We start from the raw sequence: 115343 nt of genomic DNA on the forward strand, positions 1-115343 counted from the left end.
AAAAAGCTGCCCGCATTGCAGATCAAGGTGTCGAGGCCGGGTTCCAGGGCGAACGCGGCCTCCACGAGCTTCTGCGGCCCCTCGATCTCCATCAAATCGGCCTTCACATAGGCGGAGAGTCCTTCCACGGCATCGGGAAGACCGTGAAACACGACCTTGGCTCCAGCCTCCTGCAGAGCTTTGCCCATCGCCAGGCCGATGCCTTGGGAGGAGCCGGTGACGAGGGCGGCATGGCCTTCAAGAGAGAATGCTTTCATCGGGCAGTTGGAGGTATTTCAGGGTGTTGGTGCAGGCGATGCGGCGGACGACTTCGTCCCCGGCGGCCTTCAACGCGGTGACTTCGCGCTCGTAGGTGCTGATGAGCTTCACCACCTTGCCGCTGATCTCTGCCGCATAGCTGTAAAAGGGCGAGTCGCTGCCCCACATGAACTTGTTTGGATACGCGGCGGCCAGATCGGCGATGACGCGGCCTGGATCGCTGTAGTCGGAGTCAAAGCGGCGGCTTTTGGGAGCGATGTAAGGCAGGTCGTCCACCGCGCCGACGCAGTGGATGCAGTGGGCGGAATTGTCGAACCAGGCGTTTGGCAGCGCGTTCACGCGGTCGAGGCATTCCTTGTCATAGCGGCAGGAATGGGCCGCGCAGAAGCGCACATCGGGGTTGGCCTCGGCAATGTCGAGGATGTCATGCGCCTGCGCCCACAGGTCGTCCTTGGCGACGCTGCTGTGGATCAGGAAGGGCACGTTCCACTCGCGGGCGAGGTCGATGAAAACTTTGCCTTCATGCGCGAGGCGTTTGATGTCACTCTGGATGATGGTGCTTTGAATTTTGATGCCGTGAAAGCGGTATTGCGAGCGCAGATTTACCAGTTCAGCGGCCTGCGCGTCGGTGTGGCGCATGGGATCGACGATGACGAAGGGCAGAATGCGTTTTCCCTCCTCCGGGAAGAGTTTCTGGCATTCTTCGAGCAAGCGGCGGTTTTCAAAGGCGTAGGGCACCGTTTCCAGGCCGCCTGAATCAAATGCGATACCACCGGTGCGGAACTTCGTCACATCCATGGCCGCGTAGCTGACGAATGGGAAGGCGACCCAGTGCGTGATGCCAAGAGCGCCTCCCTCCTGCTTCATGCCGACAAGCTGCTGCGCGTAGGGGAAATCGCCGTGAAGATAAAACAACAAGTCGGCGCCGAGGTGGTTGTGGCAGTCAATGAGCATGGTCGGTGGACGTTTGGGTGAAACTGTGTCGAGGAGGCATGGATTGAAACGCGTTTTTTCCACATTCCTCCCTTGGGTTTTGCATCAGGTTGGAAATTGGTTTGCGATCGCGGTGCTGACGAGTGTTTACTCTTGGTCACGTCGCGGCACCAAATGAAGTCCTCATCATCCACCAGTCCACGTTTGCCAAGACGGCTCTCACTCGTGGCTGAGACGGTGGACAGCCTGCGCGAGGGCATTCAAAACGGCCATTGGCATGACCGTCTGCCCGGTGAGCGCGAGCTGTGTGAAAGTTTGCAGGTCAGCCGCCGCACGCTGCGCTCGGCGCTGGCTGAACTGGGCCGCGATGGTTGGCTGGAGGTGGAAGGCCGGCAGGGCCGGCGCATCAAAAAGCACGGCAGCGTCACCCCGAACGCCGAATCAGGACGCAAGACCATCGCCATCCTCACGCCGGGCTCGTTCCTCTCCCTCCCACCGAGGATTTCCTTCGTGATGGACACGCTGCGGGACAAACTGACCGCCGCCGGCTGCGAGGTGCAGTTTCACATCAATCCCGCGTGCTACACCGCGAATCCAGGCCGCGTGCTGGCGAAATTTGTCGAGTCGCATCCGGCCACGGTTTGGATCATCCTCAGCGCCCATGAGCCGCTGCAACGCTGGTTCAATCGCCAGAAGCTGGCGTGTCTCATTCTCGGATCATGTGCGCCAGGCATCAGTCTGCCTTCGGTGGATGTGGATTTCCACGCCACCGGGCATCACGCGGGCGGCCTGCTCTGGCGCAAGGGGCATCGCCGCATCGCCCTGGTGTTGTTCAAGGGCATCTACGGAGGCGACATTGCCTGCGAGGAAGGATTGCGTGAGGCCCTGAAAGGCATGCCGGGAGCACAGATCCAGGTGCTGCGGCATGATGCCAGCACCGCGCATCTTTGCGCCTTGATCGACGAATGCCTGCGCCTGCCGAATCCGCCCACGGCCTATCTGGTCGGTGGTGCCACGCATGTGCTCACGGTCATGATGCACCTCATGCGCCGTGGCAGGCGTGTCCCGGCGGATGTGGCGGTCATCTCGCGTGACAACGATCCCATTCTCGAAACCAGCAGCCCCAGCATCACTCGCTACGCCGTCAAACCCGCCCAGCTCGCCGGACGCATCGCCATCGCGGTGCGGCAGCTTGTCGAAACAGGCACGGTCTCCAACAAGACCATCCGCCTGATGCCCGCGTTTGTGCCGGGAGAGTCGGTTTAAGTTTGGGGGGCGGCAGTCTGCTCCTCCCACCGCGCCAGCAGCCAGAGCACGTCGGACAAGCGATTGAGAAAACGCACGACCTCGGCGTTCGGCACTTCATCCGGCGTGTCCAGCAGGTCGATCACGCCGCGCTCCGCGCGGCGGCAGGCCACGCGGGCGAGATCGGCATACGCGCCGGACATCACGCCTGCCTCACCAGGCAGCGCCCAGCCTTGAAACTTCAAGGCGCCGCCGGCTTCGAGCTTCGCCACCCATTCATCGAGCCATTCCACGTTTTTCGTCGAGATGCGCTGCGGATGCGTTTCGGCGTAGCGGGTTTCTTGTCCGGGCGGCGTGGCCAGCTCTCCCATGAGATCGATCAGCCAGCGCTGCGTCTGTGCCACGATGGCTTTTGTCTCTTCTCGCAAGGCGGCGATGCGCAGCGGGCCGAGCGCGGCGTTCAGTTCATCCACCGCGCCGAGCGCATGGACACGAGGGTGGGATTTGGCGAGACGGCAGCCGAACAGCAGGTCGGTCTGGCCTTGGTCTCCTTTACGGGTGGCGATGGACATGAGGGAATGAGGAATGAGGAGCGATAGCGGCTTGATACGCCTGTGATCACTCGTCGGGGAAGGAGTTTTTCGCTGGTTCTTCCGGCAGAGCTGCTGGAGTTGGTATCGAGACAGGCGCGGTGAGGGTCGCGCTTTGTTTCCTCTGTGCCCGGACCACCCAGCCGAGCAGCAAGGCCAGCAGCAGGCAGGCGGCGAGTCGTGCGGAACGTGAGGACAGCATGGTCAACCCTGCCGGTGGCGGTGTACTTCGCGGCTGGCGCGTTCCAGCGCCTGTTTTTCGTCCTCGGTCAGGCTGTCCTTGCCGTGCAGGTTTATCTTGTCGAGCAGCGGATTGATCACTTCTTCCATCAGGGATTCGATGGGATCGGCCGACCTTTTGTTAGCTGGTTGCATGGGTTCGTTTTCTTCCAGATCAATTGCAGTTCGCGCACGTTTGCGCGCCATCTCCGGCATGCGTTGGAGCGGCGCTGGCTGCCACTGGCTGGCGTAGGTCAGGGGACGTCCGCCGTAGCCAAGGCTGCGGGCATAAAACCACCCTGCCGCCGCGCCGCCAAGATGCGCGAAGTAGGCGATGCGCAGCCCCTCCGGCATGAAATCAAACACCGCGCAGGCCACGCCCAGGATCAGCTGCATGAGGCAGAGCGCCTTGGCCAGCGTCCACAGCCGCAGATGCACCGGGATGATGAAGTAAATGAAGGCGGTGATCTGCTCCTCCGGCATCACCACCGCCAGCGCCATCAGTAGTCCAAACACAGAGGCTGACGCGCCGATGAGCGGCGTGATCGTGTCGCCATGCGCGTAGCTGTTCACCACCATCTCCGCCGCCGCGCCAAGGATGCCCGCGCCGAGGTAGATCAGCGTGAAATGCAGGCTGCCGAAGAACTGCTGCACACCGCGTCCGGCGAACCACAGCATCATCATGTTCAGCATAAAGTGCCCCACGTTGCCATGCACAAACATGTAGGTGAAGAGGGTCCAAACTTGTCCGCGGATTAGGGTGTCGAAGCTTGTTCCACCATAAGGGAAAAAATCCTGGCCCCACATCTGTCCGAACCGTCCGAATAGATGCTGCATCACAAACACCGCGACATTGATCCCAAAAAGGATCTGAAACGCGGTGAACCCCCGCCGCTGCGGGTCGGAGGTCGTTTCGCGCATGTAGTCACGATCATGCAGGGCCATGGGCCAATTGTGTGTGCGTCGGCTGCCCGGCGCGAGGTTTTTTTCGCCTGGACGATGACAATCGCACCGCTGTCGGTTACGCTCTCGCCACTGCATGAATTCTTCCGCCGACTCCCTGCTTGCCGCCGTTTCAAAAAGCGGGGCTCATGATGCCGCCGACCTTCTTGAAAAAGCATCGGGCGAGGACGCCGCCAAGGTGCTCCAGCAACTGAACCCCATGGTCGCCCAGCAGGTGCTGGAGGAGATGGCGGAGGAGACACGCACCATCACGCTCGCCTTTGCGCCGAAGGAAAAGGCGCTTCAGTGGACCAGCAACCGCGACCATCCCGAGGACAGCGTCGGCTGGCTGATGGAGCCTCCGGTGGCCGTGTTTCGACCGGATGCCACCGTGCGTGACACGATCGAGGAAGTCCGCAAGCTCGCCAAAAAAGCCTTCATCACCTACGGCTACGTCACGGACGATAAAGACAAGCTCCTCGGCCTGCTCGTCATGCGTGATCTCATGCTGGCCGAGCCGGGAACGAAACTCGCCGACGTGATGCTGCGTGATCCGTTCACGCTCGATCCTGATCTGGAACTCACCGACGCGATGAAGATCGTCGTGAACAAGCACTACCCTGTTTATCCGGTCTGTGACAAAAAAGGGCGGCTGCTCGGCCTTGTGCGCGGGCAGAGCCTGTTTGAGGCCCGTGCCATTGAAATCAGCGCCCAGGCCGGAACGATGGTCGGGGTGGAGAAAGAAGAGCGTCTTTCCACACCGCTGCTGCGCAGCCTGCGCTTCCGCCATCCATGGCTTCAGATCAACCTTGCCACCTGTTTCCTTGCGGCTGCGGTGGTCGGTGTGTTTCAGGGCACGCTCGACCGTCTCGTGATTCTGGCCATCTTTCTGCCTGTTTTGGCCGGTCAATCAGGCAACACCGGCTGCCAGGCGCTCGCCGTGGCCCTGCGTGGCATGACGCTGGGAGATTTGAAGTCAGGAGACGAGCGCAGACTCGTCATCAAGGAAGGTTTGCTCGGTTTGTTCAACGGCATGCTCGTCGGCGTCTCCGCCGGCCTCGGCATGTTTATTTATGCCCGCATGAACGGCAACCCCAATGCCCTCATGCTTGCCGGTGTGGTGTGGATCGCCATGTCGGTCAGTTGCGTCGTCAGCGGCCTGAGCGGTGCCTTGATCCCGCTGACGCTGCGCAAGTTCGGCGCTGATCCGGCCACCGCCTCCAGCATCTTTCTCACCACCGCCACGGACGTGATCAGCATGGGCACCTTCCTCGGCCTGGCGACGCTGCTGGTGCCATGAGCGAGGTCGTTTGGAGCCGTGCGGAGTGGCAGTCGCTTGCTGAGGCGCATCATGAACGCGTCTCCGCGCATGCAGACGCCTTCGTGGACCGCCGCAGTCGGGGCACCAAGCATCCGGTGCATGATTTCCTCTTCACCTACTACAGCTTCCCGCCCGCCAAGCTCAAACAGTGGGTGCCACCGTTTGGCGTGAGTCTCGAAATCACCGCCGCTGATCTGGAAAGCCGCCCCTGGTGGCAAACCGACCGCTTCATCCATGAACACGACCTGCTACGCCTCAACGAGCACCGCTTCACGAATCGCGAGCGCGAATTCGCCGCGTGGGCCGCGATGCTGTGCACGCGCATTCTCGGCAGGGCAGGGCGGTTCACCTGCTTCGGTCTGCACGAATGGGCCATGGTCTATCGACAGTCCGCTCAGCAGGTGCGGCATCAGGGTTACGAGCTGCGACTGTCTACTGAGGAGCTGGTCGTCTTCGTCGAATCCCAGCCCGTCTGCTGCTCCCACTACGACGCCTTCCGCTTCTTCACGCCCGAGGCGCGTCCGCTGAATTCCTTGCAGCCCACGCTCGACTCCCGCCCCGATCTCGAACAGTCCGCCTGCCTGCATGCGAACATGGATTTATACAAATGGTCCTCCAAGCTCTGGCCGTGGACCGGTTCCGATCTCACCGGCGAATGTTTCCTTCTCGCCCTCGAAGGCCGCGATCTCGACATGCGCGCCAGTCCGTATGATTTGAGCACCATCGGTTACGAGCCCGTAAAAATCGAAACGGCTGATGGCCGCGCTCAATACGAGCGCGAGCAACGTGACCTGGCCGCAAAGGCGGCAGGCTTGCGCCAGAAGCTGCTAGATCGTTGCGAATCGCTAGCCGCCATCAGGGCCTGACATCAATCATCCGCCGTCCCACTTCCTCGCACAGGCCGATGAAGGTGCGCTCGGGCAGGTTCAGCGGTCGATCCTTCAGGGTGGAGACCACCCAGCGGCGTTTCAATTTCGCCTTCGGCAATGGCAGCGCGATCAACTGGCCCGCTTCGATTTCTGTTCGCGCGATCCAGCGTGCGGCGATGGCGACGCCGATACCCAGCTTCGCGAGTTCCTTGGTGGCCTCGGAGCTGCCCAGCTCGATGAATGAATTCAAGCGCACGCCCTGCTTCATGAAAAAGTCCTGCACCAGGGCGAAGTTCAGGCTGTTGCGGCTGGCGACGATGAAGGTCTCGCTCGCGGCGTCTTTGATCTTCGGCGCTTTTTGCGCCCACGGATGCAGCGGTGAGACAAGAAACTCCAGTTCGTCATCAAAGATCGCGTGGCAGTTGAGTTTGGTGACCTCCTGCGGTCTCAAGCTCACGGTGATATCGACCTGGTTCTTCACCAGCCGCTCGATGGTGTCCGGTGTCTCGCCGCAGACGACTTTGATCTCATAAAGTGGGAAGGATTCTTTAAACTCTCGAAACACAGTCGGCAGGATGAACTGCGCTGCCGCCGTGGTGCAGCCGATGCGCAGCTTGCCGCGCGGCGTTTGATCCAGGGTGCCGAGGATCGCTCTCGCATGGCCCATGGATTGAAGAATGGTTTCCGCGTTCGGCAGCAGCTCGCGGCCTGCGTGTGTGAGGTGTACGCTCTTGCCCTGGCGGTGGAAAAGCTGCGAGCCGAGGTCGGTTTCGAGTGACTTGATGGCGTGGCTGATGGCGCTCTGGGTCAGGTGCAGCTCGCGGCCGGCCTGCGTGAAGCTGCCGCTGCGCGCGAGGCAGACAAAGGCCCGAAGCTGGCGGGTGTCGATGGCGTGGTCCATGAATGCCATTCATACATCATGTGAAAAACATTGCGCCTGGTTTCTGCATCAGTTTGGCACGGTGGCACCACTGCTGCTTGATGGATGGGCGTCATGTCGAAAGCCGCTCACTCACCCAAAACCACTCTCAGCGGGGTTGTGCAACCCGTGCGCATCGGTTTCATCCCGCTCGCCGACTGCGCCCCGCTGCTCGTCGCCCGGGGGCGTGAGCTGTTTCGCAAACATGGTGTCCGAGTCGAGTTAAGTTGTGAGGTCGGATGGGCCACCATTCGGGAGAAGCTTCTTTACGGCCAGCTTGATGCGGCCCACGCCATTGCCGGGCTTGCCCTGGCCATGCGCATGGGCCTCAGCACGCCGCCGTGCCGGGTGGTGGCTCCGTTCGTCTTTAACCTCCACGGCAACGCGATCACCCTGAGCCGGGATCTCTGGAACCGCGGCGTGCGTGATGCCGTGAGCCTCAAAAAGCTCATTCGCAGCAGCACCAGCCGCCGCTTCACCTTCGGCATGGTCTCTCGCTACTCCTCGCATTACTTCCTGCTCCGCCAGTGGCTGGCCGCTGGTGGCATTGATGTCGAAAAGGACGTGCGCATCGTCGCCCTGCCGCCCACGCAGATGGCCGCCAATCTCGCCGCCGGCCTCATCGATGGCTACTGCGTCGGCGAACCATGGAACTCCTTCGCTGTGGAGCGCGGCACGGGCTGGATCGTTGCCACCAGTGAACAACTGGCGCCCGGTCATCCGGAAAAAGTCCTGCTGACCACGGAGACTTTCATCGAGCGCCATCCTGATGAGATGCGCGCCATCATCGAGGCTCTGCGCGAGGCCTGCGTCTTTTGTGATGCGAAGGGAAATCGTGCGGAAGTCGCCCGCCTGCTCGCTGAGAGCGGCTACTTCACCGGCAATGAGCAGATTTTGCAGCGCTCGCTCGCCGGGCCGCTTGATCTTGGCACCGAGAAGACCGCCGATGTCTCGAACTTTCATATCTTCCAACGTCGCGAGGCCAACGAGCCCACCAGCGAGCGCGGTCGCTGGCTGCTCGATGAATTCATCGCCCATGGCCTGCTTCAGCCTTCGCAACGAGCCGAAGCCGCCGCCGCTCTGCGCGACTGCTGGACCTCCAGCGCACTCCCTCTTCCCAAAGCACCCGCCGCCGCACCCCGAACCGCCAAATCCAAGAAACGCACTCCACTCGCCCTCGCATGAAATCCACAGCACCCATCACCCGTCGTTCCATCCTCCGCCAAGCCGGCCTTGGCGCTCTCTTCAGCGGCCTGCCCACCGGCTGGGTCGGCTCCGCCTATGCCGATGACTCTCCAGAGATGCCAGATGTGAAGCTCGGCATCATCGCCCTCACCGACTGCTCCAGCATCGTTGTGGCACATGAAAAAGGCCTCTTCAAAAAATACGGCGTCAATTCGACTGTGAGCAAAGGCGCGAGCTGGGCCGCGATCCGCGACTCTCTCACCAATGGTGACATCCAGGCCACGCACATGCTGCTTGGAATGCCGATTGCCTCCACCATGGGCCTCGGCGGTGCTCCGAAGAAACCGATGATCGCGCCCTTCATTCTGAATCGAAACGGCCAGGCCATCACTCTCGCCAATTCACTCAAAGGCAAGGTCGCCGATGATCCGAAAGCACTGAAGCCCTTCGTGGATGATGCGAAGGCCAAGGGCACGCCGATGACCTTCGCGATGACTTTCCCGCCTGGAACGCACGCGATGTGGATTCGTTACTACCTCGCCGCAGGCGGCATCAATCCTGGCGACGCCGCAGGTGCGGGGGCGGACGTTTCTCTCATCACCGTGCCACCTCCGCAGATGGTCGCGAACATGAAGGTCGGCAAGATGGATGGCTTCTGCGTCGGCGAGCCTTGGAACGCCAAAACCATCGCCGAGGACATTGGCTATACCTCCATCACCACGCAGGCCATCTGGAAGGATCATCCTGAGAAGGTTTGCGCCTTCACCGAGGAATTCGCCGCGCAGAATCCCAAAACCGTCAAAGCCGTGATGAAGGCTCTGCACGAGGCTGGCGTGTGGCTCGACAAGATGGAGAATCGCGAGGAGCAGGCGAACATCGTCAGCGCCGCCACCTACATCAACTGTCCGCCCGAAACGATCCTCGGCCGCCTGCAAGGCAAGTACAACATGGGAGACGGTCGCAAGTTCAAAGACCCGAACTACATGATCTTCAGTGATCGCAACTGCAACTACCCGCAGGCCAAATACGCCAAGTGGTGGCTCACGCAGCTCCGCCGCTGGGGCTTCACGGAAGGCGCGCCAGACTATGAAGGCGTCGCCAAGCAGGTCATGCGAAGTGACCTCTATGAAGAGGCCATGAAGGAGATCGGCTACGTCCACGGCGGGGCCGACACCAAGGCCGAAACGCTCTTCGACGGCGTCACCTTCGACCCGACAGCCGATCTCGAGGCCTACGCCGCGTCCTTCGCGGTGAAGACGCTCAAAGCTTAACCCCCGAAACCGCATAGCCGCATTATGCACCTGATCCAACGCTACAAACTCGATTCGTTCTTCCTCCCGCTGGGGGCGATCCTGGTTACATGCCTTTTTTGGTATGTGATCGCCGGAAAGTCCGTCATCACCGAAAAAGTCGATGACTTCGGGGACAAGATTAAAGTCACCAAGCGCGAAGGCCTCTCCGCTGATCTGCCCACACCGGCGGAAACGTGGACGGCGAGCAGGCTCTACATCACAGAGCCTTTTGCGAAACGTGGCGAGCTGGATCAGGGCATCTTGCGGTTCACATGGATGTCTCTAGTGCTCGTGGCGCAGGGCTACTTCATCGCCCTCGTCATCGGCACTCCCATCGGTTTCTTCCTGGGCCTCTCGAAGAAATTCACCACGGCCTTTGATCCAATCATCCAGGTGCTGCGGCCGGTCTCACCGCTCGCTTGGCTTCCGCTCGGCATGATTCTCTTCAGCGGCGTCAAAATCGTCAACGGTGATGGTCGCACGACCTTCGGTGCCTCGGATGCCGCAGCGCTTTTCACCATCGCCATCTGCGCCATGTGGCCCACGGTGATGAACACCGCCGTCGGCGTGCGTGCGGTGCCGCAAGACTACCTGAATGTGGCCAAAGTGCTCAAGCTCTCGAAGAACAAGACGCTCTGGAAGGTGCTCGTGCCCGCCACGCTACCCTACATGTTCACCGGTTTTCGTTTGAGCCTCGGCATCGCCTGGCTCGTCATTGTCGCGGTCGAAATGCTCACCGGTCGGCCGGGCGTGGGTGGCTTCCTCTGGCAGCAATACAACGCCAACAGCTACGCCCACATCATCCTCTGCATCCTCACCATCGGTGTCGTCGGCTACGTCCTCGACCGTCTGATGAGCGTCGTCGAATCGCGGTTCAAGACTGCTTAACCCCCGCCTGATCAAGATATGCCGCTTATCGAAATCAAAGGTGCCTCCAAAGGCTTCGGACCTCCGGGCAACCGCACGGAAGTGCTCAAGAACATCAACCTCTCCGTCGAGGAAGGCGAGTTCGTCGTCATCGTCGGTTACTCCGGCTCAGGAAAGTCCACGCTGATCAACCTGATCTCTGGCTTGGTGAAGCCAGACACCGGTGAAGCCCTCATCGAAGGCAAAAAGATCACGGAACCAGGTCCAGATCGCGGTTTGGTCTTCCAGAACTATTCGCTGCTGCCATGGCTTACCGTGGAGGAAAACATCGCGCTCGCTGTCGATGAGGTCTTCAAGGACTGGACGCCGGAGCAGCGCAAAGCGCACGTCGCCAAATACATCGCGATGGTCAAACTCACGCCTGCGGCACACAAACTTCCCAAGGAGCTTTCCGGCGGCATGCGCCAGCGTGTTTCCGTGGCCCGCACACTAGCCATGCAGCCGAAAGTACTGCTCATGGACGAACCGCTGAGCGCTCTCGATGCTCTCACTCGAGCCCAGCTTCAAGATGAGATTGCCGACATCTGGCTGACGAACAAAACGACCGTCATCTGGATCACCAACGACCCCGACGAGGCCATCCTGGTGGCCGACAAGGTCATTCCGCTGCTTCCAACTTCCCCAGCGACGCTCGGCGAGCCGATGATCGTGAACATCGAGCGACCGCGCGACCGCAAGGCCATCAATCACGATGACCGTTTCAAAAAGCTGCGCACCCAGCTCATCACGACGCTCCTGGATGCCAAAGGTCGCACCAAAGTGAAAGCCTCCGTAAAAATCGCCTTGCCCGACATTCTTCCTGAGGACCTGAGTTATGTGAACTCTCTGCAGTTCCTTAACCGCACCGGCCCGAAACGTCGCAGCGACAAACTTCGTGAAGAAGTGGAGGTGGTCGCATGAGTGCTCATCTCCCCATGCTTGAACTGGATCGTCTGTGGAAGACCTACGACACGCCGAAAGGTCCGGCGACGATCGTCAAAAACTTCAATCTCAAGTTGAAGGAAGGCGAGTTCGCCACGCTCATCGGCCACAGCGGCTGTGGCAAAAGCACCGTGCTCATGATGGTCGCAGGCCTCAGTGATCTCAGCCAGGGCAACATGATCCTCGGCGGTCGTGAAGCCAGCGGCCCTGGGCCGGATCGTGGCATCGTGTTTCAATCGCCGTGCCTCTTACCGTGGATGACCGCTTATGAAAATGTCATGCTCGGCGTGAACCAGGTGTACTTCACCGCCAGCAAGGCTGAGCGCCGCCAGATGGCTGAGTACTACCTCACGATCGTCGGTTTGGGCGATGCGATGCACAAATATCCCGGTGAACTCTCCCAAGGCATGCGTCAGCGCGTTGGCATCGCCCGTGCGTTTGCCCTCCAACCGAAGATGCTGCTCTTAGACGAGCCGTTCGGCATGCTGGACTCGCTCACACGTTACGAATTGCAGGAGGTGCTGCTCGAACTCTGGCGGCGCAATCGCATCACCACACTCATGGTCACGCATGATGTCGATGAGGCCATCTTCCTCTCCGACCGTGTGGTGATGATGACCGACGGCCCCGAGGCCGAGGTCGGCGACATCTTGAAGATCCCCTTCGAGCGCCCGCGCAACCGCAAGCAGATCATGGAAGACCCGCGCTACTACGAGCTGCGCGAGCATCTCATCACTTTCCTCAACGACCGCTCGCACATCCGCCCCAGCCGCGAGCCTCAATTCAAACCCTCTCCCGACATGGCCGCCGAACTGGCAGCGCATGCATTCCCATTCCCTACAGCCGCCGCGTAGCCGAAAAACAACACACCCACATAACCCACATGAAAAGGCTCATCCCGATACTGCTGGCGACCACCTCGCTCTCCATGGCGCAAACACCCGTGCCCAAACCCGCCGCCGCACCACCCGGCGCCCCGGCCTATGCTCCGATCAAGTTCGGCGCTCTCACTGCCGATTTGCAGGAAAAAATGCGTTTTGAAATTCGTGAGAACAACTTCGACTTCAACAGCGCTCTCAACGGCCCGCAGGACGCCTCCTGGCTGCTTCAGCGCTTTCGTCTCGGCCTTGGTTATGATGTGAACCCGTGGCTCAAGTTATACGTTCAGGGCCAGGACGTGCGTGAGATCGGCGGCAGCCGTCCGAACGACATCGGCGTGTCAGCGGCTGAAGGTGATGACGTCTTCGACATCCTCAAGGCATACATTCAGATCGGGAACATCAAAAAGGGCCTCAGTTCCACGCTTGGGCGTCAGTTTCTCAGCTACGGCGATCAACGCCTTGTCGGTCCGCTCGAGTGGCTGAACCAGGCCCGCACGTTCGACGCCGTGAAGTTCCGCTACGCTGCGGAGAAATACTCGCTCGACTTCTTCATCTCCTCGCCCGTCGCCTTCACCAACAACATGTGGAACCAGTCGGGCTTTCTCGACAACGACGAGTCGCTCAACCAGATGTTCAGCGGTCTGTACCTCGCCACGGGCTTCGTTCCCTTCAATCTCACCACCGACTTCTACGTCTTCAACAAGCGTGACGACGGTGACGGCAGCTTCGGCGCCGCCCGTGGCGACACTGACTTCTACACCTTCGGCACCCTGTGGAAAGGCGACCCAAAAAAGCTCAGCGGCTTTGATTACACGACGGAAATGGCCTTCCAGACAGGTGAGGTTTCCGGGCGCGATCTCACCGCCTTCGCCGGTCACTGGGCCGTGGGTTACAACTGGCTTAAACACTCATGGAAGCCACGTTTCGGCATCCAATACAACTATGGCAGCGGTGACAGCAATGCGGCGGACGGAGACATCGGCACCTTTCAAAATCTGTATCCCACGAACCACCTGTTCTACGGCTACATGGACACCACGGGCTGGATGAACATGCACAACCCGCAGCTCAATTTCAGCTTTACGCCCACGGCGAAGCTCAAAGTCATGCTCGACTATCATCTCTACTGGAATGCCACAAACAACGACGCCTGGCGCCGCGTGAACGGCGTCACCGCCGTGCGCACGGTCAATGCCGCCGCCACCTCCGCCGGCAGCTTCCGCGGTCAGGAGATCGATCTCACCGCCATCTACAAGCTCAATCCGCACGTCGGATTGCAGGCTGGCTACTCCTACTTCATGGCGGGTGACTATCTCGCCAACACCGGCGCTGCAGACGACGCCCATTTCGGCTACGTCCAGGTGCAGTTCGATTTCTGATCCGCTCCCCCATCTCTCAAGCCGCTCTGATAGATGAAAATCGTTCCCCTCATTCCTGACAACGCGCCCTTCAGCGCCGAGCAACGTGCTTGGTTGAACGGCTTCCTTGCCGGAGTCCTGAATCGCGGTGCGCCTGCTCCTGGAGCAGCGCTCACGGAATCAAAACGATCACTGCTCATCGCCTTCGGCAGTCAGAGCGGCAACGCGGAAAGTTTGGCCAAGCGGCTGGCCAGGGAAGCATCGGGTCGGGGCTTTGCGGCGCGAGCCGCGGGCCTCGACTCGCTGCAACCCGCCGACTTCATCAAAGATCAAAACGTTCTCCTCATCACCAGCACCTGGGGGGAGGGCGACATGCCGGACAACGCCGTCTCCTTTTGGGACACCATCAATCAAAACGGCAGCAGCCCCAAGCTCGACGGCGTCAAATACAGCGTCCTCGCTCTCGGCGATAAAAACTATGGCGAGACTTTCTGCCTCGCTGGCAAAAAACTCGACGAACGCCTCGCAGAACTCGGTGCCACGCGAATCACCGAGCGTGTCGATTGTGATGTGGACTTCGACGATCTCGCGAAGAAGTGGTCCAGCGCGGCCTTCACCGCATTGACCGGCACTTCCAGCGAGACAACTGCCACCGCAGAGCCGGAAGAGACCGGCTACACCAAGAAAAACCCTTTTCAGGCCAAGCTCGTCGCCAACGTCAATCTCAACGCACGAGGCAGCGCCAAAGACACGCATCACATCGCCCTTTCACTTGCGGGTTCCGGCCTCACTTACGAAGTGGGTGACGCTCTTGGCGTTTATGTTCAGAACTGCCCCGAAGTCGTCGATGCCGTCATCGCGGCTCACGCCTTCGATCCTAACGCTGAGGTCGCACTGCCTGATGGCGGCACCGCACCCCTGCGCGACGCGCTCCTGAAGTGCTACGAAGTTCGCAACCTGTTAGGCAAAACACCTGAGGCAGGCATCACGCTCACCACCTTCATCGAAAATCTGCGCAAGCTTCAACCACGCCTCTATTCCATCGCCTCCAGCCTCAAAGCACATCCCGAAGAAGTGCATCTCTGTATCGCCGCCGTGCGTTACAGCGCCGATGGTGTGCCGCACAAAGGCGTCGCCTCCACCTTCCTCTCTGATCGTCTCGCGCTCGGCGACACCACCGGCATCTACTTTCACGCCGCAAATCACTTCCGCCTCCCTAACGACACCTCGAAACCCGTCATCATGGTCGGCCCCGGCACCGGCATCGCCCCTTTCCGTGCCTTCCTCGAAGAGCGTGAGGCCACCGCCGCCCCCGGCAAAAACTGGTTCTTCTTCGGCGATCAAAAACGCGCCACCGACTTTCTCTACCACGACCAGATCATCGAATGGGTCCAGAAAGGCCATCTCACCCGCCTGGACACCGCCTTCAGCCGTGATCAAGAAGAGAAGATCTACGTCCAGACCCGCATGATGCAGGCTGCCAGCGAACTTTGGCAATGGCTTGAGGAAGGCGCTCACTTCTATGTCTGCGGTGATGCCAAGCGCATGGCCAAGGACGTTGATGAAGCCCTTCACAGCATCATTCAGACCGCCGGTGGAAAATCCGCCGACGAGGCCGCCGCCTATGTCGCCCAAATGAAGAAGGAGAAACGCTATGCCCGCGATGTCTATTGAGACTTCACAGCTTCATCTCTGCCAAAAGCGCCTCTACGCTCAGGTCGCGCTGGAGACCGATTTCGTGAAGAATCGCGGACAGGGTGCCTATTTTCAGCGGCTTGTGATTCGGCACGGTCACAGAATGAGGCCGTGGAAAGGCGCACTTCGCGATCATGTGACTGCCAGCCTGCCTGTCGAGCACATACCCGATTCGGCGCAGGCCGCGCAGCAGATCCTCCCCAGTGAGGTCACGCGGCAGCTTCATGCCGCTTCGAGAATGCGATCTTCCGTCATGTGCAGCCGAATTCTTCCGGGCTTCACCTTAGCGTCGGCGAAGTGGCAGCTCACCGCGTCCTTCACCATCGCCTCAAGCTCCTCCCACGAATCCCCCTGTGTCGCGATCAGTCCTTCGGGAAGCCGACAGTCAGCCGTGAAGCCGCCTTCTTCCGCAGGACGTACTCTGAAAACCAGTTCGAGATCATTCATGCCATGAGTATCGCCACCGCATCTCCCAAATCAAGCCCTGCGATGGCTTCATCGTCGGCCGATGGCTTCTCCCCCGAGCAACAATGCTACCTCGAAGGCTTCTTCGCCGGCATCGCCGCCGGTGGTGTTTCGTTCGGAGATCTTGCCCCAGCTCCTGCTGCCGCACCAGCGGGCCCATCACTTGACGACCTCACCAAAGAAGAGCGCATCAAGCGCGAGCTGCATCCCTTTGATGCCATCGAGCAGCTCGTCATGGATGCGCGCTGGAACTCGAAGCCTGAGCCCGAATCTGTTTTTCGCTATAAGTGGAACGGCCTGTTCTGGCTGAATCCGGTCAAAGATGGCTACATGTGCCGTCTGCGCATTCCCGGCGGCGTGGTGAAGAGCTGCCAGCTACGCGAGATCGCCGCCATCGCTCGTGAACTCACCACCGGCTACATCCAGATCACCACGCGGAACAATTTCCAAATCCGCCTCATCGAGCCGAAAAACTGCCCCGAAGTGCTCCGCCGCATTCAAGGCTGCGGTCTTCACTCCAAGGGCGCGGGCGCTGACAACATCCGCAACATCACGATGAACCCCTGCGCGGGTTACGATCCCTATGAGATCATCGATGTGCGTCCGCTGGTGAACGAACTCGCGACGCTGATCATTGGCTCGAAGGAGTTCTACGACCTCCCCCGCAAGTTCAACATCGCATACGATGGCGGTGGCCTCATCTCGGCAGTCGAAGACACCAATGACATCGGTGCCAGTGCCGTGAAAATCGGCGAGAACAGTGAAGGAATCGAGCCCGGTGTCTATTTCCGCATCGCGCTAGGCGGCGTCACCGGCCATCAGACCTTCGCCAGCGATTGGGGCGTGATTGTGAAGCCGGAGCAGCTTAATGACGTCATGATCGCCCTGCTGCGCGTCTTCATCCAATTCGGCGATCGCACGAATCGCAAGAAGGCGCGTTTCAAGTATGTCATTGAAGACAAAGGCCTCGAAGGCGTGCTCGTGGAGGCGGAAAAGCACCTCAAGTTCAAGCTCACACGTCTCGCACCCGAATCACCGATTCAGGAGAAGCGTACGTTTTCGCAGCAGGGTCACTCGCACGTCGGCACCTACCCCCAGAAGCAGGAAGGGCTGGTTTATGTCGGTGCCACCGTCCCCGTCGGACAGATGACCGCCAAGCAGCTCGACCGGCTGGCTGATCTCGCCGACAGCTACGGCAGCGGCGAGGTGCGGCTCACCGTCTGGCAGAACTTCATCATTCCGAATGTCAAAACGGCCTATGCCGCCACGGTGGCGAAATCTTTGAAAAAGCTCGGCTTTCCCTGCGAAACCTCGCATTTACGCAACGGCTTCATCGCCTGCACCGGCAACAAATACTGCAAGTTCGCCGCCAGCGACACGAAGGGCCACGCCATCGCCATGATGGACTACCTCGACAAGCGCGTGAAGCTCGACCAGCCGGTCAATGTTCACTTCACCGGCTGCGCCCACAGTTGCGCCCAGCACTTCATGGGCGACATCGGTCTGCTCGGCACCAAGGTGAGATCCGAAAGCGGCGAAGGTTACCATGTCACCGTCGGCGGCGGTTTCGGCGAGAACCGCAAGATTGGCCGGCAAATCTTCAGCGGCGTGGCCTTTGAATCTCTCGGCACCACGCTTGAAGCCATGCTCAAAGGCTATCTCGACAAACGTAGCGCTGAAGAATCCTTCCACGCATTCTGCAATCGCCACACCGTGGGCCAGCTTCAGGAGGTTTTCAGCATCTGAGCCATGATGTGCGACCTGGAGCGCTCGGTTTCGTCTGGTGGCTCCGCCGTTGGTATTCTTGAGGCAACTCTTCGCGAGCAGCAGACGCTCCGCACGCCCGTCGCCCTTTTCTCCGACGAATACGATTCCAAGTCCGTTCGTGAGCGCTTCACGCATCTTATTCCGCTCTCGAAGCCGAATCCTGGGGAGCAATATGCCTTCGAGGTCAATCTCGACGCCTGCACCGGCTGCAAGGCCTGCGTGGCGGCGTGTCATTCTCTGAATGGTCTCGATGACGATGAATCCTGGCGCGACATGGGCCTGCTCGTCGGCACTCGTAAACAGCCGTATCTGCAAACCGTCACCACGGCCTGCCATCATTGCGAAGACCCCGCGTGCTCGAATGGCTGCCCGGTGCTCGCATATGATAAAGATCCCGTCACCGGCATCGTGAGGCATCTCGATGATCAATGCATCGGGTGCAGTTACTGCATTTTGAAGTGCCCGTATGATGTGCCGAAATTCAACCTGAAGCGCGGCATCGTGCGCAAGTGCGACATGTGCCAGGGGCGTCTCGCAGAAGGAGAAGCGCCCGCCTGCGTGCAGGCCTGTCCGAATGAGGCCATCAAGATCAAGGTCGTGAAGCTAGATGCCGTGCCTGATCGCGGCCAGATCATCGCCGGAGCGTTTGATTCCAGCTACACACGTCCCACCACGACCTACGTCTCGTCAAAGCCAATTCCCAATGCCGCGAGGCCAGCCGATTCAGGCCGACTCGAACTTGATCACGGTCATCCACCTCTCTCCTGGATGCTCGTGCTCACGCAAATGAGCGCCGGGGGCTTCTTGGGAGCCGCTTTGGCGCCGCTCACGCTGAATGAGGCCGCGGTCACGAGCGCCGCCGCGCTTTTCTTCGGCCTCATCGGCATCGCGCTCAGTGTTTTGCATCTGGGGCAGCCTTTGAAAGCCTGGCGCGCGTTTCTTGGCTGGAAGAAGTCGTGGCTGTCACGCGAGATCATCGCGTTTGGTGCCTTGCCTGGAGGCGGGGCGGCCATCGCGGCGGCTTGGTGGTTTGAAAGCCTGCCCCTGATGAAACTCGCCATCAGCGGCACGGCTTTGGCCGCGCTCAGCGCTGTGGCGTGCTCGGTGATGGTGTATGCGGACACACGCAGGCCGTTTTGGTCGCTGGCGCAAACGGCGGGCAAGTTCTTCGGCACGACCTTCTTGCTCGGCGCGTGCCTCTGCGCGGTCGTTTGGAGCTGGATCGGTGTTTCAGCTCTCCCTTGGGCCATGGTGCTCGCGGTGACGTTTCGCTGGATGCTCTCGATCTGGGAGCTTTCGCGCTATCGAGAGGCCTTGGAGGATGAAACCTGCGCGTGGCACAAGTCGGCGCGGATTTTGCAGAAGCAGCGCGCTCATCACATCGAGCTGCGCGGGCTGTTCCTCATCCTGACGGGCCTTTTGATCCCTGTCATGATCGCCGCAGGCGCTCCGACGCCGTGGATGCTCGCCACCTCGCTTTTGCTGACGTTTGCTAGCCAGCTCATCGAGCGACATTACTTCTTCACCGCCGCCGCAGGCTCAAAAATGCCCGGAAACTGATCATGAACACGCGCTTATGGAGTGGCAACGATTCGTCGCCTAAAAATAATCTCAAAGGCGACGACTCGTCGCCACTCCACACATGATCACCGCACCCGCCATGACCTTCCGCGAGTGGAACGGACCTCTCACCTCCGATCTCGTTCGTGAGCCGGCGAAGTTTGGACTCGGGCAGGTTCCATCGCGATTGGTGCCGGATGCGACAACGAAAGCCGTGTGCGGCTTTTGCTCCACCGGTTGTGGTTTGAAAATCCATCTCCAAAACGGCGAGGCGATCAATCTCACGCCTGATCCCGATTATCCCGTGAATCTAGGCACCGCCTGTCCGAAGGGATGGGAAGCACTCAGCGTGCTCGATGCGCCAGACCGGGCGAAGATGCCGATCCTGCATGGCAAAGAGGTCGATTGGGACACCGCGCTCAAATACTTCTGTGGTAAGATGCGCGAGATCCTCGACAAGCATGGTCCGGAGGCCGCCGCGTATCTCAGCACCGGCCAGATCATGTTTGAGGAGATGGCCTTTCTCGGTGCGCTGGCGAAATTCGGCATGGGCATGATTCATGGCGACGGCAACACACGCCAGTGCATGGCCACCGCTGTCACCGCTTACAAGGAGAGCTTCGGCTTTGACGCGCCGCCCTTCACCTATGCGGACTTCGAGGAAAGTGATGTGCTCGTCTTCATCGGTGCCAACCCATGCATCGCCCATCCGATCATGTGGCAGCGGGTTTTGCGGAACCCAAGGAACCCCGAGATCATCGTCGTCGATCCACGCACGACGGAAACGGCGATGGTCGCCACGCAGCACTACGCCATCAAGCCCAAGAGTGATCTCACGCTTCTTTACGGACTCGCGCATTTGATCATTCGCGAGGTTGGACTCGACAAAACATTCATCAGCGAACACACGAGCGGCTTCGATGAGTTCGCAAATTTTGTCACTGACTTCACGCCGGATCGAGTCGCCGCAGAAACAGGCATCAGCACCGAACGCCTCACTCACTTCGCAAAAACCATCATCACGGGCACGCCCCGCGTTTCCTTCTGGTGGACGATGGGCGTCAATCAAGGTCATCAGGCCACGCGCACGGCCCAGGCCATCATCAATCTCGCGCTGATGACTGGGAACATCGGCAAACCTGGCACGGGAGCCAATTCCATCACCGGTCAGTGCAATGCGATGGGTTCGCGGCTGTTCTCGAACACGACGAACTTGCTCGGCGGTCACGACTTCAAGAATCCGAGGCATCGAGAGAAGATTGCCGCCGCCACGGGCATTCCCGTCGCACGCATTCCTGACCGGCCAAGTCTCGCGTATGATCAGATCATCAAGGCGGCGGAGGAGGGTACGGTGAAAGCCATTTGGTTCGTCGCCACGAACCCGAGCCATTCGTGGATTGATCAGAACGAGATGAACCGCGTTCTCGACAAGCTCGACTTCCTCGTCGTGCAAGACATGTACTGCACCACCGAGACCGCCAAACGTGCTCATCTTGTGCTGCCTGCCGCTGGTTGGGGGGAGAAGGAAGGCTGCTTCATCAACAGTGAGCGCCGCATCGGCTACAGTCCGAAGGTGCGCCGCGCTCCAGGCCAGGCGCTGGCGGATTTCCACATTTTCCGCCTCATCGCCCACTACTGGGGCTGCGAGGAGATGTTTCGCGGCTGGCAGACGCCTGAGGCGGTCTTCCGTGTGCTTCAGCGCTGCACCGAGGACCAGCCGTGTGACATCACGGGCATCGAAGGACATGCGCAGGTGCGGAAGCTGGGCGGGATTCAGTGGCCGGCGAAAAGAATGACGAATGACGAATGGCGAATGACGAATGAACGGCGGTTGTTTGAGGATGGGAAATTCTTCACGCCGGACAAGCGGGCGAAATTTGTGTTTGATGCGCCTGAAGCGCCGCCAGAGCAGCGCAGCGAAAAATTTCCACTCATCCTGATGACAGGCCGCGGCACGAGCGCACAATGGCACACGGAGACGCGGACCGGAAAGTCGGCGGTGCTGGCGAAAATGATGCCGGAAGAGCTGATGCTCGATGTGAATGTCGATGACGCGAAGAGACTCGGCATTCGTGAGGGTGCCGAGGTCCGGGTGATCTCGAAACGAGCTGAGCTGACGGTCAAGGCTCGTCTCACGTCCTGCGTGAAGTCTGGCGAGGTTTATCTGCCCATGCACGATGCGCGTGTGAATCAGCTCACGCACGCGTCCTTCGATCCACACAGCCGCCAGCCGAGCTACAAGCACTCGGCGGTGCGGGTAGAGGTTGCTTGATCAAAACGGCGGTGGTGGTGGAAAACCGGGAGGCGGCGGTCGCATGCCGGGGCCGCCGCGTCGGCCACGACCACCGGGAGGAGGTCCAAAGCCGCCGCCGGGAGGGCCACGGCGCTCAAAGCTGGCATCCGGCGTGCCGGCAAACTGACGCGGGATGAAGGGATACTGCTCGGTGAGCACATAATGATAGGTGCCCTGCGGAAACTCAGGCGTGATGCCGAAGCGTCCGTTGCTGGCATCGAGGTCGCCGGTGCCTGCCGCCCATTCGTAATCCTGCACAAAGGAGCCGTCGTATTTGCCGCCGGGTGAGTCTGACGGGCGCTTGCCGGATTTGATGACATGGCCGGAGGCGAGTTTTTTCAGCGGGCTGCTGGCATCATTCGGGTCGCTGTAACCCCAGGGGCCATAGATGGGGAAACCATCGGCCGCCCAGCCGACGAGTGTGACCTGCGGCTTGCCACCGCTGAGCGCGTCGATCAAACCGGTCGGGATGCCGTGATAGTGATAAGCCCCGGTGGGCTGCACATGCGCGTTGCTGCTGTCCAGGCCGAGATTGATCGCGCCGCCGTGCGGTTCGTACTGCCAGCCGCTGTTGGGATCGCCTTTCCACCACTCGGCGGCGAAGGGATCGAATACGACGCCGTTCACCGCGATGCCAAAGGGCTGCATGCGGTAGGGAACGGGCTGGGGCGCGAGCTTGGGGTTCAGCGGCACCTTGTAGTCGTAGCGCTGCGCAGAGATGGAGTTGGGGTTGTTGCGGTTGGGGAACTGGCCTGGCTCATGATCGGGAATGCCATTGGCTTGAATGCGGCGGTACTGGCCGTCCTCGGTGATTTTGACCTCGCTGGGCGGCAGTTTCGATGAGGCGGCGAGCGAGACCGAAACCACGGTGAGGAACCCGAGGCGAAGCATCAGGGCAGGGGAGTAGGCAGGGGAGTGGCGGAGCATGACGACATGAACAAACCCTGGGAGGGCCATTTGTTACAGAATAAAAAGAAACGAATGATGGCCTATGCGGTGATCGCATAAAAAAACGCCCGGCAGTGCGAACTGCCGGGCGTTGAAGGACAGGCTGGCAGCCTGTTTCACGTCGATTTAGACCTTCTCGGAGCTGTAATCCCAGCCATCGCGGACGGCGGCGCGTTTCATGAGCTTGTTGGCGTCGGCGTTGTCGGATTCCTGCTTGCTGCTGTCCCAGTTGATGACCTTGCCAGGGTTGGAGATGGCCAGATTGCCGAGGAGGCAAAGCTTGGTGAGCGGCACGGAGTAGTCGAAGTTGCTGCCGCAGATCTTGTTCTGCTCAATGGCGCGGACGAGTTCAAGCTGAGGCTCGCCTTCGGCAATGGATTGCTCGATTTTCAGCTCAGGCGACTTGCCGCCGAGGAAGTCGGTCATCTTCGTGCTCGGGATGAGGCGCGGGCTGCCGCAGTAGTCGTCGGTGTTGAGGATCACACCGGCATCACCACGCAGGAGGAAGCCGCCTTTGATCTTGTCCCAGTCGCGGTCGGCTTCGAGTTCGGCCGGACGCTCGGGTTTGCGGCTGCCTTCATACCAGTGGAGTTTGATCTCGCCGTATTTCTCGGTCTTGAAGTAGCAGACGACGTGGGAGGACTTCGGCCAGCTCACGTCAGTGAGTTCTTCGACCTCGGCTTCCATTTTGTAGGGTTCGCCGAGACCGCAGGCCCAGAAGGGACCGTCGAGCAAGTGGCAGCCCATGTCGCCCATGGCACCGGCGCCGTACTCGGCATGGCCGCGCCAGGCAAAGGGATGCAGGCCGTTGGTGAAGGGGATGGACGGGCATTGCGCCAGCCAGGACTCCCAGTTGAGGCTCGCTGGCAGTTCACCGGGGGTGTATTTGGCCTTGGCCTCGTTGCCCTGCGGCCAGATGGGGCGGTTGGTCCAGACGTGGATTTCTTTGACGTTGCCGACGATGCCCTCGCTGACCCACTGCTTGAGGAAGCGGATGCCTTTGCCGGTGTGGCCCTGGTTGCCCATGTTCGTCTTCACGCCCATTTTGCCAGCGGCCTTGTGGAGTTCGTTGGCCTCCCAGATGCGGTTCACGAGGGGCTTCTGCACGCAGACGTGCTTGCCGCGCTTGATGGCTTCCATCGCGGCAGGGTAATGGGCATGGTCTGGGGTGGAAACGGTGCAGAGGTCGATCTTGTCGCCCATGGTTTCAAACATCTCGCGGAAGCTCTCGAACATCTTCGCGTCAGGATACAGCGTCTGCGCCTTCTTCAGGCGGTCGCGGTCCACATCGCAGATGGCGACGACGTTCGCGCCCTTGGCCGCGATGCCGATGTCAGAAGCGCCCTTGCCGCCCGCGCCGCCGATGCCGGCGACGTTGAGTTTTTTGACGCCACCTTCCTGGCCGAGGATGAGGTTGGGAAAGAAAATGCCGCCAGCGGTGGCAGCGGTGTTACGGAGGAACGTACGACGGTTGGGGAAGAGCGAGGGCTTCATGGTTGGATTAATGGGCCGCGAGGATAGCGGCGAGGGCGGAATCAACGCAATGAGAATGTCATCGTGAGAAAAAAACACCTGGAGGCAGGAGAAATGCGGCCAGGGCATTCTTTTTGCTTGGCTAAGCACCGCCCCAACCGCTAGAAAGTTGTATGGACTTCGCCAAATTCGCCTCTGAACTCTCCGGTCTTGTCTGGGGACTGCCTCTCATCGTGCTGCTGTTTGGCACGCATGTGTTTCTGACCATCCGCACGGGTTTCATCCAGCGTTTCCTGCCGCAGGCGATCAAACTGTCCTTCTCACGCGAAAAAGAGGGGGAAGGGGATGTGTCGCAGTTCGGGGCGCTCATGACCGCGCTCGCGGCGACGATTGGTGCCGGCAATATCATCGGCGTGGCTGGTGCGGTGGCCACGGGCGGCCCCGGCGCGGTGTTTTGGATGTGGCTGACCGGCGTGTTTGGCATCGCCACCAAGTATTCGGAGGCCGTGCTGGCGGTGAAGTATCGCGTGCAGATGCCGGATGGCAGCTATGCCGGTGGTCCCATGTATGCGCTGGAGCGTGGCATGGGCCAGAAGTGGCTGGGCATTGTCTTTGCGGCCTTCACCTGCATTGCCGCGTTTGGAATTGGAAATATGTTCCAAGCCAATGCCGTCGTCGAAACACTCAAGGAGTGGGTGAAGCCTGGTGTGGAGGCTGAAAGCGTCCTGCGCTGGGTGGCCGGTCTGGTGATGGCCGCGATCACGGGCGCGGTGATCCTCGGCGGTGTGAAGAGCATCGCCAAAGTCTGCGAGGTGCTCGTTCCTGTCATGGCGGTGGGCTACCTCATCGGCTGCATCCTGATTTTGATCAAAAACGCCAGCCTGCTGCCCCAGGCATTCAGCGACATTTGGAACGGTGCCTTTGCTGGTCAGGCGGCGGTGGGTGGTTTCCTCGGTGCCACGATCAAACAGGCGGTGCAGTCAGGCATCGCGCGCGGGTTGTTCTCCAACGAATCGGGTCTGGGCAGCGCCCCCATCGTGGCGGCTGCGGCGCAGACGCGGAATCCGGTGCGGCAGGCGATGGTGTCCTCCACCGCCACTTTCTGGGACACGGTGGTGGTGTGCGCGATCACCGGGTTGGTGATCGTCAGCAGCGGTCACTGGAAGGAAGGAATGGCGAAGGGGGCGCTGACCAATGCCGCGTTTGAAGAACTGCACACCATCGGTCCGATCTTCCTGCTCTTTGGCCTGATGACCTTCGTCTTCTCATCCATCCTTGGCTGGTGTTACTACGGCGAAAAAGCCGCCGAATACCTCATGGGAACCAGGGCGGTGAAGCCCTATCGTATCCTTTGGGTCATCATGGTGCTCGTTGGCTCCGTGCAGCCTGCTGCGGCGGTCATGGACTTCTCAGACGCCGCCAACGGACTGATGGCCATCCCGAATTTGATCGCCCTGATCTGCCTGAGCGGCGTCATTGCGGCCGAAACAAAGGCTCACCGGGATGATTTGACCGGGAAGAGCTGAAAAAGTCCACCCTCACACTTGCAACCACGGCAGGCACCTCTATTCTTCGCGCCCGCCACCCACTGCCTCATGGTGTAATGGTAACACAGCAGATTCTGAATCTGTTATTCAAGGTTCGAATCCTTGTGAGGCAACCACTCCCCATGTTGAGAGTGGTTCAAACCAAAAACCACCTCAGGAGGCAACTGCGCAGAGAGCTTTGTTCTGAGCGGCGAGCACCACGGCGTCCAGACGGGCCAGACGATGGGCGCTGGAGGCGGTTTCGATGCCTTCGAGCGCACGGTACGTTTTGCCGATCTTCTCGACCAGGCCGCAGCTCGTGAGCTTGATGATCTTTTCATACGAGCGGAGTCGCAGCATCTCCTCGCCACCGCTGACGGCATTCTTGAGCTTCAAGGCTTCAAAAACCTTCGCAAACAGGGGTTTGAACTCATAGGTTTCTCCGTTTGAGAGAGCGTTGACGAGTTCGTCGGTGACGTGATCAACGACCCGGCGGGAGAAAGGAGCTTTTTTTGCGACTGCTTTTGTGGTGACCATCGCTCCCTTTAACACATGGATCGCGCCCTGTCTCAGAAAGCATCATCAAATGTGACAATTCATTTTTCAAGCTTGCCGCGTCAGGCCGCAAGAAACGCGTCCTTTGCGCGTCTGCTTAAGCGTTTGAAGGCGAACTCCGCCTTGAGCGCCGCCGATTTGTTTCTCTGCGGCCAAGTGCGCAGCACTTTGACCGGGCCCCGCCCCCGCGTGTAGCGCGCGCCCTTGCCCGCATTGTGCTGGGCGATGCGACGGGGAAGATCATTGGTGATGCCACAATAGAGCGTGCCGTCCTTGCACAGCAGCACATAGAGACGCCACCTTTTTGGGACGGGTTTGGCCTTGGCGGCGGGCTTTTTCTTTTTCGGCACGGCGCATCATAGCCTGTGACAGGCGAAATTAAAACGGCTTGCCTAATCGTCAGGTATTCCGCTAGCGCCAGATCATGGCAAGGCGAGTCATTTGGTGGTCATGACGAGCACGCCCTTCCAATCTGCGGGTGGATTCTCGATGAGTTGCGCACAGCGCAAGAGGAACACCTGGGTCAGCTTGTCGTTCAGGCCGAGATCACTGCCCTGCTGGAACGCGGCGGCGGCTTCTTGAAAACGTCCGGCCCGGTAGTGGACCATGCCGACCTCAAAGGGCGCTAGTCCGGCTGGCGCTGGAGTGCCGACGGGGCCGAGGATGGTATGAATCTCGACCGGCTTCGCTTTTCCCTTCACAGCGATCAAATCAACGCTGCGGCAGAGAAAAAGATCCTTCACATGTGGATGGACGGTCTCGCTGATGATGAGGTCGATCTCGTATTGCTTGGTCACGCCTTCGAGACGGGAGGCGAGGTTCACGGAGTCGCCGATGACGGTGAGGTCCATCTTTTCATAGGGATCAGCGGAGCCGATGTTGCCGACAACGACATTGCCCTGGTGAATGCCCATGCCAAAACGCAGCTCGGCCATGCCTCGCTGCTTCCATCCGGCGTTAAGAGCCACGATGGCTTTTCGCATGTCGAGCGCGGCACTGACCGCGGCGATGGCGTCCTGCTTGAAGCCCTCCTCGCTCGGCTGGGCGCGGGTGCTGCCCCAGAGGGCCATGACGGCGTCGCCGATGAATTTGTCCACTAGGCCGCGATGCTGGAAGACGCAGGCCACCATGCCGCTGAGGTATTCGTTGAGCTGTCTGACGATCTCCGTGGGCGTCATCTTTTCCGAGAGGCTGGTGAAGCCGCGAATATCGGAGAAGAACATGGTCACTCGCCGCTCGACACCACCGAGGGTCGTGTAGAGGCCCTCGTGGTCGGCCATCATCTCGCGGACGAGCTCCGGGGAGGTGTAACGGGCAAGGAAGTGCCGCAGTTTGCGCTTTTCACGCAGTTGCAGCACCCACACCCCGGTGAGGCCGCTGCCACCGCAAAGTCCGATGCCGAACACGAAGGGCTGCGCGGGCCATTCGATGTTGCATGCATCAAATAGCAGCGAGGACAGCCATTGCGCCGCCACACTGGCGAGCACGAGCGTCCCAACGCAATACGCCGGCACGCGCACCCAGCGCAAAACCAGCCATGCGGCAAGCGCGGCAGTCATGATGGACATCCAGCGCACCCATTCCGGCGCGGTGCGGATGAAGGATTTGGCGAGCAGCGCAGTCAACGCATGCGCATGCACTTGCACGCCGGGCAGATGGCCCAGCGGCGTGTCCTGGAGGTCCTGCAGATCACTGGCGACAGCGCCGATGAGGATGGTCTTGTCCCGAAAGACCTTTCCGCCCGCGAGATTTGCCTGCCACATCTCCGGCACGAAAAGTTGGAACAACGAAATCGGGGCATAGGCGGAGGCATCACAAAAACGGATGCGTGTGCTGCGAGGCAGGCGGTGCATGATGTCCGGTTGCAGATTGCGCCCCAACACCAAGGCCGCCGCAGGATGCGAGACGTCGTCTGGATTGACCACCACCTCGCGGCGGCTTTGCAAGGCCTCAGCCTCGGAGGAGGTGATGTTCCATTGAACCGAGCGGATGCGTTCGTCGGCATCCGGCCAGAGCGTGAGGATGCCGATGTTGGCGGTGTCGGGAGCGGTGCCTGTGATGGCTGGAGTAGGATTCACGAGCTGAGTCACCGTGGCATGGCCGATGATCGAGTCCTCGAACTTGGTGCCAAGCACGACCTTGCCGCGATGCCGTTCGAGCGCCTCGCGCAGCAGACGGTCGTTTTCGGGATCCTCGGAAGGACTTTTGAAGGTGATGTCGAGAAAGACCTGCCGCGCGCCAGCGTCAAAAAGACGGTCCAACACATGTGCCCATGTCCGGCGCGGCCACGGCCACTGTTTTTGCATCGCTTGGAGGGCAGGGGAGGCGGCGATGTCCTCCGGCCACGCGGCTTCCAGTGTGAGACTGGCATCGTCGATACCAAGCACCATCACATCCGGCCGTGCGGGCGTTTTTTTGCCCGTCTGATGGAATCCATCGAGTGTGAGACGTTCGCGATGCGTCAGTAGGCTGCTGGTGACGGGCCATGCGTAAAGCAGGGCAAGCAGACATGCCGCCACGAGTATGAGGAGGGGCACAAGTTGCGCCTCAAAAGCCTCGGCACGCGCCTGTTTCAAGGCTTCTCGGGAACTGGAGGCGGTGGCCATCGAGAAAAGGAATGTCAGGGCTGCCGCAGGAGATTTTGAGCCTGCTGCTGTCTCGCTGCGTCGCCAGCGCGTTTGGCGGCATCAAGGGCGAGCCGGGCGAAATGATGTTTCTGGTCGCGATTTCCTGCCACCTGTGCCGCGCGGGCAGCGCCAAGCCAGTCATCAGCCACGAGATGAGTGCGCGAGGCGTTTTGATCGAGCGGTACGGCTGTCTCATACCACCGGGCGGCTTCCGCGTGCCTGCTGAGTTGCTCAAGCGCTCGCGCCTGATATCGGGCGGCGTCGCCCTGCTCCATGATGTCGCCTTCGCGCTTCGCGGCCGACCAGGCACCGCGTGCGGAAGATTCGGCGGCGGCAAACTGCTTTTGCGCCAGCAGCAGCCGCGCACGCAGGTTGAGCAGGCGTGAACTTCCCTCGCGCGGACTCATGCGATCAAGCTCCTGCCGCGCCTCGTTCAAGCGCCCCTCATCAATCAAGATGTGGGTCTTCAACCAGGAGGCTTCGGCGAGAAGCTGGTGAGTTTCGGAATCGAGGCGTTCTTTTCCACGCAGCGAGAGATGACGGTCGAGCGCGGCGAGGGTCTGTCGTGCTGCCGCATTCTGCCCGGCGGTGTGCTGCACCACGGCGAGGTTGACGAGATTGCGGATGATGCCGGGCGTGTTGTTCGCGGCGATGTGGAGGTCGAGCGCTGCTTTGTAGCCTTGCTGCGCGGCGGAGTAGCGTCCGGCGCGGAACTCAGTCTCGGCTTGCTCAGTCCAGGCCATCGCCTCACCGAGCGCGGGCGGCAGCGGCTTGCCGGGCGAGTAGCATGCTGTGACGCCTGGCAGCGTGAGCATGAGGCAGGAAATGCGCAGATAGACATGGAAGTCAGCGCTCATTCGGCAGGCGGAGGAGGTTTTCTTTCTTCTTGGGCACGCCCTGGCTTACCGGCCACAAGCCTTTGATTGAAGTGATCACCTCGTCCGCGTTGCGCAGCGTGTCCGTGCCCTTGCGTAGGAGCCGGGGAATCTCAGGGGCCGCCTCCTTGACGGCCACGTCGATTTTGGTGACGGCGGCGTTCGCGTTGAGCAGCATTTGGTTCGCGCTCTCAGCCGCGAGTTGGATTGTTGAGATGCCCTCGTTGAGCCTGGCAAGCAGAGGAGGAAAGTCCCCGGCCAGGGTGCGGGTGAACTGGTCGAGATTTTCAAGGGACTGCCACAGGTCGGCGTCGCGCTTGTTGAGCTGGGTGAAGAGCTCGGTTCCCTGCTGCGCGGCCTTCTGCGTGTCTTGCATGATTTTGGGCACATCACTCTTCAGTGACTCAGAGACAATGCGCAGACTGGCCAGGGTGAGCTTGAAGTCACCCTTTGGGTCGTTGAGAAAGGAGATGATCTCGCGAGTTTCCACAACGGCGGGCCGGATCTCGTCCTTGAGGCTTTCGACCAGCGTGCCGATGGATTTTTCCGGGGAGAGCGGAAGCGTGTCGCCATCCTTCAACTCCGGCGCGTTTGCACTGCCTGCGGTAATGTCGATAAAACGATCTCCAATAAGGCTCTCGCTTGCGATGGTGGCCACAGAATTGCCTCTCAGGAAGTGCGCATACTCGCTGAACACCTCGAGATTCACACGCACACGATTCTCACCTTCTAACTCCACCTCCCCAACCTTGCCGATGCGGAAGCCGCTGAGTCTTGCCGCCATGCCCCTCTGGATTCCCTGGCTGCTGGTCGCCATGAGGTCAATTCGGCGCGAGGAACGGAATATTTCCTGTTTCCAGATCACAAACGCCGCCAGGCCCACAAGGCCGACGACCGCGATGAAGATGAAAAAGCGGGCACGCGTCTCGACCAGATGAAATCGAGGGTCAGTGTTTTTCAGAAACTGCATGGTGATGTTCCTCCAGTTCGATAATCCAGGTTGCTTCCAGGTTCTGCAATGCCAAATGGCCTGCGTCAATTGGCCCCAGGTGAACCATCAAGAGGGCCATGTCAGGAGCCTGGGATTTCAGCCAGACAAGCATCTTGACTAGCTTATCGACCGGCCCCTCCTCCAGATCATCCAAAAGGAATTCGGCCACGATCAATTGAGGGCGCTGAATGGCGCAGCGCAGCAGACCCACCATGCGACGGGAGTAAGTGCTAAGCGTGTCAGGCAACGCCTTCAGACGGTTTTGAAGCCATTCGTCTTTGTTTTGAATTTGTTCTATTGCCGTGACGAGACGCCGCTCCACTTCTTCAGCGGAGATGAGATCGTGGAAAAGGGCCGGAAGCGCGAGGTTTTCCCACACCTTCAGATTGCTGACAAGTCCGCCTCCGACATGACAAGTCCTGGCGAGAAGCGACAGCCGCGCGCTTTCAGGCAGTTCGTACAAGGGCGTCCCGAGGAGTTCAACGCGCCCTTCCATGGGAGCCTTCAGCCCCATCATCGCGTCAACGAATGCCATTCCCTGCTCCAGGCTTTTCACGCAAACAACACCCACTTCGCCGCCATGAAGCCGCAGCTTTGCGCATTGAAACTGTTCGCTCCGCACATTTTGCATTTGTGTGACGAGGGCATTCATCCGGTTCAGATCATGAGAAGGGCGAAACAGGCGTCCCCTGTCAGCAGCAGGATGAAACCGCGCATCACAGCGAGTTCGGCTGCCTGGGGTATCCAGATGCGGGAAGTGGGGACATAGATGCCGCTGGAACAGGCCGTGGCAGCGATGATGAGACCAAAGCAGACGTTCTTTGACGTGGACATAATGAGTTCTGTCAATGTGATGGAATTGAAGATGGCCTGATAATAGGGGCCGAGCTCAATCTCCACCAGCATCGAGGCCAGCGCCGGGCCGAATCCCGCCACGATGACCTGGAAATAGAAGGTCAGCACCGGCACGGCGACGCTACAGGCGACAACCCGTGGCACGATCAGGTACTCACCGGGATCGATCCCCATGAGGTAAAGGCTGCGAATCTCGCCCTGAACCTTCATGGCCGCCAGTTCGCTGGCGATCGCCGCGCCGCTCCTGCCAAGAACGATGAACGCGGTGAAAAGCGGCGCGAACTCTCGCAGCACCACCAGCTTGAGCATCTTCACGTTGATCTCGATTCCGCTGCCCAAAAGACCGCGCATCTGAGTCTCCATGGTGAAGCCGACCAGCATGGCCGCGAATGACACCGGAAGAAGCGCCTGAATTCCGGTGAAATATATCTGCTTGTGGGTGATGCTCATCACGCTCCTGCGCTTCAACGCGTCGAGATGCGTGACCGCATGGACGACGATGCCTGCCGTGAGTTGGAAGAACGAGAGGATCGAACTTAAGACATGGGTCTGGGTTGGGCGCATCTCCGGTTGATCTATACACTCAAAGGGGTTGTCACGATGTGTGGATCATGCGGTTCGTTGTTCGCATTTTGGCAGATTGCCGTGTCATGCGCAAAAGCGTTTGAGCGGCGCAGTATCAAGAGTGTGTTGAGCGTGCCGCCTCCGTCCGGCGCAAGACAGACACTTCAAATTATAACCATCTTCTCTTATGCGTTCGATTAGTCGTTCTTCACTATTGTGGATGTTCGTGGTGTTGTCTTTCGCTGCACCAGCCGTGCAGGCGCAGACACGGGTTGATCCCGCACGGGCTGCAGACGCTGCTTCACAAGCCGGCATTGGCCAGTCGCTTTTTTTGAGCGCGCTCTCCGATTCACGCGGAGAGGGCACTTTGGTTCCTAAATCTCCTGGGGATTCCGACCTTGGTGATCAGGTGCTTCTGAAGCGTTCGGAGAAGGCCGAGCCCTTTACCGCATGGATCGACAGCAGTCTCTTCTGGACGGACAATGCGGCGAACGTGGGTGCCACAAAAGCGGAGGACTATTTCTATGTGGGTGGTGTGAATCTAAGCTGGCAGCAGCGGCTCGCCGGGCGTTTTTATGGTGATGCCTACCTCGGTCAGCATTGGTATCAGTATGATGCGGACAACCGGCTCAATTACGACATTGGCGAGGTCCGGCTGGGAATGCTGGCGGCGCTGCCTGAGCTTAGAGACGCCATTCTAAGTCTTCACTATGGCTATCAGCGGATCACGGATGGCATCGACAACAACTCCCTCTATGAGGCGCATGTGATCCGCCTTGGCTTGCAGAAGACGTTTTTGATCGACCGGGTGAACAGTGTGAATGTCGGCCTTCTCAGTTCATTTGCCGCGGGCACCTCGCCGGATCTCCTGCAGCGTCATGAGCATGCGCTGCAGTTGGGCTACAACCTGAAGTTTTCTCCCAGGACGAACCTCTCCCTGAGTTACCGGCTGTCATACTTCGATTACTTCAACTTTCAGGGACGCGAGGATTGGTATCAAAACTTGGGCGCGTCACTCAATTTCGTTCCTTGCCGCAACTTTGAGGTGAGCCTGGGCTACTACTTCGCCGTGAACAGCAGCAGCAACGCGTTCTTTGATTATCAAACACAACTGGGCGGGCTCAGTCTCGCCGCGAAGATCAGGTTCTAACCACACCTTTGAACGACAAGCATTTCCCGGCCATGAAAACGAATTCCATTAGAATATTGCCACTGATCGCCAGCCTGCTCTTCGCCTCGCAGATGGTCGCCCGTTCAGCCAGCTACAGCAGCGCTGAAATCACCCGGGTCCACAAGGAGGTGAAGGTGTTGAAGGCCAATGCGGTCCCGCGAACGGCCACCGAGGGGTTGCAGATCAAGCCTGTCACCTCCGTGGCGACTGGTTCGGACGCCCGCGCGGAGCTTCGTTTTCCTGACCAAACACTCACCCGGCTGGGGGCCAATTCACGGCTCACGTTGCGCGGCGAATCACGCACGCTGGATCTCGATCACGGGGTAATGATGCTGCAGGTGCCCAAAAATCAGGGCGGGGCCAAAGTGCGGACGGCGGGGGTGACCGCTGCCGTGACGGGGACGTCGGTGTTGATCGAGTACCATCCTGGCGGGGTGGTCAAACTCATCGTCATCGAAGGCGAGTGCGTGCTCTCTTTGAACCGTGATCGCGGCGAGTTTCAAGTGCTGCGCGCCGGGCAGATGGTCTCCATGAGCGACGGTGCAGCCTCCATTCCTTCTCCGGTGGACATCGACTTGGGCAAGCTTCTCCAAACCTCAAAGCTCATCAGTGCCGACGATCCGAGCCAGCCGAACCAGCAGCAGATCATGCAGGCTGTTCAAGTTCAGCAACGACTGATCACCACCGGAGATTTGGTTGATCGTAACTTGGTGCTTTCAAATCCAGGCATCACCATCGGCCTCAATAACAACACGAATTCGAATGTGATCACCCCGCAGCCACCGGCACCGGTGACGATCACCCCGCTGCCGCATCATCCCGAGCCGCCGTGAGGAACGGAGCACGTTATCTCTGTCTGCGTGGGCGCATCCCATCCGTGGCTTGACCCACTCCTGGCGGGGGCTTTGGTCAAACGACGGGTTAGCCAAATAACTCGCTGATCGTCGAACCATCTGTTAGCGGGACAGGCCGCCCGTCCGACGAGCGATACGAGATTTCACGGTAGTCATGACCCAGCGCCGCATAGATGCTTGCGTGGATGTCCGCTGGCGAGACAGGACGGTCTTTCGGATACGCACCCGTCGCGTCACTGCTGCCGATGACCTGGCCGCCACGCACGCCGCCGCCGGCGAGCAAGACGCTGTAGCAGCCGGGCCAGTGGTCGCGGCCGGCGTCATTGTTGATCTTCGGCGTGCGGCCAAATTCGCCCATCCACACGACGAGCGTGCTTTCCAGCAGGCCGCGTTCCTCCAGATCGTCGAGGAGCGCGGCATAAGCCTGCTCCATTGGTGGCACGAGGCGGTTCTTGAGGCCGTTGAAGTTGTCCTTGTGAGTGTCCCAGGTGATGGACGGGCCGTTCACGGTGGTAACAAAACGCGTGCCGGATTCGATCAAGCGCCGCGCCAGCAGGTGCGACTGGCCCCAACTGTGCCTGCCGTAGCGTTCGCGCACTTTGTCGGGCTCTTTGGATAAATCAAAAGCCTCCGCCGCCTTGCCGGTTTGCAGCATGGAGGCGGCCTGCTCATTGAAAATGTCCATCTGCGCCACCTGTGATGAAGCGATGGGCAAGGAGGCCGCGCTCATATGATTCAGCAAGGCGAGCCGCTCTTGGAAACGGGTCGGCGTGAGGCTGGAGTCGAGCGCCATGTTGCGCACACGGAAACTCGCCGCGTTCGGGTCGTCATCGAGCACGAAAGGATCGTAGCGCGTGCCCAGGCAGCCACCGAACTGCCCCGGCGTGAGATACACCTTGCTGTCGCAATGCGGAAACGGCGTGATGACATACGGCGGCACACCTTGGCTGAAGCCATCCCGTTGAGCGAGCCAGCCACAGAGCGTGCCGACGCCGGGAATGTCTGTGGGGCTCGGCGTGATGAGCGTGCTGTCCAAGCGATAGGGCCTGCCCACCGTGGCCCAGTGCATGCCGCCATTGTGGCTGCTGTGACCGTGATGCACGGAGCGGATCAGCGCCAGCTTGTCCATGCGCTTCGCCATCTGCGGCAGCAACTCCGTGATGTGAATGCCCGGCACATTCGTTTTGATGGTCTTGAACTCGCCCCGGATCTCCGAAGGCGCGTCCGGCTTCGGATCCCACAGGTCGATGTGGCTCGGTGCTCCGCCGTTGAAGATCAAAATGACCGACTTCGCCTTTCCAAGGCCGATGCCGGGTTTGGCCGCCGGTGCTCCATGCGCCGCCAGATGATTCAATCCAAAGCCCAGCATGCCCATGCCTCCGGCATGGAGAACACTGCGTCGAGAAACGCGAATCTGTGGAATGAATGAACTCACAACGGGGCCAAACTACGGGCGCAAGTGCTCGATCTTGCTCAACTCCGCCACTTCAAGTCCACCTTCACGCCATTCCAAGCGTGGTCCGCCTGATGCGTGTGCGTTGTGGCCTCCGCGCTGTTTGGAGTGAGGCGCAGCATCGTCCAGCCGGTGGTCGAGGTCTTCTTATCCGCCACATACGATGTCGCAGGTGTGTTCAGGATGTGGATGCCCTCGTGCATGAAGAAGTCGCGATGATGGATATGGCCGTGGATGTAGGCTTTGACGTGTTTTCTCTCGGTGATGGCCTTCCAGAGTGGTTCAGAGTCTTCGAGGCCGCCGGGGAAGTGTATCGGATCGCCCCCGAGACGTGGATTGTGATGGGCGAAGAGAAGCGCGGGCTTGTCCGCATGCTGATCGAGCAATTTCGTCAGCCAATCCATCTGCGCATCGCCAATGAGTCCCTGCGTGATCATGGTGGCTTTCAGTGAATCGAGCAGGAACAAGTTCGCGCCCGCCAGTTTCACCACACCAACGTGTTTTGACTCCACAGCGGGCGATTCGGGTTTTTCATTTCTCAGCACCTCGTAGAAGATCGCGCGGTCGTCGTGATTGCCCATGGTGAGATGCAGCGAGACGCCCGCGTCGCGCAGTGGGGCGATCAATGTGGCGAAGTACTCGTAGTCGCCACGTTTCCCGTCTCTCAAGGCCAGATCACCATTGATGATCACCGCAGCAGGCCGTTTCGGCAGTGCCAGCAGCCACGCGATGGTGTTGCGCAGATTCGTCGGGATCGAAGCGCTCGCCGGATGCTGCGCTCCGATGTGGGTGTCGTTTAGAATAGCGATCAAGTTCTCATCCAACTCGGCTGCGAACGTTTCCACGCTCGAAAATGCCACTGCGGCTCCGAGTTGGGCGATGAACTGACGGCGTGAGGTGAGATGAATCGGCATCGCTTGCTATACGCGCTGCTTCTGTCCCGTATTGCTTCATCATGGACCGCCGAGACTTCCTCAAAACTAGCACTGCCGCCGCGATTGCTTCCAGCGTGCGAACCACCGCCAGCGCAGCTTCCCGTCAGCCCGATCTCATCAAAACGGAGAACGCCAAGGCCGGTGCCAGCTTCCAGCTTACGCGCATAATGCCCGATAGCGCGAAGTCTTACAGAACCTCGCTCATTGAGGGCTACTGCTCACGCCAGTCAATCAAAGCGGGTGAGAAGCTCGACATTTTTGTCAGCACGAAGCCTGTCTCCAAGTTCACCATCGACATCTTTCGCATGGGCTACTACGACGGCGCTGGCTCGCGCCTGATGACCACGCTCGGTCCTTTTGAAGGCAAAGTGCAGCCCATGCCTGAGATGGGCGAGAATCGACTGCGAGAATGTCAGTGGGAAGCCTCCACTTCGCTCACCATTCCCACCGATTGGCCCAGTGGGGTGTATCTCGGACGGCTCTCCACCTTGCCCGAGGCCGCCGACAAGCCCTACTGGCAGAGCTACGTCATCTTCATCGTCAAAGACGACCGCCCCGCCGATATTCTCTTCCAATGCAGCGACAACACCTGGCAGGCCTACAACCGCTGGCCGGTGAATGAATCGCTCTACACCGATCCGCGTGCCGCGCATGCACCGGGCGTCAGTTGCAGCTTTGACCGGCCTTACGGCAAATACGTGCAGATCTTCGACAACCCGCAGAGCATGGGCAGCGGCGAGTTCCTGTTGTGGGAATACCCGCTGTGCTACTGGCTCGAAAAGGAAGGCTACGACGTCACCTACTGCTCGAACGTGGACAATCTCGATCCCGCCAACCTCGCCCGCGTCAAAACGATGATCAGCATCGGCCACGACGAGTATTGGGACGTGCGACAGTTTCATAACGTCAAGCAGGCTATCAACGACGGCCTTAGCGTACTGTGGCTCTCGGCCAACGACGTTTACATGGTCACGCCCTTCACTCCGAATGCCAAAGGCGAGCCCAACCGCCGTCTCACCCGCGAGACCTGCTATGGCGAGTTCCGCGAGGATGAAAAGGCAGCGTATTCCAAGATACTCGGTCCCTTCGAGAATCCCGGCCCCGATGAGCGCGATATCATCGGCGCGCGCACCATCGTCCCCTTCAACGGCGGCGGCGACTGGACCTGCGCGAAGCCGGATCACTGGCTCTTTGAAGGCACTGGCATGAAAAAGGGCGACAGCATCCCAGGCCTCGTCGGCTGGGAATTCCACGGCGATCCCGATACCGCACGCCCCGGTCTCGAAGTCATCGCCGAAGGCAATGTCTGGGCGAGTGGCGTGCGCCTCGGCAAATACGCCGCCACGGTTTTTGAAGGCCCCAAGAAGAACATCGTCTTCAACGCCACCACCATCTTCTGGAGCCAGGGTCTCAGCGATCCTCCCGGCCATATGATTCCCTGGAGCCACTTCTCACGGCCGCATGGCCCGGATGAGAGAGTGCAGCGGATCACAAAGAATGCGCTCAAGCGGGCGATTGGGTGAATTCTGTAGCGACAAAATAAGCCAAGAGTTTGTCTGGAAACGGCAAGTGGTGGATAGAAGGTTTGGTGACGCTTCCGCGTAAGCCTTTCAAACCGACTTTCCTTATGACCCGTTTCGCCCCAATTTTGCTCCCGCTGGCGCTGACCGCCGCTGCGGAGGAGCCGCTCAGCTTCAACCGCGACATCCGCCCGATCCTCTCGGAGAACTGCTTCGCGTGCCACGGCTTCGATTCGAAGAAGCGCGAGGCCGAGCTGCGGCTCGACACGCCGGAAGGTGCTTACACGGCGAAGGACGGCGCGTTTCCGATCAAGCCGGGCGATCTGGCGAAGAGCGAGGTCTGGCAGCGCATCATCACGACGGACGAGGATGACCTCATGCCGCCGCCGAAGTCGCACAAGAAGCTCACGCAGAAGCAGAAGGACACGCTCAAGCTCTGGATCGAGCAAGGCGCGCCGTATCAGAAGCACTGGGCGTTTGAGAAGCCCGTTTCGAGTTCCAAGTTTCAAGTTTCAGGTTCCAAGTCAGGCATCTTGAAACATGAAACTTTGGAACTTGAAACGACTTCTACCATCGACGCCTTCCTGCTAGATCGTCTCACCAAGGACAAGCTCGCCTTCGCGGACGAAGCGGACAAAGAGACGCTCATCCGCCGCGTGTCGTTCACGCTCACCGGTCTGCCACCGACGCTGGCGGAGGTGGATGCCTATTTAAAAAACGGTAACTACGAGGCGATGGTGGACCGCTACATGAAGTCGCCGCGCTTTGGCGAGGAGATGGCGCGGCATTGGCTGGATGTGGCGCGCTACGCGGACACGCACGGCCTGCATCTCGACAACGAGCGCAACATGTGGGCCTACCGCGACTGGGTGGTACGGGCCTTCAATGAGAACCTGCCTTTCGATCAATTCACCGTGTGGCAGATCGCGGGCGACCAACTCCCGAATGCCACGCGCGATCAACTCATCGCCACTGGCTTCTCGCGCTGCAATGTGACCACCAGTGAAGGCGGTGCGATCGATGAGGAATACCGCCATCTCTACGCCGTGGACCGCGCGGCCACGCTCACCACGGCCTGGCTGGGCCTGACGGGCGGCTGTGCGCAGTGTCACGATCACAAATACGATCCGCTGACCACGGCGGAGTTTTACTCGCTCTACGCCTTCTTCTACAGCAGCGCCGATCCGCCGATGGACAAAAACATCAACACCACGGAGCCCTACCTGCGCCTGCCGACGCCGGATCAGCAAAAAGCGCTCGATGCAGCCACTGCGGCCGAAAGCACCACAGTGAAGGCTCTCGATGCCGCGGCGCAAAAAGCCGTCTTCGCGGAAAAAGCGGCTGCAGAGGCTCAAAGCATCACGCAGGTCATCTTTGACGATGTTTTCGCCTACGGCGCGGAAACGCGAAACACCACCCGCAATGCCAGCGCCTGGCTGAATGAGCCCGCGTTCGGCGCAAAAGCCGGCCAACGCGTGCTGCAGCTCAGCAACGGCCAGTTCAGCGAGGAAAACATCACGCCCACGCTCACGCCCGTCGTGCTCGGCGACTCGCCACGCTTCAGCGTCTGGGTGCGGCTCGATCCGCTGAACACGCCGCGCACGGTGAGCGTCGAGCTGAACAACAAACGCGTCGTCTGGGGCGATGGCAGCGTCTTCGATGGCACCGCGTATGCGCAGGAAGGCGATGTGGTCGTCGGGCCGCTGCCCAAACGCGGCGAGTGGACGCAGCTTAGCTTTGATCCAGTCGCCGTGCTCGGCTTCAAACCGGGCACGCGCATCAATGTCGTCAGCATGCAGCAATTTGGCGGCACCGCGGTGTTTGATCGCTGCGAGGTCAGCGGCCAGTCACGTCCCGACAAGCATGCGCTGACTTCCTTTGCCACTTGGTGGAAGCTCATGAGCGGCGCGAAGAAAAATCCGCCCGAGCTGCCTGCCGCGCTCGCCAAAACGCTCGCCACCGCGCCGGAGAAGGTCACGGACGCGAAGCAGCGCGAGGCCTTGCTGCGCTTCTACCTCGCCCGCATCGCACAGCCGGTGAATGACGACCTCGCGAAGCATCGCGCGGCCTGGCAAAACGCGCTCGCGGCCCGTTCTGCGGCCGATCTGGCCATTCCGGGCACCTTCATCTTCCGTGATGAAGAAAAGCCGCGGGACACCTTCATCGCCATGCGTGGTGCCTACAACAAACTCGGCGACAAGGTCGAGCCCACCACGCCCGCTGCCTTTCATCCGCTGAAAAAATCCGGTGCTCGCGCCACGCGACTCGATCTCGCGCAGTGGCTCGTGGCCGCTGAAAACCCGATGACGGCCCGCGTGACGGTGAATCGCTTCTGGCAGCAAGTTTTAGGCATCGGTTTGGTGAAGACGAGCCACGATTTCGGCTCCCAGGGCGAGCCTCCGAGCCATCCGGAGTTGCTCGATCATCTCGCAGTCACGTTTCAAAAGAGCGGCTGGAATGTGAAACAGCTCCTCAAGCAGTTTTTGATGACGAAAGCCTTCAAACAGGCCTCAGGGATTCCTGATTCAAGATTCCTGAATCCTGATTCGGCTTCCTATTCAGAGGGATTCAGGAATCAGGAATCTAAAATCAGGAATGACCCGGAAAATCGTCTGCTCGCCCGCGGGCCGCGTGTGCGGCTCGATGCCGAGCAGATCCGCGACAACGCGCTTTTCGTCAGCGGCCTCATCAATCTCGAAATGGGAGGTCGCGGCGTGCGCACCTACCAGCCGCCGAACATCTGGGAACCCGTCGGCTACGGCGACAGCAACACGCGCTACTACCTGCCAGACCACGGTCCTGCGCTCTACCGCCGCAGCCTTTACAGCTTCCTCAAGCGCACCGCCCCACCGCCCTTCATGAGCAACTTCGACGCGCCGAACCGCGAGCAAAGCTGCACCCGCCGCGAACGCAGCAACACGCCGATGCAAGCCCTCCAGCTCATGAACGACGTCCAGCACTTCGAAGCCGCGAGAGCCCTCGCTGAACGCGTGATCGCCGAAGGTGGCCAAGACGACGAAAAACGCCTCCACTGGCTCTTCCGCACCGTTTTGAGCCGTAAACCGGACTCGAAGGAGTTTTCGATGCTCACCGCCGCTTTGACGAAACAACGCGAACTCTACCAAAAAGACCCCAAAGCCGCCGAGAAGGCCATTTCAGTCGGCGAATCGACTCCAAAGAAGATCGCCGCACCTGCTGAGACTGCTGCGTGGACCTTGATCGCGAATTTGGTGCTCAACCTCGATGAAACTGTCACCCGCAACTGAGCGCATGAATTCTAAGCCCCTCTTTCTAGCGCTCAGCTTGGCTTTGATGGTCAGTTGTTCATATCGCCGTGATGTCACCGACCATGCTTGCTTTAGAAATATAGCCCAAATGCGGCTGGAGACGGCTAAGCCTCTTCGACTCTATGGCGCTGGTTATGATTTGGTTAAGGCTGGTGATTGTTATGACCTGACGTCCGTTGATAAGGGGAAGAAATACTTGATTGGAATTGTACCTCCGGGTTCATCTGTCTCGAACCAACGAATTATCGAGTATCATGACATCGGCATCACTTGGAAGGAGCTGTCGGGAGACCTGAAATTCAAAGAAAAGATATACCCATTCAGCCATCATCTTGGAACCCATGTTTATCCTGACAAATGGAAGTCCATGTTTGAGCTGTTTAGACCAGCGGACGGGCAAACTTGGAACTCGAAACCTGAAACTTGAAACACTTTTCCCCCATGAACCCTCTTTTCGAATCCAATCTCCTCCAAACCCGCCGTCAGTTCTTCGGGCACAGCGGACTGCGCCTTGGAGGTCTCGGTTTGACGTATGCGATGGGCCGGGAGGCTTTTGCGGCTTCCAAAACGCAGGTGCATGAGCCGTTGCCGGGGCTGCCGCACTTTGCGGCGAAGGCGAAGGCGGTCATTTATCTGCACATGAATGGCGGGCCGTCGCAGCTCGATACTTGGGATTACAAGCCGGGCCTGCAGCAGTGGTATGACAAGGATTTGCCGCCGAGCGTGCAGGGCGGTCAGCGACTGACGGGCATGACGAGCAAGCAGGCGCGTTTTCCGGTGGCACCGAGCCTTTTCAAGTTCGCGCAGCATGGGCAGTGCGGGCGCTGGGTGAGCGAGTTGCTGCCGCACACGGCGAAGCACGTTGATGACATCGCTTTGATCAAGACGGTGCACACGAACGCGATCAACCACGACCCCGCGTGCACGTTTGTGATGACCGGACGCGAGGTGCCGGGCTTTGCGAGCCTCGGCTCGTGGCTGGCCTACGGTCTCGGCAGCGAGAGCAATGATCTGCCGGCCTTTGTGGTGCTGACGCCGACGTGGAGCGCAAAGGCGATGGCGCAGGCGCTTTTCACCCGCATGTGGAGCAGCGGCTTTTTGCCGAGCCAGTTCAGCGGCGTGGCACTGCGTGCCGTGGGCGATCCGGTGCTCTACATTCAGAATCCAGATGGCGTCTCGCCGGCCAATCGTCGCGCGATGCTCGACACGCTGGCGCAGATGAATGCGCACAGCTTTGAGAAGTTCGGCGATCCGGAGATCCAGGCGCGCATCTCGCAGTATGAGATGGCCTTCCGCATGCAGACGAGCGTGCCGGAGCTCGTCGATCTGAAATCCGAGAGCCAGGCCACGCTCGACATGTATGGCCCCGAGGTGCAAAAGCCGGGCACTTTTGCCGCCAGCGCCCTCCTCGCGCGTCGTCTCGTCGAGCGCGGCACGCGCGTGGTGCAGGTGCTGCATCGCGGCTGGGACCAGCACGGCAATTTGCCGAGCGACATCCGCCTCCAATGCCGCGACACCGACCAGCCCATCGGCGCTCTTTTGACCGATCTGAAACAGCGCGGCCTGCTCGACAGCACGCTCGTCATCTGGGGCGGTGAGTTTGGCCGCACGGTCTATTCGCAGGGCGGTCTCTCAGAGACGAACTACGGTCGCGATCATCATCCGCGAAATTTCTGCATGTGGATGGCCGGCGGCGGCATCAAAGGCGGCACCAGCTACGGCGAGAGCGATGACTTCAGCTACAACATCGCCACCGACCCCGCGCACCTGAACGACATCAACGCCACGATCCTCAACCAGTGCGGCATCGACCACGAGCGCCTCAGCTACAAATTCCAAGGCCTCGACGCGCGCCTCACCGGCGTGCTGCCGCAGCATCCGATCAAGGAAATCATCGGGTAACCGGGGTGCCTGCCCATTTTGCCAAGGCAACTTGGTTCGTCTCTTGCTTCGGTGCCAAAACTACCGTTTGAGCGCCAGCCGCATCCGTGTATGAAGCCCGCCCCCGGAAATTTCTGGAAACCCCTCTTGAAAAATCCCAATTAATTAGCAAAACTTAAATAATCTATTCTCATGGACGAACTCAACATCGCACGCATCATCGGACGCGAAATCATCGACTCACGCGGCAACCCCACAGTTGAAGTGGATGTGTACATCGAAGGCGGTGCCATGGGCCGTGCGGCAGTCCCCAGCGGTGCCAGCACCGGCGAACACGAAGCCCTTGAACTGCGCGATGGCGACAAGAAGCGCTTCCTCGGCAAGGGCGTGCTCAAGGCCGTCGATGCCGTGAACAATGAACTCGCTGACGCCCTCATCGGCGCTGACGCCGCAGACCAGGTCGGCATCGACAAGGCCATGCTCGAAGTCGATGGCACGAAGACCAAGTCCAAGTGCGGTGCGAACGCCATCCTCGGCGTTTCCCTGGCCGTTGCCAAGGCTGCTGCGGCCACTCTTGGCGTGCCGTTCTACAAATACATCGGCGGCCCGAACGCCAAGGTGCTTCCCGTGCCGATGATGAACATCATCAATGGCGGCGCGCATTCCGATGCCCCGATCGACTTCCAGGAGTTCATGATCATGCCGAAGGGTGCTCCGACCTTCTCCGAAGCGTTGCGCTACGGTGCCGAGATCTTCCACTCGCTGAAGAAAATCCTGCACGATCTCGGTCTGAGCACCGCCGTCGGTGACGAAGGCGGCTTTGCCCCGACGCTGAAGAGCGCCGACCACGCCCTCGAAGTCATCGCCCAGGCCGTGGACAAGGCTGGCTACAAACTCGGTGAGGACATCTTCATCGCTCTCGACGTGGCCTCCTCCGAGTTCTTCGACAAGGCCAAGAACAAGTATGTCTTCAAGAAGTCCGACAAGTCCGAGCGCAGCGCCGCCGAACTCGTGGCCTACTACGCCGAGCTGAAGAAGAAGTTCCCGATCATCTCCATCGAAGACGGCTGTGCCGAAGGCGACTGGGCTGGCTGGGACATCATCACGAAGGAGATGGGTGCCACCACCCAACTCGTCGGCGACGATCTTTTCGTCACCAACGTTGAATTCCTCCAGAAGGGCATCGACCTGGGCGTGGCGAACTCCATTCTCGTGAAGGTGAACCAGATCGGTTCTCTCACCGAGACTCTGGACGCTGTCGATCTCGCCCACCGTCATGGTTACACCGCCGTCATGAGCCATCGCTCCGGTGAAACCGAAGATTACACCATCGCCGACCTCGCCGTCGCCACGAACTGCGGCCAGATCAAGACTGGCTCCATGAGCCGCAGCGACCGTATCGCGAAGTACAACCAGCTCCTGCGCATCGAGCAGGAACTCGGTGAAAACGCCATCTTCGGTGGCCGCATGAAAGTCTAAACGCCGATGAACTACCGTGAACTGCGCGCATCCGAACCCCAGGGCACCTGGGAGACCTGGATGCGCGCCGTTCTCAAGGTGGCGCGGTTCGTTCTGCTGCTGCTCACCATTCCCGTGGTTTATGTCCTGTGTGACAATCCCATGGACAAGCAGGCCGCCATGCGCGGCAAGCTCGAACAGCTCCAGGCCGAGCGCGACGTGCTGAAAAGCGACCGCGACAAGCTCCTGCGACGCATGGAGTGGATCAAAAACGACAACGCCTACCTCGAAATGGCCGCCCGTGACCGCCTGCACCTGCAAAAGGAAGGCGAGTATATCCTGCGGTTTGAGTGAGGGGTGTTTTTTTCGTCCGCCGGACTTGGCAGACGCGCGTGGCACCTCTTGAGTGCCACGCATCATGCCGGACGATGATTTGAAACAAGCCGCCCAACTGCACCGCCGCTGGCGTGGCATCGGCCCGGTGTTATTCGCTATTTTTTACAGCCTGTTCTTTGCCGCTCATTTGAAGCTGGAGAAGACGGCGTTGTATTTGAAGGATGATGTGGTGCTGTCCGCGAACACGGCGGCTTTTTTCACCGATCTGACCTCGGAACCGGCGCGGGCGGGTGTGCGTGGCTCAGGGCAGGGGAGCGCCTTCTTGCTGTTGCATCATCATCCGGCACGGGTGCTGGCTGTTTTATGGCTGCTGTTTTCTGACAGCCCCGGTGCCGCTGCCAAGCATGCGGTGGCGGCCATGACATCTGCCGCCGGAGCGCTTATCGTGGTGCTGCTTTACCTCACGCTCATGTGCTGTGGCGTGGCGCGTCTGCGGGCGGTGTTATTTGCCAGCGTGCTTGGGGTCTCCACGGCGGCTGGTTTGTTCGCGGCGCTGCCGCTGCCGCAGATTTTTAGCGCCCTGGGACTCATGGCGGCGCTGGCTGCTGTGGCGCGTGGGCGGGCGGCCTTCTGGTGGGAGTTTCCAGCAGCGGCGTTTTATGCGTGTTGTTGCTCGCTGTGGAATGTCATTCCCATGCTGCTGCTGGTGCTAGTGGGCGCGGTGCGGAATAGTCGTGCGGGTGGCAGCGTGCGGCCACTGTTCAGCGGCCTCATCAGCGCAGTGCTGCTCCTGCTGGTGACGCTGGGGGCCATGAAACTCCAAAGCTGGGCCTATCCGGGCAGTGGAGCCGTTTCACCTGCCGCAGTGCTGCGTGAGTCGGTGGGAACGCTGAATCAGGCCTCGCGACAAGTCGTTGATGTCCCTTGGGCGGCCCGGATGCAGGATGTCTTGTTCGCCAACGTGATCGCTCCGACAGTTTCGACGGTTGAGTCAGATCGCCGCACGGTCACGCTCGCCGAAGGGCGCTGGCTGGAAATGGACGTGCAGCATGGCATCGGCGCGGTCTGGCTCATGTTGTTGATCCTGGGCTTCATCGGCCTGCCTTGGGCGATGAGATCGAGCGCAACTGCCGTGGCGGCGCTCTTGCTTGGCGGCTGGCTGGTGCTGTTTTATGGTGCGCTTGAAGCGCCGGGTGAGCGCCTGCTTCACTCGGCCCTGTGGACGCCTGCGGTTATCGCACTCGTGGGTCTGGGCGTTGAGCAGCCGTTGCGACGCTGGTCCTGGCTGCAATGGCCGGTCATGGCGGCGCTTGGCGTGTTTCTCGTGCTGCAAGCCGGACACAACGGCCTTTTCATTGCCGAGATCGCCAAACGGATCGCGCTTTAGCCGAAGGCCGGCAGCAGCGCACCGACCACCAGTACAATCAGCAGCGCCAGGGCGACCCACCACCAGACATTTGAGGTGAGCGCTTGTTTGGAACTCTTGCCGCCAAATTCCCGCGCGACGAAGTCCTCGTAATCGAACTCGTCATCCGGCAGATCCAGGCCGTCGGCGTCGGTGTTGCCGCTCCAGCCGGATTTTTCACAGGCCCCGCAGTCATCGCAGGCGGCGGCTCCGCGTCTCACCCATTCGCCGCAGGCTGGGCACTGGCCGGGAGGCTTGAACCGACCGCTCATGGCGCGGTCGCGGGCAGGCGGACCAAGGGTGCCTCACTGGCATGATGTCGCGAATCCGAAACCTCCAGCCGATGAAACGCGCTCGTGTCCACCAGGCCGCCGAGATTGAGCAGCGGCATCCAGCCGGCCTGCCGCGAGGACATGGCGTCTGGTCCGCGGCGCAGCGGGGTGAGCATGATCAGCACCGTCGCGAGGGTGACTGCGGCGGCGAGAAACTGGCTCCTCGTGATGGGGCGCTGCCGTTTCATAAAGTGCGGCTATCATTTAACTTTTGTGAAATATTGTCAACAACGTCTCTGCATCCGCCTTTTTGCTTGTTTTGGGCCTTTTTCCCGCCAGCGGTGGGCCGTGTGATTTGGATTTTGACCGCCGGTTATGGCGATGGACACAACACTGCGGCGCGTTCCGTGGCAGAGGCGCTGACGCGTCTGTGTCCCGGCGAGGCCATCGAGATGACGGATCTGCTCGACGAGGCCATGCCCCGCACCGCCGCCGTGACGAAGGCTCTCTACCAGCAGGCCATCACGCATTTCCCCGCCGCCTGGCGCGTTACTTATGAGCTAATGGGCAAACGCAGCGTCACCGGGCCGGACTCCGTCTGGCAGACCGGGCTGTTGAACCATCTCAAAAAGCGCCTCAACGAAAAGCAGCCGCGCCTCATCGTCAGCACCTACCCGCTTTACGCCGTGCTGCTGGAGGCGTTGGCGCGAAAGCAGCCCGTGCCGCCGCTCTGCACCGTCATCACCGACTCCATCAGCGTGAACCGCATCTGGGTCATGTCCGGCAGCGATTTGTTTTGTGTGGCCGATGACGAGACGAAGAAGGTTGTCACCGATTTTGGCGTGCCGGAGTCGAAAATTCGCGTCACTGGCTTCCCTGTCAGCCTGGCCTTCACCGAGCCGTTGCCAGAGCAGCCGCCGCAGACAGCGGCGCGCATTCTTTACCTGCCCTCCACCACTGGGCGGCATGTGCGGGCAACGTTGGAGGCGCTGAGGCCGCAACTGCTGGCTGGAACCAAGCTCACGCTGCCCGTGGGCAAGCACGCCTCACGCCTGCATCACATCCTGCGCCGCTTCACCGATTCACTGCCTCCCGAGACCGTGGAAATCATCGGCTGGACGAAGCGCATCCCTGAATTCCTTCGCACGCACGATGTTGTCATCTGCAAGGCCGGCGGCGCCATCTTGCACGAGGTGCTCGCGGCCAAAATCCCCGCCGTCATCGACTATGTCGTGCCCGGCCAGGAGGAAGGGAATGCCGAGTTGCTCACGAAGATCGACGGCGGTGTCGTCACCCGCACACCGCAGGAGACCGCCGCCGCCGTGGAGAGCATCCTCACCAACAACGATGCCGTCGGCCGCCGCATGCGTTCCAGCATGGCCAAGCTCAGCGTGCCAGATGCCGCGCTGCGCACCGCCCGTGCGGCGCTCGCCGTCGCGAAATCCTGAGCCCATGCACGTTCAGCCGCCCGTCTCCGTTGTCTGCGCCATCATCGTGCGTGGGGATCGGGTGCTTCTCGCCCAACGTCCGCCGGACAAAAAACTCGGCGGGCTGTGGGAGTTTCCCGGCGGCAAGGTCGAGCGTGGCGAGAGCGCCGAGACCGCGCTGCATCGTGAATTGAGTGAGGAACTCGGCTGCGAGGTGCGCATTCTTCAAACCCTGTCTGCGGTGACGCATGAATATCCGTGGTGCATTGTCGAAATGGTCCCCTTTGTCTGCGAACTCACCGCCGACAGCCCAGAACCGCATCCACATGAGCACACCGGCCTCGTCTGGGTGGAGCGCCCGCAGTTGGCAGGTTATCCGCTCGCTCCGGCGGATGTGCCGCTGCTCACGTTTTTGGCTTAGCGGCTGCGCGCTTCGGCTTGCCCCACGCGCCACGTTGTGCCGCCCTGGCTTCTTTTTCCAAGCTACGCAACCGTGCTTCAAAATCGAACTCACGCTGCCCGTCTGGCATCAGCGTGCCTTTCGTGTGGATGCGGCACAGGCCCGCCTTCACCAGTTTTGCCGCCAAGTCCTCGCCATCCTCGAACAAGACCACCGCATACACACGCTCGCTGTCATACACACGCTCCCAGCGCGTCTGCACCGTGAAGCGTTGCTCGCGCAGCCGTGTTTCGGTGAAGGTCTTCGCCTCCTGGCCCACGTTCAGCGTCTGCGGGATGCTCAGGCCGCCGAAATAGCCCCCTTGATCCTTCAAACGGCCCTCCACCAGCTTGTACTGCCGCTTCTCCGGGCAATCGACAAAGTACAGCCGCAGCACCTGCTCTCCGCCGTCATGCGCCATCCTGAAACTGTCGCCATCGTTGTTGGCATCATCCACGAGACGGGCGTTGGTGAGCGTTACGAAGTGTCCGTCCGGCTCCGGTGTTGGCGCTGCCGGTTTGTCACGAAAGTGATCCCACAACTGCAACACCACCACGAGCGTCCACACCAGCGCCCAGAGGTTTCTCGAAAGGTTCGAGCGCGTCCGTTTCATGTCCCACGCTGATTGCCAAACAGGTCGATGTGCAGTCGCGGTGTGTAGCGCCAGCCGGTCTGCTTGCAGACTTCCACCAGCCACGCCTGCCGCAAGCGCAGCACCTCGGGCTTGATGCCCTCCGGCATCAGCAGAATCTTCTCCGGCGGCACAGGCACGCCCATCGACTCCACCACCCTGCGTACCTCCTCGACATCCGCCTCGGTGGCGACGACGAACTTGAGCTGAAAATCATACGTCGAGCACCACGCCCGCAAAACCTCAGGCTGAAGCCGCAGACGCTCATGTTTCTCCACCCACGCCTTGCCCGCCAAGGCCTCATCCGGTGTCGAATGCGCCAGCTTCGGGCTGATCGAGGCCAGATCACAGGCCACACCCTCCGGCGCGATGGTTCCCGCCGTTTCAATGGTGATGTGCTTGCCGCCCTCACGCAGCTTTGCCAGCAGGTGCGGCATTTCCTTCGCCACCATCGGCTCCCCGCCCGTCACTACGACAAACCGTGTCGGACACGCCTCCACAGCATCGAGAATGGCCTCCACGCTCATCTCCGTGCCTTCCGGCTTCCAGGATGCATACGGCGTGTCGCACCACCCGCAGCGCAGATTGCACCCCGAAGTCCGCACAAACACCGACGGCACGCCCACCAGCGTCCCTTCGCCCTGCACGGAGTAAAAAATCTCGGAGATCAGCATGGAGCTTTCCACTCTGCCGCGTGGCGGGCAAAAGCAAGCGCCGCACGCTTCAGCGCCTCGTCAATGTCGGCCTGGGTGTGGGCGAGGCTGATGAACCAGAGGCCGCGTTCGATGGCGCGGACGCCTTCTTCGAGGAGGAAACGGCGCAGATGCGCCCAACGCGGGGCGTCCTGGCGGCGCACATAGTCGCGGTAGCTCGTGATCGGGCCGTTTTCCGCACCCGGCTTGAGCATGGCGGCGTGGAAGACCAGGCCGGGGCCTTGCGGCTGGAGCGGGATGTTGTGTTGCGCGGCCAGTTTGGACAGGCCAGCCATCAACTGCTCGCCGAGGGCGATGACTCCGGCCGGATGCTTGTCGCCAAGCGCGATGACTTCATCCAGGCACCACTTCGCGGCGGCGAGGCAGAGCGGATTGGCGTTCAAGGTGCCGGCATGCACGACCTCGCCGCTGATGATCTTGGCAAAGAACTTTTCTTTGCCAACGAGCGCCGCGAAGGGTACGCCGCCGCCCACGGCCTTGCCGAGGATGGTCAGATCCGGTATGAAGCCGTAATGCGTTTGAGCGCAGCCAGCGCCGAAGCGGAAGCCGGTGATGGTTTCATCAGCGATCATGACGATGCCGTTTTCATCGCACAGTTCGCGGATGGTCGAGAACATGCCGGGCGCGGCAGGCATGCAACCGGTGTTGCAGAGCACCGGCTCAAAGATGATCGCGGCGATCTGGCCGTGATGTTCTTTGACGCGCTGGCGCAGGTGCTCAGGATCATTCCAGCGGGCCACGACGAAAGTGTTCAGCACCTCGGGAATGACACCCTGGCTCGGATGCAGCCGCGTGGGGTCGTCCTCGCTGCCCCATTTGTCTGGCGGCGGGGCAAAGCCGACGAGTCCTTCATCCGCCCAGCCATGGTAATGCCCTTCAAACTTCAGAACGAGCGGCCGGCCGGTGTGCGCACGCGCCAGGCGCAGCGCGGCCAGCACCACCTCGGTGGCGCTGTTGTTGAAGCGTACCCGCTCGGCTCCCGGGATCATTTTTTGCAGCCGCTCGGCCACGTCGATCTCCAGCTCGCTCTGCGCGGCCCAGTGCGTGCCTTTGTGCGCCTGTTTGGCGATGGCGTCGGCCATGCCTTTTGGGGCGTGACCGTAAAGAATGGCCCCCTGGCCGATCTGGAAGTCGATGTACTCATTGCCATCGACATCAAACAGCCGCGAGCCGCTGCCGTGGTCGAAATACAGCGGCACGGGAGCCTCCATCTTGCGGATGCCGCTGTTCACGCCGGCGGCGATGCTGCGCTGGGCGCGGGCGAAGAGTTCGGCGGACTTGGGGAAGGTGTAGGGCATGGCCGTGGGAGGGAATCAGTGGATGGGCGAGCTGTCATAGATCACCACGCGATCCCAGAACGTCTTGCACGCGTCAACGAAGCGTAAATGCTTGGGGCACTCTTTCTGGTAGAACACATGATCCGCCATGTTTTTGAAGTGCAGCGTCAGCGAGTAGCTGAACGAGTGGTCCGTGACGGGACGCTTCTCCGTGTCCGCCGGTTTGCCGACGAAGGCGTGCTCCAGGTAATCAATTTCCAGCAGGTGCATGAGCTCCGTCTCGAAAGTGGAGCGTTGTTCGGCGGTGAGGTCGGCGTTGAGCCAGAAATAGACGTTATGAATCATGGTGGCGGATTGCTACGCGTTCGAACCTCGTGTGCAATCGCCAAAACGCTGGTTCCGCCTTTGGACCAGCGGCCTGCGCCACAGGGAAATCACCCCAGACACGAGATTCTTGCTAACCAGACGGGTTTGGCCACGTTTAGGTGGATGAAGACGACTTCATGGCCTCTCAGGTCTTCTCGTTTTCAAACCCCGCTCAACGGACGATGGCCCCACTGGGAACGACTGAAAGTCCGCGTTGCAAGCCCTCACTAACAATGCAAACCTAGTACCATCATGAACACCCCTCATATTCTTGCCGCATTCGGCCCTCTCGGCACGCCCGAGCTGATCATCATTGCCATCCTCATTCTCGTGCTGTTTGGCGCGAAAAAACTGCCCACCTTTGCCCGCAGTCTGGGCAAGAGCATGGGCGAGTTCAAAAAGGCCAAGGACGAGTTCGAAAAAGAACTGCACAGCGCCCAGGAAGAAGCCGAGCGCCCGCAGATCCAGGCTCCGCAGGAAAAGCGCCAGCCGGTGGCCAGCGTTCAGGATTCCTAACCTTGCGGCTTTCGCAGGCATGACAATGCCCCTTTCATTCCTACGGCGGGTCTTCGGACCCGCCGTTTTCTTTGTCGCAGCGGCGCTGCTTTCCGCCGCAGAGCCGGAGCGTCTCACGTTCTGCTCCTACAATCTCAAGAACTGGCTCACGATGGACCGGTTCGACCCGCAGACTTACAAGACGCTGCCCGCGTCTCCCAAGCCCGAGGACGAACGTCAGCGCGTGGTGAAAATCCTCACCGCCATCAAGCCGGACATCCTCGGTGTTTGTGAAATCGGCACTGCTGACGATCTAGCTGATCTGCAAAAGCGCCTCAAGACCGCCGGGATCGACCTGCCGCACACCGAACTGGCCCATGGTGGCGATGAGACACGCCGTCTGGCGATTCTCTCCCGTCTGCCGATCAAACGGCGCAACTCCCAGACCGATCTCAAATACCAGCTCGGTGCGCAGACGCTGCCGTTTCAGCGCGGTATCTTGCATGTGACGATTCCAATCACACCGACCTTCGATCTGCACTGCGTGGGCGTGCATTTGAAGTCGAAGCGTGAGGTTGCTGAGGCTGATCAGGCGCAGATGCGCCGCAACGAGGCGCGGCTGCTGCGCAAGCACCTCGACACCCTCTTCACCCAGGAACCCGGCGCCCGCATTCTGGCCTATGGCGACTTCAACGAGCATCGCAATGAACCTGCCATTTCCGACATCATCGGCAGCCCGCGCACCAGCGACACCGCCATGCAGGACGTTTGGCTGAAGGACAAAGACGGAGAGGGGTGGACGCACTTCTGGGACGCTGCGGACACCTATTCGCGGCTCGACTACTGCTTCGCCAGCCGCCTGCTGCGTCCGCACATCGACTACAGCCGGTGTTTCATCTACTCCGCGCGTGATTTCGACAAAGCCAGCGATCACCGTCCTTTGGTGCTCAAGATCAGCCCGGAGCCGATTTTGAAGAAGGACGATTAGCGCCGGAGCTGCCGCTTTTGATTCGACGTGTTGCAGCTTGGCGCTGGTCGCAAAGGCGGCTATGATCGTATCGAAGATTATGCTGGAAGCCGCAGGCCCATTGTCTCGATTCAAGTGTCTCCTGGGGACGCTGGTGGTGGCATTGGCTCTGCAAGCCCCGGCTCAGACGGTGAGCAAACCGTGGGCGGAGCGGGAGACGCGGCTTGCGAACGAGTATCTCTCCCTCCTGGTGCAGCAGCCGGAATACGGCCGTGTGCTAGACCTGCTGTGGACGTTGTATGAGAAGCATGACTCGACGAGGCTGCTGGTGGATAACGTCTCGCAGCAGGCGTCGGCATCGAAGCATCCGGCGGTTTTGCTGGTGCATGGGCATCTGCTGCGGCGCAGCGGTGATCTCGCGGCGGCAGCGGGGAAGTATGACGAGGTGTTGAAGGCGGAGCCAGCCAACGTGTTTGCGCTGCGCAGCCGGGCGGATGTGGCGATGGAACAGAAACAGCCGGAGGCGGCCATCGTGCTGCTCAAACGGCTTGCACAGGCTGACAAAAGCGCCGGGACGTGGATTGAGATCGGCAATCTGGCGCTGGGCAGCGGCAATAACGCGGAGGCGGCCGAGGCTTGGGAAACGGCGGCGCGTTTGCAGCCGGAGGATTTCGCGCTGGCGCGGCAGGTGGCGCAGTTGCTCCTTCAGGCGGGATTTCCCGAGCGCGCGGCGAGTTTCTTTGCCAAACTGGCCGATCAAAAAGACCCGCAGCGCAAACTGGACGCGCTCTACGATCTGGCTCGGATTTACGAGCATGCCGACCAGTTTGCGCAGGCGGACAAGGCGCTCAAAGACGGTCTGGCGTTGCTGCATTTCCGCGACGGGCGTTATCTCGACTTTTTCCGTCGGCGGGTGCGTCTGCATGAGCGGTTTGGGATGCTGGAGGATTTGCAAAAGGCGCTGGTGGTGGCGGCGAAGGTCGCGCCGCCCTCGGAACAGGCGTTGTCCGACGCGATGCGCTTTTTCGAGATCACGGTGGATGTGGATGAGCAAGTGAGATGGCTGCGTGAGCTCGTCAAAGCGGTGCCTCAGGTGGAGGATTACCGCTGGGCGCTTGTGCGGGCGCTGCTGGACCACGAAGGCGCGGCCGAGGCGGCGAAACTGATGGATGAGCGGCTGAAAAACGACGGCAGCGACTTGTCGGCCATCGTGCTGCTGCGCTGCGAGGCCGATCTGCGCGGTGGTGACTCGGACAGCGCGGTGAAACGCCTCGTCCAACTTCTCGACACCCAAAACAGCACGGATGTGGAGAAGCAGGTGCTGGTGTTTGCGCAGACACGGGCGCTGGACGCGGTGATCGAAAAAATCCTGCGTTCTCGTGTGGCGCGTGATCCGCAAAAAGCGGAGGCGGTGTTCGAACTCGCGGCCTTTTTCCGTGCCCGGCGGGATGTGGCGGCGGAGGACAAGCTGCTGCGTGAGTTTACCAGCGGCGCGGGGACGGTGGAGGAACGGCAGAAGCGCTTGAGCGATGCCTCGGCCTTCCTCGCCGCGAGCAACAACATCGATAGCGCGATCATCCTGGCCCGCGAGGCAGTCTCCAAACCCGGAGCGGGTCGTGACGCCTGGCTGCGCCTCGCTGAACTGCTGGCAGAGCAGGGGGATAACGACGAGGCGGCGGAATGGGTGGAAAAGGCCTGGCAGGCGAGCACCACAGACGAGGAGCGTGTGGACGTGGATGAGCGGCTGCTATCGATTTTGATGGGGGATCAGAAAACCGAGGCCAAACCGGCCAGCAATGGCGATTTCAAGCTGCCGGACGCGTTCACGGGATCTGGTTTCGCGAGTGATGAGGGGGAGGGGCCTCCACGTGAGAAGCTGTCCGAGCATGTGCTGGATTTTGCGCGGAAAAGGATCGCCGCAGTGAAGAGCGACAGTTCTAAATCGAAGGATCCAACAGCCAACGTGTTTCGTGGTTTTTGGTGGGCGCTGCGGACCAATCAATTCGATCAAGCCTATGAATTGTTGAAGGCGCTGGAGTTTGATCCAGTGACGGGCCGGGACCGGCCGGTGTCGCTGGTGGTGGAGCAGTTGAAGCTGGACCTGGCGCAGGCCGACGAGAATTTCGCGCTGATGGAGCGGCAGTTGCGCCGCCTTTCGGAACTGGATGTCGCGGGCCGTGTGCGCTACACGCTGAGGCTGGCGGAGCTGCTGATGGAGACGGAGCGCCGGGCGGATGTGGAGCGGGACAGTCCGGGGTGGAAGAGCAACACGCCGCTGCCACCACCGGGCGTGGAGGCGGCGCGGCTGCTGGAAAGTGTGTACCGTGAGTTTCCAGAGTCCGGGCAGCTTCTCTCGGCACTGACGCAGATTTATTTCCTGCAACGTCGCGCGGAAGACGCGCTCACGCTTTGGAAGCAGGCGGTGAAACGTGTGGAAGGACCGGCGGCGATGCCGCTGCTGGAAAATTACGCTGACATCCTGCTGCGGCAGCACCGCATCGCGGAGCATGTGGAGGTGCAGGCGCAGATCATCGAGCGTGAGACGGATGTGAAGCGCCGTCGCGAGGTGCTGCGCCGCTGCATCGACCGTTTGACGTTTTCCGACGCCAGCGGCGGCGAGCTGGCTCCCACGGTGGCGCGTGACCGCCTGAAACTGCTGGAGCGCGCGCTGCTGTCGCGTGTGCAGCGTCATCCGTTCGATGGCTTTTATCATGAGGCGCTGGCGCAGGTGTTTGAGCGTGGCGGCGAGCATGCCAAGGCGTTTGCGAGCATGAAGCAGGCGTATTACACCGCGCCGGACACGCCGTTCTCGCTGGATCAACTGCGCGATGCAGCGCTGAAGGTATCAGACTTGAAAGCGGCGATCTATTTCCAAAAACAGATCGCGGCCACAGCGCCGCCGAAGGAGATCGCGGCAGAGTCGCGCCGGCTGGTGGAACTGCTGGAGCAGACGTTTCAAATCACCGAGGCAGATCGTGTGAGGCGTAGGCTGGAGAGCCGTTTCTCGCAGGACGTGTCTGCGCTGGCGGAGCTGGCGAAGTATTATCAAACCACCGGGCAGGACGAGGCGGAACGGCGTGTTTACGAGCAGATGGCGCGGGTGCAGTCATGGGATGGCCGCGCACGTCTCAGGCTGGCGCTGAAATGCTTGCGCTTCGCGGATGAGACGGAGGCGGAAAAGCATCTGGCGGCGGTGCTGGCGGCTCCGGCCAAGGCGGGCACTTATGCGGTGAAAGGTGTGCGTGCCCCATTGCCGCTGACAGACACGCGCCGCAGCACTGGCGGTGTGACCACGGGCGATCTTGTGCCGTTGCTGGACTTCGCCCCCGGCCTGGAGCGCAAGGAAATGGACACGCTGCGCGCCTTCCTGGGCCAGCCACGCGCTGAATTTGCCGAGCTGCCGGAGGACACGGCGCTGGTGCGGCTGCGTGCGATCGAGGAGCTGGCAAAACTGCGCCACAGCCAGGGCGGCGCGGCTTTGAGCGCCTGGATCAAGCAATGGAGCGGTGATGTGAAGGCGGGCGACGTGGAGAAACTTTGGGCGCTGTATTATGCGGGTGCAGGCGTGGAGTTTCGCGCTGTGTTGAAGAAAGTTTTGCCGGACGTGAGCACGCTTGAGGCGAGATTTTGCCAGGTGTGGCTGACCATGCGCAGCCATGGCATGAGCGAAGTGACACAGTGGGCGGGCGAGAAGGGCTGGCTGCCGGAGGTGATGAAAGCCCGCGCTGAACTGCTGCATGCCTGCGCCTCGATGCTGGTGGATGTGACGGACTTCCGCTTTCTCACGGAGGATCTGCGAGTGCTGGGGGATTCGCGTGTGCTGCGGAATGCGGCGGTCATCGAGCTGACACGCAAGCTGCAGGACAAGCAGCGCTACGACGAGGCGCTGGCGCTGGGAGAGAGCCTGCCGCGTCATTCGCCGGAGATGGACTACTCGCTGTTCCTCGCTCGCATCGCAGAAAGCGCGGAACGCTGGGAGCTGGCGCGGAAATATTTGGAAGACGCGGTGAACGGAGCGGTGGCGGCGGAGGGGTATCGTTCCACTTATGATCCCTACCTGCTGAGCCTGGCCGCCCTGAGCCGCATGGCTGCTTCCGAGCAGCAGCGTGAGGAGGCATTGCGCACGGCCTGGCGTCGTTTGCAACGCACGCGGCCTTCCGCCATGACCTTGATCCGTCAGTCGGCCATCACCGGGCTGGCCGGCGCGGAGCAGCAGGGCGCGGAAGCGCTTGGGCGTTTTCTGGCCGGACCGTTCATCGCGCAGCGTGAGATGACGGAATCACGCGGCAGTTTGATTCCTCAGGGCTCCTCGCGCTATGAGGAGCCGCTGCATCAGCGCAGCTTGTGGGAGGAAACGCGGGAAATTCAGGCGCTGCTGGTGCAGCAGGGGATGGGAGGCGTGGTGCGTGCTTCGAATGATCAAATCGCCTCGCGTCATGGCACCTCCATGCTGGGGCCGCGCTCGGACTCGGAGTTCGGCGAGTGGCGCATCACGGAGCTGCTGTCACGGCTGCGCACGGCGGATTATCCGACACGCCTGCGCATGATCCGCGAGCATCTGGCGGCGGTGGATTTTCGCACGGAGCATTCGGTGGACACGCTGGGAAACCTCGGCAGCCGGCTGGAGTCCGTCGGCATGGCGCGTGAGGCCATCAGCATCTACCGTCAGCTTCCGCCGCGCGCGCCGTCGAATCCCGAATACGCGCAGTGGCTGCTGCGTGTGAGTGAGACCGCCATGGAGATCGAGCCTGGGCGGAGCTTTGCGTTGCAACTGCTCCTGGCCGAGGCGCCGCTCAAGCCGCCGGCGCTGGGAGATGACACGCTGCGTGAGAAACACGCCATGTTCCTGGCCTGGGACTTCAATCTCGACGAGCTGCGCCGTCTGGGCTTCCGCGAAAAATTCACACAAGTGCTGGAGCGCCGCCGCCCGCATGAGGTCTCCTATCTGCGCGAGCTGGGGTTGCTAAATGAGCGCATGAAGGACGACAAGGCCGCGCTCTCCGCCTGGGATCGCCTGCATGCCTCTTACGTCGCGAACGATCAGGCGGGCACGGATCTTGACATCGAGGCGGGCCTGCATCGCGGTCAGATTTTGCAGCGCCTTGGCCAGCCGCAGGCCGCTTTGAAAATCCTGCGCGAGGTGCCGCTGGCGGAGCCGCTGGAACCGGTGGCCCAGGAGGTGCTGAAGCTGCGCTGCCAGATCGCCACCGCCACGGCGGACGTGAATGAGACGCGAGAGCTGATGTCGCTGTGTGTCGAGCGTAAATCACTGCCCTGCGTGGTGGCGCTGGCGGGCGGACTGCGGGCGAAAGACCGCGCTGCCGAGGCGCTGAGCCTGCTCACGCAGGCGGACCGCACGCTCAAAGGAGACCATGAACGTTTCACGCTGCGGCTGGAGCAGCTCAAGGTGCTGGCCAATGATCCCGCCTGGACGCCCGAGCGTGGTCGAGCGCAAGTTTCCGCGTTGTTCCGAGTCACGACGCGGGATCGCGACCTGCTCAAGGATCTGCACGCCTGGCTGCAAAGTCAGGCGGATGGCAGGCATGCGGCGGGATGGGTGAAGATTCTGCGCGCCGAGTCACGCGCTGGCGCGGATCGCCCTCTGGCGGCGCTGGCACTGAGCGCTTTCACCAAGAGCCTCTCTTCGGAGGCGCAGCGTGATTTCATCTCCGCATGGCAGAAGGCCGAGGAGAAAGACCGCTTGTGCATCGAGCTCAGCGCGGAGGCCATGCTGGCCGGCGGCCGTGCGAACTGGGCCTGGGATGCCTGCCAGCTCATCGCGGGCATCCCCACGCTGCGTGAGCAGGGCCGCAAGCTGCCGCTCTCCGTGCGCGTGGCCCATGCCTTGAACGACGAGGCCGCGGTGAGCGAGCTGTTCACTGAAACGTTGCGTCTGGCCTTTCCTGGCGGAGCCCAAACCACCGAGTGGGCGCGCGCGTTGGAGGACACCGGCCACGCCGGGCTCGCGCGTGAGTTGTTCGACGCCGCGCTGAAGCGCCTGGAGGGCACCACCACCTTGCAGCCCGAGCTGTATGCCGCCTACGCGCGGTTTCTCATCCGCCAGCGCGAGTTTGAGGCCGCCGAGGCCTTCCTCATGCGCATGAGCTGGGTGATGCCCGCCGAGTCGGCAAAACTCGTCTTTGAACTCCATCAAAGCTGGGGCAGACTCGCGGGCATCGAGCAGGAGGTGGCCAAGTTCCGCCTGCCCGGCGCGGTGCGCAAAGAGGTGCTCTTTCTCACCCGCCAGGCTGTCTCGTCTTCCACGCTCCAACCATGAAACAACTGCTGTCATTGACGATCTGCGCCTCGGCAGGCTTCATGCTGTGCCAGTGCTCCGGCCCGGAGAAGAAATCCAAGAAGACCACGGAGATGAGCCTGGAGCAGCGCGCCGTGCGCAAGCCGGACGACTCCCAGCGCAGCCAGTATGAGAAGTACATCACCGACCCCAAGATGTCGAAGGGCGGCGCTGGAACATATTTCCAGAAGCAGATGCACCACTCGAAGAACTTCAACGGCGCCAACTCGTATGCCGGGCAGAAGCAATTCAAGACCAGCCAGAACTGGTTTGGCAAATCGCGTTCCCAAGCCGCAGACATGACTTATTCACTCGGCGACCGGCAGTCCCGCATGGGTGGGGATGCCTTCAAGGCCGATCAGTCGCGCTTCGGCAGCCAGCAGGCGCGTGAGGGCTCTTCCTCCTTCCGCGGCTCCGGCGATGTCTTCAAAACCGATTCCGCTCTCTCTCGTTCCCAGTCCAGGCCAAAACAGCCAAATATCATCGGCAATCTTGAAGCCACCTCGACCACCGACGGTGCCTACACCGAAGATCAGGTGCGGAGTCTGCTGCAACGCTGAGCGTTGGCAAAAAGACCGGCCTAACAGGCGTAATGGCAGGTGCCCATGAGCCGCCAGCCCTCACGTTTTCATCATTTCATCGCCTTCTTGGTGGCGTCGGCGGGTCTTGTGGCGGCAGCGGACATGACGCCGGACCAGCGCGCGTTCTTCGAGAGCAAGATCCGTCCCGTGCTCGTGAAGCAGTGCTACGAATGCCACTCACAAGGGGCGAAGAAGCTCGGCGGCAAGCTCCTGCTCGACGCGCCTTCAGAGATGATCGTCGGCGGCGAGTCGGGGCCGTCGTTGATTCCCGGCAAGCCTGACGAAAGCCTCATCATCCAGGCCGTGCGTTATGACGGCCTCGAAATGCCGCCCAAAAAGAAGCTGCCGGAGCAGGTCGTGAACGACTTCATCACCTGGGTAAAAATGGGCGCGCCCGATCCGCGCGAAGTTGTGCCGAAAACGGCAGGCAAGATGAAAAAAGCCCCGCAGGAGCCGCTGTGGTCCCTCCTGCCGGTTGCCAATCCGACACCGCCGGTGGTGAAAAAGCGCGACTGGCCGCGTGAGAGCCTGGATGCGTTCATCCTGGCAAAGATCGAGCAAAAAGGCCACCAACCGACCGCCGATGCGGACTGGCGCACGCTCATTCGCAGGCTCTCGTTTGACCTCGTCGGCCTGCCACCGCCGTCCAGCTTGGTGGACTCGTCAGATCTGCCCGGCGTCGTGGATCATCTCCTCAACAGCCCACATTTCGGCGAGCGCTGGGGCCGCCACTGGCTGGACGTGGCCCGCTATGCCGAATCAAACGGCAACGACGGTCTCAGTCGTAATCCGAGTTTCCCGCACGCCTGGCGTTACCGTGATTATGTCATCCGCGCCTTCAACGAGGACATGCCCTATGACCGCTTCATCACCGAGCAGCTTGCCGGTGATCTGCTGCCCGCTGATTCTCCCGCGCAGCGCGACCGCCAGCTCGTCGCCACCGGTCTCTTGGCGCTCGGCGCCAAGCCGGCGAAGGCGATGAACGACAACTTCGAGATGGATGTCGTCGCCGACCAGATCAACGTCATCGGCAGCGGCATCATGGGCCTCAGCGTCGGCTGCGCCCGCTGCCACGACCACAAAACCGACCCCATTCCGACCCGCGACTACTACGCGCTGGCCGGCATTTTCAAAAGCAGCGAGACGATGTGGGGCGCGGCCGCGCATCAGGGCCTCACCGCGCCGCAGACCCCGCTGCATGAGCTGCAATCCGCCGCCAAAGTCATCCCGCGTTTCGAGGTTGAGCCGATCATCAAGGCGAATCCGCCGCACCGCCCGCCCGCCAAGCCTTCCTTCAAATACGCCGCCGATGCGCCGCTCGCCATGGGCCTGCGCGAGGCCAAGGCCGTCACCGACTGCAAACTCAACATCGATGGTGAGTCGAAAAAGCTCGGTCCTGAGGTGCCACGCGGCTTTCTCAGCGCCTGCGGCTCGATAGATGCCGCGCTGCTGCCGGACATGACGCAAAGCGGCCGCCTCCAACTCGCGCAGTGGCTCACCAGCCCACGGCATCCGCTCACCGCCCGCGTCATGGTGAACCGAGTGTGGCAGCAGCTCTTTGGCGAGGGGCTCGTGCGCACGCCGGATGACTTCGGTGTCTCTGGCGAGCAACCCACGCATCCCGAACTGCTCGACCACCTCGCCACGCGGTTCATGCGCGAGGGCTGGTCCATCAAGCGCCTCATCCGCAGCATCGTCCTCAGCCGTGCGTATCAGCTCAGCAGCCAGTGTGACGAAAAACTCCGCGAGGCTGATCCCGACAATCTGCTGCACGCCCGTCACAACCGCCGCCGCCTCGACGCCGAGTCCGTGCGCGATGCCATGCTCGCCGCCACGGGGGATTTGAATCCGCAGCCCGCCCAGGGATCGCTCATCCAGCATCGTGACGTGCTCATCAATGAGCTGCCGCCGCTGCACCAGCCCAGCCAGCATCGCAGTGTGTACCTTCTCATGCTGCGGAACTCCATGCCGCCCGAGCTCACGCCCTTCAATCTGCCGGACGCCACCACCATCACCGGCAGGCGTGATGCCAGCACGCTCGCCACGCAGTCGCTCTACATGCTGAACAACGCCTTCATCGTCGGGCAGTCGAAACGTTTCGCCAGCAAGGTGCGGCAGGCCTCTGAAGACACCACGGCCCGCGTCCACTTCGCCTATCGCCAGGCCCTCGCCCGCGATGCCACCGAGACCGAGCTGCGCCGTGCCCAGGATTTCCTTCGCGAGACCGACCTCATGCTCGCCTCGGCGCAAAACGACGCCAACCAACGCCTCAGCGATGCCTGGGCCGCGTTCTGTCAGGCGCTGCTCGTTAGCAATGAGCTGCGCTATGTGGATTGAGAGCGCGTGTCCTGGCGAGAACACGCTCCACTTCTCGCTTCTCACCTCACAGTCCCCGGTTTAAAGCACCGCCCATGCGCATCCTCCACACCGCAGACTGGCATCTCGGCGCTCGACTCGTCGAGCGTGACCGCTTGCCGGAGCATGCTGCGTTTCTCGACTGGCTTCTCGAAACGCTGCGCAGCGAGAAAATCGACGCCCTGCTCGTCAGCGGCGATGTCTTTGATGCCGCGAATCCGCCGCAGGATGCCGTCGCGCTCTACTTCGACTTCTTGAAGCGTCTCGCCGACCTCAAAACGGTGCAGGCCGTCATCACCGGCGGCAACCACGACTCCGCCTCCCACCTCAACGCCCCGCGTGAGCTGCTGAAGCGCTTCGACGTGCATGTCTTCGGCCATGCGGGCGAAACCAATGTCGTCGATCTCGGCGGAGCCGTCGTGGCTGCCGTGCCCTTTTTGCGTGAGCGCGATCTCCGCCAGGCCACCGCCGGTGAAACCATCACCGCCGTGCATGAGCAGCTCCGCGCCGCCATCCGTGCCCACTACGCCGCGCAGCTCGCCGCGTGCCGCGACCTCGCGCAAGGCCGTCCCGTCATCGCGATGGGCCACCTCACCGTCCTCGGTGCCACCACCAGCGACAGCGAGCGCGACATCCACATCGGCAACCTCGGTGCCGTCGGCGCGGACCTCTTTTCCGGCTTCGACTACACCGCCCTCGGCCACCTGCATCGCCCGCAAAAAGTCGCCGGCATCGAAACCATCCGCTACAGCGGCTCACCCATCCTCCTGAGCTTCTCCGAGGCCGCGGACAAGAAATCCGTCGTCATCCTCGACCTTCAAAACCATTCTTCTGTCCCCATTCTCCTGTCGAAACCCGATCCGGATCGACAGAAGAATGGGGACAGAAGAATCGTCATTCAGAATCTGCCGATCCCCACCACCCGCCAGCTCATCCGCTCCACCGTGAACCGCGCCACGCTGGCCGCCGATCTTCAAAGCGTGCCAGCCGGAGCCTGGGCCGAGGTCACCGTGAAGCTCGACGCCCCCGAGCCCGACCTCGACCGCCAGGTCCGCGAAGCCGCCGCAGGCCGTTTCGAAGTCTTAAAAGTCCTCGCCGACCTCCCCGCCACTGCAGCCACCCCCTGGCAACTCACCGGTCCCGCCCTCCACGACCTCCAGCCCCGCGACGTCTTCCGCGAACTCCTCCAGGAAAAGCAGCTCCCCAGCGACGAACTCAGCGCCGTGTTTGATGAGCTGCTGGCGTTGAGGGAAGCGAAGCTGACGGAATGATTCTTCGTGTTACAACGGCGACCAGCTCAGTCCCATCGCCTGCGCCAGACGACTCTGTCTGCCGTCGGTGGTGATGAACTCTGCCGCCTGGAGATCTGCGGCGATCGCGCAGTGAAGGATGTCGAGCGAGCGACAACCAATCGTCGGCGTGTGCGACATGGATAGCTGCACCGCAGATTGGAAATGCGTCCGCCAGACCGAGGCCGGTGCCATGAGCACGCCTGAAGCAAGGTCCGCCTGAATCAGCCCCAGCGCAGCGGCCACCTGATCCTCCGTAGCCTGACCGTGAAAGCGTTTTTGATTCAGCGCATTGGTCAGCTCCAGCTCATGCAGCGGCGTGTAAAACACCGGTCTGCCAGCGACTCGACGAACCACCGCCGCGCTTTCCGGCTCCGGGTAGTAGAGTTTGACCAGACAACCCGTGTCCAGATAGATCATCGCGTTCCGCGCCCCTCCTCCACGAGTGCGCTCAGCGGCGTCCCTTCGGCCTGTTCACCCCAGATCGCCTGGGCACGAGCCAGGAAGTCTGGTGCGGCAGGCGCAGGCGGTAGCACTCTGGCGACAGTCTTGTCGCTGTCCGTGAGCTGCACTTCTTCTCCGGCAGTGACCCAGCGGAGAACGTCAGCCCAGACCTTTGGAAGCTCGCTGATGGCGGCGGTTTTCATGGTGCCAAGAATACGACCGATGTGTTGCCTCGCAATCTGCCATTTCCATCGCCTCAGGAGCCGTCTATGGATGAGTCCCCATGCGCCTCCTCGCCGTCCGCCTCCAAAACCTCAACTCGCTCAGCGGGGCGCATGAGGTGCGGTTTGATGAGGGAGCGTTGAGCGCGGCGGGGGTATTTCTCATCACGGGGCCGACGGGCGCGGGGAAATCGACGCTGCTGGATGCGATGACGCTGGCGCTGTATGGCCGGGCGGCGCGTTATGGCAATGACAAGGCGGATGAGATGATGAGCCGCCACACGGCGGAGTGCCTGGCGGAGGTGGACTTTGAAACGAAGGGCGAAAAACTCCGCGCTACCTGGCGGCTGCGTCGCGCCCGCGGCAAGGCGGACGGCAAGCTGCAGCCCGTGGAGCGTCGTCTGGCGAATGCGGTGACGGGCGAGATCCTCGCGGAGAAGTCGGCGGAGATGGATCGCCTCATCGAGGAGCGCACGGGGCTGGATGCGCAGCGCTTCTTGCGATCCGTGCTGCTGGCGCAGGGGCAGTTCGCGGCCTTTTTGAAGGCGAAGCCGAATGAGCGCGCGGAACTGCTGGAGAAGATCACGGGCACGGAGATCTACACGGAGCTGTCGAAGCTGGCCTTTGAGACCTACAAAGCCAAAGACGAGCAGGTGCAGCGGCTCAAAGCGGCGCTCGGTGCGGTGTCGGTGCTCGATGACGAGGCGCGGCAACGGCTGGAGACCTCGTTCGCCGAGGCGCAGAGCAGCGCGGTGCGTTTGCAAAGTGAAAGCCAGGACGCGACACAGCAACTTCACGCGCAACGCGAGCACGCGACCATCGTCGCGGAGATCACGAAGCTCGGTGAAGGCGTGAAGCAGCTCCAAAGCTCGCAATCAGCCGCCGTGGCGGAGGTTTCGAAGGCGAATGGCATCGCGGACGAGGCGAAGACGCTGCGCACGAAGCGGGAGCCGGTGTGGGAGCAGGCGGCGGGCCTCGCGGCACAGAGCGAGCAGTTCGAAAAGCAGCTCGCGGAGAGTCGCACCACCTATCAAACCTGGGCGAAGGAGCAGAAGGAGTCCGCGACGAAGCGTGAAGCCGCCGAAAAAGCTCTCGCCGCACATCAAGAGGCCGCGCAGGCGCTCGAAGCGTGGTTGAAGCAGCACGCGGCCGATGCCGAGCTGGGTGAGCAATTGCCGAAACTGCGCGTGGCGGTGCGTGAGTGGCGTGGGGCGCATGAAAAGCTGGCGGAGGGCCGGAAGCGTCATGCGGAGGCGGAAACGCTGAACAAACGACTCAGCGACTCGGAGGCTCAAACGGCCGTTTGGACGAAAAAAGCCGCTGAAGGTCTCGCGAAGGCGGAGAAGGATCGCGACGAGCAAAAGCGGCTCACGGAGAAGATAGAGGTGCAGCGCGAGATCGTGCGGAAGTCCGAGCTGATGGCCGGTTTTGACGAGCATCGGCATGATTTGAAGGCTGGAGAGCCTTGTCCGCTGTGTGGTGCCACGGAGCATCCCTTTGCGAGCGCCGAGACGAGCTTCGAATCGCAACTGCAAGCCGCGCGGAAGCTGCTGATGGGCTTGGAGAAACAGCACGACCAGACTCAGCGGGCGCTGACGGTGCTGGAGCGTGATTTGGCGAAGATGGACGCGGAGTTCGGAGCGGAGAAGAAGCGGGCGGAGGAGGTAAGGAAGGCACTGGGAGAGATTGAGGTGCCGGATGTGGGTGTGCTGGAGTCAGAAGAGCTGGTGAAGCGCGCGGACGTTTATGGAGTGCCGACGAGTCGTCGGCCAGCCATGGCTGCTTTGGGCGACGAATCGTCGCCACTCCATGCTGAGCGTGAGCTCGACGCCCTCGAAAAGTGCGTCGCCACCTTCACGAAGAAACAGCAGGAAGCCGCGCAGCAGCGCAGCGAGCGGCAGAAGCTCGAAGGGGATGTGCAGCTCGCGAAGGCGGATGAGGTGGCGAAAACGAAGCGGCTCGATGAATTGAAGGCCGAGGGCGTCTCGCTGCGCACGAAGGCGGATGCGTTGAAGGGGCAGTTGAACGAACTGCTCGGTGGAAAGACGCTGGCGGAGGATCGGCAGGAGCATGAAGGTCGCGCTTCATCGGCGGAGAAGGCTCTGCGTGACGCGGAGACGAAGCTGAATGCGCTGCAAACGCAACTCGCGGCCACGTTGGCGAAGCTGGAGCAGCTTGAGACGCGTCGGAAGCCTTTCGAAGGGCAGAGCGTGCTGAACTCGGCCGCCTTGAGCGAACTGGAAGCGATCACGAAGCAGCTCGGCGAGGCGTTTGCGACGAAGCGCACGGAACTCGGCTCGCTCGAGCAGCAGCTTAAAAACGACGACGACGCGAAGAAGCGTCGCGAGGCCGGTGGAGCGGAGTTGCAGACGGCGGAGACCGAGGCGCTGCGCTGGGGAAGGTTGAAGGAGCTGATCGGCTCGGCGGATGGCGCGAAGTTTTCGCGCTTTGCGCAATCGCTCACGCTGCGGCAGCTCATCGGGCTGGCAAACGAGCATCTCAAAGTGCTGGCGGAGCGTTATCGCCTGATGGCAGCGGATGGTGATGAGCTGGATCTGCGCATCGTGGACCTTTACCAAGCGAACGTGGATCGACCGATGGAGAGTTTGTCGGGTGGCGAGAGCTTTCTTGCGAGTCTCGCGCTCGCTTTGGGGCTGAGCGAGCTGGCGAGCCGGCATCATCCGATTGACTCGCTCTTCATTGATGAAGGTTTTGGAACGCTCGATTCGGAGACGCTGGAGGTGGCGCTGAGTGCGTTGGAGAATCTGCGAGCTGGCGGGAAGACCATCGGGCTCATCTCGCATGTGGATTTGCTCAAGGAGCGGCTTTCGACGCAGGTGCGGGTGGTGCGCGGGGCAGGGGGGACGAGCCGGATCGAGGTGGTGGCGTGAGCGTTGGGCTGAAGGGCGCCGCTTGCATGCCTCCGACATGCGACCTTGGGTGAGGAAGGGGCTTCGTGTGTTCTAGGGGTGGCACTCGCTGTGCGAGTTTACCCCTGGCTACCTTCTTTGATCCCTTCGGGATCGGGGAGGGATCAGGATGATCCCGCTCCTGGGGTGAAGGCGAGGGCGGTGAGTTCGCGGTAGTAGGCGGAGGATTGCATGAGCTCGGCGTGGGTGCCGTGGGCGAGGATTCGGCCTTGATGGAGGACGTGGATGACGTCGGCCTCGATGATGGTACTGAGGCGGTGGGCGATGACGATGGAGGTGCGGTTGGCGCGGAGTTTCGTCAGCGCGGCTTGAATGAGGTGCTCGGATTTCACATCGACGGCGGAAGTGGCTTCATCGAGGAGGAGCACGGGGGCGTTTTTGAGGAAGGCGCGGGCGAGGGCGAGGCGCTGGCGCTCGCCTCCGCTCAGGAGGACGCCGCGCTCGCCGACCTCGGTGTCCAGACCTTCAGGAATGCGGCGGATGAAGTCTTCGGCGCAGGCATCGCGCAAGGCGGACCAGAGTTCGTCATCGGTGGCATCGGGTTTGCCGAGCAGGAGGTTGTCGCGCACGGTTCCGGCAAAGAGAAAGGCTTCCTGTGTGACGTAGGCGAGGGACTGGCGCAGCGAGCGCTTGCTGAGGTCGCTCAGCGGGATGCCATCAAGCGTGATGACGCCGCTTTGAGGATCGTAGAAGCGGGTGAGGAGCTGGAAGAGCGTGCTTTTGCCCGAACCGGTGGCTCCGACGATGGCGATGGTTTGATGGCGGTGCGCGGCGAGCGTGATGTCGTGCAGCACAGGCTTGTCCTCGCGATACGCAAAGGAGACGGAGTGGAATCCGACCTCGCCACGGATGTTTGTGAGTGTTTGACCTGAATCCAGGTCTTCCTCGGTCTCATCGTCGAGGATGGCGAAGACGCGCTTGGCGGCGGCGAGGCCGTTCAAGAGCGTTTGATTGACGCCGTGGAGGCGGGCGATGGGTTCGTAGAGGAAACCGACGAGCAGGATGAACTGCATCAACTGGCCGGGCGTCATGCTGCCACGCACGCACCACCAGGAACCAGCCATGAGCAGCAGCACGAGGCCGAGATTGCCGAGCAAGGTCATGGAGGGCGCGTAGAACGCCCACGCGGCCATGAGACGCGTTTGTTTGTCTTTGAGGCGATGACTGGCGGCAAGGAATTTCCACTGCCGCATGTCCTCGGCGGTGTAGCTCTTGATTTGACGGATGCCGGTGAGCGTGTCGTGCAGCGTGGCATTGAGCGCGCTGGTGGCCTCACGCGCGGCGGTGGCGCGTGGGGAGACCCAGCGTGAGTAGATCCAGCCACCGGCGGCGATGAGCGGCGTGGGAGCGAGGACGATGAGGGCGAGCTTAGTGTCGGCCACGAGCATGACGACAGCGGTGATGAGGATTTGCAGCAGGGCGGTGAGGCCCTGCTCGATGCCTTCGAGAATGACGCGCTGCGTTGCGGGCACGTCGTCGGCGAGCTTGGTGAGGATGTCGCCGGTGCTTTGATGATCGAACCAGCGCAGCGGGAGAAGCTCGACCTTGCGATGAAGCTGGCCGCGCAGGTCGGTGATCATACGCTGGTCGAAGGCGCAGTTCACCCGGGTGCGGAAGTAGTAGAGTCCTTCGCGTACGGTGAAGGTGAGGATGGCGAGACCGCCGACCTGCCAGATGAGATCCGTGCGCTTCTGCGGGATGATTTCATCCATGAACCAGCGCACGACGCCGGGAAAGACGAAGATCAGGCTCGTGCCGGCGATGGCGAGGGTGAATTGCAGCGCAGCGATGCGCCAATGGCCGCGCGCGAACGCGAGAAGGCGACGCAGCGCGCTGCGATTCGTCATTGGCTCGGGCTTGTCGTCCATGGGAGTGACCTAGACGAGTGAGCGCGGGTTTCGATTCAACCAACGAGATGCACCTGCGGCATCGGGACGATGAATTTGCCGCCACGGGCGAGGAAGTCCTGCTCGCGCTTCAAGAACTCGGGCATGAAGTGCCAGGGAAGCACGAGGTAGTAGTCAGGCTTCGCGGCGCGAGATTCGTCTTCGGAGATGATCTTGATGTGCGTGCCGATGGTGTAGCTGCCCCATTTGATGGGATTGCGGTCGGCGATGAAGGGCACGAGATCGGGCGTGACATTGCAGAACTGCAAGGTGGTGCTGCCCTTGGTGGAGGCACCGTAGCCGTGGACGACTTTGCCTTCGGCTTTGGCCTTCTGGAGGAAGGCGGTGAGGTCGGTGCGGATGCGCTCGATGTTGTCGCGGAAGACGGCATAGGGCGCGTCGGAGTCGATCGCCATTTCGAATTCGCGGATGCGAAGGTCTTGGACACGCGCTGCGGCTTCTGCGGATGGTTTGACCTGGCCGGCGTTGGCAACGACGAGGCGGAAGCTGCCGCCGTTCACGTCGTTGAGATGCACGTCGATGACTTCGAGGCCGTGATCGCCAAAGAGGCGCTCCAGCACGGCGAGCGAGTAGTATTCCAAGTGCTCGTGGCAGATGGTGTCGAAGCTGTTGATGTCGAGCATCGCTGGCAGGTAGCTCTGCTCGAGAATCCAGATGCCGTCGGTGGCGAGCACGTCGGCGATGTCCTGCACGAAGGCGTGTGGGTTCTCCAGGTCGTAGAACATGGAGATGCTGGTGACAACGCGGGCTTTTTCGGTGGCGTGAACGCTTTTGAAGGCGCGGGCGGTGAAGAAGTCGTTCACGACTTCAAAGCCTTTGGCGCGGGCTTTGAGCGCGACATCGGAGGGGTCGATGCCGATGTGGCGGAGGCCCTGCGTTTGGTAGCTGGAGAGGAGCGTGCCGTCGTTGCAACCGATGTCGAGCACGATGTCCTTGGCCTTAAGCTTGACGGTTTCCTCAACGAGCTGGGTGATGCCGGTGAGGTTGTCGATCATGGACTGATTGATGCCTGACTCGTAGTAGTAGCGGTGGTAGAGCACCTTCGGCGGCACGGAATGGCGCATCTGCACGAGGCCACAGGCATTTTCATCGACGGAGGGGTCGCAGCGCACGAGGTCGAGCGGGACTTTGCGCTTGATGAGGGCGCTGCCGTCCTCGCTGGCGAGGACGCCGCCGATGAACTGGTCGCCGAGGCTGACGACGGGCGTGAGACTGCGCGAACCGCAGATGCGGCAGGTGTTGCGGGTGATGAGGACAGGTCGGAAGGCTTGAATTGCCATCCGGTCAATTGGCATTGATGCGCTGGCGTGTCCAGCCGGACTTCATCGCACAGCGATCAGGTGCGGGCGGTGGCGCGGTTGTCGAGGAACCATTGATAAGTTTGCGTCACGCCGGTGCGGAAATCAGTTTTGGCCTTCCAGCCGAGCTTGTCCAGGCGGCTGACATCGAGCAGGCGGCGCGGATTGCCGTCCGGTTGCGTGGTGTCCCAGCGGATCTCGCCAGTGTAACCGATGATGCTGCGGATGATTTCCGCCGCCTCACGAATGCTGATCTCCTGACCGGTACCGATATTGACGATGTCACCACCGCTGTAGTTTTCGAGCAGGAAGGCGCAGGCGGCGGCGAGGTCATCGACGAACAGGAACTCGCGCGTGGGCGTGCCGCTGCCCCAGAGGGTGACGCTCGGTGTGTTGTGCAGTTTGGCCTCGTGAAAACGGCGGATGAGCGAGGGCAGGACGTGCGAGTGCTCGGGATCGAAGTTGTCAAAGGAGCCGTAGAGATTCGCAGGCATGCCGCAGATGAAATCGCGGCCATGCTGATGGCGGTAGCCCTGGCAGAGCTTGATGCCGGCGATCTTGGCGACGCCATACGGCTCGTTGGTGCTTTCCATCGGCCCGGTGAGCAGACTGTCCTCGCGAATGGGCATCTCGGCGTTCTTGGGATAGATGCAGGTGCTGCCGAGGAAGAGCAGCTTCTTCACATCGAAGCGATGCGCGGCGGAGAGGACGGCGTTTTGGATCTGCAGGTTGTCGAGCAGGAAATCGACGGGCTGCGTGTAGCTGGCCTTGATGCCTCCGACCTTGGCGGCGGCGAGGATCACATAGTCGGGTCGCTCGGCGGCGAAAAACGCGTCGGTGGCATGTGGATCACGCAGATCGAGCTCGGCCTTGGTGCGGGTGATGATCTGCCACTGTGGCTGTGTGGCGTAGTGTCGTAGCAAAGCGCGACCGACGAGACCGTTGTGACCGGTGATGAAAAGTTTGCCGCCGAGAGAAGACATGGCTTTTCGTTTAGCGGTCGAGTTTGCCGGTGTCCAGCAGGAGCTTCTTGTTTGCTTCCAGCTTTGCTGGAGAAGAAGTGGCGACCCCTACGAGAATCGAACTCGTGTCGCATCCGTGAAAGGGATGTGTCCTAACCGCTAGACGAAGGGGTCGTTTGAGCGGGCGGGGATAGTGCGTTCAATGTGAGATTGCGCAAGGGAAAATTCAGCGGGAGTGAAAATCGCTCTCTCGCATGCGTTTTATCAGCCTCAAGTCAGCCTGAAATGAAGCGATTGAGGCGACAGACACAGAAAGTTCCGGTTTGGGCCATGTGGCTGCGTTCTCGAAACATGATCGAAGAAAGGCAGGAAAAATCTTGAACTGAGCAATGCCAATATTTAAGATCATCTAATTAATAAAAAGCCTTTTTTGAGAATATATGTGTAAAATTAGATTTTTTAGAATGAGTTGTTATCTTTTGTGGTCGGTCTGCCTGCACTGACGATGAGTTTTTCATTCCGAAGCCTGTTTCAGCGTGATGCCGCTTCTGACGATAGCGGTGGTGACGCCACTCCGGCTTCTTCGATGGCTCATCCCGGCGTGGCTGGATCCCGGTCTCCCATTCATTCCATGCAAGCCACTTTACCCACGTCGAATTCAAATTCTCCGTTTCAAATCGGCGGCAATCCATTGTTTAAAACCATGGGCAACGAGTCTGTGGCAGCTCCGCCGATCAATTCCAGTGCTGGCATGTCGCCCTTCAGCATCAATGGAGCCACGCCCACGAACACACCGTTGACGGTGGGGGATGTGATCGGGCATTTGCCCCCCGATGTGGTGCGAGCAGGGGCTTTGCCCGCCGAGCAGCCGCTGGCGCTGCCGCCAGCGCTCTTGGAAAACGCGTTACGCAGCGGACAGCCGGTTTTGCCGGTGTTTGAGTTGTACCGTGTTTGCCCGGCCCTGTTTCAAATGCCGATTTCCCCGCAGGATCCGCGTGTGGTGCCGCTGCCAGCAGCCAAGCTGCCCGGCCTCATCGCCCAGGCCAGGGAAGGGCAGGGAAGTTCCACCTCGTCCGCTCCGCCAGCGTCGCCTTCACCTTTCTCAATGGCGCCCTCACCAGGTGCTGCTCCTGCGGAAGCCGCGTCATTTCAAGCGGCACCACCCGCCTCTGCCGCGCCAGCCCGGTTTCCCATGAGTCCGTTTGCAGCGGCCGCGCAGCCCGAGGCTCCGCCGGAGATGGCACGAGCCATGGCTGCGGAAATGCCTGTGGCGAGTCCGTTTTTGCGCAGCGCCGAAGCACCGCAACAGCCAGCAGGAAGTCCTTTTTCGATAGGTGCCGCCGCCACTCAACAACAAGAAGCTGAAGCGCCTTCAGCCATGGCTTTTGCTCATGCGCCGGGTGGCTCTCCTTTTGGGATGCCGCCGCAGGCGGTCTTCCCAGCCGCCCAGCCCCCAGCACCAGCCGCAGAGGTCTCAGGTCGTAGTGCGCTGCCCTTTGCCACTGTCAGTCCGGCGGCCGTTGAGCAGCCCGTGTCCATCACCGGTCTTTTTACGCCGAAATCACAGGAACAGGCATCCACGCCTTCTGTCGCCCCGGCAATGCCGTTTGGCACACCGTTTGCCACTGCGATGAAGGAGACCGCTCCAGCGGCTCAGCCTCCGGCTCCAGCCCAGGCTTTTGCGTCGCCGCAGATGCCTTCGTCGTCAGGCGGCATGGCGAAACTCGGCTTTGCCGCCGTTCTGAACGGCTACAGCCTTGAGGAACTCGGCTTCAATCCCGCGATGGTGCCTGAATGGATTGCCACAAATCTCCCTGCCAGCGTTTTGAGCGCACAACTGTCCTCGGGACAGGTCATGGTCGAACTCGGAGTCCTCATTGACGGATTGTCTGATGTGGGTTTCCGCAACACGCTCACTTCTGCCAAGCGCGATTTTCAGGTTCGGCTGCCTCAAAACGAGGTCTTTCATGCGCTCACGAGCGCCTCAACTGCGGCCCCGGTTTTTGGAGGCGGAGCAGCACCCGCACCCGCTGCGGCACAGCGCACACCAGCCGCCAATCCTTTCGTCATCCAGCCAGGTTCGCCAGCCGGTCAAGTGAACCGTGCGGATGCACCTGCCCCTGCCTCGTTTTCATCTCCGCAGCCAAGTCCGTCGCCTCTTTTTGCTCCTGCTGAGAACAAGGCGCTCCCAGTGCCGAGCCAGCCCTTTGCTCCCAAATTCGGGGCGTCGCTCAATCCATTCGCCAAAAGTCAGCCGTCGGAAGCTCCCGCGTCTGCGCCATCGATCTTTGGTCAGCCCGCGCCGGAGCCTGTGGCACCGCAGCAGCCTGCTCCCTCCTTGTTTGCTCCTGCTCCGGCCTCGCCGCCCGCTTCGCCACTGTTCCAGACCTTTGGCTCGCCGCCTGCGTCTTCTCCTTTTGCCAGCCAGCCTGCCATGCAGCCCACCGGGCCGCTGTCTGCGGCGGCGAAGCCATTCGATCCCTTCGCTTCCACCAACTCGATGGCGGCAAAGGCTCCTGCGGACTCAGGCTTTAGCAGCGCCCAGTTGCTGGGGCAGACCCCGGCGGCAGAGCCTGCGACCAGTTCTCCTTTTGCCGCGCCTGCGCCTGAGTTCAAGCCGCTGATGTCCGCCTTTGCTCCGAAGATAGAGGAAGCGGCTCCCGCGCCACCTCAGGCACCGCCGTCAGCGTCGTGCGGTCTGTTTAGCACGCAGGCTCCGAGCGTGCCTCTCTTCTCCGAACCTGCGGCACAGCCCCAGCCGGTGATGGAGCCGAGGCCCGTGCCTGTTCAGCCTGCGGCGGCCGCAGCCCCGAGCCAAATGGCGGCGGTGAAACATTCATTCCTCGGCCTCGCCCCGCTCGACACGCAGACCGACCAATTGCTGCTCCGCGCTTTGCTTGGCACCGAAGAACATCTTTCGGCTCCGCGAGTGGTTGAGCTGCTGGCCACGCAAAGCGGCCTCAGCGCCTGCGTCTGTCTGCATGGAGCGCATGTTCTCAGCCACGCTGATTCGTCAAAGCCTGATGCCGCCGAATTTCAGCGTCAGGCTCCTGACATCGCCCGCCAGTTGCGTGGGCTGGCTCCGCTGATTGGCATTGAAGGGGCGGAAACCTTCACGCTCAACGCAGGCGGCCGGCTGCTCACTTTCTGTTTCCCCGGCACCACGACGGTTGCCGTGCTGCACGAACACGAGCCCTCCACCGGCCTGAGGGACAAAATCACCCTCATCGCGCGCGAACTCGCCCGCATGCTTGGCTGATCAGGCCGTTCCAACCCACGCCGCCATGCCCAGCATCAATCACGACGACCACACCGTCAGCTTCAAGATCGTCTATTGCGGCACCCCGCTCAGCGGCAAAACCACCAATCTGCAGCAGATCCACGCCAAGCTCGACCCCAAGGGCTGCAGTGACCTCGTCTCACTCTCCAACGCCCAGGATCGCACGCTGTTCTTCGACTTTCTCGCCATCGAGGCCGACGCGCTCCCCGGCTACAAGACCGCCTTCCATCTTTACACGGTACCCGGCCAGATCACCTACAACGCCACGCTCCAGCTCGTGTTGAAGCAGGCCGACGGTGTCGTCTTCGTGGCCGACTCACAGATGGACCGCCAGCGCGACAACTTGCAGTCCCTTCAGAGCCTGGAAGCCAATCTGCGCATGAATGGCAGCTCGCTCGACCGCCTGCCCATCGTCCTGCAATACAACAAGCGCGACCTGCCGAATGCCGCGCCCGTCGAATACCTCGAATACCTCTTCAACAACCGCCCGGTTCCGTTCATCAGTTTTGAATCTGACGCGCACAGCGGGCGCAACGTCCTGGCCACCCTCAACGCCATCTCCCAGGCGGTTCTCCATCAGTTCCGTCTTCGCAACGCGCCTCCATCCGAGCATGGGGAGGGCGTTGGTTCTTGTGAAGTCCCCACGCATGCGCTGGCGGCGTGATTAGCTCTCCTTTATCCATGAATTTTGCACTTCAGTCCCTGTCCGCTCTGCCGGGTGTGCACCAAGCCGCCATCACCGATGACTCGGGTCGGCTGCTTGACTGTGCGGGGGATGCTGAGCCGCCAACCGCAGCCATCCTGGTGTTGGCCCACGCCACCCTCTCCGCAGCCTCCGAACTCGGACGCCGTTCAGGCAGCGGCGACTGTTTGGAAGTGGTTCAACAGCATGACGGAGGTGTCATTTACCTGCTCGGACTCCCGCAGCGCCGCGTGCTTCTCGTGCGCTGTCAAAGCGCCGATGTGATGCCCGCCATTCGGGGGGCTTGCCAGCGCCTCGCCAAATCGATCACCACACGGGTGCGTCCTGTGGCATCGCCTTTGCCCGACATCTCCTCCGCTCTCCATGCCGAGCCGGCTTGGTGATTCCTTTCGTTCAGCGTCGTGGATGTCCTGCAACCCGGTCTTTTCAAGGCCGGGTTTTTCGTCGATACCACTCGCTCAATTGTTTTCACCCCGCCCATGCCGCGACTCGTCCTTGAAATCTTTGTCTGGCTCGTGTTTGCCATGGGCGCTCACGCTCAGCAGCGTTTCGACTTCTCCGCGCCCTTGATGGGCACCACCTTTCACATCTCCCTGCATGCGGAATCCCAGGGGAAGGCCGAAACCGCCGCCGATGCCGTCTTTCAACGCATCGCCGCCCTCAATGCGATCTTCTCCGACTACGAGCCGAAAAGCGAGCTGATGAAACTGTGTAATTCCGCCCCAGGTCAGCCTTTCAAGGCCAGCACGGAGCTGTTTGACCTCGTTTCACGCTCCGTGGAGATTTCACAGCTCACGGCGGGCGCTTTTGACATCACCTCCGGCAATCTCACGAAGCTTTGGCGGCGTGCCAAACGTCTCCAAAAACTTCCGCCTGCGGACCGCTTGCAACAAGCGCTCGCCGCCACGGACTGGCAGGCCGTTCAGCTCGATGCCAAGGCGAAAACCATCACGCTCACCAAGACCGGCATGCTCCTCGACCTCGGTGGCATCGCCAAAGGTTACGCGGCGGATGAAGGCTTGCGCATTCTGCGTGAGCACCACATCGCTCGCGCTCTTGTCATGGCAGGCGGCGACATCGCCATCGGTAATCCGCCGCCGGGTCAGGACGCCTGGGAGATCAAGCTGCGCACCTTCACCAAGCCCGCTCCAAACGCGGAGGAGGCCATGGAAACTGTGCGCCTCAAAAACTGCGCGGTCTCCACCTCCGGGGATCTTTATCAGTTCATTGAGATCGACGGCCTGCGTTATTCTCACATCATCTCGCCCCAGACCGGCCTCGGCCTCACCGAGCGCGTTGCCTGCTCGGTCATCGCCCCGGATTGTACCACCAGCGATGCTATGGCCACGGCGATGTGTGTGCTGGGCCGCGAGAAAGGCATGGCGGCCGCTGCGAAGCTGCCGGGAGTCAGTGTGAAATTCGCCACGCCCTGAAGCCATGTCCCACATCCCCCAGGTTGCCATTCTCGTCGATACCTCGCGCTCCTATGGGCGCGACATCGTGCGCGGCATCGTGCGCGGCATCCGGCGCTATGTGGCGGAGCAGGGGCCGTGGTCCTTGTATCTGGAGCCGCGCGATCTGCGCAGCACCTTCCCCGACTGGCTCAAAAAATGGAGAGGCGACGGCATCCTCTCCCGCACCGTCGATGAGACGATGCTGCGGCAGCTCAAGGCCACCAAACTGCCCGTCGTCGAGCTGCGCACGTCCGTGTTGAAGCACCCTTTCCCCTTCGTGGGCATGGACAACAGCGTCATCGGCGTCCGAGTGGCCGAGCACTTCCGCAATCGCGGCTTTCATCACTTTGGCTGTGTGCAGGACGCCTCGGAGAACTTCTTCGTCGAACGCAGCGACCGCTTCATCCGCGCCGTTTGTGACGCTGGCTTTGAGTGCCCCGTGTTCCAATCCGAGCGCTCCAACTGGGAGCAGCATCAGCGCGATCTCGTCGCTTGGTTGCTCAAGCTGCCAAAGCCTGCCGGTGTTTTTGCCGTGAACGACCAGCTCGGCTTCTGGGTGCTCGATGCCGCGCGTCGTGCTGGCATCGCCGTGCCGGAAGAACTCGCCGTCGTCGGCGCGGAGAATGACAACATGCTCTGCGAAACCGCCTCCCCGCCGCTCTCCAGCCTGCGACTGCGCGGCCAGATCGTCGGTTACGCGGCCGCCCGCCTCCTGGACGAATGGATGCAGCGCAAACGCATCCCCAAGCCCGGCGAAAAACACCTGCACCTGCCTGGCGACATCGTCGTGCGCCAGTCCAGCGACATCGTCGCCGTGGAAGACCCGCGCATTGCCTCCGCGCTGCGTTTCATCCGCCAGCATGCCACCGAAAACCTTGATGTCACACGCGTCGCCCGTGAAGTGGCCTTGTCACGCAGCGTCCTCGAACGCCGCATGAAAGCCCTCATCGGCCGCAGTCCTGGCGAGGAGATCAACCGCCTCCGCTTCGCCGCCGTGGAGAAACTCCTCACTCAAACCGACCTCACGCTTGACGCCATCGCCGCCCGCTGCGGCTTCACCCATCCGCAGTATATGGCCGAGGCCTTTCGCAAAAGGAGCGGTGTGACGCCGGGGGAGTTTCGGAAACGACGGGCAGTGTGAGGGCTCCAGCGCCCCGCCGTCATGCGCAGAAGCTTGCCAAGTGATTGGGCCACATGGGTTTAAACCGTTTCAGCCTTGCATCGGGGCTCAAACCTGGGGAAAGGAATGGCATGTCATCTTCGGCCATCACACGCCATGAGAACGAACTCGCCGCCTACGCCGAGTGGGAGTGGAATTACGCTCAACTGGCCGCCTTCGTCCGCCAGCGCAGGCATTGCAATCTTGGCGAGCACCCGCTCGGTGAGTGGCTGCGGCGGCAGCAGAATGCCGTGGTCGCCGGGCGTTTGTCCGAAGAACGGCAACAGCGTTTGGCCGTCCTGGGAATCTCCTTTGAGCCGCAGGACGGTGCTTGGGATGCGATGTTTCGCCGTCTGCGCCAATGCCTGAAGCGCCAGCAGGTGCCGCTGAAAAAAAGCCGCGAGCAATGGCTGCCAGAAGCGCCTGATGAGGATCTCGCCGCATGGCTGGGGGAGCAGCGTCAGATCCACTCGCAGGGGCTTTTGCGGGCGGACCGCCTTCGTCGTCTGCAACCGCTCAAAGTGCTCGGAAACAGCCGGAAGTATCAGGAAAAGGAGAACAAGCCCTTAAAAAGTGATGTGTCCTGGGAGGCCCGCTACAGTGAATTGTGCGACTTCTCCGGCCAGTTCGGACACTGTGACGTGCCCAAGGCCTATGCTCCCAATCCCCCGCTCTCGAACTGGGTTTCCATGCAGCGCGAAAAGCAGAAGCGGGGAAAACTGGATCGCTCGCGTTATGAGCGTCTGGATGCCCTGGGTTTCGCCTGGTTCGCCAAAAACAGGCGGTCTGGGCGGTGCTGGGATCAACGCTTTGCCGAGTTGAGAGCCTTCAAGCAGAAGCACGGGCACATACGCGGTGTGAAGGAAATGGGCAAACAGCTATTTAGCTGGCGGAACACACAGCGCGGTCTTCGCCGAGAGGGCAAGCTGAGCGCCGAGAGGATTGCGCGGCTGGACGCCATCGGCTTTGAGTGGGCGGACCCTCGGCTGCAGGGGCTTGACCCCAAGATCGGCTGGGAGAGGCGCTGGGAGTTTTTCTTCGACCAACTCAAGGACTTCAAAAAGCAGCACGGCCACACACGAGTCCCCGCAGGCTGGCGGGAAAACAAGAAGCTGGCCACCTGGGTGATGGAACAGCGCAAGGCCCGCAGGCGTGGCATTCTTCCGGCCAAACGTCAGAAACGTCTGGAGCAGATCGGCTTTGATTGGAAGCCCCCAGGCAGGAAGCGTGTCGGCCCGCCGCCGCCAAAGCCGGAGCCGCGCTACACGACCCTGTGGAACCGGCTCTTCGCGGAATTGCAGGCGTTTCACAAAAAACACGGGCACACACGGGTTTCTCCACGCGATGGTGCCCCTCGGCACCTCATCGCCTGGCGCTTCACGCAGCAGGACAAATATCGCAAAGGCAAGTTGAGCGCGGAGCGTATCGCCAAGCTCAATGCCATGGGCTTCGAGTGGGAGTCTCCAGGGCGTGATGGCCGGACGCGTTGGGAGATGTGGCAGGGCGGCTGGGACGCCATGCATGAGAAGCTTGCCCGCTTTCGACGCGCCCACGGCCATTGCCGAATCAGCTCGCAAGACCCTGTCAATTCGGTTCTCGGTCGCTGGGCCGCGAAGCAGCGGGCGGCCAAAAGAAGGGGGGCGCTGAACCCCAAACGGGTTGCCCGCCTCAACGCCCTGGGTTTCGAATGGAATCCGCCTGTCGGACTGACTTTGCAAAAGACTCTGCCGCCCGTGCAGAAGCGCCGCAAAAGCTGAAGACGGGAAATGAAAGTCTGAATGAAGCGGGGGCGCGGCACGCGTTTACTCGGCCACCATGAACCGCCGTCGCTTCCTCCAATCGTTGTCTGCCATCGCCGCCGCGCCTGCTTTCGCGGCAGAGTCGCCGTGGAAGCTGAATTACATGCTCGCCTCGTCGATGTACGGCAGCCTGCCGCTGGCGGAAATACTGCCCGAGGTGAAGAAGACTGGCGCGACCGCCATCGAGCTCTGGCCCAAGAAGCACGGCACGCAGCGCGAGGAAATGGATGCCATGGGACATGACAAGTTTGCAGCGCTGCTCAAGGAGCACGGCGTCGGTTTCGGCGGATCGACGCGCTACGACCTTGGGCCGTTCAAGCTGACGGAGGAAATCGCCATCGTGAAAAAGTTCGGCGGTAGCTTCATCGTCACCGGCGGTTCTGGGGAATGGAAAGGGGTGAGCTCTGAGCAGCTCAAGGCGAACGTGAAGGACTTCGTCGAGAAGATGAAGCCGCATGCGGCCTTGGCGGCGGAGAACGGTGTGGAGATAGGCATCGAGAACCACATCAACAACCTCATCGACACACCGGATTCATTGCTGTGGCTCGCCGATGACATCCGCAACACCCCCGGCATCGGCATCGCGCTCGCGCCTTATCATCTGCCGCAGGACACGAAGCTGCTGGCCGACCTCATCAAGCACATCGACCAGAAAATGACGCTCTTCTACACCTGGGAGCACGGCATGGGCTGCATGAAGCCGATGCCGAAGGAGGAAGAACTCCAGCAGATGCCCGGACGCGGCAAACTCGACTGGAAACCGCTGCTTCAGGCCCTCAAAGAGACGAAATTCACCGGCCCGACCGAAATCTTCATGCATCCAACACCGCGCGGCATTCCGATCATGCCGACTGCGGCGGAGACGACCGCCGAGATCGTTCGCGCGAAGAACCACCTCGACGCCATCGTCGCCTCACTCTGATCAACACTCCCAAACTCCACCACTCCATCCAAGCCCATGCCTGAAGCCAAAGTCCTCCTCATCGTCGGTGACGCCACCGAGACCGTTGACACACTCTATCCCTTCTACCGTCTGATCGAAGGCGGCTACAAGCCCGTCGTCGCCGCGCCGGAAAAGCGGAAATACCAGATGGTGCTGCATGAGGTGAAGCCCGGTTGGACCATCACCAAGGAGTGGGAAGGCTACAGCATTGACGCCGACATCGCCTTCAAGGACATCAAGCCCGAGGAATACGTCGGCATCTTTTTCAGTGGTGGTCGTGCGCCGGAGTACATCCGCGAGGACGCCGACCTGCTGCGCATCACCAAATGGTTCTGGGAGCAGAAGAAGCCCTGCGCCAGCGTCTGCCACGGCGTCGAAATTCCCGCCCGCGCGGACATCGTCAAAGGCCTGCGCATGGCCACGGTGGCGAAGTGCAAGTTCGACCTCGAAATCTGCGGCGGCATTTATGTGAATGAACCGTGTGTCATCGACCAGCACATGTATTCCGGGCGCACCTATCACGACTCCGGTCATTTCATCGGCCCGTGGATCAAGGCGTTGGATGCTGAACGAGCGAAGATGGGGATTTGAATGGCCGCAAAAAACTCAAAAAGGCGCAAAAAATGAATTCCCTGAAGTGCTGGTCCCTTTTTGCGACTTTTGCGTTTTTTTGCGGCCAACTCCAGGCGCATCCTTTGCAGGCTGAGCCGATCAACCACGCTTACGTTTTCAACTTCGACCAATTCTACCTCGAACAAGATCCGGATGAGCATGTGGTGAACGGCGGCTTCCTGCTGCTGGCGGAGTTGAACTGCACAGCCTGTCATATCGCACCTGAATCATGGCAGGAGCGGCTTAAGGCGAAGCCTGGGCCGAATTTGGGTGGTGTGGGCTCGAGGTTGGATGCGGACACGCTGTGGTTGATGATTCGCAGTCCGCAGCATCGCAAAAAAGGCACGCAGATGCCGGGCTTGTTTGCCGGTGAGGCAGGCGATGAGGAAAAAGTCGAGGCGCTGGTGGAATACCTCAGTGCCATGAAATGGGACGCGCCGCAGATGCCTGCGGGCGATGTGGAGCGGGGCAAAGAACTGTATCACAAGGTCGGCTGCGTGGCCTGCCACGAACCGGCGCTCGATGTGCGCCCGCCGAAAGTCCCCGCCGATGCCGAAGTCGAGAAGCCGGGCAATGGCTCGGTGCCGATTGCACTGGCGGATGCTTACGATCTGAACGCGCTGGCGCTCTTTCTGCATGATCCGCTCTCTATGCGCCCTGCGGGCCGCATGCCGGACATGCGCTTGAGCAAAGAACAGGCGGCGGACATCGCGGCGTATCTGCATGTGGGACGTGTGGCGGAGAAGGCGACGGCGCGTGCGGCGCTAAAGATTCCCAAACAGGGCATCGAGAAAGGCCGCGAAGTCTTCGAAAAGATGAACTGCGTGGCCTGCCATGCGAACGGGAGTGCGGATGCCCCCATCCGCAAGCCTGCTGCAAAGCCGATGAACCAACTCAATGCCCAAAACGGCTGCCTCGCTGAAAAACAAGCCAGCGGCACGCCGCGCTTTGATTTGAACGACCTGCAAAAGCGCGCGCTGAAACTGGCACTGGCGACGATTCAGAAGGAGGAAGCGCCGAAACTGACGGCGCAGGAGAAGGTGGACTGGCAGATGTCGCGGTTGAACTGCTACGCCTGCCATGATCGCGATGGCAAGGGCGGGCCGGAAGATCCACGGGCGCAGTTCTTCGGCGTGAACGACTCGACAGCGGAATCTTTGGGCCAACTGGCGCATCTGCCGCCGACGCTCGACAAAGTGGGCCGCAAACTGACGCGAGGCTGGTTTGAAAAAATCCTGTGGGGCAAGGATGGCAGTGTGCGGCCTTACATGGACACACGGATGCCGAATTTTGGCCGTGAGCAGACGGAGATGATGATCGGCTGGCTGAATGAGGCCGATGTGGCGGAGAAGCCGGTGACGATTGATGTTAGTGGACTGGGGAAACATCATCGCGCGGAGGCGGGGCGGCAGCTTCTGGGTGCCAAGGGGTTGGCGTGCGTGGCGTGTCATGGCTTGAAGGAGCGCAAATCGCTCGGGCCGCCGGTGATCCGGCTGACGCACACGGTGGCGCGTTTGCAGCCGGAGTATTTCAAAGAGCTGCTGCTCAATCCGCAGGCCACACAGCTCGGCACGGTGATGCCGCCGATGTTTGTGGGCCGCAAGAAGGCGGACTTGGAGATCGAGAGCATCTGGACCTACCTGCGCGAGGTGGAAGGCCAGCCGCTGCCGGAGGGGCTCATGTCGTCGGAGGATTTCGAGTTGAAGCCGGGCAAGGCGAAGCGCGTGATCATCTTCCGCAGCTTCATCGAAGGCGCGGGATCGCATGCCATCGGCGTGGGCTTCCCGAGCGGCGTGAATGCGGCGTTTGATGCGAAGACGAGCCGCTGGGCCGTGATTTGGAAAGGGCGGTTCCTGGATGCGATGAGCAATTGGCAGGATCGTGCGATGCCGCCGATCAAACCGCTTGGCACGAATGTGAAGGAGATGCCTGCGGCGACGGGCGAGCGTGTGTTTGGCGGCTACAAAGTCGGCAAAGACGGCGTGCCGACGTTTTTGTATCGTCAGGATGGCCAGCAGGTCGAGGACACGCTGCGACCGGTCAAAGGCGGTTTTGAGCACATCATCACTGTAAACGACAAGCAAACGAAGGAGATCTTATCATGGTAGTCGCGAAGCGTCTTGGAGTGCTCCAGTCCTCTGGAGCTTTGCGTGGGCCTGGAGACGTTCGAAAGCGCCGGAGGGCCGGCGCACTCCAGAACGCTCTCGCATCGTTGTTCATCGCAACTGCAGCGTTGGCCCAACAGCAGTCCGACTACTACCGCATCGAAACCTACGACTTGCCGAAGGGCGTGAACTTTGAGGCGAGTGGTCTTGCCGTGACGGCAGAAGGAAAACTCGCGGTGGGCTTGCGCAAAGGCGAGGTGTGGGTCGAAGGGAAGAAGGGCTTCCAGCTCTTTGCGAGCGGGCTGCATGAAATCCTTGGGCTTGCGTGGCATGACGGCGCGCTTTACGCGACGCAGCGTGCGGAGGTGACGAAGCTGCGGGACACGGACGGCGACGGCAAAGCGGACGAGTACCTCACGGCCTCGACGGGCTGGGGCGTTTCGGGCGCGTATCACGAGTATGCGTATGGGCCGGTGTTTGATGCGGAGGGGAATGCTTACACCTCGCTCAATTGCAGCATGGGCAAGGCGTGGAAAGGCGCGGGCGACGAGGAGAAGCATCCGCTGTGGCGTGGCTGGGTCGTGCGCACGACGCCGGAAGGCAAGCTGGAGCCGTGGTGCGCGGGATTTCGCAGTCCGTGCGGCATCGGGCAGGATGCGGACGGCGAAATCTTCGTCACCGATCAACAGGGCAACTGGATACCGACGACACCGCTGTTCCACATTCGCAAAGGTGCTTACTTTTCGCATGCGGACTCGATTGCCGATGCCATGCGGCCCGATTCGCCTGTGAAAATCGCGGCGAAGCAGCCGGATGGCATCACAGTGGCCGAGGCGATGAAGACGGTGCAGGGCTACACGCCGCCCGCTGTATGGCTGCCGTATGTGAAGATGGGCCAGAGCGGCACCGGCATCGTGTGCGACAAGAGCGGCGGCAAGTTCGGCCCGTTTGAGAAGCAGCTCTTCCTCGGCGAGTTCGTGCTCAGCGGCGTGAACCGCGTGTTCCTGGAAAAAGTCGGCGGAGAGTATCAGGGCGCGTGTTTTCCGTTTGTGGACGGCCTGCAATGCGCGGCGCTGGCACTGACGACGCTGCCAGATGGATCGCTCGTCGTGGGTGAGTCGAATCGCGGCTGGAACAGCAAGGGCAACCGGCCCTTTGGCCTGCAAAAGCTCGTGTGGACGAAGAAGATGCCGCTGGAAGTGCAGAAGATGGAACTCACGAAGTCCGGCTTCCGCTTCACCTTCACCCTGCCGGTGGACAAAGCCTCACTGAGCACGCTGAGCGGCCAGAGCTACACTTATCCCTTCCAGAGCAAGTACGGCGGCGAGGAACTCGACGCCAAGCCGCTGCAAATCACCTCCGCCACCTTGAGCAACGATGGCCTGACGCTGGAAGTGAGCATCGGCAATCTGCGCACCGGCTATGTGCATGAGTTTGAGCTGCCCAATCTCAAAGCAAAGGACGGCACGCCTTTGTGGCACCGGATGGTCTATTACACGGTGAACAAATTGAAGGAGTGAAGGGTGGGCGTGCGCTCCACCTGTTCGGATTTGCCGCAGTGTGGCAAAGCAGCAGCGGGGCGGAGAGGTTCAGAACAGTGAGAAATGCCGAGGCAGGGCATGTCTTGAGTTGGTCGAGGATTACGAGACTGTGGAGAGTGCGCTGATGCTGCTGACGGAGGGGGCAAGTTCGACTCAGGCCAGCCGGAGCGCGTAACGCTCGCCGTGGCGGGTGAGCTTGACGGGGGAGCCGTAGAGGTGGCTCAAGTTGGCGCTGGTGAGGAGGTCGTGCTTTGGGCCGACGGCGTGGACCTGGCCGTCTTTGAGCAGGAGGCAGTGGGTGATGGCGGGGAGGATTTCCTCGACGTGGTGGGTGACCATAACAAGGGAAGGGGACTTGGGTTTGGCGGCGAGCGACTGCATCCACTGGAGGTAATGCTCGCGGGCGACGGGATCGAGCCCGGCGCAGGGTTCGTCGAGGATGAGGACGTCGAACCTGGCCATGAGGGCGCGGCAGATGAGGACTTTTTGCTTCTCCCCCTGGGAGAGCGGCCCCCAGAATGCTTCGCGGAGGTAGGAGCAGCCGACGCGGGTGAGCAGACGCGCGGCCTCGCGGAGCACGGCGGGCGTGGGCAGCTCGATGAGGTTCAATTTGGCCTCACGACCGCTGGCGATGACATCAAGCACGGGCTCGCTGCTTTCTAAATAAGTGGTGAGCGTGTTGGTGACGAGGCCGACGCGGCGGCGGACCTCGCGCCAGTCGTCGTCGCCGAAGACGCTGTCACCGATGCGCAGGGTGCCGCCGGTGGCGCTGTCATAGCCGGTGATGAGGTTGATGAGGGAGGTCTTGCCGCAGCCATTCGGGCCGAGGATGCACCAGTGCTGGCCGGGATCGACGCGCCAGGAGATGCCTTTGAGGATGGGACGGCCGCGGCGGAAGGTGAGGTCGGTGACTTCGAGGACGGGGGAGGGCATGGAGGGCGATTGTGGAATGACGAAGGCGGAATGTCGAATGGGGAGTGGTGCTGCCTGAGCGGGTCGTTTGAAATGAGGGCGGGCCGTCAGATCGGCGGCGGATGATGCGTTGGATTGTGCCTGTCTGCGGACAGAAATTGTCCTTTTGATTTTTCTACCGTGACAAAAAAATCCATCCTGCTAATCTAGCGCTCCTTTCCCGAAAAAATGCCCGTCTTTCATGCCGCCCAACCCTCCGGTGTCAAAAACTGCGATGCAGCGTCCCACTCCATGCTTGCACCGCACGGTTCTTTTTTTGTATTCTGCTCTGAAGTCGCCCGCCACCTGCCAATCATGAGACCGATTTTCAGCGCCGCCCTGGCCCTGGCCATCAGCACCCCCGCTTTTTCCCAAGCCCCGCCGCCTGCTCCTGGAGCCCCCCCGGCGGCCCCGGCTGCCGCTCCTGCGGCTCTGAATGTTCAGCAGGAATTTGACGCCCTCCTTAAAACTGCCAGCGGCTTGTTTGCCGAGGCCAAGTATCAGGAAACACTGTCGAAAATCGCCGAGGCCAAGAAGCTGGTGAACGGCAAGGACTTCGAGGACATCATGTTCATCGAAGGAGCCTGTCAGTACAACCTGAACGACTACCCGAAGGCGATCGCGACGCTGGAGGCATTCGTGAGCAAGTTCCCGCAGGGCGCGGCCATCGTAGATGTGCGCATGGCCCTGGGCCGCTCCTACATCGCCAGCAAGCAGGAGGAAAAGGGGATCACGGTTTTGAAGGAGGTGGTGTCCAGCTCTCCTGAAAAGAAGGCGGAGGCGGGCCTGATCATCGCGGACGCGCTTTCCAAGCAGGACAAGAAAGACGAGGCGCTGGCCATCTTGACCTCGGTGCTGGCGGACGGTATCCGCAGCGCTGAATCCATTCAGGCCGCGATGCTGGCGGCGAACATCTACGTCAGCGTCGGCAAACTCGATGAGGCCGGCACTTTGATGGAAAAGGTGCGGAACTTTGCCTCCGGCGGCGACAACATCGCCCAGATGAACAACATCTACCTCAAGCTGGGGGATGAGATGATGGACAAGAAGGCCTATAAGGACGCCCTGGGCGCCTACCAGCTTGTGCGCAAGAAGAGCGAGATCTCCCGCATCCAGCAGGAGCAGATCGCGAAGATGGAAACCCAGCTCAAGACGGCGAAAGGCGCGCGCAAAGAGGAGTTGGAGACGAAGTTGAAAGCGAACAAGGAGATCATGGCGGAGATCGAGAAGCGCACGGACTACGACGCCTCGCTCTATTACCGTCTGGGGCGCTGCTATTATGAAATGGGCGCGCCGAAAGAGGACGGCACGGCAGGGGATGCCTCGCGTCTGTGGCAGTCCACGCTGGCCTTTGAGGTGATCGTCAACGAGTTCAAGGAGTTCCCGCAGCGCGACAAGTGCATGTACGGCCTGATCATGGTGAACGCCGCGCTGAAGCGCATCCCGCAGGCACGTGAGCTGTGCGAGAGGTTCATCGACAATTTCCCTGAGAGCGAGCAGATCGGCCAGGTTTCCGAGCTTTACGGCATGCTGGCCTACCAAAACGGCAAGCTGGCGGATGCGGAGAAGGCCTTTGCGAAGGCGGAGAGCTTCCCGAAGGCTGACAAGGAGCGCCTGCGTTTCCTCCGTGGCAGCGTGCTGTTTGAGCAGCAGCGCTTTGACGACGCCCGCACGGCCTATGAGCTGCTGGTGCAGGAGTTCCCCGAGACGACCTACAAGGACGACGCGCTCTACCGAGTTGCCTTGAGTTACTTCTACCAGAATGATTACAAGAGCGTGATGAAGGCTCTCAAGAGCTACATCAAGGAGAATCCGAAGGGGCAGTTTGTGGTCGATGCGCGCTACCGCATGGCCTTCATCAACTTCCAGGGCGGTGACAAGGAAGACGCTTTCGCGGAGCTGCAGGGCATCATCAAGGACGCGCCGAACGACCAGAACATCGGCCAGGTTCACGCGCTGACCGGGGACATCTACAATCAGAAGGCTGATTATGCGAACGCGATGCTGCACTTCGCCGCCGCAGTGGACAAGGCGAAGACCGACGATGTGCTCAACTACGCGATGGACAATGTCACCGACCTGTATGTGGGCGCCAACAAGTGGAAGGAGCTGTCGGACATGTGGCAGAAGTACTACAACACGCACAAGGACAACGACGACCTCTCCCTGAAGGCCATCCTGTGGATCAGCCGCTCGAACATCAAGGAAGGCAAGCTGGAAGAGGCCAAGAAACTGCTTTCGGACCACATCAAGACCCGCATTGCCGCTCCGGGCAACCAGCAGGTGGAAGGCCTGATCCAGCAGCTCGTGAGCATCAGTGCTCCGAAGCGCCGCCGCGCTGTGGCTGCCGCTAAACCTGCGGACGGCACCGCCGCAGCACCTGCTGCTCCCCCACCGGCTCCCGAACTGTCGTTTGAGGACGTGGAGAAGCAGTTGGAGGCGCTTCTCACCCCGCCGCAGGAAGCGATGAATGGCACCGCGCAGATGCGCATCTTGTTTGCGAAGACCTGGCTGGCCAAGACCATGAAGCTCCCCGACAAGGCCGAGAAATTCTTCAACATCATCATTGAGGTGGCCAAGCCAGACGACCTCAGCCCCATGCTGCTGGCCACCGTGGGCGACAGCGCCCGCAAGAAGGGTGATTTGGACAAGGCGACCTCCTGCTACATCCGTTTGCGCGACTTCTTCAAGGACAGCGAGTACGCCGACGGCGCGCCGGTCGGTCTGGCGGAAATCGCGTTTGAAAAAGGCGAGTTCGACAAGGCGCTGGACCTCTTCAAGGCCGCCACTGAGTTCCAGGGCAGCTCGCGTATTCTCGAAGCCACGCAGGGCATCGCGAAAACCCAGTTTAAGCTGAAGAAATTCGATGATGCCAAGAAGCTCTATGAGCAGATCGCCAACACGAAGGAATGGCGCGGTCAGGCCACCGCCAACGCCCTGCGCATGCTGGGTGAGCTTGAGGCCGCCAATGGCAAGCACGAGGCGGCCATCGCCTACTTCCAGCGCGTCTTCATCGCTCATCAGAAGTGGAAGGACGAGATGGCGAAGTCCTACCTGCTTTGCGCCAAGTCTTTCGTCACCCTCGGCAAGCGTGATGAGGCCAAGAAGCACCTCCAGGAGATGACCGCCCGCAAAGACCTCGCGGACCAGCCTGAGATGAAGGAAGCCCAGCAACTTCTCGCCACCCTGTGATTTTCACGCGAAGCCACCTCACCCAGACCAACATGCGCACGTTCGCCTGCCTCCTCTGCCTCATTTTCGCCGCCGCCGGTTCCGCCTTCGGCCAGGCCATCGTGCTCAAGGGCGGGGACCGGATTTTCTCGTCTGAATTCACCATCCAGGAGGGCAAGATTGTCCGTACCATCAAGATCGGTGAAAACACCGCCACCAGCATCATCGACAAGAAAAACATCGACCTGCTGGAGTGGCCTTACCCGGCGGAGCTGACGGAGTCTTCGGACCTGCTGGCCAAGGGCAAGACCGAGGAGGCGATCGCCGTGCTGAAGAAGGGGCGTGATTTCTTCGAAAACTTCGAGGGCATCGAGGGCAACTGGTATGTGGACACCTATTTCGCCTACATTGAGGCGCTCAATCAAGGCGGCAAATTTGACGAGGTGGTGAAATCTCTGCCCTCGCTGCGCGCGCTGAAGCTCACCGATGCGCAAAAGATGCGCCTGCGCATCATCCAGCTCGACATCGAGCGGCAGACTTCCTCCGACTACCTCTCCATCATCGGCGAGGCGCAGAGCATTTTGAAGGAGACGGACGACTCGGCCATCGGCGCGTCTCTCTGGGGGATCATCGCGGATGTCCACACGCGAAAAAAAGAATGGGAAAAGGCGCTGCTGGCCTACCTGCGCATTCCGGTGTTTTACGGCACGCAGATGCAGCGCGTGCCCGAGGCGGAGTTGAACGCGGCCCGCATTCTCATCAAAATGAAGCGCTATGAGGATGCCGCGTCGTTCCTCGGACGCATTGTCGAGTCTTATCCTGGTTCTCCCGTCGCGGAGACTGCCACGAAGGAAAAAGCCGCCATCAACGGCATGAAAAACGTCGCCGAGGAAGAGGCCGCCGCCGCTGAGAAAAAAGACGGGGAGGACAAGCCCAAGGCCGATGAAGCCCCTCCCGCCGCCGCACCCAAAGCCTGAATTTACCCCCTGATCCATGCAAACCAACACTGCCACCACCATGAACCGACACATCCCCCACGGCCCCGCCCGCGCATTCCTCTGTGCTCTGCTGGCGTTTGGCTTCTTTGCTTCCGCTAATCTCTTCGCCCAGGAGGCCGCGCCTGCCGACGCTGCTCCTGCGGCTGAGCAGCACCACACTCTGATCGACCGCTTCATTGAAGGTGGCTGGGTCATGTATCCCATCACCGCCTGCTCCATCGCCCTCGTCTGGCTCACGGTGGACCTCTGGATGCGCACCGGTATCAGGAAGATGGCCCCTCCGGCCCAGGTGGCCCAGGCGCAAGACCTGTTCCGCGCGGGTGACTATGTGGGCGCCTATCAGTTCTGCAAAGGCAACCCATCGCCGTTTTGCAACATCACGCGGGTATCACTCAGCTTTGTCGGTGAAGGGCATGAGGCGACCGAAGGCGCTCTGTTTACCGAGCTTAACAAGGTGAACTCCGCCATCCAGACCCGCATCAACTACCTCTCCGTTATCGGTGTCTGCACCCCCATGATCGGTCTGACCGGCACGGTGACGGGGATGATGAGTGCTTTCTCCACCCTGAGCACCAGCGGTGCGGGCGATCCCGCCAAGCTCTCTGGAGCTATCGGTGAGGTGCTTATTGCTACTGCGTCTGGCCTCTTCATCGCCGTGCCGGCGTTCATGTTCTTCTACTTCCTGCGCAACCGCCTCCAGGTCGGGATGAGCGATCTCCAGGAGATCGTCAACTCCCTGTTCCGCAAGATGCCCTACCAGCACCTCAAGGACGCCCACGTCGGCGAGGAAGAGTTTTACGCGGCCATTCCGAACTGGGTGGCGGGCGGAGGCGAGGAGCCTGCGGCGGTGGCTGTGGCCGCCTGAGTTTTGTTTCAGACACTTCAACCCTTGACCCTTTTCTAACACTATGGGCGGCGGCGGCGGCGGTGGTGATGGTGAACCGGAGTTTCAAATCGCTCCGATGATTGACGTGCTGTTGGTGTTGCTCATTTTCTTCATGAGCATCACCTCGGCGCAGGTGTTGCGTATCGACAAGGAGATTCAACTCCCTGTCGCTGGCGATGCCAAGAAAAAGGAAAAGAACGTGATGAACGAGGCCGCGCTCAACGTGCGCTGGGCCAACAGCAAGGCGGTCATCACCTTTGAGGACCGGAAATACGACGTGGTTGAGCCGCTCATTGAGCTGCTCGACCAGCGTAAAAAGACCAATCCCACCTACCGTGTGGTCATTCGCGGGGACAAGCGCCTCCCGGCCGTCGAAATCCAGCGCGTGATGACCATCGTTGCCCAGGCGGGCATTGATGACATCTCCTTCTCCGCCTTGAACAAAGAATAATCGCAACATCATGTCAGCCCCAGGCCAGAAAAAACACCGCGAAGTCGAGCAGGAGCAGCTCGCCGTCGGTTTCCAGATCGCCCCGATGATTGACGTGGTGTTCGTCATCATGCTCTTCTTCATGGTCATGGTCGGCTCTGTGAAAGTGGAGCGCGAGCTGAAAAGCCAGCTTCCCGGCCTTGCACCACCCAACGCTGAAGCCCCGAAGGAAATGCCGGACGAGATCATCGTGGGCGTTGAGGAAACCGGCTCGGTGACGCTCAACGAGGAGGAGTTTGACGGCCCCACAGACAAGAAACTGCCCAACTTCACCTCCACTCTGATGCGGCTCAAGCAGGAGGCGGACAATCGCAACGCCAAGGTCATCGTAACCATCCAGGCGGAGGAGCAGGCCACTTATGAGCGTGTGATTGACGTGCTCAACGCGCTGGCCGTCGCGAAGGTCGCCAACGTGACGTTCACGGTCGGAGGAGACTCGGGTTTCTGATGCCTATGATCGTGTATTTTCGCCCACTGCCCAAGAAACCTCGTTGTGGAACGTCCTGCTAGAGGCAGGGCAGCTTTTTGCCTTCAAAATCATTCCTTTAAGCCCAGTAACCAGTCATGAATCCGTCGCAGCCCGGCAATCCCGCCAATCCATCGCAGCAGCCACCGCCGCCGCAAGGCCAGCCCGGAGCCACGCAGCCGCTGCCTCCAGGGTACGCGCCGCCCCCCGGCTATCCGCCGCAGATGCCGGGCTATCCGCAGGGTTATCCGATGCCGCAAGGCTACCCGCCGCAGATGCCAGGTTACCCACAGGGTTATCCGATGCCACAGGGCTATCCGCCGCAGATGCCGGGCTACCCACAGGGTTATCCCATGCCGCAAGGCTACCCGCCGCAGATGCCGCCGGGGTATCCTCCGCAAGGCTACCCGCAGGGCTATCCCATGCCTCCAGGCATGATGCCAACCATGCCGATGCCTGCGGTCATGCCGCCGCCCGCGCCGACCACTGGCACGGTGACTCCCGCCACTCCGCAGCCGCAGCCCGTCAGCGCACCCATGCCTGCTCCGGCGGCGGTGGCTCCTTCAGCACCGATGCCCGCGGCCGTGGCCCCGGCGATGCCCGCGCCGAGCACTCCGATGGCGATGGCATCTGCCGCGACCACCGATGACGCGGGCGATGCCGCCGTCGCGGTGGCCGAGCATCACGAGGGCGAGGTGTTTCATCCGCCCGCGCTCACGCACATCGAGATCGGGCCGCCGCCCAACAAGTTCGTGCAGGTGTGGCGCAAGATGGGGGCGAGCGCCCTGCTCATGAGCATCCTCATTCACGCGGGGCTGGGCGTGCTGGCGTTGTTCATCGTGTTCAGCACCGGGGTGATGGACAAGCAGGTCGATTTCCTGCCCGGTGGCGGCACGGCGCAGGGAGCGCAGGCCAGCCAGGACTTGCAGCACAAGGTGCAGCAGAAGAAGCGCAGCTCGATCAACAAGACGATGCCGATGAAGAAGCTGGTGAGCACGAGCATGAACTCGTCGATCACGCTGCCGGAAGCGCCGCCGGACGCGCTGGACATGCCGGATGTGAGCGCGATGCTCGGCGGCGGTTCATTGGGAGCGAGCGGCGGCTTTGGAGCGGGAGGAGCAGGCGGTGGTTTTGGCAAAGGGATGGGGATGGGAGGAGCGGCGGGGTTTGTGACGCTGCCCCCATCGATGAGAAGCCGGTGCTCGACACAGGAGCGGTTGGAGAAGCTGCGGCAGAACGGCGGGACGCCGGAGTGCGAGGCGGCGGTGAGCGCATCGCTGGAGTGGCTGAAGGGCAAGCAGAACGCCGACGGCTCCTGGGGCCGTGGCAACAAGGCGGCGATGACCGGTCTGGCGTTGCTGTGCTACCTGGGCCGTTGCGAGACGCCGGAGTCACCGTTCTACGGCGACAATGTGATGAAGGGCATCATGTACCTCATTGAACTGGGCAAGAAGAACCCCCATGGCATCTTTTCGGACAATTGGATGGCGAACAAAGGCGGCGCTGGCACCTACGAGCACGGCATCGCCACCTACGCCCTCGGTGAGATGTACACCCTGGCCCGTCTCGGCAGCAAACCACTCCCTGGCATGCGTGAGGCTTTTGAAAAAGGTGTCAAAGTCATCATCGACAACCAGTCTGACCGTGGAGCCTGGGGTTACGGTGGAGATGTCATTGTTTACAACAAAAAAGCCGCTGACCTTTCCGTGGTTGGCTGGCAGTTCCAAGCCATCAAGGCCGCCAAGAACACCAGCCTCAAGATCGACGGCCTCGAAAGCTGCATCAAGAAGATGTGCGACTACCTTGAAACCATGCAGACCAAGGATGGTGGTTTTGGCGGTGCCAATCGCGACGCTCATTACAATCAATGGAGTCTCTCCGGTGTCGGCATCCTCGGCTTGCACACGATGGCGAAGAACAAGACCTCGGCCACCAAGAAGGGCATCAAGTTCCTCACCGAATTCCTCACCGCCGAGCCGTTGGACTGGAACAAGAACTGCAACCTCTACTGCTGGTACTACTACACCCAGGCATTTTTCCAGATCGGCGGCGACGATTGGAAGTTCTACAACCAGCAGTTCCTGCCGCAGATTCTCAGCGCGCAGCAGCCCGACGGCTCCTTCAAGCGCGGCCGTCCGAACTGGCCTGCCGGTGATGCGGCGGACGAAATCTACCGTCAGTGCCTCTGCACGCTGCAATTGGAAGTTTATTACCGCTACCTCAAGGTCGGTGATCGCGAGGAAAGCTCGTTCTTCGACAAGTGACCTTCTTCCGCCCGGTGTCACACCGGGCGGCCCACGATGATGCCCGCGTGGCTTTTGATGCCGTTCAGGTACTCATGGACGGATTGGTCCACGGCCACCTTTTTGTGTGTCAGTGAGGCGTGCATGAACCGGCATACGCCATCCTGCGTGCGCAAGGCCAGGCCGACGTGCGAGCAGAACACATGCTGTCGGTTTGTCACGATGCCGATAACATCGCCGCTTTGAATGCGGGCCTCGCAGGCCGCGACCTGCTGCTTGGGGATGAAATCAAAGGGCACGCTCTCCAGGCGCGCCTCAATTTGCCGCATCGCTGGCACCAGCGCCGGGTTCGTTCGCAGATAGCGGTACAGCTTTGGGTTCAGCGACATCTCATCGTTGCTACGGCCGGTCAGCCTCACCACGGGTCCGATGTTACGCGTCACGGTTCGGATGTTGCCGCGCGCTGTGTTGTCGGTGAACCACTCGTCCAGATAATGGATGCGATCCAGGTAATGGCCTCGACATACCCCGCCGCGATAACGCGTCCATTCGATTTGCCGCAAAAGATCGGATGGCGAATAACTGCGCTGACGTTTCGCGATCATGCGCGCCAGCCCTAGGGCAATCTCAAAAAAAGTCCAGCAGTCCAGCCCGTTGAAATTTGCGGAGGGCGATTCGACGCGGTCGTCGATCTCCAGCGTCCATGCCACATACTTCGTGCCGAGCAGCGCCTGTCCAAACTGCGCCACCCGCGTTCCCATCGGCAGCGCGGCCCAGTTTTCCGCCAGCGCCCTTGCCACCACCTGTTGAAATTTTCTCTCTCCCTGGAACGTCGCGCTCTGGGGCAGAAATTCCGCCGCAGGGAGCCAGGCTGGACTGGCGGACAGCAGACCTAGCTGGAGAAAGTGGCGTCGTTGCATCATGATCGTGTTCAGTACAGGCTTTCGGCGGTTTCCATGGGGCTGTCGCCATCCGTCGTCGCGTCCAGCCACCGCGCTTCATCCACGAGTCCGAATTGTTTTGGGATCAGCCGGCACAGCTCACTGAGTTGCCGGTCCAGTTCGCGGCAGAAAGCCTCAATGGCCTGGCTGAGCTGCCCACGTTGCAGAGGATGTGCGGCGGCCTGGAGGCAGTTTTGAATTCGGTTCTCTTCGATGAACGGCTCGAGGCCGTAGCCCACCATTGTGATCGCTTGGTCCGTGTGGGTGTCGATCAGCAGCATCACCAGATGGTTGTCACCGCCTTTTTCCACCGCGCTGGAGAGCTGGCCGCGGTTGAAAACCCAAAAGGCATACGCTGCCAGCGGTGCTTGCGGTGGCACCTCGGTCAGCACCACCGCGACTGCCAGTTGTGGATAACGCCGCTCTAAATCCGCGATCACCCGCGCCACCTTTCGTTGCGCAAAAGAACCGAGCATGCCTGTGAGGTCGCTGACAGGCCGTTGCAGCGCCGGGGCGATGCCAAACGCGCGATCCGCCGCCTCCAGCGAAAATCCGCACTGCCGACAGGCGGCATCGCTTTCAATCGCGGGGGTTCGGCAGGCAGGACAGCGCACACGGGATTCTAAATCCTGCCACAGGCTTTGCGCAATGATCATTCCTTGCCATGACGCCAGAGCAGCAACAGGCGCATCAGGCCGCGCGGCATCAGGCGGAAGAACAGCGAGGCGATGGCAACGCCCGCGCCTGGAAACACGCATGCCCGGCCCTGCTGCAAGGCCGCCAGCGCCTCCGCCACCACGCGCTGTGGTGAGATGCGCAGCAGCCCTTGCCCCTCACGGTTCGTGTCCGTGCCATCGGCGCGCTTTGCCGTCTTGCTGAAGTTCGTCGGCGTCGGCCCTGGGCACACACAGGTCACGGTGATGTTTTGCGGTGCCAGTTCCACTGCCAGCGCCTCGGAAAAGCTCGTCACATAGGCTTTAGAGGCCGCATATACCGCGAGATTTGGCATCGGCAGTGTGCTGGCCAGCGAGCTCACGTTCAGCACGCCGCCGGGGCGTTCCAGCATTGGCAGAACCGCATGCGTCAGCATCGTCAGGGCCGTGATGTTAAGTTCAAGCTGCGTCCGGGTCTTCTCCGTCGTGGAACTGGCGAAACTGCCATAATCTCCCATCCCGGCATTGTTGATGAGCAGATTGGGATTCAAGCCATGAGCATCGAGAAACGCCAGAACCTCGTTTCGACCCACGTCCGTGGCCAGATCGACCACACAGCAGAAAATTAGGGCAGGGAAGCCCAAAAGCTCCTTCTTCACCGCATCCAGCGCTTCCGCTCGTCGCGCTACCAGCACAAGTGTTGCGGCTTGCGGAGCCAGTTGGCGCGCAAATTCAGCTCCCAGGCCGGAAGACGCGCCGGTGATCACTGCACGGCAGTTTTTGAGTGGAAATCCGTTCGCCATCATGAGCCCTAGCAGTAACACAGTCAGGTCATGACCATCAACCCGCTTTCCGCACAGAAACCCTTCACCACCAAGGACGGCAGCGCCATCCGCAGCATCCTTGACCGCACGAATGCTCCCGTGGCAAATCAAAGCCTCGCCGAGGCCGTCGTCCCCGTCGGTAAACCAACGGAACGCCACTACCACAAGCTGAGCGAGGAATTTTACTTCATCCTCGAAGGCACCGGTGCCATGGAAATCGACGGCGAAACCCGCGAAGTCACTTCCGGTGACGCCATCCTCATCCCGCCCGGTGCCTGGCACCAAATCATAGCTTCACAGACCCTCCGTTTTCTTTGCTGTTGTGCGCCGCCTTATTCACATGAGGACACCTATTTTGCCTGAATGATGCTGGCCGAAAGCTGGCTTTGAGAGGTGGGAAAGAATGCTGCGCCGATTATACCAATTTTATAATAAATATGGTTTTAACTGTTATTTCGAGTCGTTGATGGCAAGCTCGACCATTAACAATCTTTTCCTCAACCCATTTGTAGAAGCTGCTCAATGAACAGGCATACCTCCATCTCGACAGCCGAAGAGGTGCGCACGGCCAGCCTTTATCGCAGATCGCAACGGCGCAATCACATCGAGACGGACCGCTTGTTCGCCAAGTTGATGATTTTGCAGTGGATTGGCGGGATCGTCATTGCGATTTGGGTCTCGCCGAAGGTTTGGGACGATGCTCTGGATCAGAAGCAGTTGTGGCACGTCTGGACGGCCGTGTTCCTTGGCGGGGTGATCAGTTGGGTTCCGGTGTTGCTGGCGTGGCGGCATCCTGGCCGTGCCTTGACCCGCCATGTCATCGGGGTGTCGCAGATTTTGACTTCGGCGCTGCTGATTCATCTGACGGGGGGCCGTTTGGAGACGCACTTTCATATTTTTGGCTCGCTGACTTTCCTGGCCTTCTATCGTGACTGGCGGGTGCTTTTGACTGCCACGGTGGTGGTGGTGGTGGATCATGTGGTGCGTGGGATTTACTGGCCACAGTCGATTTTCGGATCTCAGGATGCAGCCCATTGGCGCTGGCTGGAGCATGTGGGCTGGGTACTGATCGAAGATGTCTTCTTGAGCATTTCCATCAGCCAGTATCTGACGGAGACCATGGAAGTGGCCAAGCGTCGCAGCCGCCTGGAGGGCATCAACGCGGTGATCGAAAGCCAGGTGCAGGAGCGCACGGCGGAGCTGACAGTGGCGCACAAGCAACTGGTGGAAACCTCCCGCCAGGCTGGCATGGCTGAGATCGCCACGAACGTGCTCCATAATGTGGGCAACGTGCTCAATAGCGTCAACGTGTCCGCCGAGGCTGTGGCGGGAAAAGTGCGCAATTTCAGGATCACCAGCCTGAAACAGGTGGCGGAACTGCTGCGGAAGCATGCAGATCACCTGCCTGAGTTTCTGACCCAGGATCCCAGAGGCAAGGAACTGCCGGGTTATCTGGTCAAGCTGGCGGACAATCTTTCGGAGCCGCAGAAGGGTATTTTGCAGGAGCTGACCTCCCTGCAAAACAACATCGAGCACATCAAGGAGGTGGTGGCCATGCAGCAGAATTATGCGCGAAGGTCAGGCATGCTCGAAACGCTCTCGGCTGTGGCGCTGGTCGAGGATGCGATCAATCTTCATAACGATACCTTCAACCGCCATGGCGTGGCGTTGGTCCGTGACTACGGCGAGGTGCCTCCCGTGCTGGCGGACCGCCACAAGGTGCTGCCAATCCTGGTGAACCTGCTCAGCAATGCCAAGCAGGCGCTCGCCAGCGCCGGTGGTGACAAACAGCTCACCGTGCGGGTGGGGCAGAATGGTTGTGACGGGGTTCAGATCGTGGTCGCCGACAACGGGGTGGGCATTCCTCTTGAAAACCTGACGCGCATTTTCCAACATGGATTTACGACCAAACCGGAAGGCCATGGGTTTGGACTGCACAGCGGCGCGCTCGCCGCTCGTGAAATGGGCGGCAGGCTCACCGCGGAAAGCGAAGGTGTGGGCCGGGGCGCGGTCTTCACACTGGAACTGCCTTTGCAATCAACCAAGACATGCTGATGAAGAACTCACACTCAATCCTCAATCGGCGCATTCTTGTCATCGACGACAACCATGCCATCCACGACGACTTCCGGAAAATTCTTGGCGAGCAGAACGCTGACGACGCGGCGCTGGACGAGGCGGAAGCGATGATATTTGGCGCGAGCCAAGCCATGTTGTTTGACATCGACACTGCCTCCCAAGGGGAGGAAGGCTTGAGAAAAGTCGAACAAGCCATCGCCGAAGGACGACCTTACGCCATGGCTTTTGTGGATGTGCGCATGCCACCGGGCTGGGATGGTATCGAGACTACCCAGCGTCTTTGGAAAATCTGCCCTGACCTCCAGGTTGTGATCTGCACGGCGTTCGCGGACTGCTCTTGGAATGAAATGCGCAGCCAGATGGGCACGATGGACCGGTTGCTCATCCTCAAGAAGCCTTTCGACACGGTTGAGATTCTGCAGATGGCCAGTGCGCTCACTCAAAAATGGCTGTTGTTGCAGGAGTCCCGGCTTAAGCTCGACGGTTTGGAACAGGTGGTCTCGGAGAGAACCCGTGAGCTGGAGGAGTCACAGGCGGCGGCGGTCAGCATGATGGCGGATGCGGTGCGTAATCGTGAAAAGGCGGAGCAGGTGTGTGAGGAACTCAAGCGTGAGATGGTGGAGCGCAGAAATCTGGAGGAGAAATTCCGCGAGCAGGCGTCCCTGCTCGACAAGGCAAGGGAGGCCATCATCGTGCATGGGCTGGATTCCCGCATCACCTACTGGAACAAGGGCGCGGAAATGCTTTACGGCTGGAGCGCCGAAGAAGCACTGGGACGGTCCGTGGAGCAGTTGCTTCATAAAGATGCCACGGCATTCTGTTTGGCGAGCGAGCAGGTCGTTCTCACCGGGGAATGGATCGGTGAACTGTGTCAGAGCTGCAAGGAAGGCCGAGGGCTGTCCATTGAAGGCCACTGGACGCTGGTTCGTGATGATGCGGGGAATCCGCAGTCAGTGCTTTCGATTAACACAGACATCACCGCACGTAAAAAGGCGGACGAGGCCCTCGAGATGCAGGGACAAGTGTTGGAGAGCATGGCCGAAGGAGTCGTGGTGTGCGATGAGGCTGGGCAGATTGTGTTCAGCAACGACGCCTGCAATAACATGTTTGGTTATGAAGATGACGAATTGCTTGGTCAGCACTTTTCGATCCTCAAAAAATCCTCGCCTGATGAGGGAAGGCGCGAGGTGGACAGCCTCTGGGCGCTGCTGCAAGAGCGCGGTGCCTGGACGGGCGAGATCGACAGCCGGAAAAAAGACGGATTGGGATTCATCACCCGCGCACGGGTCAGCGTGTTGGAGACAGACGGTGTGAAATCATTCATCCTGGTGGTGGAAGACATCACGGAGAAAAAGAGCATGGAATCCCAGTTCCTGCGTTCCCAGCGGATGGAAAGCGTGGGTCGGCTTTCCAGCGGTATCGCTCATGACATGAACAACATTTTGACGCCCATCATTCTCTCCGCATCCATGCTGCGTCGTCCGCTGCCGTCGGAGGATCATGAAAAGCTGCTCGGCAACATTGAATCGAGCGCCCAGCGCGGGGCGGCGCTCATTAGACAGTTGCTCACCCTCGGCTGTGAGGCCGGCGGGCAGCGCAAGGTGCTGTCCACCTCCAGCCTTGTCGATGATATGCTGCAGATCATGCTTGGCACTTTCCCAAAGAATATCAGCCTTTCCGCCAGAGTGCCCGAGGATGTCTGGCCCATGGTGGGGGATGCGACACAGCTCCACCAAGTGCTGCTAAACTTATGCGTCAATGCGCGTGATGCGATGCCGATGGGCGGAGTGTTGACGCTGTCCGTGGAGAACATCCGCTTTGATGACAGCTACTCGGCAATGACCGCCGGCATCAAGCCCGGGCCTTATGTCATGCTGCGAGTGGCGGATTCAGGGGAAGGCATTCCGTCAGATATTAAGGAGAAGATCTTTGATCCCTTTTTCACCACCAAGGAAACCGGCAAAGGCACCGGTTTGGGGCTCTCCACGGTGATCGGCATTGTCAAAGGACACAATGGCTTTGTAAATTTGCGCAGCCTCGTGGGCACCGGAACCACTTTTGAGATATGCCTGCCTGCGGCCCCTGATGCCAAGATTGCCATGGTGGCCGGGCCTGCGTCCGCGCCTCCCAGAGGGCAGGGTGAGACGATTCTCGTAGTGGACGATGAGGCGAACATTCGTGATGTGCTCCGCAAGACACTCGCCGGCCATGGATACCGGGTGCTGACCGCCGGTGATGGAACAGAGGCTGTGGTGCTCTTCTCCGAGCACCGGGACAAGATTAAAGCGGTGCTGACCGATGTCATGATGCCCTACATGGATGGAGTGACCATGGTGCGCACCATGCGGAAGATGGCTCCCTTCACCAAGATTGTGGCCTCCACGGGAATGGGCAGCGCACGTGGCAGGGAGGACAAGACGGCCGCGCTGCATTCCCTGGGTGTCAAAACACTCCTGACCAAGCCTTACACTGCCGATGAAGTGCTCCTGACCATTGGCGAACTTCTGGCGGAACCCGAGGAGGTCTTGGTCGCCTGACCAACTCTCAATCGCTCAACTCCGCCAGCAGTTCGGCGACGGTTTGCGTCCGCCCCGGCAGGATCAATCCCGGCCGGATGTCCGCCAGCGGTTGCAGCACGAAGCGCCGCATATGCAGGCGGGGATGGGGCAGGATCAGCTCAGGATCTTCACTGACGACAGTGTCCGCATACAGCAGATCGAGATCGAGCGTGCGCGGTGAGTTGCGTTCTCGCTGCTCCGGGCGGCCGAGGGTGGCTTCCACAGCCTTGAGATGCATGTGCAGTTCATGCGGTGATAGACCTGCCTCGATCTCGATGACCGTGTTCAGGAACGCCTGAGTTCCAGGAGCGCAGTCGACCGGCTCCGTCTCATACACCGGTGCGCTGGCGTTCAGCTTGATGCTAGGCACGCGTTCGAGCAGCAGCGCGATGCCACGTCGGATGTTTTCCGCGCGATCACCGAGGTTGGAGCCGAGTGCGATGCCAAAATGCATGGTTTGCAGTGGTTGACGGTGGTTGGCGATTATTTGCAGTGGTTTGGAAGCAATCGCAAACGACGGCAAGCCACAGCCAACCATCGCAAACTCATCCCTTCAGTCCCAGCACATCCTGCATGTCATAAAGCCCCGCCGGTTTGCCGACGAGCCATCGGGCGGCACGGACGGAGCCGTTGGCGAAGGTGTCGCGGCTGCTGGCTTTGTGCGTGAGTTCGACGCGCTCGCCGACGTTGGCGAAGACGACGGTGTGATCGCCGACGACGTCGCCACCACGGATGGCATGAACGCCGATTTCCTTCGGGGTGCGTGCTCCCACGTCGCCGAAGCGGCCGTGACGGCAGTCCTTGTCGTATTCGAGGCCTCGCACATCAGCTAGGATTTCCACCAAGGTGCGGGCGGTGCCGCTGGGGGAGTCCTTTTTCATGCGATGATGCATTTCGATGACTTCGAGGTCGAAGTCCGGGCCGAGCAGCTCGGTGGCTTTACGGGTGAGCCAAAAGAGCGTGTTTACGCCGACGCTGTAGTTCGAGGCAAAGACGATGGGCAGTGTTTTCGATGCTTCACGAATGGCCGCGAGTTGTTCGTTCGTGTGGCCGGTGGTGCCGATGACCATGCTCTTCTTCTGCTTCAGGCATTCGCCGAGCAGCTCATCGCAGAAATGGTGAGACGTGAAGTCGATCACTGTGTCGGCCTGGGCGAGGGCAGGGGAAAGAGCGTCGCCGACATCGATGGTGGAGGCGACGGTGACGTTTTGAGCTTCGGCGGCGCGGAGGATGGCCTGGCCCATGCGGCCTTTGCAGCCGGTGATGAGGAGTTTGAGGTCGGACATGGTGGCGTGGGTGATAAACGGGGCGCTGGAGTTATGCAAGGCGGCGCTGGCTCAGGCGACTGCGAGTTTTTGCCGGATGTCGGCCACGACCTGCTCCGGTGTTTGATCAATCGAGACGCGGACCAAATCAGGCGTCGGTTCCAGGGTGGCGAGCTGGCTTTCCAGCAGGCTCAGCGGCATGAAATGCCCCTGGCGGGCGGCCATGCGGCTGGTGATGAGATCGCGGCTGCCATCGAGCAGCACAAAGCGCAGAGTTGAATCTGCATCGTGGGCGCGGAGTTTCTCACGGTAGATGGGTTTGAGTGCGGAGCAGGCCAGGATGTAAACCGGTGTGAGATGCCGCATGTCCTCAATGCGCTGCCGCAGCACGGCATACCAGGGCCAGCGGTCATCATCGGTCAGCGGTGTGCCGGTGGACATCTTGGCCTTGTTGGACGCTGGATGGAAATCATCGCCATCCTCAAAGACGGCGTCGAGCTGCATGGCGAGCAGGCTGCCGACGACGGATTTGCCGGAGCCGGAGACTCCCATGATGATGATGGTGCGCAATTCGGAGGACATGTGGCGGAGCGGAAAACAGCATGGTTGTCGCGTCGGAACAACGAGAAGATTCAATCGAAACAAAACATGCGCACCTAGGCGCCTGAGTGCATGTGGGAAAGCATGCGGCTCACCTTTCATCGCCTCATCTTCTGGCTTCATCTCATCACCGGCTTGCTCGCGGGGTTCGTCATCCTGTCCATGGCCGTGAGCGGTTTGCTCATCTCCTATGAGCAGCCATTGCTTGAATGGGCGAACCGCAGCCTGTGCGTCACGCCGCCATCGGGCGCTCAGCCGCTGTCTGCGGAGGCTCTGCTCGCCAAGGCCCGTGAGGCATTGCCGGGATCAATACCTGCGGGTCTGACCTGGAAAGCTGATCCCGCCGCTCCGGTCACCCTCAGTGTCGAACGTGAGGGTGTTTTCTTCCTCAACCCCTACACCGGGGCAATGCTGGGCAGGGGAAACAAGACATGGCAAGATTTCTTCCGCTGGATGACGGACTGGCATCGTTTCCTGGGCCAGCACGATGCGAACCGTCCTATAGGCAAGGCCATCACAGGCGCAGGCACTCTTCTCTTTGGTGGGTTGCTCGTCTCCGGCATTTACCTGTGGTGGCCGCGTCATTGGCGGCTGCCGAATCTCAAAGCCGCGCTGCTTTTCAACCGCCAGCTCAAAGGCCGTGCCCGCGATTGGAACTGGCACAACGTCATTGGCTTCTGGAGCGCCTTTCCCATGCTCCTCATCATTCTGACGGGTGTCATCATGTCCTACGGCTGGGCGAACAACCTGCTCTTCACCCTCGCCGGCAACACCCCGCCGCCACGCGCATCACCAGCGGCGGGCGGCGGCCCGCGTGAAAGCGCACGTCCAGCGCCGCCCTCGCTTAAAGGTCTTTCTGCGTTGCTGGCCGAGGTGCGCCTGCAAATTCCTGACTGGCATCTTCTCAGCCTCCGCATGCCGATGAAGCCAGGAGATCCCTTTCCGCTCATGGTGGACCGGGGTGGGCGCGGGCAGGTGCATCTGCGCACCATGCTCAATCTCGATCTCGCCCAAGGCAAAGTCCTGCCCAGCCCGGACGATTTTCAGCAGCAAAATCTCGGCCGGCGTCTGCGCATGTTCGCGCGTTTTCTGCACACCGGCGAGTTGTTCGGCCTCGTCGGCCAGACGGTGGCCGCGCTTTGCACTCTGGCGGCGATTTTGTTGGTCTGGACCGGCCTTGCGCTCGCCAGGCGGCGTTTCTTCGGCCGGAAGTCCTCCGCCCCGTGAAAAATTCGATGGAAACAGAGAGCTGGATCTGGAATTGCTTGGGTTGGGTGAGTGAGAACTTGTCATGGGTATGAGTTATTTTTTACAATTATTTCAGAGAATGCCTCTAATAATAAAGCATCTTCACTATGATTATTTAACAACTTATGCGAGTATCTAAACATATGGACCCATTTGTACAGAGTCCGACGAAGGTTTTAGTTTGTGTCCTCTTCCTTGTCCTTTGCGGTCATGGTTTTGCGGCCGACTCGAATGATGGTTTGGTTTCGATTGCTGTTGGAAAAGTGTCCATCATTTCATCAGATGGAGTGGAGAAGCTTCTCAAAGTGGGCGATGCGGTTCCAATTGGATCGACAGTGAAAACAGGCGCGGCTTCACGGACGGTTATAAAAACGACGAAGCAATCCGCTGTGCGAATCGCGGAGAATTCCCAGGCTGTTTTCACAGACTTGAGCAATTCGGATGCGACACCCAAGGTCCTGATTGATTTGAAGGCTGGCAGTTTGGGAGCGCTAATCCAGCCGCAGGCGCAAGCGGTGATGGATTTCAAGATCAAAACCCCCAGTGGCATCGCGGCGGCGCGCGGCACCATGTATGCGGTGTCTGTTGAAGATGGAAAAGGCTTTGTCAAAGTCGAGCACGGCAAGGTGGATGTCACTCCTTTGAATGTGCAAAAGCAGCAGCCGCAGACGGGCAAGGTGACTGTGGTGGTTGGCAAGGTGACCGAGAGTTCGATTGGCGAGCCTGAGCATCCACTGAAGGAAGGTGGTATTGTCAGCCTGGGAAGCACCATCAAGACAGGTGCTGATTCGCGAGCGACTGTGACCATGACCACAACGTCTGCCGTTCAAATAGGTCCCAATTCTGAAGTTGTTGTCTCTGAGATCGTGGAGTCCAAGGACGCGCCCAAGGTTTTGTTAGATCTGAAGTCCGGAACGATCGGAGCCTTGGTGAATCCCGGGGAAAAAGGCAATATGGATTTCAAAATCAAGACGCCCAGCGGCGTCGCGGTGGCAAAGGGGGCTTTTTATTCTGTCGCGGTCGAGAATGGGAAAGGCTATGTGCAGACGAAGGAAGGCGAGGTCGTCGTCACTCCGCTTGATACGACAGGTGTGGAAGGGTCTGCTGACAAGCCGAAGCAGTAATCTTATGGCGCAGGGGCACCCATCTTTACGGAGAGTCCACGCCTTCTTCTGGGGAGGCGTGTGGCTATGTGCCTTTGGAGTGCGCACCTTCTGCCTCGCCAATCCAACGGGAGGCGTCGTTACTCTTGGTGATGCACAGATCCAGAATTGTGTTCCTGGATTGACGACGATTGTGCAAAACACAGATCGTGCTGTCATTGACTGGCAGTCGTTCTCCATTGCCGTGGGCGAACAAACCAATTTCATCGTTCCGGACGCCACATCAGCCACGTTGAACCGCGTGCTTGGTTGTGACGCCTCGTTCCTGAATGGAACCCTGACATCCAACGGTCACCTTTTCCTGATCAACTCCAATGGCATCATATTCGGCCAGGGATCGACGGTGGATGTTGCCGGTCTGACGGCTTCCACACTGGACATCGATAACTGCGCGTTCATGGCCGGCGGTGAGATGGTTTTCAAAGGTTCCTCGGAGGCGGCGGTGAAGAATGCGGGCGTGATCCGGGCTTCTACCGGGGATGCATTCTTGATTGGCTACCAAGTCGCCAACTCCGGCACCATCAATGCTCCCAACGGCACCGTGGGCCTGGCCGCTGGTTCTGAGGTGCTCATCAAGCCGGTGGGTGATGAGCGTGTGGTGGTGCGCAACGCCGTGGGTTCCTATAAAAAAACGGGTGTGCACAACAGCGGGGTGATCGAGGCCAATGTGGCGGAACTCAAGGCGCACAACGGTAATGTGTATGCTCTGGCCATACGCAATACCGGACGAGTCGCCGCCACGGCAGTCACCAGGCAGGGGGGCAGAATCCTGCTCAGTGCCAACGGAGGCAACATTCAAAGCCGCGGCCAGTTGGTGGCGCGTGGAACCTCAGGCAATGGCGGTCAGATCAAGGTGAGTGCTGGAAATGGTGGCAGGGCGTCAATCAGCGGGCGGGTGGATGCTGACGGTCCCGATGGTGCTGGCGGCAAGGTCACCATCACAGGTGAAGAAGTCACGATCCGTCGGGCGGTGTTGATCAGCGCCGATGGAAAAACCGAAGGCGGCCAGATCAACGTCGGTTTCGACCCAGATGCAGACGCTGGTTCAGTTTCTGCTTCGAGAACGGAGATAGCAGGCACCGTGCGCGCTGGCAGCAGTCAGGGAGTCGGGGGACAGATTCAACTGGGGGGCGACTGGCTCGCCCTCAAGGATGAGTCTGTCATCAGTGCCAACGGCGCCACGGGCGGGGGAAGCATTTTTGCCAACTCCACCTGCGTCACGATCGATTGTGGCGCTCTCCTCAGCGCAAACGCCCTCGAAAACGGCAACGGCGGGCAAGTGGTGATTTTCGCCGAGAAGGATCTCACTTTCCAAGGCAGCTTGCAGGCGCGTGGAGGCATGATCACCGGCGATGGTGGCTTTGCGGAGCTGTCGGCCAAAGAATCACTGCGTCTTGGCCGCCTCACCGAGAATGTGGAGTTGGGCGCTCAAAATGGCCGTGCAGGCGGCTTGCTCATCAAGTCTGGTGAGCTGGTCATCGCCGATCCTGGTTGCTGGGTGACGAACCCGCTGCCTGCCAACACCTTAAATGCGGAGGATCTCTCCTCTTTTCTCAACACGGCCAATCTCACGCTTCAGACCGATCAGGGAAGCCCTGGCAGCAGCGGAAACATCTACCTGAAGGGAACGGTTGCCTGGTGTTCTGCCCATTCGCTCACCATCAACGCGGCTTGCGATTTTCTCATGATCAACGCTGACGAAGGCCTCGGCGTCATCGACGCGCAAGGTGGAGGCGATGTGACGGTCAACGCGGCTCGCTTTGTGCTGCTTGAGTCTGGCACCGCCATCAACACGACCTCGGGCGACGTGGTGGTCAATGCCAATCAACGTTTCAACTCCGACGCGGGACAGTTTGGCGTCACTCTTGGTGGCGGCATCACCACGAATGGCGGCAATGTGAGCCTGGCGGGAGAGGGGATAACGAGCACCGATGGCACGGTGAATGCGGGAAGTGGAACCATCCTGGTGGATGGCAACGACGGAGCGATCCATCTGGCCGGGGCGTTGACGTCGTTGAATGGGACGGAGTCTGCGGTGCGGATCATTGATGCAACGACAACCACCTTCGGCGACATCACGACTGGAGCCGCGGGCACGGTGACTTTGGGCGAGGCCGGTGGAGACGGTCTGAGCGGGGCAGTGACGCAGACGGGAAGCATCAAGGCCGGGAGTTTGATCCTGGCAGGAAGCGGCGATTTCAATCTGACAGGGGCATCCAACGCGGTCGGCTTTTTGGCAACATCCGGCAGCGTCGGCTCTCTCTCGTTCGTGAACAGCACGGCATTGCATGTGAGCATGGTCGGAACCGCCAGCGGCCTCAGCGCGGCCGGGGGCATTGCTGTGTCAGTGACCGGGGCAAACGGGTTGCTGGTCGGCAAAGATATTGCCTCGCAAGGCGGGGCGGTTTCCCTCAGCGCCTCAAGCATCGAACTGAACGGAGCCAGTGTTTCCAGCACCGGGAACGCTCCGGTAACGCTCACCGCTGGCAAGTTTGTGCTCGTCAATCAACCCTTCATCAGCGGCGTGCTTGTTGGCTCGGGTGGGAACGCGCAGCTTGTTCTGGATGACTCGAATCTGACCACGGGGCAGACGTACACCATCGGTGCTGACAAGCTCACCGCAGGCAGCCGGAGCTATTCTTTTCAGGGCGTGTCTTCGGTGAGTCTCGATCTTGGAGACGGCAATGACACCAGCGGCACTAATTTCTTCACTTTCGATCAGTTTCTCAATGCGGGTGGCGGCACCAATCAACTCCTTGTGGGCGGCAGTCCCGTGAGCAGCTCACCCCTCACACGTCCGGGTTTTGGCACAATTTACTTCTCAGGTTTCGAGCTGGCACCACCTCCCGCACCCGAGCCTCCCCCGCCCGTGGTCGCGGTTGAGAACATCTCAGTCGTTGTGCCGGTCTTCGGTGCCTTTTTGCTGCAAAACGCCGTCCCTGTTGGAGAGGCGGGCTCGGGTTCCTCGTCCCAGACCAATAACTTCACTTCGTCCTCAGCGCCCGGTGGAGCACTGGCCAGCGCCGGTGGTGGCGGAGCAGGCTCATTCACCTTAGATTCACCTGTGCCGTCCGGAGGTTTGCCGGGTGGCGGCTTTCTGGCGGGTTTGACCGGCTCAATCGGCCAAAATCTAGGTCTTTTTTCTGCGGGAGGTGGAGCGCCGCCGAGCTTTGGGCTGCAATCACAGATGAATGCCACGACCTCGTCCGTGGTGCAGAGCGAGTTAAGCCTGGCGCTGGGCGGGGATGGCACGATGGGGGTTCGTTCGAGCACCGGGCTTGTTTCGGTGAATCCAGGCGGCGGCCCTCCTAGCTCAAGTTCGCTGGGACATCTGGCCGCAGGCACCAGCCTGCTGGCTCAGAGCGAGCTGGCCATCGGCGCCCTTGGCATGGGTGAGGTGACTTTGGATCAGCGAGTTCGGCGCGCAGTCCATCAGTCTGGGCGGGCCGCCCCCGGCCATCGCTCTTCAGCGAATCATGACGCAGACAGCGAGCCCTGAATCCTTCACCAGGCTTTCCCTGGCACTGGGTGGCGATGGCACCGCGAGGATCGACAGCGCTTCAGGCGATGTTGCCATGGATTTGAAAGGAACGCTGGTGCCTGCAAATTCACAGGCCAGGCTGGTGGCGGTCATTACACCCGGTTCCTTCAGGGAACTCTCCATGGCTTTGGGTGGGGCAGGGGAGTTCATCGTGAACGAATCCCATGGCCTGGCCATCATGGATGCCACGGGTACTCCATCAGGGCCGCAGGTGTCTCCCTCCATGCTCTCCCTGCTCGCTGCTGCCGCCAACAGTCAAATGTCGTTGGTGCTGGGTGTCGAGGGGACCGCCATCGTATTGGCCTGGGAAGGCATCCAGAGCATCGCTTTCGACGAGGCTCTTCCGAGTCCGCTGGTGAGCGCCCAGTTGAACGCCGCAACCAATCCTCAAAGCCTGGAGGAGCTCGACAACGCGACACGTTGACCGCGCTGATCATATCCATATGAAACTATCTACCCAGGTTCCTTTCATCTGCGTTGCCTTGCTCATGCATGGGTTATCTCCCTGCGGCGTTGCTCAGGTGGTGCAAGGGGCAGGCGGCGCGGGAACATTGGTGGAGAGGGCGCAACCGCAGACCGTCCGTAAAGCAACGCCCGCACCTGCTGCCATCCCGCCTTCCACCAAAGCCGGTGAGGATGGAGATCCCAAGCCTCTGGGCGTGAACCTGCTGTGCCTGCATTTGATCTCCAAGCCTGCCAAGCGTCTGCCCAAGGACATGCGCATGGTCATGGTGGTGGACCCGGCCTTGCACCTGCCTGCGCAACTCGCGGAAAATCTGCAAAGCGAGTTCATGGGCCAGCCGCTCAGCATGGCCTTGCTCAATCGCTTGGTGAAGAGCATCAACAAGGCGTATCAAGCCACTGATTTCCCGCTGGTGGATGCCTATCTGCCGGAGCAGGACATCACCAGGGGCCATGTCCAGGTGATGGTGCGCGAGGCTGTGTTGGGAGCGGTACGCGTGGAAGGCGCGAAGCATTCCGATCCCGACTACATGCGCCGTCAGGTGCGTGTCCAGCCCGGTGCCCGCATTGATACTTCCAGGGTCGGAAAAGATGTCGCATGGCTCAACGAAAACCCCATTCGCACAGTGAACATCGTTTATGAGCGTGGAGCCAAGGACGGGGCCAGTGACATCATTTTGAAGACCAAGGAGGTCAATCCTTTCCAAGTTTACGCGGGTTACGCCAACTCAGGCCTCGTTGCCACGGGGTTGAACGAGATTTCGACGGGCTTCAATTGGTATCAGGTGCTCGGCTCCGAGCAGGCGCTTTCGTATCAGTTCTCCGGCAATCAGGAGCTGGACACCCTCAAGGCTCACGCCCTGGTCTGGAGCATTCCATTTCCCTGGCGGCATCGTCTTCAGTTGATCGGTGTCACAGCGGACAATTCGGTGCAGACAGGCGGGGCTGGAGCCGCGCTGGGGATCAACGGCACAAGCCGCCAGCTCTCCGCCGCCTATTCCATCCCACTCCACAGCGCCTGGAGCAAAATCCGCCCGAAACTGACATTCGCCGCCGACTACAAAAACACGACCTCGGACGTTCTCTTCGGCGGCCAGACGCTCGCCAACAGCGACGCGGAGGTCATGCAGTTCCGCGGCGGGTTTGATGTCATCGTCGCTGACAAGCTCGGTTACACCCGCTTTGCCATGTCCGCCGTTTACAGCCCTGGCAACCTGTTCCCCAGGAACACCTATGAAGCCTTTGACCAGCTCCGGTCGGCTTCCCAGGTGGAGTATTGGTATGGTGTCGCTGAGCTTGATAGGCTGGTGCGTCTTCCCAGGGACTTCTCCATCGCCCTGCATGTGGCCGGTCAAATTTCCAACGACCGTCTGCTGCCCACCGAGCAGACACTGGCGGGCGGCTACCGCACCGTGCGTGGGTATGCGGAAAGCTCGGCCCGAGGCGACTCCGGCATCAAGGCCAGTATGGAATTCAATCTGCCGGCCATGCATTTCTCGAAATGGGGTGGCGAGGAGGAAGACACCCTGAACACATTCGCCTTTTACGACTGTGCATACCTCACCAGCGTGGGGGATCTTCCTTCTGAGCCTGATCAGAACCTCCACAGCGCCGGTTTGGGCCTGCGCTACAGTGTGGGGGATCATTTTGACCTCCGCCTGGCCTACGGCTGGACGCTGCGCCACTCAGGAGTCACGAATGTGCCGGTCGGCCGCCTTCATTTTGGCATGAACATGCGGTACTGATCTACCGGGCAACGATGCTGCTTCTCATCCTCTCCAGAATCCACTGCACTATCCTCCATGCAAAAAAAGAAGCTCGGCAGCCTGAAGTTTGTGATCAAACTGCTACCTGCGGTGCTGCTGCTGGCCCTTGGCCTCAGCTATACTCGGCTGGGGGTGGAACTGGAGAATCTCACGCTCGACTGGCGCTTTCAGGCACGCGCAACGGCAGATCCGGCGGCACATGCCAAGGTGCTTGTTGTCGGCATTGATGAGGATGCGCTCGCCAAGTATGGCCGCTGGCCGTGGCCACGTGAAGTTCATGGCAAGCTGATGACGCAGCTTGCCGCCCGTCCTCCGGCGGCCGTGGCCTTCGATCTGCTCTTCACCGAGCCCAGTGCTGATGCGGCCATGGATCAAAAGTTTGGCGATGGCTTGGCGCTCCTGCCTTCTTCAATCACCGCCGCCGCTGCGGAAACGTTGGAGCACGTCGCGAAATTCACCGCCGAGTATGCGGGCAACACGAAAGCGATTGCGCACTTCCAAGGCGATCCCGCTCGTCTTATTGGCAACGATACCGGGCTGCTGCCCATGCAGATCATCGCCGAGAGTTCCCACACCGGCTTTGTGAATTCACCGCCCGGACCGGATGGGGTACGTCGTCAGTTGCCGCTCGTCGTGCGTTGCGGGACGCGAGTTTTCCCCAGTCTCGTGTTGCAGGCATTGCTGCAAAGCGAAGGCTTGGACACGGATGCCGTGGACGTGGTGCTCGGTCAGCAGGTGCGCGTCACCGGCCCCAAGAAAGCCTGGAACATTCCCATCGATGAAACCGGTCAGATGACCGTCAACTATCGCCATCCTGACAGCTTCACTTTCTTTCCGTATGCCGGCTTGGTGTCGCAGTTGGAGGCGCAGCAAGGCAAGGAATGGCCCAAGAATTACCCGCTCGTTGAAGGCCAGATTCTTTTCGTCGGTCAGTCCGCCGCCGGTCTGTCCGATTTGGGTCCCACGCCCCATGGTCCGCAGATTCCGCTGGTGTTGATTCATGCCAATGCCCTCAGCAACATCCTCAGCCAGGACTTCATCACGCATTCGGACATTCGCATCGTCATCGCCACCTGGGCACTCCTCGCATTGCTCACGGTGCTCATCCTGCGGCATGGTGCCATCTGGCTCTCCGTGCTGGTGCCCGCGCTCATGATCGGCGCCTATGTGGGCGCGGCGTTTTATCTGTTTGAGTCATCCAGCCTGCAACTGCCCGTAGTGTGGCCCGTCCTCGGCTTCATCCTGGTGCAGGGCGGCTCCATGCTCCACCGCCTGATGATCGAACTGCGCGCCAAGAGCCGCATCACCGGCATGTTCGGTGCCTTTGTCGCACCTCAAGTGGTCAAACAGATGATCGCCTCTGGCGAGGAGCCGAAGCTGGGCGGCCACCAGGCGGAGATCACCGCCTTCTTCAGCGACATCGCGGGCTTTTCCTCCTTCTCCGAAAAACTCACGCCCGAGCGCCTCGTCCACCTGATGAACGACTACCTCACCGAGATGACCGACATCCTCCACGACAACGGCGGCACGCTCGACAAATTCATCGGTGACGCCATCGTCGGCATGTTCGGCGCGCCGCTGGCCTTTGCTGGTCATGCGTATCACGCCTGCCGCGCCGCGTTGCTGATTCAGAAGCGCCAGCTTGAGCTGCGCGAGAAATGGCGCAAGGAAGGAGACTGGCCGGACATCGTCTTCGAGATGCAGACTCGCATCGGCCTCAACTCCGGCCAGGCCATCATCGGCAACATGGGCTCCCGCCGCCGTTTCAATTACACCATGATGGGTGACACCGTGAACCTCGCTGCCCGCAGCGAGAGCGGCGCAAAGAGCTACGGCGTCTATACCATGATCACCAGCGAGACCAAGACCCTCGCGCAAGGCTTTAAGGACGACATCACCTTCCGCTTCCTTGACCGTATCATCGTCAAAGGCCGCAGTGCGCCGGTTGAAATGTACGAGCTTGTCGGTTTCGACAGTGAGATCACCAGCGAGACCCAGGAATGCCTCTCTCTCTACAAACGCGGCATGGAGCGCTACCACGCCCAAGACTGGGAAGGGGCCAAGGCTCTTTTCAAGCGCTCCGCCACCCGCGAGATTCATCAGGACGCCAATCCCTCCCTCGTCATGCTCAAGCGCTGCGACGCCCTCCAAGCCGAGCCTCCTCCCCCGGATTGGGACGGCGTCTATGTGATGAAGACCAAATAACGGGCCGGGCTAGAAGACTTGCTGGTCAAAGGGTTGCAGTGCCTCGGGCATCCCCTTGTTGTGCCTGGCACTTGCAAAACCCTCCTGCCTGTGGTTTCTAGGCCGCCCATGTCTGCAAACCTCCTTATTTATCTCGATGGCAAGATCGTCCCCGAAGCCGAGGCGAAAATCTCCGTCTTTGACCACGGCTTGCTCTACGGTGACGGGGTGTTTGAGGGCATTCGTTTCTACAACGGTCGTGTTTTCCGCCTGACCGAGCATTTGCGCCGCTTGTACGACTGCGCCCGTGCGATCTGCCTGACGATCCCGATCAGCTTCGAGGAAATGGAGAAAGCCACGCTGGAAACCGTGGCGGCGAACAAGCTGCGTGATGGATACATCCGTCTCGTCATCACGCGTGGTGTCGGATCGCTCGGCCTGAACCCTTACCAATGCCCCAAGGCGAGTGTCATCATCATCGCCAGCACCATCGCGTTGTATCCGCAGGAGCGATATGAGAAGGGACTAAACCTGATCACCTGCGGAACCCGGCGGCCGAACTCTGCCGCGCTCAGCCCGCAGGTGAAGAGCCTGAACTACCTCAACAACATCATGGCCAAGATCGAGTGTCTTCAGGCCGGCTGTGACGAGGGAATCATGCTCAACGACCAGGGACTCGTGGCGGAATGCACGGGTGACAATCTTTTCATCGTGAAGAACGGCAAGGTCACCACCCCGCCGATTTCTTCCGGTGCTCTCGATGGCATCACCCGCCGTGCAGTGATGGAACTCCTGGCTGAGATGGGAGTTCCCTGTGCCGAGGCACCGATGACACGGTTTGACATCTACACGGCGGACGAGTGTTTCCTCACGGGCACCGCCGCCGAAGTCATCGCGGCCGTGCAGTATGACCGTCGTCCCATTGGCGATGGAACTCCAGGCAAGATCACCAATGAACTGATCGTGCGCTTCAAAGCGCTGGCCAACAGCACCGGAACGCCGGTGCTCTACGCCTGAACCGCCCTTTTTTGACGCGATTTCTTCCTGGAAAAATGGCACAAACGGTGCAGCCTGCTCTTTGCATGAACCGAGCGCGATTTCTTGCTTTCCTGCTGCCTTTGTACTCAGTCATCGGTTTCAGCAGTTGTTCCACAACTACGACATCCGCTTTGAGTCAGCCTTCCGACACGCGGTCTTGGTGGGCGGGTGACGGGGTCGAGGGCAAGCCAAGGATTGTCATCAATCTGAGCGAGCAGCGGCTGCGCTACTACAAGGGGGACAAACTCGTCGGCCTCTCGCCGATTTCCTCCGGGCGCGTGGGCAATGCCACGCTCAATGGCAAATTCCGCATCCTCGACAAAGACCTCGACCACCGGTCATCGTTGTATGGGTGCTACGCCGACGAGACTGGCAATATGGTGCAGGAGGACGTTGATTCGCGTCGTGATCCGAGGCCGTCAGGCGCGAAGTTTGTCGGGGCCAGAATGCGCTATTTCATGCGCATCGTCGGGGGGATCGGCATGCACGAAGGTTATCTGCCCGGCTATCCGGCCTCTCATGGCTGCATCCGCTTGCCGACGAAAATGGCGGCGATTTTCTTTGAGGCGACGCCGCATGGCACTCCAGTGGAAATCATCGGTGCTGGTTCGCTGGCCGCCGCCGAGGATGCCGTGCCGCTGGGGGAGGGCACCGTCGCCGTGGTGCCGCCTGCGGAGAGTACCGAAGTGAAAAAACAGATACCATCTTCAGCGCCAGCCCCCAAAACAGAAGCATCCAAGGTGGCAGCCTCACCAACCAAGCCTACAGAAAGCATTCGCCGTGCGATTGTTGCCGACGGGAAGCCGAAGGCCTCGAAAGGCGCGGGCTCTTCTTTGGGTCGGATTTGGCGGAAGTCACCTCCTCCAGGGACCACGTTGTATTTGGAGTAGCCAAGTCAAGAATGGGCGAGCGGACTCTCCGCTATTTCAAAGGTCGCGCCTTTGGCACACTCATGAGATTGAAAGGCACTTGTGGCACTGACACCTCTGCGTCTGAA

The 115343-nt window shown here is 60.6% G+C and carries 97 protein-coding genes and 2 tRNA genes (1 of these 99 running past the window's edge); 60 read left to right on the plus strand and 39 right to left on the minus strand.

The window, feature by feature from the left end:
- Positions 1 to 257, minus strand: a 257-nt coding sequence (locus ACILSI_RS00005) for an SDR family NAD(P)-dependent oxidoreductase (protein ID WP_395719770.1), incomplete at its 3' end; no start/stop codon positions are given.
- Positions 238 to 1212 carry an amidohydrolase family protein gene (locus ACILSI_RS00010; RefSeq protein WP_395719771.1) on the minus strand — a complete coding sequence of 325 codons (975 nt, stop codon included), beginning with the start codon at positions 1210 to 1212 and terminating at the stop codon, positions 238 to 240. The genes ACILSI_RS00010 and ACILSI_RS00005, both read right to left, overlap by 20 nt.
- Before the next feature lie 153 nt (positions 1213 to 1365).
- On the opposite strand from ACILSI_RS00010, the gene ACILSI_RS00015 reads away from it, so the two are divergent.
- Positions 1366 to 2457 carry a substrate-binding domain-containing protein gene (locus ACILSI_RS00015; protein WP_395719772.1) on the plus strand — a complete coding sequence of 364 codons (1092 nt, stop codon included), beginning with the start codon at positions 1366 to 1368 and terminating at the stop codon, positions 2455 to 2457.
- On the opposite strand, the gene ACILSI_RS00020 is transcribed toward ACILSI_RS00015, so the two are convergent.
- From ACILSI_RS00020 to ACILSI_RS00030, 3 genes are read right to left on the minus strand one after another with little or no spacing between them, the layout of a single operon-like run.
- The gene (locus tag ACILSI_RS00020; RefSeq protein WP_395719773.1) at positions 2454 to 3008 is read right to left on the minus strand and encodes a cob(I)yrinic acid a,c-diamide adenosyltransferase; all 555 of its coding nucleotides are present in this window, start codon (positions 3006 to 3008) and stop codon (positions 2454 to 2456) included. The two genes, ACILSI_RS00015 and ACILSI_RS00020, sit on opposite strands and share 4 nt — an antisense overlap.
- Positions 3009 to 3054: 46 nt before the next feature.
- Entirely contained in the window at positions 3055 to 3228 is a 174-nt protein-coding gene (locus tag ACILSI_RS00025; RefSeq protein WP_395719774.1) for a hypothetical protein, read from the minus strand.
- 2 nt (positions 3229 to 3230) lie between these two features.
- Entirely contained in the window at positions 3231 to 4190 is a 960-nt protein-coding gene (locus ACILSI_RS00030) for a rhomboid family intramembrane serine protease (RefSeq protein ID WP_395719775.1), read from the minus strand.
- A gap of 94 nt (positions 4191 to 4284) precedes the next feature.
- Between ACILSI_RS00030 and ACILSI_RS00035 the strand changes: the two genes are divergently transcribed.
- Both ACILSI_RS00035 and ACILSI_RS00040 read left to right on the plus strand, forming a co-directional pair.
- Positions 4285 to 5487, plus strand: coding sequence for a magnesium transporter (locus ACILSI_RS00035; protein ID WP_395719776.1), 1203 nt, complete (start codon positions 4285 to 4287; stop codon positions 5485 to 5487).
- On the plus strand, positions 5484 to 6374 hold the full coding sequence (locus ACILSI_RS00040) for a hypothetical protein (RefSeq protein ID WP_395719777.1): 891 nt from the start codon (positions 5484 to 5486) through the stop codon (positions 6372 to 6374). The genes ACILSI_RS00035 and ACILSI_RS00040 overlap by 4 nt, the downstream gene beginning before the upstream one ends.
- Here the strand turns inward: ACILSI_RS00040 and ACILSI_RS00045 are convergent.
- A complete protein-coding gene (locus ACILSI_RS00045; protein WP_395719778.1) occupies positions 6364 to 7278 on the minus strand; it encodes a LysR family transcriptional regulator in 915 nt (304 codons plus the stop codon). The two genes, ACILSI_RS00040 and ACILSI_RS00045, sit on opposite strands and share 11 nt — an antisense overlap.
- A gap of 93 nt (positions 7279 to 7371) precedes the next feature.
- Here ACILSI_RS00045 and ACILSI_RS00050 point away from each other — a divergent pair, with 93 nt between their 5' ends.
- Genes ACILSI_RS00050 through ACILSI_RS00080 form a run of 7 tightly spaced genes read left to right on the plus strand, consistent with a single transcriptional unit; the run spans position 7372 to position 15534 of the window.
- A complete protein-coding gene (locus tag ACILSI_RS00050) occupies positions 7372 to 8481 on the plus strand; it encodes a CmpA/NrtA family ABC transporter substrate-binding protein (protein WP_395719779.1) in 1110 nt (369 codons plus the stop codon).
- A complete protein-coding gene (locus ACILSI_RS00055) occupies positions 8478 to 9752 on the plus strand; it encodes a CmpA/NrtA family ABC transporter substrate-binding protein (protein ID WP_395719780.1) in 1275 nt (424 codons plus the stop codon). Before ACILSI_RS00050 ends, ACILSI_RS00055 begins: the two co-directional genes overlap by 4 nt.
- 24 nt (positions 9753 to 9776) lie before the next feature.
- Positions 9777 to 10661, plus strand: coding sequence for a nitrate ABC transporter permease (ntrB, locus tag ACILSI_RS00060; RefSeq protein WP_395719781.1), 885 nt, complete (start codon positions 9777 to 9779; stop codon positions 10659 to 10661).
- A gap of 18 nt (positions 10662 to 10679) precedes the next feature.
- Positions 10680 to 11600: an ABC transporter ATP-binding protein gene (locus ACILSI_RS00065; RefSeq protein WP_395719782.1), complete on the plus strand. Its 921-nt coding sequence runs from the start codon at positions 10680 to 10682 to the stop codon at positions 11598 to 11600.
- Entirely contained in the window at positions 11597 to 12475 is an 879-nt protein-coding gene (locus tag ACILSI_RS00070) for an ABC transporter ATP-binding protein (RefSeq protein WP_395719783.1), read from the plus strand. The genes ACILSI_RS00065 and ACILSI_RS00070 overlap by 4 nt, the downstream gene beginning before the upstream one ends.
- Before the next feature lie 29 nt (positions 12476 to 12504).
- Positions 12505 to 13881, plus strand: coding sequence for an alginate export family protein (locus tag ACILSI_RS00075; RefSeq protein WP_395719784.1), 1377 nt, complete (start codon positions 12505 to 12507; stop codon positions 13879 to 13881).
- Positions 13882 to 13914: 33 nt separating this feature from the next.
- Positions 13915 to 15534 (plus strand): sulfite reductase flavoprotein subunit alpha, encoded by a 1620-nt coding sequence (locus ACILSI_RS00080; protein WP_395719785.1) that lies wholly within the window; start codon positions 13915 to 13917, stop codon positions 15532 to 15534.
- 4 nt (positions 15535 to 15538) lie between these two features.
- On the opposite strand, the gene ACILSI_RS00085 is transcribed toward ACILSI_RS00080, so the two are convergent.
- Both ACILSI_RS00085 and ACILSI_RS00090 read right to left on the minus strand, forming a co-directional pair.
- A complete protein-coding gene (locus tag ACILSI_RS00085; protein ID WP_395719786.1) occupies positions 15539 to 15781 on the minus strand; it encodes a type II toxin-antitoxin system HicA family toxin in 243 nt (80 codons plus the stop codon).
- Positions 15778 to 16002 (minus strand): type II toxin-antitoxin system HicB family antitoxin, encoded by a 225-nt coding sequence (locus ACILSI_RS00090; protein WP_395719787.1) that lies wholly within the window; start codon positions 16000 to 16002, stop codon positions 15778 to 15780. Before ACILSI_RS00090 ends, ACILSI_RS00085 begins: the two co-directional genes overlap by 4 nt.
- Positions 16003 to 16005: 3 nt before the next feature.
- On the opposite strand from ACILSI_RS00090, the gene ACILSI_RS00095 reads away from it, so the two are divergent.
- The 3 genes from ACILSI_RS00095 to ACILSI_RS00105 all read left to right on the plus strand — a co-directional run bounded on the left by ACILSI_RS00095 (position 16006) and on the right by ACILSI_RS00105 (position 21619).
- Positions 16006 to 17766 carry a NirA family protein gene (locus tag ACILSI_RS00095; protein WP_395719788.1) on the plus strand — a complete coding sequence of 587 codons (1761 nt, stop codon included), beginning with the start codon at positions 16006 to 16008 and terminating at the stop codon, positions 17764 to 17766.
- 3 nt (positions 17767 to 17769) lie between these two features.
- On the plus strand, positions 17770 to 19347 hold the full coding sequence (locus tag ACILSI_RS00100) for a DmsC/YnfH family molybdoenzyme membrane anchor subunit (protein ID WP_395719789.1): 1578 nt from the start codon (positions 17770 to 17772) through the stop codon (positions 19345 to 19347).
- An 82-nt stretch (positions 19348 to 19429) separates the two neighbouring features.
- Complete coding sequence (locus ACILSI_RS00105) at positions 19430 to 21619, plus strand: molybdopterin oxidoreductase family protein (RefSeq protein ID WP_395719790.1); 2190 nt, start codon at positions 19430 to 19432, stop codon at positions 21617 to 21619.
- Here ACILSI_RS00105 and ACILSI_RS00110 read toward each other — a convergent pair whose 3' ends face one another.
- Together ACILSI_RS00110 and ACILSI_RS00115 are read right to left on the minus strand one after the other, a co-directional pair.
- The gene (locus ACILSI_RS00110; protein ID WP_395719791.1) at positions 21620 to 22567 is read right to left on the minus strand and encodes a YHYH protein; all 948 of its coding nucleotides are present in this window, start codon (positions 22565 to 22567) and stop codon (positions 21620 to 21622) included.
- Positions 22568 to 22714: 147 nt separating this feature from the next.
- Positions 22715 to 24082, minus strand: coding sequence for a Gfo/Idh/MocA family oxidoreductase (locus tag ACILSI_RS00115; protein WP_395719792.1), 1368 nt, complete (start codon positions 24080 to 24082; stop codon positions 22715 to 22717).
- Positions 24083 to 24234: 152 nt separating this feature from the next.
- Here ACILSI_RS00115 and ACILSI_RS00120 point away from each other — a divergent pair, with 152 nt between their 5' ends.
- Together ACILSI_RS00120 and ACILSI_RS00125 are read left to right on the plus strand one after the other, a co-directional pair.
- The gene (locus ACILSI_RS00120) at positions 24235 to 25587 is read left to right on the plus strand and encodes an alanine/glycine:cation symporter family protein (protein WP_395719793.1); all 1353 of its coding nucleotides are present in this window, start codon (positions 24235 to 24237) and stop codon (positions 25585 to 25587) included.
- Positions 25588 to 25650: 63 nt separating this feature from the next.
- Positions 25651 to 25724 (plus strand) — tRNA-Gln (locus tag ACILSI_RS00125).
- Between the two features lie 37 nt (positions 25725 to 25761).
- Here ACILSI_RS00125 and ACILSI_RS00130 read toward each other — a convergent pair.
- From ACILSI_RS00130 to ACILSI_RS00160, 7 genes are all read right to left on the minus strand, one after another.
- Positions 25762 to 26124 (minus strand): hypothetical protein, encoded by a 363-nt coding sequence (locus ACILSI_RS00130; RefSeq protein WP_395719794.1) that lies wholly within the window; start codon positions 26122 to 26124, stop codon positions 25762 to 25764.
- 80 nt (positions 26125 to 26204) lie between these two features.
- Positions 26205 to 26492 (minus strand): GIY-YIG nuclease family protein, encoded by a 288-nt coding sequence (locus tag ACILSI_RS00135; RefSeq protein ID WP_395719795.1) that lies wholly within the window; start codon positions 26490 to 26492, stop codon positions 26205 to 26207.
- Positions 26493 to 26579: 87 nt separating this feature from the next.
- Positions 26580 to 28679, minus strand: coding sequence for a CHASE2 domain-containing protein (locus ACILSI_RS00140; RefSeq protein WP_395719796.1), 2100 nt, complete (start codon positions 28677 to 28679; stop codon positions 26580 to 26582).
- A gap of 83 nt (positions 28680 to 28762) precedes the next feature.
- On the minus strand, positions 28763 to 29626 hold the full coding sequence (locus ACILSI_RS00145; protein ID WP_395719797.1) for a hypothetical protein: 864 nt from the start codon (positions 29624 to 29626) through the stop codon (positions 28763 to 28765).
- The gene (locus ACILSI_RS00150) at positions 29616 to 30614 is read right to left on the minus strand and encodes an MlaD family protein (protein ID WP_395719798.1); all 999 of its coding nucleotides are present in this window, start codon (positions 30612 to 30614) and stop codon (positions 29616 to 29618) included. Before ACILSI_RS00150 ends, ACILSI_RS00145 begins: the two co-directional genes overlap by 11 nt.
- Positions 30592 to 31287 carry a hypothetical protein gene (locus ACILSI_RS00155; RefSeq protein WP_395719799.1) on the minus strand — a complete coding sequence of 232 codons (696 nt, stop codon included), beginning with the start codon at positions 31285 to 31287 and terminating at the stop codon, positions 30592 to 30594. The genes ACILSI_RS00150 and ACILSI_RS00155 overlap by 23 nt, the downstream gene beginning before the upstream one ends.
- Before the next feature lie 5 nt (positions 31288 to 31292).
- Positions 31293 to 32054, minus strand: coding sequence for an ABC transporter permease (locus tag ACILSI_RS00160; RefSeq protein ID WP_395719800.1), 762 nt, complete (start codon positions 32052 to 32054; stop codon positions 31293 to 31295).
- Positions 32055 to 32241: 187 nt separating this feature from the next.
- On the opposite strand from ACILSI_RS00160, the gene ACILSI_RS00165 reads away from it, so the two are divergent.
- Positions 32242 to 33204, plus strand: a complete 963-nt coding sequence (locus ACILSI_RS00165; RefSeq protein WP_395719801.1) for a hypothetical protein — start codon at positions 32242 to 32244, stop codon at positions 33202 to 33204.
- Between the two features lie 32 nt (positions 33205 to 33236).
- The gene (locus ACILSI_RS00170; protein ID WP_395719802.1) at positions 33237 to 34058 is read left to right on the plus strand and encodes a FecR domain-containing protein; all 822 of its coding nucleotides are present in this window, start codon (positions 33237 to 33239) and stop codon (positions 34056 to 34058) included.
- A gap of 88 nt (positions 34059 to 34146) precedes the next feature.
- Here ACILSI_RS00170 and ACILSI_RS00175 read toward each other — a convergent pair whose 3' ends face one another.
- Together ACILSI_RS00175 and ACILSI_RS00180 are read right to left on the minus strand one after the other, a co-directional pair.
- Entirely contained in the window at positions 34147 to 35448 is a 1302-nt protein-coding gene (locus ACILSI_RS00175) for a DUF1501 domain-containing protein (protein WP_395719803.1), read from the minus strand.
- Between the two features lie 104 nt (positions 35449 to 35552).
- Positions 35553 to 36446 (minus strand): metallophosphoesterase family protein, encoded by an 894-nt coding sequence (locus tag ACILSI_RS00180; RefSeq protein WP_395719804.1) that lies wholly within the window; start codon positions 36444 to 36446, stop codon positions 35553 to 35555.
- 41 nt (positions 36447 to 36487) lie between these two features.
- Here ACILSI_RS00180 and ACILSI_RS00185 point away from each other — a divergent pair, with 41 nt between their 5' ends.
- From ACILSI_RS00185 to ACILSI_RS00215, 7 genes are all read left to right on the plus strand, one after another.
- On the plus strand, positions 36488 to 37990 hold the full coding sequence (locus ACILSI_RS00185) for a N,N-dimethylformamidase beta subunit family domain-containing protein (RefSeq protein WP_395719805.1): 1503 nt from the start codon (positions 36488 to 36490) through the stop codon (positions 37988 to 37990).
- A gap of 104 nt (positions 37991 to 38094) precedes the next feature.
- A complete protein-coding gene (locus ACILSI_RS00190; RefSeq protein WP_395719806.1) occupies positions 38095 to 41253 on the plus strand; it encodes a PSD1 and planctomycete cytochrome C domain-containing protein in 3159 nt (1052 codons plus the stop codon).
- A complete protein-coding gene (locus ACILSI_RS00195; RefSeq protein ID WP_395719807.1) occupies positions 41231 to 41701 on the plus strand; it encodes a hypothetical protein in 471 nt (156 codons plus the stop codon). The genes ACILSI_RS00190 and ACILSI_RS00195 overlap by 23 nt, the downstream gene beginning before the upstream one ends.
- A 14-nt stretch (positions 41702 to 41715) precedes the next feature.
- Positions 41716 to 43176 carry a DUF1501 domain-containing protein gene (locus ACILSI_RS00200; RefSeq protein WP_395719808.1) on the plus strand — a complete coding sequence of 487 codons (1461 nt, stop codon included), beginning with the start codon at positions 41716 to 41718 and terminating at the stop codon, positions 43174 to 43176.
- A gap of 171 nt (positions 43177 to 43347) precedes the next feature.
- Positions 43348 to 44634 carry a phosphopyruvate hydratase gene (eno, locus tag ACILSI_RS00205; RefSeq protein WP_395719809.1) on the plus strand — a complete coding sequence of 429 codons (1287 nt, stop codon included), beginning with the start codon at positions 43348 to 43350 and terminating at the stop codon, positions 44632 to 44634.
- 6 nt (positions 44635 to 44640) lie between these two features.
- Entirely contained in the window at positions 44641 to 44967 is a 327-nt protein-coding gene (locus ACILSI_RS00210; protein ID WP_395719810.1) for a septum formation initiator family protein, read from the plus strand.
- 64 nt (positions 44968 to 45031) lie between these two features.
- Entirely contained in the window at positions 45032 to 46336 is a 1305-nt protein-coding gene (locus ACILSI_RS00215) for a hypothetical protein (RefSeq protein ID WP_395719811.1), read from the plus strand.
- Here the strand turns inward: ACILSI_RS00215 and ACILSI_RS00220 are convergent.
- Together ACILSI_RS00220 and ACILSI_RS00225 are read right to left on the minus strand one after the other, a co-directional pair.
- A complete protein-coding gene (locus ACILSI_RS00220; RefSeq protein ID WP_395719812.1) occupies positions 46333 to 46626 on the minus strand; it encodes a hypothetical protein in 294 nt (97 codons plus the stop codon). The two genes, ACILSI_RS00215 and ACILSI_RS00220, sit on opposite strands and share 4 nt — an antisense overlap.
- On the minus strand, positions 46623 to 46874 hold the full coding sequence (locus ACILSI_RS00225) for a hypothetical protein (protein ID WP_395719813.1): 252 nt from the start codon (positions 46872 to 46874) through the stop codon (positions 46623 to 46625). The genes ACILSI_RS00220 and ACILSI_RS00225 overlap by 4 nt, the downstream gene beginning before the upstream one ends.
- 66 nt (positions 46875 to 46940) lie before the next feature.
- Here ACILSI_RS00225 and ACILSI_RS00230 point away from each other — a divergent pair, with 66 nt between their 5' ends.
- Together ACILSI_RS00230 and ACILSI_RS00235 are read left to right on the plus strand one after the other, a co-directional pair.
- Positions 46941 to 48074, plus strand: coding sequence for a hypothetical protein (locus ACILSI_RS00230; RefSeq protein ID WP_395719814.1), 1134 nt, complete (start codon positions 46941 to 46943; stop codon positions 48072 to 48074).
- A 4-nt stretch (positions 48075 to 48078) separates the two neighbouring features.
- Complete coding sequence (locus ACILSI_RS00235; protein ID WP_395719815.1) at positions 48079 to 48474, plus strand: (deoxy)nucleoside triphosphate pyrophosphohydrolase; 396 nt, start codon at positions 48079 to 48081, stop codon at positions 48472 to 48474.
- On the opposite strand, the gene ACILSI_RS00240 is transcribed toward ACILSI_RS00235, so the two are convergent.
- Genes ACILSI_RS00240 through ACILSI_RS00255 form a run of 4 tightly spaced genes read right to left on the minus strand, consistent with a single transcriptional unit; the run spans position 48458 to position 51458 of the window.
- Positions 48458 to 49105 carry a thermonuclease family protein gene (locus ACILSI_RS00240; RefSeq protein ID WP_395719816.1) on the minus strand — a complete coding sequence of 216 codons (648 nt, stop codon included), beginning with the start codon at positions 49103 to 49105 and terminating at the stop codon, positions 48458 to 48460. The genes ACILSI_RS00235 and ACILSI_RS00240 overlap by 17 nt on opposite strands.
- On the minus strand, positions 49102 to 49797 hold the full coding sequence (locus ACILSI_RS00245) for a 7-carboxy-7-deazaguanine synthase QueE (protein WP_395719817.1): 696 nt from the start codon (positions 49795 to 49797) through the stop codon (positions 49102 to 49104). The genes ACILSI_RS00240 and ACILSI_RS00245 overlap by 4 nt, the downstream gene beginning before the upstream one ends.
- Positions 49791 to 51134 carry an aspartate aminotransferase family protein gene (locus ACILSI_RS00250; protein WP_395719818.1) on the minus strand — a complete coding sequence of 448 codons (1344 nt, stop codon included), beginning with the start codon at positions 51132 to 51134 and terminating at the stop codon, positions 49791 to 49793. Before ACILSI_RS00250 ends, ACILSI_RS00245 begins: the two co-directional genes overlap by 7 nt.
- A 15-nt stretch (positions 51135 to 51149) precedes the next feature.
- Positions 51150 to 51458: a Dabb family protein gene (locus ACILSI_RS00255; protein ID WP_395719819.1), complete on the minus strand. Its 309-nt coding sequence runs from the start codon at positions 51456 to 51458 to the stop codon at positions 51150 to 51152.
- Positions 51459 to 51731: 273 nt separating this feature from the next.
- Here ACILSI_RS00255 and ACILSI_RS00260 point away from each other — a divergent pair, with 273 nt between their 5' ends.
- From ACILSI_RS00260 to ACILSI_RS00285, 6 genes are all read left to right on the plus strand, one after another.
- Positions 51732 to 51995, plus strand: coding sequence for a twin-arginine translocase TatA/TatE family subunit (locus ACILSI_RS00260; RefSeq protein WP_395719820.1), 264 nt, complete (start codon positions 51732 to 51734; stop codon positions 51993 to 51995).
- A 25-nt stretch (positions 51996 to 52020) separates the two neighbouring features.
- The gene (locus tag ACILSI_RS00265) at positions 52021 to 52962 is read left to right on the plus strand and encodes an endonuclease/exonuclease/phosphatase family protein (protein WP_395719821.1); all 942 of its coding nucleotides are present in this window, start codon (positions 52021 to 52023) and stop codon (positions 52960 to 52962) included.
- 79 nt (positions 52963 to 53041) lie between these two features.
- On the plus strand, positions 53042 to 59218 hold the full coding sequence (locus tag ACILSI_RS00270) for a tetratricopeptide repeat protein (protein WP_395719822.1): 6177 nt from the start codon (positions 53042 to 53044) through the stop codon (positions 59216 to 59218).
- Entirely contained in the window at positions 59215 to 59796 is a 582-nt protein-coding gene (locus tag ACILSI_RS00275; RefSeq protein ID WP_395719823.1) for a hypothetical protein, read from the plus strand. The genes ACILSI_RS00270 and ACILSI_RS00275 overlap by 4 nt, the downstream gene beginning before the upstream one ends.
- A gap of 45 nt (positions 59797 to 59841) precedes the next feature.
- Complete coding sequence (locus ACILSI_RS00280) at positions 59842 to 62154, plus strand: PSD1 and planctomycete cytochrome C domain-containing protein (RefSeq protein WP_395719824.1); 2313 nt, start codon at positions 59842 to 59844, stop codon at positions 62152 to 62154.
- A 74-nt stretch (positions 62155 to 62228) separates the two neighbouring features.
- Entirely contained in the window at positions 62229 to 63443 is a 1215-nt protein-coding gene (locus ACILSI_RS00285) for an exonuclease SbcCD subunit D C-terminal domain-containing protein (protein ID WP_395719825.1), read from the plus strand.
- A 9-nt stretch (positions 63444 to 63452) separates the two neighbouring features.
- Here ACILSI_RS00285 and ACILSI_RS00290 read toward each other — a convergent pair whose 3' ends face one another.
- Positions 63453 to 63881, minus strand: a complete 429-nt coding sequence (locus tag ACILSI_RS00290) for a type II toxin-antitoxin system VapC family toxin (RefSeq protein WP_395719826.1) — start codon at positions 63879 to 63881, stop codon at positions 63453 to 63455.
- A complete protein-coding gene (locus tag ACILSI_RS00295; protein WP_395719827.1) occupies positions 63878 to 64108 on the minus strand; it encodes a type II toxin-antitoxin system Phd/YefM family antitoxin in 231 nt (76 codons plus the stop codon). The genes ACILSI_RS00290 and ACILSI_RS00295 overlap by 4 nt, the downstream gene beginning before the upstream one ends.
- 80 nt (positions 64109 to 64188) lie before the next feature.
- Here ACILSI_RS00295 and ACILSI_RS00300 point away from each other — a divergent pair, with 80 nt between their 5' ends.
- Positions 64189 to 67017, plus strand: a complete 2829-nt coding sequence (locus tag ACILSI_RS00300; RefSeq protein ID WP_395719828.1) for an AAA family ATPase — start codon at positions 64189 to 64191, stop codon at positions 67015 to 67017.
- Between the two features lie 143 nt (positions 67018 to 67160).
- On the opposite strand, the gene ACILSI_RS00305 is transcribed toward ACILSI_RS00300, so the two are convergent.
- The 4 genes from ACILSI_RS00305 to ACILSI_RS00320 all read right to left on the minus strand — a co-directional run bounded on the left by ACILSI_RS00305 (position 67161) and on the right by ACILSI_RS00320 (position 71397).
- Positions 67161 to 68924, minus strand: coding sequence for an ABC transporter ATP-binding protein (locus ACILSI_RS00305; protein ID WP_395719829.1), 1764 nt, complete (start codon positions 68922 to 68924; stop codon positions 67161 to 67163).
- 35 nt (positions 68925 to 68959) lie between these two features.
- Positions 68960 to 70243 carry a class I SAM-dependent methyltransferase gene (locus ACILSI_RS00310; RefSeq protein ID WP_395719830.1) on the minus strand — a complete coding sequence of 428 codons (1284 nt, stop codon included), beginning with the start codon at positions 70241 to 70243 and terminating at the stop codon, positions 68960 to 68962.
- A 56-nt stretch (positions 70244 to 70299) separates the two neighbouring features.
- Positions 70300 to 71244 carry a GDP-L-fucose synthase family protein gene (locus ACILSI_RS00315; RefSeq protein ID WP_395719831.1) on the minus strand — a complete coding sequence of 315 codons (945 nt, stop codon included), beginning with the start codon at positions 71242 to 71244 and terminating at the stop codon, positions 70300 to 70302.
- Positions 71245 to 71322: 78 nt separating this feature from the next.
- A tRNA-Glu gene (locus ACILSI_RS00320) sits at positions 71323 to 71397 on the minus strand.
- Between the two features lie 457 nt (positions 71398 to 71854).
- Between ACILSI_RS00320 and ACILSI_RS00325 the strand changes: the two genes are divergently transcribed.
- The 10 genes from ACILSI_RS00325 (at position 71855) to ACILSI_RS00370 (ending at position 84798) form a co-directional block, all read left to right on the plus strand.
- Positions 71855 to 74482: a hypothetical protein gene (locus ACILSI_RS00325; protein ID WP_395719832.1), complete on the plus strand. Its 2628-nt coding sequence runs from the start codon at positions 71855 to 71857 to the stop codon at positions 74480 to 74482.
- Positions 74483 to 74507: 25 nt separating this feature from the next.
- On the plus strand, positions 74508 to 75167 hold the full coding sequence (locus tag ACILSI_RS00330) for a GTP-binding protein (RefSeq protein ID WP_395719833.1): 660 nt from the start codon (positions 74508 to 74510) through the stop codon (positions 75165 to 75167).
- Positions 75168 to 75184: 17 nt separating this feature from the next.
- Complete coding sequence (locus tag ACILSI_RS00335; protein ID WP_395719834.1) at positions 75185 to 75589, plus strand: hypothetical protein; 405 nt, start codon at positions 75185 to 75187, stop codon at positions 75587 to 75589.
- Between the two features lie 96 nt (positions 75590 to 75685).
- Entirely contained in the window at positions 75686 to 76639 is a 954-nt protein-coding gene (locus ACILSI_RS00340) for an FAD:protein FMN transferase (protein WP_395719835.1), read from the plus strand.
- A 4-nt stretch (positions 76640 to 76643) separates the two neighbouring features.
- The gene (locus tag ACILSI_RS00345) at positions 76644 to 77801 is read left to right on the plus strand and encodes a substrate-binding domain-containing protein (RefSeq protein ID WP_395719836.1); all 1158 of its coding nucleotides are present in this window, start codon (positions 76644 to 76646) and stop codon (positions 77799 to 77801) included.
- 110 nt (positions 77802 to 77911) lie between these two features.
- On the plus strand, positions 77912 to 79576 hold the full coding sequence (locus ACILSI_RS00350) for a helicase associated domain-containing protein (RefSeq protein WP_395719837.1): 1665 nt from the start codon (positions 77912 to 77914) through the stop codon (positions 79574 to 79576).
- Positions 79577 to 79634: 58 nt separating this feature from the next.
- The gene (locus ACILSI_RS00355) at positions 79635 to 80540 is read left to right on the plus strand and encodes a sugar phosphate isomerase/epimerase family protein (protein ID WP_395719838.1); all 906 of its coding nucleotides are present in this window, start codon (positions 79635 to 79637) and stop codon (positions 80538 to 80540) included.
- Between the two features lie 36 nt (positions 80541 to 80576).
- The gene (locus ACILSI_RS00360) at positions 80577 to 81152 is read left to right on the plus strand and encodes a DJ-1/PfpI family protein (RefSeq protein WP_395719839.1); all 576 of its coding nucleotides are present in this window, start codon (positions 80577 to 80579) and stop codon (positions 81150 to 81152) included.
- A gap of 32 nt (positions 81153 to 81184) precedes the next feature.
- Positions 81185 to 83281, plus strand: coding sequence for a c-type cytochrome (locus tag ACILSI_RS00365; protein WP_395719840.1), 2097 nt, complete (start codon positions 81185 to 81187; stop codon positions 83279 to 83281).
- A 104-nt stretch (positions 83282 to 83385) separates the two neighbouring features.
- The gene (locus tag ACILSI_RS00370) at positions 83386 to 84798 is read left to right on the plus strand and encodes a hypothetical protein (RefSeq protein WP_395719841.1); all 1413 of its coding nucleotides are present in this window, start codon (positions 83386 to 83388) and stop codon (positions 84796 to 84798) included.
- Between the two features lie 174 nt (positions 84799 to 84972).
- On the opposite strand, the gene ACILSI_RS00375 is transcribed toward ACILSI_RS00370, so the two are convergent.
- Positions 84973 to 85752, minus strand: coding sequence for an ABC transporter ATP-binding protein (locus ACILSI_RS00375; RefSeq protein ID WP_395719842.1), 780 nt, complete (start codon positions 85750 to 85752; stop codon positions 84973 to 84975).
- A 333-nt stretch (positions 85753 to 86085) separates the two neighbouring features.
- Here ACILSI_RS00375 and ACILSI_RS00380 point away from each other — a divergent pair, with 333 nt between their 5' ends.
- The 6 genes from ACILSI_RS00380 to ACILSI_RS00405 all read left to right on the plus strand — a co-directional run bounded on the left by ACILSI_RS00380 (position 86086) and on the right by ACILSI_RS00405 (position 94045).
- The gene (locus ACILSI_RS00380; protein WP_395719843.1) at positions 86086 to 88962 is read left to right on the plus strand and encodes a tetratricopeptide repeat protein; all 2877 of its coding nucleotides are present in this window, start codon (positions 86086 to 86088) and stop codon (positions 88960 to 88962) included.
- A 32-nt stretch (positions 88963 to 88994) separates the two neighbouring features.
- The gene (locus tag ACILSI_RS00385) at positions 88995 to 89918 is read left to right on the plus strand and encodes a tol-pal system YbgF family protein (protein WP_395719844.1); all 924 of its coding nucleotides are present in this window, start codon (positions 88995 to 88997) and stop codon (positions 89916 to 89918) included.
- Between the two features lie 16 nt (positions 89919 to 89934).
- Positions 89935 to 90804, plus strand: a complete 870-nt coding sequence (locus ACILSI_RS00390; RefSeq protein ID WP_395719845.1) for a MotA/TolQ/ExbB proton channel family protein — start codon at positions 89935 to 89937, stop codon at positions 90802 to 90804.
- Positions 90805 to 90847: 43 nt separating this feature from the next.
- Positions 90848 to 91276 carry an ExbD/TolR family protein gene (locus ACILSI_RS00395; protein ID WP_395719846.1) on the plus strand — a complete coding sequence of 143 codons (429 nt, stop codon included), beginning with the start codon at positions 90848 to 90850 and terminating at the stop codon, positions 91274 to 91276.
- Positions 91277 to 91286: 10 nt separating this feature from the next.
- The gene (locus ACILSI_RS00400; protein WP_395719847.1) at positions 91287 to 91763 is read left to right on the plus strand and encodes an ExbD/TolR family protein; all 477 of its coding nucleotides are present in this window, start codon (positions 91287 to 91289) and stop codon (positions 91761 to 91763) included.
- Between the two features lie 116 nt (positions 91764 to 91879).
- Positions 91880 to 94045: a prenyltransferase/squalene oxidase repeat-containing protein gene (locus ACILSI_RS00405; RefSeq protein WP_395719848.1), complete on the plus strand. Its 2166-nt coding sequence runs from the start codon at positions 91880 to 91882 to the stop codon at positions 94043 to 94045.
- Positions 94046 to 94062: 17 nt separating this feature from the next.
- Here ACILSI_RS00405 and ACILSI_RS00410 read toward each other — a convergent pair whose 3' ends face one another.
- The 3 genes from ACILSI_RS00410 to ACILSI_RS00420 are packed head-to-tail and all read right to left on the minus strand — an operon-like array spanning position 94063 to position 96424.
- The gene (locus ACILSI_RS00410) at positions 94063 to 95016 is read right to left on the minus strand and encodes an N-acetylmuramoyl-L-alanine amidase-like domain-containing protein (protein WP_395719849.1); all 954 of its coding nucleotides are present in this window, start codon (positions 95014 to 95016) and stop codon (positions 94063 to 94065) included.
- The gene (locus ACILSI_RS00415; RefSeq protein WP_395719850.1) at positions 94956 to 95723 is read right to left on the minus strand and encodes a TPM domain-containing protein; all 768 of its coding nucleotides are present in this window, start codon (positions 95721 to 95723) and stop codon (positions 94956 to 94958) included. Before ACILSI_RS00415 ends, ACILSI_RS00410 begins: the two co-directional genes overlap by 61 nt.
- A complete protein-coding gene (locus ACILSI_RS00420) occupies positions 95618 to 96424 on the minus strand; it encodes an SDR family NAD(P)-dependent oxidoreductase (protein ID WP_395719851.1) in 807 nt (268 codons plus the stop codon). Before ACILSI_RS00420 ends, ACILSI_RS00415 begins: the two co-directional genes overlap by 106 nt.
- Before the next feature lie 27 nt (positions 96425 to 96451).
- On the opposite strand from ACILSI_RS00420, the gene ACILSI_RS00425 reads away from it, so the two are divergent.
- The 3 genes from ACILSI_RS00425 (at position 96452) to ACILSI_RS00435 (ending at position 101058) form a co-directional block, all read left to right on the plus strand.
- Entirely contained in the window at positions 96452 to 96805 is a 354-nt protein-coding gene (locus tag ACILSI_RS00425; protein ID WP_395719852.1) for a cupin domain-containing protein, read from the plus strand.
- Positions 96806 to 97000: 195 nt separating this feature from the next.
- Positions 97001 to 98497: a sensor histidine kinase gene (locus tag ACILSI_RS00430; RefSeq protein ID WP_395719853.1), complete on the plus strand. Its 1497-nt coding sequence runs from the start codon at positions 97001 to 97003 to the stop codon at positions 98495 to 98497.
- Entirely contained in the window at positions 98497 to 101058 is a 2562-nt protein-coding gene (locus ACILSI_RS00435) for a PAS domain S-box protein (RefSeq protein ID WP_395719854.1), read from the plus strand. Before ACILSI_RS00430 ends, ACILSI_RS00435 begins: the two co-directional genes overlap by 1 nt.
- 7 nt (positions 101059 to 101065) lie before the next feature.
- On the opposite strand, the gene folK is transcribed toward ACILSI_RS00435, so the two are convergent.
- The 3 genes from folK to ACILSI_RS00450 all read right to left on the minus strand — a co-directional run bounded on the left by folK (position 101066) and on the right by ACILSI_RS00450 (position 102926).
- Positions 101066 to 101533: a 2-amino-4-hydroxy-6-hydroxymethyldihydropteridine diphosphokinase gene (gene folK, locus ACILSI_RS00440; RefSeq protein ID WP_395719855.1), complete on the minus strand. Its 468-nt coding sequence runs from the start codon at positions 101531 to 101533 to the stop codon at positions 101066 to 101068.
- Between the two features lie 91 nt (positions 101534 to 101624).
- Positions 101625 to 102365, minus strand: a complete 741-nt coding sequence (gene dapB, locus ACILSI_RS00445; RefSeq protein WP_395719856.1) for a 4-hydroxy-tetrahydrodipicolinate reductase — start codon at positions 102363 to 102365, stop codon at positions 101625 to 101627.
- A gap of 51 nt (positions 102366 to 102416) precedes the next feature.
- Entirely contained in the window at positions 102417 to 102926 is a 510-nt protein-coding gene (locus ACILSI_RS00450) for a gluconokinase (protein ID WP_395719857.1), read from the minus strand.
- A gap of 102 nt (positions 102927 to 103028) precedes the next feature.
- On the opposite strand from ACILSI_RS00450, the gene ACILSI_RS00455 reads away from it, so the two are divergent.
- From ACILSI_RS00455 to ACILSI_RS00490, 8 genes are all read left to right on the plus strand, one after another.
- Complete coding sequence (locus ACILSI_RS00455; protein ID WP_395719858.1) at positions 103029 to 104171, plus strand: PepSY-associated TM helix domain-containing protein; 1143 nt, start codon at positions 103029 to 103031, stop codon at positions 104169 to 104171.
- A 164-nt stretch (positions 104172 to 104335) separates the two neighbouring features.
- Positions 104336 to 105316, plus strand: coding sequence for a FecR domain-containing protein (locus tag ACILSI_RS00460; RefSeq protein WP_395719859.1), 981 nt, complete (start codon positions 104336 to 104338; stop codon positions 105314 to 105316).
- Positions 105317 to 105488: 172 nt separating this feature from the next.
- Positions 105489 to 108854, plus strand: coding sequence for a filamentous hemagglutinin N-terminal domain-containing protein (locus ACILSI_RS00465; RefSeq protein WP_395719860.1), 3366 nt, complete (start codon positions 105489 to 105491; stop codon positions 108852 to 108854).
- On the plus strand, positions 108832 to 109320 hold the full coding sequence (locus ACILSI_RS00470) for a hypothetical protein (protein ID WP_395719861.1): 489 nt from the start codon (positions 108832 to 108834) through the stop codon (positions 109318 to 109320). The genes ACILSI_RS00465 and ACILSI_RS00470 overlap by 23 nt, the downstream gene beginning before the upstream one ends.
- Before the next feature lie 19 nt (positions 109321 to 109339).
- Complete coding sequence (locus tag ACILSI_RS00475; protein ID WP_395719862.1) at positions 109340 to 111103, plus strand: ShlB/FhaC/HecB family hemolysin secretion/activation protein; 1764 nt, start codon at positions 109340 to 109342, stop codon at positions 111101 to 111103.
- Between the two features lie 57 nt (positions 111104 to 111160).
- A complete protein-coding gene (locus ACILSI_RS00480) occupies positions 111161 to 113329 on the plus strand; it encodes a CHASE2 domain-containing protein (protein WP_395719863.1) in 2169 nt (722 codons plus the stop codon).
- 108 nt (positions 113330 to 113437) lie between these two features.
- Positions 113438 to 114325, plus strand: coding sequence for a branched-chain-amino-acid transaminase (ilvE, locus tag ACILSI_RS00485; protein ID WP_395719864.1), 888 nt, complete (start codon positions 113438 to 113440; stop codon positions 114323 to 114325).
- 152 nt (positions 114326 to 114477) lie between these two features.
- Complete coding sequence (locus ACILSI_RS00490) at positions 114478 to 115236, plus strand: L,D-transpeptidase family protein (RefSeq protein ID WP_395719865.1); 759 nt, start codon at positions 114478 to 114480, stop codon at positions 115234 to 115236.
- 31 nt (positions 115237 to 115267) lie between these two features.
- Here the strand turns inward: ACILSI_RS00490 and ACILSI_RS00495 are convergent, their stop codons facing one another.
- Positions 115268 to 115343, minus strand: partial view of a hypothetical protein gene (locus ACILSI_RS00495; RefSeq protein ID WP_395719866.1) — the 3' portion only. Its footprint extends 452 nt past the window's final position; the window shows 76 of its 528 coding nt (coding positions 453–528); the start codon falls outside the window, past its right edge; the stop codon is at positions 115268 to 115270.

The organism is Prosthecobacter sp. (genome assembly GCF_044232965.1).
In the GTDB taxonomy this organism is placed as follows: domain Bacteria; phylum Verrucomicrobiota; class Verrucomicrobiia; order Verrucomicrobiales; family Verrucomicrobiaceae; genus Prosthecobacter.

Excerpts from the sequence above, each read along its gene's own strand:
- ACILSI_RS00480 (WP_395719863.1), top strand. The coding sequence starts at position 111,161 with ATGCAAAAAAAGAAGCTCGGCAGCCTGAAGTTTGTGATCAAACTGCTA.
- ACILSI_RS00240 (WP_395719816.1), bottom strand. The coding sequence starts at position 49,105 with ATGAAACGGACGCGCTCGAACCTTTCGAGAAACCTCTGGGCGCTGGTG.
- ACILSI_RS00215 (WP_395719811.1), top strand. The coding sequence starts at position 45,032 with ATGCCGGACGATGATTTGAAACAAGCCGCCCAACTGCACCGCCGCTGG.
- ACILSI_RS00180 (WP_395719804.1), bottom strand. The coding sequence starts at position 36,446 with ATGCCGATTCATCTCACCTCACGCCGTCAGTTCATCGCCCAACTCGGA.
- ACILSI_RS00100 (WP_395719789.1), top strand. The coding sequence starts at position 17,770 with ATGATGTGCGACCTGGAGCGCTCGGTTTCGTCTGGTGGCTCCGCCGTT.
- ACILSI_RS00280 (WP_395719824.1), top strand. The coding sequence starts at position 59,842 with ATGAGCCGCCAGCCCTCACGTTTTCATCATTTCATCGCCTTCTTGGTG.
- ACILSI_RS00130 (WP_395719794.1), bottom strand. The coding sequence starts at position 26,124 with ATGGTCACCACAAAAGCAGTCGCAAAAAAAGCTCCTTTCTCCCGCCGG.
- ACILSI_RS00290 (WP_395719826.1), bottom strand. The coding sequence starts at position 63,881 with ATGATCTATCTGGACACGGGTTGTCTGGTCAAACTCTACTACCCGGAG.
- ACILSI_RS00185 (WP_395719805.1), top strand. The coding sequence starts at position 36,488 with ATGGACCGCCGAGACTTCCTCAAAACTAGCACTGCCGCCGCGATTGCT.
- dapB (WP_395719856.1), bottom strand. The coding sequence starts at position 102,365 with ATGTCCGACCTCAAACTCCTCATCACCGGCTGCAAAGGCCGCATGGGC.
- folK (WP_395719855.1), bottom strand. The coding sequence starts at position 101,533 with ATGCATTTTGGCATCGCACTCGGCTCCAACCTCGGTGATCGCGCGGAA.
- ACILSI_RS00285 (WP_395719825.1), top strand. The coding sequence starts at position 62,229 with ATGCGCATCCTCCACACCGCAGACTGGCATCTCGGCGCTCGACTCGTC.
- ACILSI_RS00010 (WP_395719771.1), bottom strand. The coding sequence starts at position 1,212 with ATGCTCATTGACTGCCACAACCACCTCGGCGCCGACTTGTTGTTTTAT.
- ACILSI_RS00260 (WP_395719820.1), top strand. The coding sequence starts at position 51,732 with ATGAACACCCCTCATATTCTTGCCGCATTCGGCCCTCTCGGCACGCCC.
- ACILSI_RS00115 (WP_395719792.1), bottom strand. The coding sequence starts at position 24,082 with ATGAAGCCCTCGCTCTTCCCCAACCGTCGTACGTTCCTCCGTAACACC.
- ACILSI_RS00175 (WP_395719803.1), bottom strand. The coding sequence starts at position 35,448 with ATGCTGGGCTTTGGATTGAATCATCTGGCGGCGCATGGAGCACCGGCG.
- ACILSI_RS00390 (WP_395719845.1), top strand. The coding sequence starts at position 89,935 with ATGCAAACCAACACTGCCACCACCATGAACCGACACATCCCCCACGGC.
- ACILSI_RS00335 (WP_395719834.1), top strand. The coding sequence starts at position 75,185 with ATGAATTTTGCACTTCAGTCCCTGTCCGCTCTGCCGGGTGTGCACCAA.
- ACILSI_RS00255 (WP_395719819.1), bottom strand. The coding sequence starts at position 51,458 with ATGATTCATAACGTCTATTTCTGGCTCAACGCCGACCTCACCGCCGAA.
- ACILSI_RS00375 (WP_395719842.1), bottom strand. The coding sequence starts at position 85,752 with ATGCCCTCCCCCGTCCTCGAAGTCACCGACCTCACCTTCCGCCGCGGC.
- ACILSI_RS00105 (WP_395719790.1), top strand. The coding sequence starts at position 19,430 with ATGATCACCGCACCCGCCATGACCTTCCGCGAGTGGAACGGACCTCTC.
- ACILSI_RS00145 (WP_395719797.1), bottom strand. The coding sequence starts at position 29,626 with ATGAGCGCTGACTTCCATGTCTATCTGCGCATTTCCTGCCTCATGCTC.
- ACILSI_RS00310 (WP_395719830.1), bottom strand. The coding sequence starts at position 70,243 with ATGGCAATTCAAGCCTTCCGACCTGTCCTCATCACCCGCAACACCTGC.
- ACILSI_RS00470 (WP_395719861.1), top strand. The coding sequence starts at position 108,832 with ATGACGCAGACAGCGAGCCCTGAATCCTTCACCAGGCTTTCCCTGGCA.
- ACILSI_RS00355 (WP_395719838.1), top strand. The coding sequence starts at position 79,635 with ATGAACCGCCGTCGCTTCCTCCAATCGTTGTCTGCCATCGCCGCCGCG.
- ACILSI_RS00095 (WP_395719788.1), top strand. The coding sequence starts at position 16,006 with ATGAGTATCGCCACCGCATCTCCCAAATCAAGCCCTGCGATGGCTTCA.
- ACILSI_RS00170 (WP_395719802.1), top strand. The coding sequence starts at position 33,237 with ATGAAAACGAATTCCATTAGAATATTGCCACTGATCGCCAGCCTGCTC.
- ACILSI_RS00455 (WP_395719858.1), top strand. The coding sequence starts at position 103,029 with ATGCGGCTCACCTTTCATCGCCTCATCTTCTGGCTTCATCTCATCACC.
- ACILSI_RS00150 (WP_395719798.1), bottom strand. The coding sequence starts at position 30,614 with ATGCAGTTTCTGAAAAACACTGACCCTCGATTTCATCTGGTCGAGACG.
- ACILSI_RS00025 (WP_395719774.1), bottom strand. The coding sequence starts at position 3,228 with ATGCTGTCCTCACGTTCCGCACGACTCGCCGCCTGCCTGCTGCTGGCC.
- ACILSI_RS00435 (WP_395719854.1), top strand. The coding sequence starts at position 98,497 with ATGAAGAACTCACACTCAATCCTCAATCGGCGCATTCTTGTCATCGAC.
- ACILSI_RS00120 (WP_395719793.1), top strand. The coding sequence starts at position 24,235 with ATGGACTTCGCCAAATTCGCCTCTGAACTCTCCGGTCTTGTCTGGGGA.
- ACILSI_RS00045 (WP_395719778.1), bottom strand. The coding sequence starts at position 7,278 with ATGGACCACGCCATCGACACCCGCCAGCTTCGGGCCTTTGTCTGCCTC.
- ACILSI_RS00345 (WP_395719836.1), top strand. The coding sequence starts at position 76,644 with ATGTCCCACATCCCCCAGGTTGCCATTCTCGTCGATACCTCGCGCTCC.
- ACILSI_RS00300 (WP_395719828.1), top strand. The coding sequence starts at position 64,189 with ATGCGCCTCCTCGCCGTCCGCCTCCAAAACCTCAACTCGCTCAGCGGG.
- ACILSI_RS00305 (WP_395719829.1), bottom strand. The coding sequence starts at position 68,924 with ATGGACGACAAGCCCGAGCCAATGACGAATCGCAGCGCGCTGCGTCGC.
- ACILSI_RS00350 (WP_395719837.1), top strand. The coding sequence starts at position 77,912 with ATGTCATCTTCGGCCATCACACGCCATGAGAACGAACTCGCCGCCTAC.
- ACILSI_RS00085 (WP_395719786.1), bottom strand. The coding sequence starts at position 15,781 with ATGAAGCTGCCGCGTGACCTCACTGGGGAGGATCTGCTGCGCGGCCTG.
- ACILSI_RS00225 (WP_395719813.1), bottom strand. The coding sequence starts at position 46,874 with ATGAAACGGCAGCGCCCCATCACGAGGAGCCAGTTTCTCGCCGCCGCA.
- ACILSI_RS00315 (WP_395719831.1), bottom strand. The coding sequence starts at position 71,244 with ATGTCTTCTCTCGGCGGCAAACTTTTCATCACCGGTCACAACGGTCTC.
- ACILSI_RS00195 (WP_395719807.1), top strand. The coding sequence starts at position 41,231 with ATGAAACTGTCACCCGCAACTGAGCGCATGAATTCTAAGCCCCTCTTT.
- ACILSI_RS00090 (WP_395719787.1), bottom strand. The coding sequence starts at position 16,002 with ATGAATGATCTCGAACTGGTTTTCAGAGTACGTCCTGCGGAAGAAGGC.
- ACILSI_RS00075 (WP_395719784.1), top strand. The coding sequence starts at position 12,505 with ATGAAAAGGCTCATCCCGATACTGCTGGCGACCACCTCGCTCTCCATG.
- ACILSI_RS00400 (WP_395719847.1), top strand. The coding sequence starts at position 91,287 with ATGTCAGCCCCAGGCCAGAAAAAACACCGCGAAGTCGAGCAGGAGCAG.
- eno (WP_395719809.1), top strand. The coding sequence starts at position 43,348 with ATGGACGAACTCAACATCGCACGCATCATCGGACGCGAAATCATCGAC.
- ACILSI_RS00200 (WP_395719808.1), top strand. The coding sequence starts at position 41,716 with ATGAACCCTCTTTTCGAATCCAATCTCCTCCAAACCCGCCGTCAGTTC.
- ACILSI_RS00035 (WP_395719776.1), top strand. The coding sequence starts at position 4,285 with ATGAATTCTTCCGCCGACTCCCTGCTTGCCGCCGTTTCAAAAAGCGGG.
- ACILSI_RS00210 (WP_395719810.1), top strand. The coding sequence starts at position 44,641 with ATGAACTACCGTGAACTGCGCGCATCCGAACCCCAGGGCACCTGGGAG.
- ACILSI_RS00265 (WP_395719821.1), top strand. The coding sequence starts at position 52,021 with ATGCCCCTTTCATTCCTACGGCGGGTCTTCGGACCCGCCGTTTTCTTT.
- ACILSI_RS00275 (WP_395719823.1), top strand. The coding sequence starts at position 59,215 with ATGAAACAACTGCTGTCATTGACGATCTGCGCCTCGGCAGGCTTCATG.
- ACILSI_RS00245 (WP_395719817.1), bottom strand. The coding sequence starts at position 49,797 with ATGCTGATCTCCGAGATTTTTTACTCCGTGCAGGGCGAAGGGACGCTG.
- ACILSI_RS00340 (WP_395719835.1), top strand. The coding sequence starts at position 75,686 with ATGCCGCGACTCGTCCTTGAAATCTTTGTCTGGCTCGTGTTTGCCATG.
- ACILSI_RS00055 (WP_395719780.1), top strand. The coding sequence starts at position 8,478 with ATGAAATCCACAGCACCCATCACCCGTCGTTCCATCCTCCGCCAAGCC.
- ACILSI_RS00065 (WP_395719782.1), top strand. The coding sequence starts at position 10,680 with ATGCCGCTTATCGAAATCAAAGGTGCCTCCAAAGGCTTCGGACCTCCG.
- ACILSI_RS00110 (WP_395719791.1), bottom strand. The coding sequence starts at position 22,567 with ATGCTCCGCCACTCCCCTGCCTACTCCCCTGCCCTGATGCTTCGCCTC.
- ACILSI_RS00270 (WP_395719822.1), top strand. The coding sequence starts at position 53,042 with ATGCTGGAAGCCGCAGGCCCATTGTCTCGATTCAAGTGTCTCCTGGGG.
- ACILSI_RS00190 (WP_395719806.1), top strand. The coding sequence starts at position 38,095 with ATGACCCGTTTCGCCCCAATTTTGCTCCCGCTGGCGCTGACCGCCGCT.
- ACILSI_RS00020 (WP_395719773.1), bottom strand. The coding sequence starts at position 3,008 with ATGTCCATCGCCACCCGTAAAGGAGACCAAGGCCAGACCGACCTGCTG.
- ACILSI_RS00330 (WP_395719833.1), top strand. The coding sequence starts at position 74,508 with ATGCCCAGCATCAATCACGACGACCACACCGTCAGCTTCAAGATCGTC.
- ACILSI_RS00360 (WP_395719839.1), top strand. The coding sequence starts at position 80,577 with ATGCCTGAAGCCAAAGTCCTCCTCATCGTCGGTGACGCCACCGAGACC.
- ACILSI_RS00450 (WP_395719857.1), bottom strand. The coding sequence starts at position 102,926 with ATGTCCTCCGAATTGCGCACCATCATCATCATGGGAGTCTCCGGCTCC.
- ACILSI_RS00365 (WP_395719840.1), top strand. The coding sequence starts at position 81,185 with ATGAATTCCCTGAAGTGCTGGTCCCTTTTTGCGACTTTTGCGTTTTTT.
- ACILSI_RS00380 (WP_395719843.1), top strand. The coding sequence starts at position 86,086 with ATGAGACCGATTTTCAGCGCCGCCCTGGCCCTGGCCATCAGCACCCCC.
- ACILSI_RS00070 (WP_395719783.1), top strand. The coding sequence starts at position 11,597 with ATGAGTGCTCATCTCCCCATGCTTGAACTGGATCGTCTGTGGAAGACC.
- ACILSI_RS00080 (WP_395719785.1), top strand. The coding sequence starts at position 13,915 with ATGAAAATCGTTCCCCTCATTCCTGACAACGCGCCCTTCAGCGCCGAG.
- ACILSI_RS00415 (WP_395719850.1), bottom strand. The coding sequence starts at position 95,723 with ATGCGTGTTTCCAGGCGCGGGCGTTGCCATCGCCTCGCTGTTCTTCCG.
- ACILSI_RS00295 (WP_395719827.1), bottom strand. The coding sequence starts at position 64,108 with ATGAAAACCGCCGCCATCAGCGAGCTTCCAAAGGTCTGGGCTGACGTT.
- ACILSI_RS00385 (WP_395719844.1), top strand. The coding sequence starts at position 88,995 with ATGCGCACGTTCGCCTGCCTCCTCTGCCTCATTTTCGCCGCCGCCGGT.
- ACILSI_RS00475 (WP_395719862.1), top strand. The coding sequence starts at position 109,340 with ATGAAACTATCTACCCAGGTTCCTTTCATCTGCGTTGCCTTGCTCATG.
- ACILSI_RS00165 (WP_395719801.1), top strand. The coding sequence starts at position 32,242 with ATGCGTTCGATTAGTCGTTCTTCACTATTGTGGATGTTCGTGGTGTTG.
- ACILSI_RS00040 (WP_395719777.1), top strand. The coding sequence starts at position 5,484 with ATGAGCGAGGTCGTTTGGAGCCGTGCGGAGTGGCAGTCGCTTGCTGAG.
- ACILSI_RS00425 (WP_395719852.1), top strand. The coding sequence starts at position 96,452 with ATGACCATCAACCCGCTTTCCGCACAGAAACCCTTCACCACCAAGGAC.
- ACILSI_RS00395 (WP_395719846.1), top strand. The coding sequence starts at position 90,848 with ATGGGCGGCGGCGGCGGCGGTGGTGATGGTGAACCGGAGTTTCAAATC.
- ACILSI_RS00460 (WP_395719859.1), top strand. The coding sequence starts at position 104,336 with ATGGACCCATTTGTACAGAGTCCGACGAAGGTTTTAGTTTGTGTCCTC.
- ACILSI_RS00050 (WP_395719779.1), top strand. The coding sequence starts at position 7,372 with ATGTCGAAAGCCGCTCACTCACCCAAAACCACTCTCAGCGGGGTTGTG.
- ACILSI_RS00155 (WP_395719799.1), bottom strand. The coding sequence starts at position 31,287 with ATGAATGCCCTCGTCACACAAATGCAAAATGTGCGGAGCGAACAGTTT.
- ACILSI_RS00405 (WP_395719848.1), top strand. The coding sequence starts at position 91,880 with ATGAATCCGTCGCAGCCCGGCAATCCCGCCAATCCATCGCAGCAGCCA.
- ACILSI_RS00325 (WP_395719832.1), top strand. The coding sequence starts at position 71,855 with ATGCAAGCCACTTTACCCACGTCGAATTCAAATTCTCCGTTTCAAATC.
- ACILSI_RS00160 (WP_395719800.1), bottom strand. The coding sequence starts at position 32,054 with ATGCGCCCAACCCAGACCCATGTCTTAAGTTCGATCCTCTCGTTCTTC.
- ACILSI_RS00420 (WP_395719851.1), bottom strand. The coding sequence starts at position 96,424 with ATGATGGCGAACGGATTTCCACTCAAAAACTGCCGTGCAGTGATCACC.
- ilvE (WP_395719864.1), top strand. The coding sequence starts at position 113,438 with ATGTCTGCAAACCTCCTTATTTATCTCGATGGCAAGATCGTCCCCGAA.
- ACILSI_RS00235 (WP_395719815.1), top strand. The coding sequence starts at position 48,079 with ATGCACGTTCAGCCGCCCGTCTCCGTTGTCTGCGCCATCATCGTGCGT.
- ACILSI_RS00015 (WP_395719772.1), top strand. The coding sequence starts at position 1,366 with ATGAAGTCCTCATCATCCACCAGTCCACGTTTGCCAAGACGGCTCTCA.
- ACILSI_RS00250 (WP_395719818.1), bottom strand. The coding sequence starts at position 51,134 with ATGCCCTACACCTTCCCCAAGTCCGCCGAACTCTTCGCCCGCGCCCAG.
- ntrB (WP_395719781.1), top strand. The coding sequence starts at position 9,777 with ATGCACCTGATCCAACGCTACAAACTCGATTCGTTCTTCCTCCCGCTG.
- ACILSI_RS00030 (WP_395719775.1), bottom strand. The coding sequence starts at position 4,190 with ATGGCCCTGCATGATCGTGACTACATGCGCGAAACGACCTCCGACCCG.
- ACILSI_RS00220 (WP_395719812.1), bottom strand. The coding sequence starts at position 46,626 with ATGAGCGGTCGGTTCAAGCCTCCCGGCCAGTGCCCAGCCTGCGGCGAA.